Source organism: Varibaculum cambriense, assembly GCF_032557235.1.
Lineage (GTDB): Bacteria > Actinomycetota > Actinomycetes > Actinomycetales > Actinomycetaceae > Varibaculum > Varibaculum cambriense_C.
This window is the reverse complement of sequence record NZ_JAWGMB010000005.1, coordinates 57,672-150,277: the sequence shown is the minus strand read 5'-3', so window position 1 is coordinate 150,277 and position 92,606 is coordinate 57,672. Positions and strand designations below refer to the sequence as shown.

General features: G+C 52.4%; 75 protein-coding genes, 5 tRNA genes and 1 riboswitch (1 of these 81 only partly in view). Of the genes, 28 read left to right on the top strand and 52 right to left on the bottom strand.

Features of this window, described 5'->3' with window-relative positions; genetic code table 11:
- The coding region (locus E6072_RS05735) for a hypothetical protein (RefSeq protein ID WP_316694367.1) at window positions 1-227 on the top strand (227 nt) is incomplete at its 5' end.
- A 172-nt stretch (window positions 228-399) separates the two neighbouring features.
- Here E6072_RS05735 and tyrS read toward each other — a convergent pair.
- Window positions 400-1,665, bottom strand: a complete 1,266-nt coding sequence (gene tyrS / locus E6072_RS05730) for a tyrosine--tRNA ligase (RefSeq protein WP_024058184.1) — start codon at window positions 1,663-1,665, stop codon at window positions 400-402.
- Window positions 1,666-1,793: 128 nt separating this feature from the next.
- Entirely contained in the window at window positions 1,794-2,861 is a 1,068-nt protein-coding gene (locus tag E6072_RS05725; RefSeq protein ID WP_316694366.1) for a PTS sugar transporter subunit IIC, read from the bottom strand.
- Between the two features lie 83 nt (window positions 2,862-2,944).
- On the opposite strand from E6072_RS05725, the gene E6072_RS05720 reads away from it, so the two are divergent.
- Window positions 2,945-3,649 (top strand): NrtR DNA-binding winged helix domain-containing protein, encoded by a 705-nt coding sequence (locus E6072_RS05720; protein WP_316694365.1) that lies wholly within the window; start codon window positions 2,945-2,947, stop codon window positions 3,647-3,649.
- A gap of 501 nt (window positions 3,650-4,150) precedes the next feature.
- Here the strand turns inward: E6072_RS05720 and argH are convergent.
- The 7 genes from argH to E6072_RS05685 all read right to left on the bottom strand — a co-directional run bounded on the left by argH (window position 4,151) and on the right by E6072_RS05685 (window position 11,863).
- On the bottom strand, window positions 4,151-5,578 hold the full coding sequence (gene argH / locus E6072_RS05715) for an argininosuccinate lyase (protein ID WP_316694363.1): 1,428 nt from the start codon (window positions 5,576-5,578) through the stop codon (window positions 4,151-4,153).
- Between the two features lies 1 nt (window position 5,579).
- A complete protein-coding gene (locus E6072_RS05710) occupies window positions 5,580-6,794 on the bottom strand; it encodes an argininosuccinate synthase (protein ID WP_316694375.1) in 1,215 nt (404 codons plus the stop codon).
- Window positions 6,791-8,038 carry an aminotransferase class III-fold pyridoxal phosphate-dependent enzyme gene (locus E6072_RS05705; protein WP_316694361.1) on the bottom strand — a complete coding sequence of 416 codons (1,248 nt, stop codon included), beginning with the start codon at window positions 8,036-8,038 and terminating at the stop codon, window positions 6,791-6,793. Before E6072_RS05705 ends, E6072_RS05710 begins: the two co-directional genes overlap by 4 nt.
- Window positions 8,031-8,927 carry an acetylglutamate kinase gene (gene argB / locus E6072_RS05700; RefSeq protein WP_316694360.1) on the bottom strand — a complete coding sequence of 299 codons (897 nt, stop codon included), beginning with the start codon at window positions 8,925-8,927 and terminating at the stop codon, window positions 8,031-8,033. Before argB ends, E6072_RS05705 begins: the two co-directional genes overlap by 8 nt.
- Window positions 8,924-10,033 (bottom strand): bifunctional glutamate N-acetyltransferase/amino-acid acetyltransferase ArgJ, encoded by a 1,110-nt coding sequence (gene argJ / locus E6072_RS05695; protein WP_316694373.1) that lies wholly within the window; start codon window positions 10,031-10,033, stop codon window positions 8,924-8,926. The genes argB and argJ overlap by 4 nt, the downstream gene beginning before the upstream one ends.
- Before the next feature lie 68 nt (window positions 10,034-10,101).
- Entirely contained in the window at window positions 10,102-11,160 is a 1,059-nt protein-coding gene (gene argC, locus E6072_RS05690; RefSeq protein ID WP_316694359.1) for an N-acetyl-gamma-glutamyl-phosphate reductase, read from the bottom strand.
- Window positions 11,161-11,374: 214 nt separating this feature from the next.
- Entirely contained in the window at window positions 11,375-11,863 is a 489-nt protein-coding gene (locus E6072_RS05685) for a flavodoxin domain-containing protein (protein WP_278606417.1), read from the bottom strand.
- A gap of 76 nt (window positions 11,864-11,939) precedes the next feature.
- Here E6072_RS05685 and E6072_RS05680 point away from each other — a divergent pair, with 76 nt between their 5' ends.
- The gene (locus tag E6072_RS05680) at window positions 11,940-12,944 is read left to right on the top strand and encodes a hypothetical protein (protein ID WP_316694356.1); all 1,005 of its coding nucleotides are present in this window, start codon (window positions 11,940-11,942) and stop codon (window positions 12,942-12,944) included.
- Here E6072_RS05680 and E6072_RS05675 read toward each other — a convergent pair.
- Window positions 12,937-13,734 (bottom strand): phosphatidylcholine synthase, encoded by a 798-nt coding sequence (locus E6072_RS05675; RefSeq protein WP_316694354.1) that lies wholly within the window; start codon window positions 13,732-13,734, stop codon window positions 12,937-12,939. The two genes, E6072_RS05680 and E6072_RS05675, sit on opposite strands and share 8 nt — an antisense overlap.
- Window positions 13,735-13,815: 81 nt before the next feature.
- Window positions 13,816-15,294: an alanine/glycine:cation symporter family protein gene (locus tag E6072_RS05670; protein ID WP_316694353.1), complete on the bottom strand. Its 1,479-nt coding sequence runs from the start codon at window positions 15,292-15,294 to the stop codon at window positions 13,816-13,818.
- Between the two features lie 115 nt (window positions 15,295-15,409).
- On the opposite strand from E6072_RS05670, the gene E6072_RS05665 reads away from it, so the two are divergent.
- A complete protein-coding gene (locus E6072_RS05665; protein ID WP_316694351.1) occupies window positions 15,410-18,028 on the top strand; it encodes a DUF3516 domain-containing protein in 2,619 nt (872 codons plus the stop codon).
- A gap of 58 nt (window positions 18,029-18,086) precedes the next feature.
- Complete coding sequence (locus E6072_RS05660) at window positions 18,087-18,809, top strand: YggS family pyridoxal phosphate-dependent enzyme (RefSeq protein WP_316694350.1); 723 nt, start codon at window positions 18,087-18,089, stop codon at window positions 18,807-18,809.
- A gap of 30 nt (window positions 18,810-18,839) precedes the next feature.
- On the opposite strand, the gene E6072_RS05655 is transcribed toward E6072_RS05660, so the two are convergent.
- From E6072_RS05655 to glp, 3 genes are all read right to left on the bottom strand, one after another.
- Window positions 18,840-20,132 carry a hypothetical protein gene (locus tag E6072_RS05655; RefSeq protein ID WP_316694349.1) on the bottom strand — a complete coding sequence of 431 codons (1,293 nt, stop codon included), beginning with the start codon at window positions 20,130-20,132 and terminating at the stop codon, window positions 18,840-18,842.
- Between the two features lie 236 nt (window positions 20,133-20,368).
- Window positions 20,369-21,055, bottom strand: coding sequence for a GNAT family protein (locus E6072_RS05650; protein ID WP_316694347.1), 687 nt, complete (start codon window positions 21,053-21,055; stop codon window positions 20,369-20,371).
- A 9-nt stretch (window positions 21,056-21,064) separates the two neighbouring features.
- The gene (gene glp / locus E6072_RS05645; protein WP_316694346.1) at window positions 21,065-22,276 is read right to left on the bottom strand and encodes a gephyrin-like molybdotransferase Glp; all 1,212 of its coding nucleotides are present in this window, start codon (window positions 22,274-22,276) and stop codon (window positions 21,065-21,067) included.
- A 105-nt stretch (window positions 22,277-22,381) separates the two neighbouring features.
- Between glp and E6072_RS05640 the strand changes: the two genes are divergently transcribed.
- The 3 genes from E6072_RS05640 to mscL all read left to right on the top strand — a co-directional run bounded on the left by E6072_RS05640 (window position 22,382) and on the right by mscL (window position 24,243).
- Window positions 22,382-23,002, top strand: coding sequence for a 5-formyltetrahydrofolate cyclo-ligase (locus E6072_RS05640; protein WP_316694345.1), 621 nt, complete (start codon window positions 22,382-22,384; stop codon window positions 23,000-23,002).
- Window positions 23,003-23,111: 109 nt separating this feature from the next.
- Window positions 23,112-23,786, top strand: coding sequence for an SAF domain-containing protein (locus E6072_RS05635; RefSeq protein ID WP_316694344.1), 675 nt, complete (start codon window positions 23,112-23,114; stop codon window positions 23,784-23,786).
- Between the two features lie 19 nt (window positions 23,787-23,805).
- Window positions 23,806-24,243 (top strand): large conductance mechanosensitive channel protein MscL, encoded by a 438-nt coding sequence (mscL, locus tag E6072_RS05630; RefSeq protein WP_316694343.1) that lies wholly within the window; start codon window positions 23,806-23,808, stop codon window positions 24,241-24,243.
- A gap of 444 nt (window positions 24,244-24,687) precedes the next feature.
- Here mscL and E6072_RS05625 read toward each other — a convergent pair whose 3' ends face one another.
- A complete protein-coding gene (locus E6072_RS05625) occupies window positions 24,688-24,879 on the bottom strand; it encodes a hypothetical protein (RefSeq protein ID WP_316694342.1) in 192 nt (63 codons plus the stop codon).
- A 2-nt stretch (window positions 24,880-24,881) separates the two neighbouring features.
- The gene (locus E6072_RS05620) at window positions 24,882-29,075 is read right to left on the bottom strand and encodes a DNA helicase (protein WP_316694340.1); all 4,194 of its coding nucleotides are present in this window, start codon (window positions 29,073-29,075) and stop codon (window positions 24,882-24,884) included.
- Window positions 29,076-29,242: 167 nt separating this feature from the next.
- On the opposite strand from E6072_RS05620, the gene E6072_RS05615 reads away from it, so the two are divergent.
- Window positions 29,243-29,315: transfer RNA gene (locus E6072_RS05615), tRNA-Arg, on the top strand.
- A 108-nt stretch (window positions 29,316-29,423) separates the two neighbouring features.
- Here the strand turns inward: E6072_RS05615 and E6072_RS05610 are convergent.
- From E6072_RS05610 to E6072_RS05595, 4 genes are all read right to left on the bottom strand, one after another.
- Window positions 29,424-31,058 (bottom strand): anion permease, encoded by a 1,635-nt coding sequence (locus E6072_RS05610; protein WP_316694338.1) that lies wholly within the window; start codon window positions 31,056-31,058, stop codon window positions 29,424-29,426.
- A 195-nt stretch (window positions 31,059-31,253) separates the two neighbouring features.
- On the bottom strand, window positions 31,254-32,588 hold the full coding sequence (locus E6072_RS05605; RefSeq protein ID WP_316694336.1) for an MFS transporter: 1,335 nt from the start codon (window positions 32,586-32,588) through the stop codon (window positions 31,254-31,256).
- A gap of 166 nt (window positions 32,589-32,754) precedes the next feature.
- Entirely contained in the window at window positions 32,755-33,096 is a 342-nt protein-coding gene (locus E6072_RS05600) for an AzlD domain-containing protein (protein ID WP_316694334.1), read from the bottom strand.
- Window positions 33,089-33,853 carry an AzlC family ABC transporter permease gene (locus tag E6072_RS05595; protein ID WP_316694333.1) on the bottom strand — a complete coding sequence of 255 codons (765 nt, stop codon included), beginning with the start codon at window positions 33,851-33,853 and terminating at the stop codon, window positions 33,089-33,091. The genes E6072_RS05600 and E6072_RS05595 overlap by 8 nt, the downstream gene beginning before the upstream one ends.
- 234 nt (window positions 33,854-34,087) lie before the next feature.
- Between E6072_RS05595 and E6072_RS05590 the strand changes: the two genes are divergently transcribed.
- Window positions 34,088-34,175 (top strand) — tRNA-Ser (locus E6072_RS05590).
- A gap of 251 nt (window positions 34,176-34,426) precedes the next feature.
- Complete coding sequence (locus E6072_RS05585) at window positions 34,427-35,209, top strand: DUF4190 domain-containing protein (protein WP_316694332.1); 783 nt, start codon at window positions 34,427-34,429, stop codon at window positions 35,207-35,209.
- Between the two features lie 170 nt (window positions 35,210-35,379).
- Here E6072_RS05585 and E6072_RS05580 read toward each other — a convergent pair whose 3' ends face one another.
- The 3 genes from E6072_RS05580 to E6072_RS05570 form a co-directional block, all read right to left on the bottom strand.
- The gene (locus tag E6072_RS05580) at window positions 35,380-38,853 is read right to left on the bottom strand and encodes a hypothetical protein (protein ID WP_316694331.1); all 3,474 of its coding nucleotides are present in this window, start codon (window positions 38,851-38,853) and stop codon (window positions 35,380-35,382) included.
- A gap of 255 nt (window positions 38,854-39,108) precedes the next feature.
- A tRNA-Asn gene (locus E6072_RS05575) sits at window positions 39,109-39,180 on the bottom strand.
- Between the two features lie 39 nt (window positions 39,181-39,219).
- Window positions 39,220-39,738, bottom strand: a complete 519-nt coding sequence (locus E6072_RS05570) for a hypothetical protein (RefSeq protein ID WP_316694330.1) — start codon at window positions 39,736-39,738, stop codon at window positions 39,220-39,222.
- Window positions 39,739-39,794: 56 nt separating this feature from the next.
- On the opposite strand from E6072_RS05570, the gene E6072_RS05565 reads away from it, so the two are divergent.
- Window positions 39,795-39,869 (top strand) — tRNA-Ile (locus E6072_RS05565).
- Between the two features lie 94 nt (window positions 39,870-39,963).
- Here the strand turns inward: E6072_RS05565 and pheT are convergent.
- Together pheT and pheS are read right to left on the bottom strand one after the other, a co-directional pair.
- Window positions 39,964-42,612: a phenylalanine--tRNA ligase subunit beta gene (gene pheT / locus E6072_RS05560; RefSeq protein ID WP_316694329.1), complete on the bottom strand. Its 2,649-nt coding sequence runs from the start codon at window positions 42,610-42,612 to the stop codon at window positions 39,964-39,966.
- A gap of 2 nt (window positions 42,613-42,614) precedes the next feature.
- Window positions 42,615-43,700: a phenylalanine--tRNA ligase subunit alpha gene (pheS, locus tag E6072_RS05555; protein ID WP_316694328.1), complete on the bottom strand. Its 1,086-nt coding sequence runs from the start codon at window positions 43,698-43,700 to the stop codon at window positions 42,615-42,617.
- Between the two features lie 195 nt (window positions 43,701-43,895).
- Between pheS and E6072_RS05550 the strand changes: the two genes are divergently transcribed.
- From E6072_RS05550 to ppgK, 3 genes are all read left to right on the top strand, one after another.
- Window positions 43,896-44,720, top strand: a complete 825-nt coding sequence (locus tag E6072_RS05550; RefSeq protein WP_316694326.1) for a substrate-binding domain-containing protein — start codon at window positions 43,896-43,898, stop codon at window positions 44,718-44,720.
- 64 nt (window positions 44,721-44,784) lie between these two features.
- Window positions 44,785-45,696: a type I methionyl aminopeptidase gene (gene map, locus E6072_RS05545; RefSeq protein ID WP_316694325.1), complete on the top strand. Its 912-nt coding sequence runs from the start codon at window positions 44,785-44,787 to the stop codon at window positions 45,694-45,696.
- 3 nt (window positions 45,697-45,699) lie between these two features.
- Complete coding sequence (gene ppgK, locus E6072_RS05540) at window positions 45,700-46,449, top strand: polyphosphate--glucose phosphotransferase (protein WP_316694324.1); 750 nt, start codon at window positions 45,700-45,702, stop codon at window positions 46,447-46,449.
- Between the two features lie 78 nt (window positions 46,450-46,527).
- On the opposite strand, the gene E6072_RS05535 is transcribed toward ppgK, so the two are convergent.
- Window positions 46,528-47,403 (bottom strand): hypothetical protein, encoded by an 876-nt coding sequence (locus tag E6072_RS05535; RefSeq protein ID WP_316694323.1) that lies wholly within the window; start codon window positions 47,401-47,403, stop codon window positions 46,528-46,530.
- A gap of 173 nt (window positions 47,404-47,576) precedes the next feature.
- Here E6072_RS05535 and E6072_RS05530 point away from each other — a divergent pair, with 173 nt between their 5' ends.
- Window positions 47,577-48,977, top strand: coding sequence for a class II fumarate hydratase (locus E6072_RS05530; RefSeq protein WP_316694322.1), 1,401 nt, complete (start codon window positions 47,577-47,579; stop codon window positions 48,975-48,977).
- A 53-nt stretch (window positions 48,978-49,030) separates the two neighbouring features.
- Here E6072_RS05530 and E6072_RS05525 read toward each other — a convergent pair whose 3' ends face one another.
- From E6072_RS05525 to glyA, 4 genes are all read right to left on the bottom strand, one after another.
- Entirely contained in the window at window positions 49,031-49,876 is an 846-nt protein-coding gene (locus E6072_RS05525) for an exodeoxyribonuclease III (RefSeq protein ID WP_316694321.1), read from the bottom strand.
- Window positions 49,877-49,902: 26 nt separating this feature from the next.
- Window positions 49,903-51,012, bottom strand: coding sequence for a BMP family ABC transporter substrate-binding protein (locus E6072_RS05520; protein WP_316694320.1), 1,110 nt, complete (start codon window positions 51,010-51,012; stop codon window positions 49,903-49,905).
- 14 nt (window positions 51,013-51,026) lie between these two features.
- The gene (locus tag E6072_RS05515; RefSeq protein WP_316694318.1) at window positions 51,027-51,929 is read right to left on the bottom strand and encodes a bifunctional methylenetetrahydrofolate dehydrogenase/methenyltetrahydrofolate cyclohydrolase; all 903 of its coding nucleotides are present in this window, start codon (window positions 51,927-51,929) and stop codon (window positions 51,027-51,029) included.
- Between the two features lie 73 nt (window positions 51,930-52,002).
- Window positions 52,003-53,295 carry a serine hydroxymethyltransferase gene (gene glyA / locus E6072_RS05510; RefSeq protein WP_316694317.1) on the bottom strand — a complete coding sequence of 431 codons (1,293 nt, stop codon included), beginning with the start codon at window positions 53,293-53,295 and terminating at the stop codon, window positions 52,003-52,005.
- A 25-nt stretch (window positions 53,296-53,320) separates the two neighbouring features.
- Window positions 53,321-53,394: riboswitch (ZMP/ZTP riboswitch) on the bottom strand.
- 162 nt (window positions 53,395-53,556) lie between these two features.
- Here glyA and E6072_RS05505 point away from each other — a divergent pair.
- The gene (locus tag E6072_RS05505) at window positions 53,557-54,996 is read left to right on the top strand and encodes an amino acid permease (RefSeq protein ID WP_316694315.1); all 1,440 of its coding nucleotides are present in this window, start codon (window positions 53,557-53,559) and stop codon (window positions 54,994-54,996) included.
- A 342-nt stretch (window positions 54,997-55,338) separates the two neighbouring features.
- Here the strand turns inward: E6072_RS05505 and E6072_RS05500 are convergent, their stop codons facing one another.
- From E6072_RS05500 to E6072_RS05480, 5 genes are all read right to left on the bottom strand, one after another.
- Window positions 55,339-56,538, bottom strand: a complete 1,200-nt coding sequence (locus tag E6072_RS05500) for a glutamate--cysteine ligase (RefSeq protein WP_316694312.1) — start codon at window positions 56,536-56,538, stop codon at window positions 55,339-55,341.
- Window positions 56,539-56,548: 10 nt separating this feature from the next.
- A complete protein-coding gene (locus E6072_RS05495; protein ID WP_316694310.1) occupies window positions 56,549-57,304 on the bottom strand; it encodes a glutamine amidotransferase-related protein in 756 nt (251 codons plus the stop codon).
- A gap of 32 nt (window positions 57,305-57,336) precedes the next feature.
- Entirely contained in the window at window positions 57,337-57,672 is a 336-nt protein-coding gene (locus E6072_RS05490; RefSeq protein WP_316694309.1) for a HepT-like ribonuclease domain-containing protein, read from the bottom strand.
- Entirely contained in the window at window positions 57,665-58,135 is a 471-nt protein-coding gene (locus E6072_RS05485; RefSeq protein ID WP_316694308.1) for a nucleotidyltransferase domain-containing protein, read from the bottom strand. Before E6072_RS05485 ends, E6072_RS05490 begins: the two co-directional genes overlap by 8 nt.
- Before the next feature lie 164 nt (window positions 58,136-58,299).
- Window positions 58,300-59,367, bottom strand: a complete 1,068-nt coding sequence (locus E6072_RS05480) for a pseudouridine synthase (protein WP_316694306.1) — start codon at window positions 59,365-59,367, stop codon at window positions 58,300-58,302.
- A gap of 152 nt (window positions 59,368-59,519) precedes the next feature.
- Between E6072_RS05480 and hsdR the strand changes: the two genes are divergently transcribed.
- From hsdR to E6072_RS05465, 3 genes are read left to right on the top strand one after another with little or no spacing between them, the layout of a single operon-like run.
- Window positions 59,520-62,777, top strand: coding sequence for a type I restriction-modification system endonuclease (gene hsdR / locus E6072_RS05475; protein WP_316694304.1), 3,258 nt, complete (start codon window positions 59,520-59,522; stop codon window positions 62,775-62,777).
- On the top strand, window positions 62,774-64,183 hold the full coding sequence (locus tag E6072_RS05470; RefSeq protein WP_316694302.1) for an N-6 DNA methylase: 1,410 nt from the start codon (window positions 62,774-62,776) through the stop codon (window positions 64,181-64,183). The genes hsdR and E6072_RS05470 overlap by 4 nt, the downstream gene beginning before the upstream one ends.
- On the top strand, window positions 64,183-65,538 hold the full coding sequence (locus E6072_RS05465; protein ID WP_316694300.1) for a restriction endonuclease subunit S: 1,356 nt from the start codon (window positions 64,183-64,185) through the stop codon (window positions 65,536-65,538). The genes E6072_RS05470 and E6072_RS05465 overlap by 1 nt, the downstream gene beginning before the upstream one ends.
- On the opposite strand, the gene E6072_RS05460 is transcribed toward E6072_RS05465, so the two are convergent.
- From E6072_RS05460 to upp, 3 genes are all read right to left on the bottom strand, one after another.
- On the bottom strand, window positions 65,535-65,717 hold the full coding sequence (locus tag E6072_RS05460) for a hypothetical protein (protein WP_316694299.1): 183 nt from the start codon (window positions 65,715-65,717) through the stop codon (window positions 65,535-65,537). The two genes, E6072_RS05465 and E6072_RS05460, sit on opposite strands and share 4 nt — an antisense overlap.
- Window positions 65,718-66,023: 306 nt before the next feature.
- Window positions 66,024-66,108: transfer RNA gene (locus E6072_RS05455), tRNA-Ser, on the bottom strand.
- Window positions 66,109-66,523: 415 nt separating this feature from the next.
- Window positions 66,524-67,165, bottom strand: coding sequence for a uracil phosphoribosyltransferase (gene upp, locus E6072_RS05450; protein WP_101930517.1), 642 nt, complete (start codon window positions 67,163-67,165; stop codon window positions 66,524-66,526).
- A gap of 136 nt (window positions 67,166-67,301) precedes the next feature.
- Between upp and ppk2 the strand changes: the two genes are divergently transcribed.
- Both ppk2 and E6072_RS05440 read left to right on the top strand, forming a co-directional pair.
- A complete protein-coding gene (gene ppk2 / locus E6072_RS05445) occupies window positions 67,302-68,213 on the top strand; it encodes a polyphosphate kinase 2 (protein WP_316694295.1) in 912 nt (303 codons plus the stop codon).
- Window positions 68,197-68,430 (top strand): hypothetical protein, encoded by a 234-nt coding sequence (locus E6072_RS05440; protein WP_316694293.1) that lies wholly within the window; start codon window positions 68,197-68,199, stop codon window positions 68,428-68,430. The genes ppk2 and E6072_RS05440 overlap by 17 nt, the downstream gene beginning before the upstream one ends.
- Here E6072_RS05440 and E6072_RS05435 read toward each other — a convergent pair.
- Window positions 68,427-69,425, bottom strand: a complete 999-nt coding sequence (locus E6072_RS05435) for a sugar phosphate isomerase/epimerase (protein WP_316694291.1) — start codon at window positions 69,423-69,425, stop codon at window positions 68,427-68,429. The two genes, E6072_RS05440 and E6072_RS05435, sit on opposite strands and share 4 nt — an antisense overlap.
- A gap of 25 nt (window positions 69,426-69,450) precedes the next feature.
- Window positions 69,451-70,635 (bottom strand): Gfo/Idh/MocA family oxidoreductase, encoded by a 1,185-nt coding sequence (locus E6072_RS05430; RefSeq protein WP_316694289.1) that lies wholly within the window; start codon window positions 70,633-70,635, stop codon window positions 69,451-69,453.
- A 240-nt stretch (window positions 70,636-70,875) separates the two neighbouring features.
- On the opposite strand from E6072_RS05430, the gene E6072_RS05425 reads away from it, so the two are divergent.
- Window positions 70,876-71,886 (top strand): LacI family DNA-binding transcriptional regulator, encoded by a 1,011-nt coding sequence (locus tag E6072_RS05425; protein ID WP_316694287.1) that lies wholly within the window; start codon window positions 70,876-70,878, stop codon window positions 71,884-71,886.
- A gap of 278 nt (window positions 71,887-72,164) precedes the next feature.
- Here E6072_RS05425 and E6072_RS05420 read toward each other — a convergent pair whose 3' ends face one another.
- The 5 genes from E6072_RS05420 to E6072_RS05400 all read right to left on the bottom strand — a co-directional run bounded on the left by E6072_RS05420 (window position 72,165) and on the right by E6072_RS05400 (window position 77,452).
- Window positions 72,165-73,826: an MFS transporter gene (locus E6072_RS05420; RefSeq protein ID WP_316694285.1), complete on the bottom strand. Its 1,662-nt coding sequence runs from the start codon at window positions 73,824-73,826 to the stop codon at window positions 72,165-72,167.
- 31 nt (window positions 73,827-73,857) lie between these two features.
- Window positions 73,858-74,868 (bottom strand): Gfo/Idh/MocA family oxidoreductase, encoded by a 1,011-nt coding sequence (locus tag E6072_RS05415; RefSeq protein WP_316694283.1) that lies wholly within the window; start codon window positions 74,866-74,868, stop codon window positions 73,858-73,860.
- A gap of 132 nt (window positions 74,869-75,000) precedes the next feature.
- Complete coding sequence (locus E6072_RS05410; protein ID WP_316694281.1) at window positions 75,001-75,936, bottom strand: sugar phosphate isomerase/epimerase; 936 nt, start codon at window positions 75,934-75,936, stop codon at window positions 75,001-75,003.
- 406 nt (window positions 75,937-76,342) lie between these two features.
- Complete coding sequence (locus tag E6072_RS05405; RefSeq protein ID WP_316694279.1) at window positions 76,343-76,771, bottom strand: DUF2304 domain-containing protein; 429 nt, start codon at window positions 76,769-76,771, stop codon at window positions 76,343-76,345.
- A gap of 6 nt (window positions 76,772-76,777) precedes the next feature.
- On the bottom strand, window positions 76,778-77,452 hold the full coding sequence (locus E6072_RS05400; RefSeq protein ID WP_316694277.1) for a glycosyltransferase family 2 protein: 675 nt from the start codon (window positions 77,450-77,452) through the stop codon (window positions 76,778-76,780).
- A 181-nt stretch (window positions 77,453-77,633) separates the two neighbouring features.
- Here E6072_RS05400 and E6072_RS05395 point away from each other — a divergent pair, with 181 nt between their 5' ends.
- Entirely contained in the window at window positions 77,634-78,740 is a 1,107-nt protein-coding gene (locus E6072_RS05395) for a DegT/DnrJ/EryC1/StrS family aminotransferase (RefSeq protein WP_316694275.1), read from the top strand.
- Between the two features lie 3 nt (window positions 78,741-78,743).
- A complete protein-coding gene (locus tag E6072_RS05390) occupies window positions 78,744-79,709 on the top strand; it encodes a Gfo/Idh/MocA family oxidoreductase (RefSeq protein ID WP_316694273.1) in 966 nt (321 codons plus the stop codon).
- Window positions 79,710-79,897: 188 nt separating this feature from the next.
- Here the strand turns inward: E6072_RS05390 and E6072_RS05385 are convergent, their stop codons facing one another.
- Entirely contained in the window at window positions 79,898-82,495 is a 2,598-nt protein-coding gene (locus E6072_RS05385) for an FG-GAP-like repeat-containing protein (RefSeq protein ID WP_316694271.1), read from the bottom strand.
- A gap of 291 nt (window positions 82,496-82,786) precedes the next feature.
- Between E6072_RS05385 and E6072_RS05380 the strand changes: the two genes are divergently transcribed.
- The 3 genes from E6072_RS05380 (at window position 82,787) to E6072_RS05370 (ending at window position 86,523) form a co-directional block, all read left to right on the top strand.
- Complete coding sequence (locus tag E6072_RS05380) at window positions 82,787-83,941, top strand: glycosyltransferase (RefSeq protein WP_316694269.1); 1,155 nt, start codon at window positions 82,787-82,789, stop codon at window positions 83,939-83,941.
- A 148-nt stretch (window positions 83,942-84,089) separates the two neighbouring features.
- The gene (gene wecB / locus E6072_RS05375) at window positions 84,090-85,157 is read left to right on the top strand and encodes a non-hydrolyzing UDP-N-acetylglucosamine 2-epimerase (protein WP_316694267.1); all 1,068 of its coding nucleotides are present in this window, start codon (window positions 84,090-84,092) and stop codon (window positions 85,155-85,157) included.
- Between the two features lie 88 nt (window positions 85,158-85,245).
- The gene (locus tag E6072_RS05370; protein WP_316694265.1) at window positions 85,246-86,523 is read left to right on the top strand and encodes an oligosaccharide flippase family protein; all 1,278 of its coding nucleotides are present in this window, start codon (window positions 85,246-85,248) and stop codon (window positions 86,521-86,523) included.
- 102 nt (window positions 86,524-86,625) lie between these two features.
- Here E6072_RS05370 and E6072_RS05365 read toward each other — a convergent pair whose 3' ends face one another.
- The 6 genes from E6072_RS05365 to E6072_RS05340 form a co-directional block, all read right to left on the bottom strand.
- A complete protein-coding gene (locus E6072_RS05365; RefSeq protein WP_316694263.1) occupies window positions 86,626-87,867 on the bottom strand; it encodes a glycosyltransferase in 1,242 nt (413 codons plus the stop codon).
- 97 nt (window positions 87,868-87,964) lie between these two features.
- Window positions 87,965-89,944, bottom strand: coding sequence for a DUF6541 family protein (locus E6072_RS05360; RefSeq protein ID WP_316694261.1), 1,980 nt, complete (start codon window positions 89,942-89,944; stop codon window positions 87,965-87,967).
- Between the two features lie 64 nt (window positions 89,945-90,008).
- Complete coding sequence (locus tag E6072_RS05355) at window positions 90,009-91,181, bottom strand: glycosyltransferase family 4 protein (RefSeq protein ID WP_316694259.1); 1,173 nt, start codon at window positions 91,179-91,181, stop codon at window positions 90,009-90,011.
- 14 nt (window positions 91,182-91,195) lie between these two features.
- Window positions 91,196-91,792 (bottom strand): acyltransferase, encoded by a 597-nt coding sequence (locus tag E6072_RS05350; RefSeq protein WP_316694371.1) that lies wholly within the window; start codon window positions 91,790-91,792, stop codon window positions 91,196-91,198.
- Window positions 91,793-91,857: 65 nt separating this feature from the next.
- On the bottom strand, window positions 91,858-92,478 hold the full coding sequence (locus tag E6072_RS05345) for a hypothetical protein (RefSeq protein ID WP_316694257.1): 621 nt from the start codon (window positions 92,476-92,478) through the stop codon (window positions 91,858-91,860).
- A gap of 36 nt (window positions 92,479-92,514) precedes the next feature.
- Window positions 92,515-92,606, bottom strand: partial view of an NlpC/P60 family protein gene (locus E6072_RS05340; protein ID WP_316694256.1) — the 3' portion only. It continues 1,771 nt past the right edge of the window; the window shows 92 of its 1,863 coding nt (coding positions 1,772-1,863); the start codon falls outside the window, past its right edge; the stop codon is at window positions 92,515-92,517.

The window sequence follows — 92,606 nt, the reverse complement described above, 5'->3', positions numbered from 1 at the left end:
ATCATCAGCATCAAAAAAACAAAAAACAGAAAAAACCAAACCCACCCACCAAAAACAGCAAGCAAGCCCAGCTCAATCCCACACAAACAAAACAAAAAAACACACTATCGAGAACACAAACAACCAAACCACAAACCAACCAAAAACGATCAGTAAAGGTCGCTGCGCGAAAAACGCGCGAGTCTCAGTCTAACAGATTTGGTTTTTGGCTTTCAACTTATTTCTAAGTGAAACAGGCCATAAAACCAGTTCTTATCTGTTAAGTACTAAGTCAAACAATCTAGCCCACTGACCCAGAACCGAAGCTCTCTGCCGGGGCAACAGGTATTAACTTACCTACTGCAGTTAGAAAACTTCAAACTGAGACGCGGTGACCTCTCACACACCGCCAAAAATAAGCTATTTTTGCAGGTAAGCGACAGCTAGATTGCGCTTGCCTTTCCGGAAAAGCACCAAAGAACCCGGCAGCACGTCCTCGGAAGTGATAACCCGATCCGGGTCGGTGACTTTCTGATTGTTCAGATAAGCGCCACCGTTCTTAATGGTGCGCATCGCCGCGCCCCGCCCCTTCTCAAAGCCCGCTGCTATCAGCAGATCCACCAGGTTAGTTTTCCCGATTTCTACCTTGGCGCTGGGCAAATGGGCAGTCGCTCCCTTCAAGGTGTTGCCGTCCACCTGATGCAGATCCCCACTACCCCACAGGGCTTCGGTAGCTGCCAAAACCTGATCCAGTGCCTCTTGACCATGAACCAGGCGGGTTACCTCCGCGGCCAGCGCCTTTTGAGCTTCGCGTTTATGAGGACGCTCAGCTACCTCGACTGCCAGCGCTTCGATTTCCTCGCGGGACAGGAAAGTAAATACCTTCAGGAACCGAACTACGTCCGCATCTTCGGCACCCAGCCAGAACTGGTAGAACTCGTAGGGCGAAAGCATCTCTGGATCTAGCCAAATTGCGCCACCCTCGGATTTACCAAACTTGGAGCCATCAGCCTTGGTGATCAAAGGGGTGGTCATGACATGGACGTCTTTGCCCTCTACCTTGTGGATTAGATCCATGCCGCCCACCAGGTTGCCCCACTGGTCGTTGCCGCCAGTTTCCAGGGTGCAGCCGTAACGGCGGTATAACTGCAGGAAATCATAGGCTTGCAGGATTTGGTAGCTGAACTCCGTGTAGGAAATTCCTTCTTCAGACTTCAGACGCCGCGCCACCGCATCTTTAGACAGCATGGTTCCCATCCGGAAGTTTTTACCCAAGTCACGTAGGAGTTCAATCGCTCCTAGATCCTGGATCCAGTCCATATTGTTAACCATGATTGCCGGGTTATCGCCCTCGAAATCCAGAAAACGGCTGATTTGCCCGCGCAGGCGCTCTACCCAGCCCGCAACTACTTCTTTAGGTTGCAACTGGCGCTCCGCGGTCATCCGGGGATCCCCGATCAAGCCGGTAGCACCCCCAACCAGAGCAATAGGACGGTGCCCTGCCTTTTGCAAATGCCGCATCATCAGCACCTGCACCAAATGTCCGTGATGCAGGGAAGCAGCAGTAGGATCAAAACCGCAATAGAAAGTGACCGGTCCATTGGCAAGTGCTTCCCGCAGTTTCGCGAGATCAGTGTGCTGGGCAAGTAGGCCCCGCCATTCCAGCTCATCAATAATATCGGCCACGATATTCCTTTCTTATGCAGGTTAAACTCGTGATCCCCCTCGGGGTGAACAAGTCTATATTCTTCTCGGGCTTAGTCTAACCTACCTGCGGACGCAGCTGGGGGTTTGCTTCCTATCCGGAATGCTGCCTATTTTTCGAGCAGCATATCCCCGGCCTTAATCCAACCCTTCTTCCGCATAAACTCCGCAAATAGCAAAGAGAGGGCGGCGGGGGCAATAAAGTGCAGCAGCAAGATCATTCCCAAAAGTGCTGGCCAAGATGTAGTTGACCCCATTACATTCCAGGTCATAATCTGTCCCACTAAACCGGAAGTTCCCATTCCGGAGCCGGCCGCATTCGATTCCATCTTGAACACCATAGTGGCGATGGGACCTAAAATCGCAGAAGCCAAAGTGGGAGGAATCCAGATTAAGGGGTGCCGCATAATATTGGGAACTTGCAGCATGGAAGTACCGATACCCTGCGAGATTAGGCCGGAAACTTTATTTTCTCGATAAGACGCGACTGCGAAACCTACCATCTGCGCGCTACACCCCACGGTCGCCGCCCCGGCTGCCAGGCCGGATAATCCCAACACGATTCCCAGGGCCGCCGAAGATATCGGCAAGGTCAAGATCATCCCCATCAGTACCGACACGATAATGCCCATTAGGAAGGGCTGACGCTCAGTTCCCCAGTTAATGATGGCTCCTAAAGCGGTCATCATTTGTGAAATTCCTGGCCCAATGAACAGACCCACGATGGCGCCAGAGGTAACAGTCACGAAGGGAGTAACCAAGATATCTACTGGGGTTTTACCGGAAACTAGCAGGCCAAACTCGACTGCTACGAAGGAAGCGATAAACGCACCTAACGGCTCTCCTGGTCCTTTCAACTGCATGGAAAGACCATCCACGATTCCGCCGCTTAAGATTTTGGCAGCATGAGCGCCGATCATACCTGCCAGGCCGGTGCCTACCACCACAAAAGTGGAGGCTTTAAGGCGGTGCGCGACTCCCATCCCAATGCCAGCACCGGTAAGAACCGAAGCCACGGAACCGACTAGCACCAGTCCCCGCCCGATTATTCCCGGAATGAAACCCCCCACTTGCACCATGATGGTGCCGATAATCAGGGAGGCGAATAGCCCGTGCGCCATGCCGGTCATCGCATCGATGAAAAATAAGGATAGCCAGCCTTTAATACGTTGTTTCATCTTGGAAACTTTCCTTCTCGAGGTAACTGCTTTAGTTTTCGCCTAATAGTCGAAAACTAAAGTTTAAGCTACCATATGATTTTGTGAGACCCCAATTGCGAGACGCCGAAGGAGCTGCCGTCTACCGGCATGAGGCACTCAGCGTAGTCTTGCAAATACGTGGAGATTCCCCGCAGCTAACAGTGCTGGTAGCGCGCCGCGAGCACTCCCCTTTCCAGGGGTTGCCCGCCCTTCCTTCCGGTCCTTTAGAACCAGCAGAAAACCTCGGCGCCAGCGCTTTTCGTCATCTTTCACAAAAGATGGATATTACTGCTCTTTCCTATATGGAACAGTTAGGCACCCGCTCTGATCCTCTCCGTGACCCCAGTCAACGCACCGTGGCCACCGCCTATTTAGGGATAGTAGCTGCCCAAGTGAGAACCGCCATTCCCCCTTACGCCCAGTGGGTGCCGGTAAACAACCTGCCGAAGATGGCTTATGACCACGCCGATATTATTTCCGAGGGCGTAGACCGGCTGCGGGCAAAACTTTCCTATACCAATATTGCGTTTGCCTTAGCTCCCCCGGATTTCACTATGGCGGAGCTAACCCGCCTCTACCAGGCAGCCTTAGGACATGAGGTGTCCCCCACCAACTTGCAGCGGGTGCTCAGTCGCCGCGGGCAGCTCGCCCCCACCGGTCAGCGTAAAGCGCCCGGCACCAAAGGCGGGCGCCCCGCTCGCCGTTTCCGCTTCACTAATCACTGCCTGCAGGTAACCGACCCCTTTGCCATCCTCCGCCCCTCCTAACAAGCGCAAAATCTGCACGTTACACGCAAGGGCTAGGTTTTTCCTCCTGCCCAAGAATTCGGAAAAAGACCGCAGGCATTTTCCGAATTCTTATGCCCACCGCGCCCACTCGGATAAAACCTAGCCCTCGCGTTTGCTGACCGTCGTGAGCGAACAACAGTAACACCGTGCCCCTACGCTTACGAACGAATTTGCATCACAATCGACAAGGGACGCGCCGGCTGAACACTGTCCATGTTGCCAGTGGGCTGATTTATTCCCCTAGCGTGCGAGCCACCGATTTCCGGAAAACAACGACGGGATTAAAAAGTAAGAACACCCCGCACTAGACATGAGTAGGCAGCAGCACTTTTGAAAGTACGCCTGGGGGAGAAGTTTTATCCGAGCAGGCTAGGTGGGCGCAAAACTCTAAAAAGCCATAGGGCTTTTTAGAGTTTTTGGGCAGGAGGAAAAACTTCTCCCCCAGGCTCCACAAACCGCGCCGGATGACAAGGCAAGGGATTATTTAAATTCCAGATGTTTACCGGCGAAATCGGTGCGGATGCGCGCGATCTGCTGCTCGGCGGACTCTAGCTGCCGAGCAACCTGTGCGGGCGCAGTTCCTCCGCGTCCGGCGCGGGCGCGCACCGATCCAGCAGGGCTGAGCACTTCCCGTACTTCAGGGGTTAATAGCGGATTGATAGCGGCGAATTGTTCGTCACTCAAATCCGCGAGCTCTATCCCGTTTTCTTCACATTCGCGTACGCAGGCTCCGGATACTTCATGCGCTTGCCGGAACGGCATTCCTCGCGCCACTAGCCACTCGGCAATATCGGTGGCGAGCGAAAACCCTTGAGGCGCGAGTTCTTCTAGGCGAGCGTAGTCAATCTTCATAGTGGCTATCATGCCGCTGACTGCTGGAAGTAATACCTCTAAAGTATCAACCTGGTCAAAGACTGGCTCTTTATCTTCTTGCAGGTCACGAGCATAGGCAAAAGGTAGACCTTTGAGCACCGCAAGCAGACCGGTTAAGTCCCCTATCATGCGACCGGCTTTACCGCGCGCCAATTCTGCCACGTCCGGATTCTTCTTTTGCGGCATGATTGATGAACCGGTAGAGAACGCATCGTCTAAGGTGACATACCCGAACTCTTTGGTATTCCAAATAATTGTTTCTTCCGCTAGAGAAGAAATATCGATCCCGACCTGAGCGCAGATGAACGCGAACTCGGCCACCACATCGCGGGTGGCGGTTCCGTCTATGGAGTTTTCTACTACCCGGTCAAAGGCCAGGTCTTCCCCCACTTGCACTGGGTCTAACCCCAGGGTGTTGCCCGCGAGCGCTCCAGAACCGTAGGGGCTGGCGGCGGCGCGCCTATCCCAATCCTGAAAACGCTGAATGTCTCGCAATAGCGGCCAGATGTGAGCGAGTAACTGGTGGGCTAACAATACCGGCTGGGCGTGCTGCATATGGGTACGCCCCGGCATTACGGTATCCCCGGCGGCTTTCGCTTGGCGCACAAGCGCTTCGACTACCTCGATGATGTGCTCGGAGATGGCGCGTGCCTGGTTTCGCAGGTACATGCGAATCAGGGTAGCGATCTGGTCGTTGCGGCTACGTCCAGCGCGCAGTTTCCCCCCTAAATGCTCCCCAGCCTCAATCAATAGCCCTCGCTCTAAGGCCGTGTGCACGTCCTCGTCAGCGGGGTCGGGGGCGAAGGCACCGTTTTGAACTTTTTCTTCTAGCCGCCCTAAAGCCGCCAGCATTTGCGATAGTTCCTCGCTGTCTAGCAGGCCAGCTCCCGCGAGCGCTCGGGCATGGGCGCGCGAACCGGCTAAATCGTAGAGTGCCAGACGCCAATCGAAATGGGTGGATACTGAAAGTGCCGCTAAAGCCTGGGAAGGACCGCCCGAAAAGCGTCCTCCCCATAGCGATACCTGCTCGCTCATATTATTTCTTGCTTTCTTTTTGTTCCCGCGCCGCTGCTAACTGGGTTGAGAGCCCATAGATTCCGATGAATCCGCGCGAGAGGGACTGGTCGAAGCTGTCTCCTGAATCGTAGGTCGCCAGGTTGAAGTCATACAAGCCGACCGCAGAGCGCCGCCCATCGACTACTGCCCGCCCGCCGTGCAGAATCATCCGGATATCGCCGGTGACGTATTTTTGGCTGTCTTCTACGAAGGCATCTAACGAACCTTTGAGCGGCGAATACCATTGCCCCTCATAAACCAGTTCTGACCAGCGTTGTTCTACTTGCCGTTTGAAGCGTCCTTGTTCGCGCTCCAAGGTCAGGTTTTCTAGGTTTTGGTGGGCAATAATCAGTGCCACTGCACCGGGCGCCTCATAGATTTCCCGCGACTTGATCCCTACCAGGCGGTCTTCCACCATATCGAGGCGACCTATCCCTTGGGCTCCTGCCCGGCGGTTCATTTCCTGGATAATCTGCAGGGCGCTCATCTTTTGCCCGTCCACAGCTACCGGCACGCCCTCTTCAAAACTAATAACTACCTGGTCCGGAATGGGAGGATAGGCCGGGTCGTCGGTGTAAACATAGACGTCTTTAGTAGGCGGATTCCATAGATCCTCTAGATATCCGGTTTCTACCGCGCGCCCCCAAACGTTCTGGTCGATGGAGAAGGGGTTATGTTTAGTGGTTTCAATCGGGAGTTCGTGTTCTTCCGCGTATTTAATCGCCACGTCCCGGGTAAGCGCCAGGTCACGTACCGGAGAGATACATTTAATTTCCGGGTTTTGGCTGGTGAGCGACACCTCGAAACGTACCTGGTCATTACCTTTCCCAGTGCAACCATGAGCCACGGTGTCGGCACCAAAGTCTTTCGCTACTTTTACCAGGTGTTTACAGATAAGCGGCCGAGAAAGCGCCGATACCAGGGGATACTGATCCATATATAGGCCGTTGGCTTTGATTGCCGGCAGGCAATACTCTTGGGCGAACTCATCCTTAGCGTCAGCCACATAGGCATCGACTGCCCCGCAGTCCAGGGCGCGCTGGCGGATTACCTCTAGGTCTTCCCCGCCTTGCCCTACGTCAACGGCGCAGGCGATTACCTCTTTGCCGGTTTGTTCCCCGATCCAGCCGATGGCCACCGAAGTGTCTAATCCGCCCGAATATGCCAGTACTACCCGATCTTTACTCATGGTTATTCTCCTTTTCCTAGGTCTAGTTCTACCTGCGCGAGCGCTTCCTTTAACGCCGGAATCAGGGTCTTTGCTTCTTCAAGTTCAATAATTAGGGGTGGAGCTAGTCGAATAATGTTCGCTGCCGGGGCGTTTACTATAAACCCGGATTTAAATAGCTCTTTTGCCAGCTGGGGGGCAATATTTTTTTCGAGGACGAGGCCGCGCAACAGTCCTTGCCCCCGGGCATCCTTGATTCCTGGGATTTGGGCATCGGCGATCGCCTGCATCCAGGCGTCCCCAACTTTGGCGGCGCACGCCGGCAAATCCAGCTCCTCCATCAGGTTGATGGTGCGCGCTACTACCGCACTTACCAGCGGGTTTCCTCCGAAGGTAGTGCCGTGACTTCCTGGTTTTAGGGCGGTGGCGGCGCGTTCGTTCATGGCTACACATGCCCCGACCGGCACTCCCGCACCTAGGCCTTTAGCTAAAGTCACCACGTCGGGAACTATTTCTTTCCCATCATGGCAGATTCCCTGGTGAGCGAGCCATTTTCCGCACCGCGCCATCCCGGTTTGGACTTCGTCAAAAACCAGCAATGCTCCGGCGCGGTCTGCCAGCCCGCGCGCGGCTGCTAAAACTTCGGGCGCTAGTGGGATTACGCCTGCTTCGCCTTGCAGGGGTTCTAGGAAAATCGCGGATACGCCCTCGGGGTCTACTGCCTCAATTCCCGCTACCGTGGCTGCTACAAACTCGGTAGGCCCTACGAAGGGAGCAAAGGGTTCGCGGTAGGGAGCTTTATAGGTCAGTGAAAGTGAACCCAGGGTACGTCCGTGAAATGCGCCTTTGAGCGCAATCGCGCGTCCTCCCGGCCGGGCGGCTAACGCCATTTTCAAGGCGGCTTCATTGGCTTCGGTGCCTGAGTTTACGAATAGCACTCGCGCCTGGGAGGTAATTTCCGCTTGCACCGCGCTGTCCCAACCGGCAGCGCAGATTTTCTTTACTGCCGCGGCGGCTTCTACTTGCTGCGGGGTAGTGAAAAAGTTAGAAACGTGGGTAAAGCGGCTGGCTTGCTCCCCGATAGTCTTCACTATTTCCGGATGGGCATATCCGAGAGCGTTTACCGCGATTCCGCCCAGCAAATCTAGGTATTCTTTACCATCGGCATCCCACACCCGGGTGCCTTGGCCGTGGGTAAAACACGCCTGCGGCTGCCCGAAAACTCCTAAAAGGTTTTCTTGATAGGCGCTGATCCATTCGGCATTAGTCATGGCTATCTCCCATCACCATAGTTCCAAATCCGGTATCGGTGAAGATTTCTAGCAACATCGAGTGCGGCACCCGTCCATCAATAATGGTGGCTCGGGGTACTCCCTGCTGACAGGCCTGAATGCAGGCTTGTACCTTGGGGCGCATTCCCGCTTCTAGGGTGGGCAGCAGTTCGGCGGCCTCGCTGGCGGTTATCTGTGAAATTCGAGTATCGGGGTCTGGCCAGTTGCGGTAGAGCCCTTTTACATCGGTGAGGACGATAAGTTTCTTTGCTCCCAAGGCGCCTGCGACTGCCGCGGCCGCCAAATCGGCGTTGATATTTAACACCTGGGTGGGGTCATCTTGGTTAACCGCGATGGAGGACACTACCGGGATCCGTCCGGACTGCAGTAAATCTTCTATCGGTCCGGGATCTACGGCGGTTACTTTACCCACTAGCCCCAGGTCGACGGGTTTTCCGTCTACTGTCGCCCCTTGTTTTTGGGCACGTAAAAACGCTCCGTCCTCGCCAGAAATCCCGATTGCCGCAATCGAAGTTTCGTTCAGCAGGGAAACCAGTTCGCGCTGCACCATCCCGGTGAGCACCATCCGCACTACTTTCATCACTTCCGGGCTGGTAACTCGCAGACCGGAAACAAACGGAGCCTCGATCCCCAGGGTTTTTAACATAGAGCTGATTTGGGGACCGCCCCCATGCACGATTATGGGTTCAATCCCCCATTCGTGCAGGAAAATAATGTCCCGGGCAAAAGCGGTTTTAAGTTCTTCGGAGATCATGGCGTTTCCGCCGTATTTAATCACAATCCGCGAGCCAGAGTATTCGCGCAGCCACGGCAAAGTTTCTAGCAGTATCCCGGCTTTATCCCAGGCAGATAGGTTTTTTACACTCATGATGAATAGTCCGCGTTGATATGAATATATTCGTGGGTAAGGTCGTTGGTTAGTACGCTGGCCTGGGCATTTCCGGCTCCCAGACGTACCTCTAAATGCACGTCTCGGCTATCAAAGGGAACATCTTCGCGGCTGCCCCAGGCGGCACCATCCTTGCATACTTGCACCCCGTTGAACAGTACCGATACCGCGCTCGGGTCGTAGGGGCAAACGCTTTCGGGTACGGTTCCCAGTTCGGAAACTATCCTTCCCCAATTGGGATCGCACCCGGCGATAGCGGTTTTCACCAGGTTTGACCGGGAAATAGTTTTCGCCGCGATCAAAGCGCCGGCTTCACTTTCGGCTTCGGTGACTGCGATCTCTACGGTGTGCTGTGCACCTTCCGCATCGTCAGCGAGTTTCCGTGCCAACTGGGCGCAGGTTTCAGTCAGCGCCGCGGTAAATCCGCTGGGGGCTTTTCCGCTTTCCCCGGAGGCCAGCAAAATCACGGTGTCGTTAGTGGACATGCAGCCATCGGAATCTAGGCGGTTAAAGGTTTTCGCGCAGGCAACTTCCAGCGCCTTTTGGGCAGTTTCGGCATCAAGGAGGGCGTCGGTGGTGATTACACAAAGCATGGTTGCCAGAGCCGGGGCTAACATGCCGGCTCCTTTCGCCATCCCTCCAATTTGGTAGCCGTCTGCCTGGTAGTGCACGGTTTTCGGCTCGTTATCGGTGGTGAGAATCGCCCAGGAGGCATCGGCGCCACCTTCTTCGGAAAGGCTCTCAGCCGCAGTTTCAATCCCGGATAGCATTTTGTCCATCGGCAGGGGCGTCCCGATCATTCCGGTGGAGCACACTAACACTTGCCGCGGGTCGATTTCTAGGGCGGCTCCCACTGCCTTAGCGGTGTTGACCGTATCTTTGAGGCCGTTTTTGCCGGTGCAGGCGTTGGCGCTGCCGGAGTTAAGCACTACTGAGCGCATTCCAGTCGCCCCTTTGCTGAGCACTGCCCGGGAGTAAAGTACGGGCGCGGCGGCGAAACGATTGGAGGTAAATACCCCGGCGGCCACCGGATTTGCCCCGGTATTGAGGACGAGGGCTAGGTCTTTGCGTCCTTTGCGGCGCATTCCGGAAGCAATCCCGCAGGCTTTGAATCCGGGTACGCTGGTTACGCCCTGGAGGTTTTTATCTTTTTTCACGGGGCAACTCCAATCTGGTTAATGCCGGTATATTCGTCGAGTCCGAGGGCGAGGTTGGCTGACTGCAAGGCCGCCTGCGCGGTGCCTTTACCTAAGTTATCGAGGGCGCTGAGGGCAATGATCTTGCCCGAACGCTGATCTAGCGCCACCTGTACCTGCACGTTTGCACTGCCGGTCACTGCTTGGGTTTGTGGCCAAGAGCCGAGTTCAAGTACCTGTATAAGGTTTTCTTCCTGATAAAAATCCTGGTAGAGGGCATGTAACTGCTCGGTGGTAGTTTTTTGAGTCGCAGTGGCGGTCACGGTTGCCAGGATTCCCCGCGACATGGGTACTAACACTGGAGTGAGGGTGATTTTATAGTCCTCGGGGTTGTTTCCGCTGCTAACTGCGAAGTTTTGCGCGATTTCGGGAATATGGCGATGGGTTCCGCCTACCGCATAGGGCTGGGCATTGCCGAGGGCTGCGGTGGCTAATAGGTGCGGTTTTAGGGATTTTCCGGCACCGGAATATCCCACCGCTAAAGTGGCGACAATATCGTTTGGGTCAATCAATCCGGCAGCTAGCAGAGGTTGAAAAGCGAAGGTAACAGCAGTTACGTTGCATCCGGGAACCGCGATCTGCTGGGCGGCTGCCAGCTGTTCGCGCTGTGAAGGCCCGCAAGCACACTTTAGTTCGGGCATTCCATAGGTCCATGCCTGGAAATATTCGCCGCCATAGTAACTGTCCCAGGCTGCTTTGGAGGTGAGCCGATGGTCGGCTCCGCAATCTACCAACAGGCTTTCTACTCCGGCAGCGCGCAGTTGCGCTGCCATTTTCCCGGATTGTCCATGCGGCAATGCTAGGAAAATCGCAGCGCTTTCTTTTAGCGCCACCGGGTCTACTGCTTTTATTTCTTGCTTGGCTAATTGGGGAAGTTGAGGATGAAACTCCCCTAGCTTTTTACCTGCTGAGGAGGACGCGCATAGCTGATCGACCTCGAAATCGGGGTGGGCAGCTACTATCCGCAGGATTTCCCCTCCGGCAAATCCGCTTGCACCAACAATTGAAACCTTCATAGTGAATATTTATATCAAGTTATGAATAACTATACATAACTGAAGGATTCGATGTGACTAGAGACACTTACAAAATGAGCCTTGGCCTTTCAAAAGCGGATCACCTTTGAACAACCACCACCCCAACCGCCTCCATAGATACAAATCCGCAGGTTAGCACGCAACGAGGATTCCTCGTTAGGCGCCAACCTGCGGACAGTAATGAAAGAAAGGTTTATGCCTTGATTTCTTTAATAACTTTCTTTGCCCAGTCACGAACTAACTGGTCATCACGGAAATCCCCCTCCACTGCGCCTCCTAGGCGAGCTACTGTACGCTCCCGCAAAGACAGCTCCTCCGGATCCAATCTGCCCGGGAAAGTCACATATTCTTGCGGATCAATATTCAAAAGCACCGGTCCCACCCGCGAAGGATCTTGAACCTTGTCTTCGGGAACCCCCGACAGTCCCACTGAGAATGCCCACAGCGGAGTGCGGCGCAGTTCCGAAGCAAAGCGGCGACAAAAATCATTGGCAGTATCCATCCATTTGGTTAGATAAACCGCTGAGCCAATAATGACTGCTCCGTATCCATCTAGGCTGTATACCTCTTCTGGTTTTTCCAGATCCACTTCCAGACCTGCATTCTCCAGTTCCTCTACAATAACTTTTCCAACTTCTTCAGTCGCTCCGTGCTTGGAGGCGATAGTTACTAAAACCTTCATACCTCTAGTATGACCATTTTTTTCCTTCTTGTCGCGAAAAGACCGAAATTTCTAGATTTCTCATAGACTTGAAACCATGGCGATGGTCGATCCTTCCTTCAAAAATGGGCAAAAGCTCACCGATCTCGCTGTGGCATCCAAATATGCCCTGGATCCGGTGGTTATTTGTCGTAGTGCCGGCCTTCACCGCATTTCTGAACTGGGGCGTGGCTGTACCCGCGATGTTTCTTGGCTGTTCTCCCTCCCAGAACAAAGCCTTGATCACTTCCTGGACTCTAAAGCGGGCGAGCGATTCTTGGGGCAACTACGTGCAGATTTACAGCGGGCACTAACGGTGTGGCTGGGAGGTGGCACCAGAGAAGAAGCCGAACGGTTTTCTCGGATGCTAGGCACCGGAAGAATCTTAGATACCGCACAATATCCTGAGGGCAGGGATTACCCCCAGCGACTAGTGGGGGCGATTCTTGCCTGCGAGCAGGAAAAAGACACCAAGATCCCCTGGATGCTCAATCCTGAAGACCTGGTGGAAGCACTCATCGAGCGTTGGGAAGATCTGAGTGTCCACAGTAGGCAGCGAATACGTCACGCATTCTTAGGAATTGACGCTACCCATCTTCCTCCTAAGATTGCGAGCGGGCTGAATGCCTGCGGGATTATCCAGACTCGTCGCTCACACCTAGCAAAATGGTTAACCGACCCCAAAGTGTTGGCCTACCTGGTGGTAATTACCTATTCCAGCCTGCGGGTATTACCGGTGAGCCTGGTAAAAGAGTTTCATGGATCTCTGCTGGTGCTATGGACCATGGATATTGCTACTGCCATCCCCTACACCTGGGGGGTACTGGCTATGTTTACCGCCAAGCGCCAATTGGTGCGCATTATAGGTACGTTTACTACCGCGATTACTTTCGCGGCTCCCTACGTATATTTCGCGATGACCGGCAAAGACTACCCCACCTACGTGATAGTAATCGTTATTCTGTTTATTATTTCGGGGTTCTTTGTAGAAGGCTCAAAATATCTACGCGAGCGTTATCTGGTGAATTTTTTGCTGAAACCACAAGAAACCGGTACTAACTGACATCCTTAGGGTTTGGTTGCGCCCGCTTGCGTTCCGCTTGCGGACCTACAAAAGTACGGATCACGCCGTTCCCTATAAAGTAAATGCCACTAATCCACCATGCCCACCACACGAAGGGGTTGCGTTCGGGGAAGTAAATAGTGAGCCAAATAATGCAGGCCAGCCAAATTATCACTGACAAAATATTGAGCCACCGCAGTTTTTGTACCCGGAAGGGGTGACAGAAAGTAAGCGGGGAAACCGTTAGCACGATAAAGAGCACTACGATTATCAGGTTGAACCACCAGGGTAACGCCACCAGATATAGATAGAGGATTACTATATTCCAGGCGGCCGGGAATCCCACGAAATAGTTATCGGAGCTTTTGGCTTTCTTATTGCAGTAACAGAACATAGAAGAGGCACAAACCGATACCATCAGCAATTCTGTCACTACCAAGTCAATTCCCTTACCGGGAGTTCCCGGGGCGAAAACTAAGGTTTGAGACATAAAAATCGCGGGAATAAATGTCCAGGTCAAATAGTCGACGATAAGGTCGAGAGCTGAACCATCAAACCAGGGAATAACTTCTTTAACCCGGTAACGCCGCGCCAGGGTTCCGTCCAAACCATCAACAATCAAACTAATCGCCAACCACCCCCACATTTGCAGGTAGTCATGGCGCATTAAGGCAAGTACCGCGCAACCAGCCCATACCACCCCGGAGGCGGTGAAGGCATGAACTGCCCAAGCTTTCAGGTAGTCGCTACGCGTGAACTGAGAATCGGTTTTCATGCGGATCTGTTCCATGCCCCCTATTTTGCCCTAGGGTTTCAAATACCTGAAAACCGGAAACCTTAGCCTCTGGTTTCTTATAACGAACGAGAACGCCTAGGCCTCAGTAGGCAGAGGTTTGCCTGACTCTTCGCTCCATACGTCGGTGGGTAACTCTGCCGGTAGATAGGGATTGCTTTTAGCTACGAAAACCGGTACCGCATCTTTATCGCGCCGAAGCGATGCCGAGTAATCCTTTAAGGCGCCCACTACCCACTTCCACAGCAAGGTAATCGCTATCAGATTAGTGATAGTCATAACCGCCATGGCGATATCGACCGCATTCCATACTAGCGGCAGCGATACCACGGCTCCCAGCACTACCGAAGCGACGGAGATTACCCGCACCAGCCACGATGCCCAGGGTTTGGTAGTCACAAAGGACATATTCACATCGGAATAAACATAGGCGGCAATAATAGAGGAAAACGCCAGTACCGAAATAATCAGCAACATCAAATAGGTTGACCAATCCCCTAGCTGGGAGGCTACCGCCACCGTAGTCAAAGAGGCCGCCTGGGAAGGATCGGTACCGGTCAGCACCGCTTTGGGAGCACTCAAAATGATAATGGCGGTGGCAGAACACACGATAATCGTGTCTACGAAAACTCCAAGCGATTGGATGAGCCCCTGGCGTACCGGATGGGAAACGGTAGCGGTTGCGGCTGCGTTGGGGGCGGTTCCTTGCCCGGCCTCGTTAGAAAATAGGCCGCGCTGTACCCCGTTGATCAGGGCAGCAAATACTCCTCCGCCGATTCCTCCCCCAAGCGCCCCACCGGTGAAAGCACTTTTTACGATTAAAGCTAGGATCGCGGGAATCTGCCCAATGTTCATCACCAGGATAATCGCCGCAATAATCACGTAAACCACAGCCATAATAGGAGCCATCCATTCGGTTACCCGCGCTACCGAACGAATTCCTCCTAAAATAATCGGAGCCGCAAACACGAACAGAATCACCGCAATGATCGCCGAATGCGTGCCTTGCTGGGCTTCGGTAGTGCCGAGGGTGGCCATAATCGAGCCGGCAATCGCATTGGACTGCACGGAAGTGATCACGAAACCACAGGTAATGATAGCGATCACCGCAAAGATGGAACCAAACCAACGCTTGTGCAGACCCAACCACATATAGTAGGCCGGACCTCCTCGGAAAGTACCGTCTTCGTTTTTGACTTTGAAAATCTGTGCCAAGGTGGATTCCATAAAAGAGGTAGCCATCCCCACTAGCGCTACCATCCACATCCAAAAGATCGCGCCCGGCCCGCCAATGATGAGGGCAGCCGCCACCCCGAACACGTTACCTACTCCCACGCGAGCCGCCAAGGAAATAGTGAAGGCTTGGAAGGAGGAGATTCCTCCGCGTGAATCTTTGCGAGAAGATAACACCACGTGCCACATATGGCGGAAGAGACGGAATTGCACTCCCCTAGTAACTACCGTGTAAAAGATCCCCAGGCCGATCAGGATCCAGATTTCGGCGTAGAGAGCGATGGCATCGGCTATCTGTTTGACGATTGTGGCAGCTTGATCCACGTTATATCTTCCTTTCATCCGCCCAAAAATCTTTATGGCGTCCCTATTAGGACAATCCGGCAGAATCAAGTTACGCAAACGTGTCCATACTGCGGATGCTGGTTACAATAGCTGCATGAGTATTGCTCCCCTAAATCAGCTCCTAGACGATTTAGAGGACGCGGGTAAGCTGGATGACCCCTTAGAAGTCCTGGCGGGGTTCAGTAATTGGGCGACGTCTACCCGCCGGGCACTCTATCCCCACCAAGAGGAAGCCGCTACCGAAATTTTTGCTGGCCACCACGTAATTGCCGCGACTCCTACTGGTTCGGGAAAATCAATGATCGCTTTGGCAGGGCATTTGGCGGCGCTGGCTAAAGATCAGCGCTCCTACTACACCGCCCCCATTAAAGCATTAGTTTCTGAGAAGTTTTTTGACCTGGTAGAGCTGTTTGGAGCCCGGAATGTGGGGATGATTACCGGCGATATTTCTTTAAATGCGGAAGCCCCGATTATTTGTTGTACCGCGGAAATCTTGGCTAACCAGTCACTGCGTGATGGCGCCGAACTGGATGCCGGGGTAGTCATCATGGATGAGTTCCACTTCTACGGCGACCCTGACCGGGGCTGGGCATGGCAAGTGCCGATTTTAGAACTACCGAGTGTCCAACTTGTGTTAATGTCGGCGACCTTGGGGAACGTCGATTTCTTCATTAGGGACTTGCAAGCGCGCAGCGGGCGGGAAGTGACCTTGGTGGACGGAGCCTCCCGCCCGGTGCCTCTGGAAATGGAATATAGCGAGGACGACTCCCAGTACCTGCTAGAAAGCCTAGTCAAGGCGGGACGCTGGCCGATCTACCTGGTGCATTTTGCCCAAAATGATGCGGTCAAAACCGCGGCAGGATTGGCATCGGCTAACCTGCTGGATCGCGAGCAGCGCGAGAAAATCGCTGCCCACTTAAAAGGGGTGCATTTCACCAAGGGATTCGGGCAAACCCTGTCGCGACTTTTACGCCTGGGGGTAGGAGTACATCATGCGGGTATGTTGCCCCGTTACCGCCTGTTGGTGGAGCAATTGGCGCAACGCGGCCTACTGGCAGTTATTTGCGGAACTGACACTTTAGGGGTGGGAATAAATGTACCTATCCGCACGGTGGTTTTTACTTCGCTGGTAAAGTTCGACGGGCGTCGCCGACGGCATCTTTCAGCAAGGGAGTTTCACCAGATTGCCGGCAGAGCCGGGCGCGCCGGGTTCGACACTATGGGATTTGTGGTGGTGCAGGCGCCGCCCGAGGTAATCGAGGCCAAGAAACTGGCGGCGAAAGGACAAAAACGTAAGGGCACGTCCTCGGCAAATAGCCAAAAGCCGAAGGTGTCCTGGGGGCGTTCTACTTTTGAACGCCTGGTGGCTGCCCAGCCGGAAGCGCTGCGTTCTCATTTTCGGATTGACCATTCCTTAGCGCTTAATGTGCTTTCCGGTGGGCGGGATGCCGGGGAGCATTTGCTGTGGCTGGCGCGCAATAACCATGACGACCCGCAGGATTCCAACCCGCATTTGCGCCGTTTAGGGCAGGTTTACTCCTCTTTGAAACAGGCGGAAGTGGTTCGGCATTTGCCTGGCGAAGAGGCGGGGAAGCTCGGGCGTCTAGTGCTCACCCATGACTTGCCGGAAGATTTTGCCCTTAATCAGCCGTTATCACCTTTCGCTCTGGCGGCTTTGGATCTATTGGATCCCGATAGCCCCGATTACGCTCTAGATTTGGTTTCGATTGTGGAGTCGGTGTTGGAAGATCCCCGCCAGGTGCTGATTGCCCAGCAAAAAGCCCAGCGTGACCAGGTGTATCAAAAGCTGCGTTCTGAAGGCGTGGAATACAACCAGCGGCAGGAGATATTAGAAGAAACTACCTGGCCACAGCCATTGAAAGAACTTCTTTCCGGTGCGTTTAAGACTTTCGCGCATTCTAACCCTTGGGTTTATGGCTCTGAGCCCTCCCCTAAATCGGTAGTACGTTACCTGGTAGAAAATGCGCTGACCTTTACCCAGTTTATTTCCCGTTTTGAACTTGCCCGCAGTGAGGGGGTGGTACTGCGTTACTTGACCGATGCCTATCGCGCCCTGGGACAAATCGTGCCACCGGAGAAACGGAATGAGGACTTTGACCAGTTATTGATCTGGCTAGGCAATACCGTTAAGGGCGTGGATTCCTCGCTGTTAGATGAATGGGAGGCGCTGACCAGCGGGAAGCGCCGGGAAAGCCCAGCCGAGAACGCCCAGGAGGAACCCGCCTTTGGGAGCGGGGAAAACCAGCTTCCCAGCGCTAATCCCTTCGCTTTGCGCCGCCAGTTCCGTAACGCCGCCTGGAAGCGAGTAGAAGCGGTAGCCTTCGATAGCCTACCTCGTCTTAAGGATTGCCAAGATTTACATCCCGAAGGTACTGAATGGTCGGATGAGGATTGCGGAGCCCTGTTGGATGATTATTGGGAACGCTTTGATGACCTGCCACTAGATCAGGGGGCGCGCGCCAGCAACCATGCGGTGATTAGCGAGGGCGCAAACGCGCGAGAGCTGCTTTCTCGCTATCTTCCTGCCGATAGTGATTTGCTGTCCGGTAATAAAGTCTGGGCGCTGCTGCAAGAAGTGGATGATGGTAGTGGGCTATGGGAATGGCGAATATTATTTGCCTTAGATATTGCAAAAACTGATGACAATGGGCAGCTGCAACCGTACTTAGTGGCCTACGGAGATATCACCTAGGGCGCTACTGGCGATAGCGCCCGGTCAGCGATTTGCCACGCCCGCTAAAGTGGGAGATATGGATATCGCAACCGGGATTGAACAAGTAGACCAGCGGATCTCTAAAGCCTGTGAGCAGGTGGGACGGGCGCGCAGCGAAGTCACTTTGGAACTGGCAGTAAAAACCCGCACTAGCGAGCAGATTATTGCGGCTGCTAAGGAGCTGAAAAAACGCGGCCTACCGGTAGTGTTAGGACACAATCACGTGCAGGAAGCCGCGGCGACTAATGAAGCCGTGCGAGCGGCAGACCTGGGCGCGGAAGTTCATATAATCGGTCATTTGCAAGGCAACAAGATTAGTGCTGCCTTGCAAGTTTGTGACCTGGTAGAAACCGTGGATTCTTTGAAAACTGCCCAGCGGTTAGCGCGCCGCCTGGAGGCTAACTATCCGGGGCGCATCCTGCCATGTTTTATTGAAGTGAATTGCTCACGCGAAGCCTCCAAAGCGGGAGTCAGTCCCGAAGCTGCCTGGGAGTTAACTCAGCAAGTGCTACAAATGGAGCAGCTCAGCTTGCGGGGATTTATGACTATTGGCGCTCTTAGCCCTAATGAAGACCGCATTCGCGATTCCTTTAGGACTTTGCGGGATCTGCGGGATCGCACGCTTGCTGCCGGAGGACGCGGGCAGGATGCGCGCGAACTATCGATGGGAATGTCAGGGGATTTAGAAATCGCCGTCAGCGAGGGCGCAACTATCGTGCGCATCGGCACTGATGTTTTCGGCGCGCGCGATTACCGTTAAGGCTTTGTCTGCCGCTCAATCCGCAGTCGGTTAGTTGGCAATCCGCCGGTTATCTAGGATTGCTTCCACATCTACTGGCTTGCTTTGTGCCACCAGCTGCGCGGTAGTCAAAGACTCCTCGCTATGTGGACGCGGCCGCGAAGGACGGTAAGGAGACTTGTTCTGGTTCGCCAAATGCTCCGCGAGCAGCTCAGAGGCGTCTACGTCTCGGCGCGCTAGCCGCGGTTTGAGGGCGTAGATTGGTTTCGGCATCGGCGTCGGCGTCCAGGTGTGGTCATTTTCTGCCTGGTTTTCTGCTTCCACCTCTGTATGATTAGTAACTGCCGAGGTCTCCGCTTTCTCGGTAACATCCGCTATGGTATCCTCTGCCGAGATTTCGGTATTTTCCGCTACCGTAGTGGTTTCTTTGTCGGTTAGTGCCGCGGCAGCATGCTCTCTATCCTTGCTGACTTTTCCTTCTGTAGAGGTAACTGCTATGCCTTCTTCGCCAGTTTCGAAGCGGCTTAGCGAATGGTTAGATTCTGTTTCCCAAGTAGTTTCCTTAGCCGTTCCTTCTGCTTGATCTGCGGTTTCGTCCTCGTGAATTACAAAGTATTCTCGCAACGTGGCGGCGCGCCTGGCAGCGGCAGCTAGTTTCCCGAGTGCAATCTGTCCCCGGTTTTCCCCGCCCGATTCTTCTTTCAATTCGCTAGCTGTAGCTTTGCTGCTGGTTTGATGCTGTTCGGTGCTGGCAGCTGGCTCGTTAGCTTCGGCCTCAGCGTGCATTTGTGCGAATTTCTTTTCGCTGGCACTCACGCGATGTCCTTTAACGGGACGGGTCTCGAGGGCGTGAATAAGCTCTTGGGCTCGCTGATCATTTTCCCGGCCGGCTTTGGCAGCTCGTGCCCCCAGAAATAGCGTTCCCGCCATGGTAGCGAGAGGAATAAGTGTCCACCACCAGGAAATTAGGCTTACCGCAGCCGCCGTAACCAGCACCATACCTACCGCGAACTGTACCGTAACTAAAGTGAGACGGCGACGCGCAGCTTGTGATCGTCGCTCGATTTGACGCGCCCGGGTAAGCCGGGCGGCCATCAGTTCACTGTGGTCACGCTGGGTTGGTACTACTGGTCGCTGCATAGTTCCTCCTAAAACTGGGGGGTTTACGCTGTAGCGTTGCCGCTTTTGCGCCGGTTGCTGCGTGTTAAGTACCCGCAAATTTGCGCTAAATCGATCATCGCCATGAGATTGGGTTTGCCGCCGCTTGGAGTCAATAAAGAGGGGCAGGTAGATCCCCCCCAAAATTAAGACCAATATTGGCAAAGCCAATCCAATAAACTCCACATATCAAAAATAGGGGATTTAGGCGCCAGATTCTCTCTTCATAAAGGCGTGTTGAGCAGGCAAAGTTATGAAATCTTTAGCAAATCGCAACATCTGCAACACTCGCACCAATGGCCACAATAGCTACGGAATTTCCCGTTTTTTAGCCCGGGCCAGAACGATTGCTTTAAGCAATCTCACGTTCGGGGTAACGCTGGTTAACCCAGAAGAAAAGTAGCCACCAGTCGGAGTAACCCTTACGCTTCCTCCTCTTTCATGCCCGCCCTTTTTTCTAGCTGTGCCAGGTATCCCCCCGCGGGGACTTCTTCAGCGGTAGCCGCATATCCAAGATGATCAGCCCAGCTTCCCGCAATGCAATAGAAATTGTTTTTCCGCCCCTCAAAACGCAGACCCAGTTTCTGCACTACCCGCAACGACAATTTATTTTCGGGGCGAACATTTATTTCTACGCGGTGCAGATGGGGAGCCCCTAAACATAAATCCAACACCATAGCCACCGCAGTAGTAATCACCCCGCGACCACTATATTCCTCCGCTACCCAATAGCCTAGGTTTCCCGAGTGCGATGCCCCCAGGGCAATATCCCCGATAGTAACCTGCCCCACTAACTGCTCATCAGCATAAACGCCAAACGGATAGTAACGCCGCTGGCGCACCAGGCGAGCACTACGGCGAATGAACGCTTCCAGCTCCATATCGTCTGGAGGATAGCCGGGAGCAATGCTGGCTTCCCAAGGCGCCAACCAACGCGCATTATCGGCCCTTACTTGCGCCGCCTGCCGATGATCCCGCGCCACCATTTCCCTAATAGATAGCTGATTTATCGGCGGATCACCCGGTTTAATCAGGCCGCGAGCTACGGGATTATCCAGCTGCGCATAGTAGCGCGGCCTGCTGCGAAAAGTTAAGCGCTCGTAAAGCAACCCGGCGCCCTAATCTAGCACCATGCAGTGGAAATAGTCGCCCTCCGAGACGGAAGTGACCGCCTCGGGGATAACCGCCAGCGCATTCGCCCGCGCCATGGTAGAGAGTAAAAGATCCTCTGGCTCGCCGGTTAATCGCGCGCGATAACCACTATCGGGCGCACCTACGATTTTGACGGGCACAAACTGGCGCCTACCAGCCGGGGAACGCCAACCGCGATCTACTCGCGCCCGCAAGGAAGGACGATACAGTTCGTCCCAACCAGCCATATGCCGCAGGCAGGGGCGTACAAAAATCTCGTAACTAATCTGGGCGGCGACCGGATTTCCGGGGAGGCAAAAAATCGGGGTACCCTCCCCGACAGTACCGTAACCAAGTTGTTTGCCGGGAGTCATCGCCACATTGTCAAAGCGGGCGGTACCTAAAGGAGCTAGCACCTCTTTAACCGTGTCGGCGCTACCGTAGGACAGTCCCCCGGTGGTGATAATAATATCTGCCCGAACTAGCTGGTCTTCAATAGTTTCAGAGAGCGTCTTTTGTTCATCAGGCACTGCCGCCACTCGGAAAGTGTCAGCGCGAGCATCGGTAACCGCGGAAGCAAGAGCGTGCCCGTTAGCATCGAAGACTGCCCCGGCGCGAATCGGTTTACCCGGTTCAATCAGTTCATCTCCGATAGACAAAATCACTACTCGAGGACGAGGACGCACTGTCACCCGTAGGCGTCCTACTCCCGCCAATAACGCTACTTGCCGTGATCCGATACGCGATCCAGCACGTAAAATGGGGGTGCCAGCGCTTACGTCTTGGCCGCGCCGCAAAATATTTTTCCCCTTGGCGCAGGCAGATAAAATTTGTACCCGCGCCGGCGCCTGGTCAGTTTCTTCCAAAGGCACCACCGTGTCGGCTCCCACTGGCAAGGGAGCACCCGAAGCTATCCGGACGGCACTATTTTCCACCAGGGTACACGGTTCTGCATCCCCCGCTTTGACCTCGGCGATCACGTCCAGGTAGACCTGACGCATTTTGCCGGCTCCCCCCACATCTTGGGAACGTACCGCATATCCATCCAAAGTTGCCTGGTCGGTGACGGGTAAATCGAAAGGTGCACTCACGTCCTCAGCTAGGACACACCCCACCGCATCTGGCAACAACACGTCCAGGGGATCCAGCGGAGCCACTAGGGAAAGACAAGTATTCAAATGTTCCGCAACCGTGCGCATTACCCCTCCAAAGTCTCGTACTCTTACCAGGTTACCTGTCGGGGTCTGTAGCGTGGTAGCGAAAAGCCGACTATAGGCAAACCCGCGAGCGTCTATCATTGACTCATGGGTTCTGTGATTAGTAAGCCGGCACTGCGGAAAAAGTTCCTTGATCGGCGTCGCTTAACGTTTTCCCCTGCTCAACGTGTCGAGGCAGAATCGCAAGTTCTCGCGGCTGCCAGACCGCTATTAGATTCCCTAAAACCCGGCGAGGTAGTAGCCAGTTACCTATCTTTCGACACCGAAGTTCCTACCTTCTTACTAAACGAAGCTATTTTGGATTCCGGGTTGAAACTGATGGTTCCCTGTGATCTTGAGCAGCCGCGTTGGGGACAATTGGATCCGGTGCAACATACCCGCGCCCTATATCGCCGTTTCAACCCCCACCCGCCACTGCTGTCTCGAGAAATGCAATGTGAGCACCTGGCGAAACTAGGGTTAAAGGTGATTTTCTTACCTGCTTTAGCAGTAGATAGAACGCAAGTACGCCTGGGACGCGGAGCCGGCTGGTACGACCAGGCTTTGGCGCACTGCGACCTGACTGGTTCCACTCGCCCTCAGTTGATCGCCCTAACCCATGAGTGGGAAGTTTTACAGGCAGGAACGCTGCCATATGAACCGCATGACCAGCTAGTTGACCAGGTGATTACCTCCTCTGGGCGGCTACAAAAACTAGAAACAACATAAAAGCGGGCGACTCCCGTTCCGTTTGTCCCCAAGCAGAAATAACAGGTAGTTTTTCCGGCTGATTATTTCAATATTGCTTGGTGATTTCGCTCGGATAAATACTCTGGCTATGCGAGAGTTCCTTTGGCGCTGGAGGCGTACCATCGCCCTGGCCGCTACAGTTGTGGTAGCCGTAACCTTACTGCGTTTAGTACTGCCCCAGGTGGCCACTAAACCAATGCTAATTGCCACCACCGATATCCCACCAGGAACCATTATTGACGCTGGCCATGTAACTGTGAAAGAGATTCCCGTGGCCTCTCTCCCGCCTCAGAGTTACAAAAAAGCTTCCCAGGCAGTAGGTCAGCGGACAGCCGTTCCCATTGCTGCCGGAACTACCCTGTTTCCGGCCTTATTCTCTTCTTCCCCGTTTTCGCGACAATCCTATAAAGGGAAAGTGATTTTGGCATTACCTTTGCGAGAAAGCGATCAAAGCCTGGCTAGTGCCGGTGACGAAGTGATTTTCTTCCTCGCAAATGATCAAGGAAGTAATTTTACCCCCGATACCAGCTCGGCCACGGATAGTGCGGAAACTATCCCCGAGGGCGGGGCGGGAAAATCTGCGGAAAATCAGGGACTCTCTGTACAAATCACGGCGCAAGTATTATCAGTCAGTGCCGCTAGCGGATCTTTTACGGGCGGGCAAAAAGCCCCCACCATCGAGGTTGCGGTTAAACCCAGTGAGGCTGGACGCCTGGTTCAAGCCAGCAAATCTGAACCGCTACAATTGGCCAGGACAGGTTAATACAACTAGATGAGGAATAATGAGTAAAGAAAATACTGGTTTCATTGCTGGATTCAAAGAGTTTATTTCCCGCGGCAACGCCATCGACCTGGCAGTTGGGGTGGTTATTGGTGCCGCTTTTGGAGCAGTAGTCACCGCCATCGTGGATAAATTCATTAACCCACTGATTGCAGGGCTAGTGGGCAAGCCTAACTTCGATAATGTATTGGAGTTCCACCTCGGTAACGCTACTGTGCAACCAGGAGCAATTATTACCGCTCTGGTTAACTTCCTGCTAGTCGCCCTGGCAATTTATGCCTGCATTATTGTGCCGATGAATAAGCTGATGCGGGTGCGTGACGCTAAAGCAAAGACCGATGAGGAAGAAGAAGCACCCGAGGCAGATCCCCAAGTGGAACTGCTAACCGAGATTCGCGACCTTCTACAGTCCGAAAAATCCACGTCCCAAAACAACTAACCCTTTCACGGGTCGGGCCGTAAAAGCGCTCGGGGAACCCCGGTGAGTATCGCGAAATACGCAATAAGCGTGCAGGGGTGGGCGCGGGGGAGAAGTTTTTCCTCCTGCCCAAAAATTTGGAAAACGTAGCGGCGTTTTCCAAATTTTGCGCCCACCTACCCTGCTCGGATAAAACTTCTCCCCCACGCAAGGGGCACAATTGGTACAAGATTTCCGCAAGGTACGTACTGAGCGTGCAGGGGTGGATTTATGCCGTAGGGTAGGCTTCGGGCACTAAATCCGTGAAAATGCCAGAGCATTTTCCGGATTTCGGGGCGCGAGGCAAAATCCGCCCCTGTACGCGGACGAATACGGGAGGAAAAACCTAGGCTCCGCGCGGACTAATGCAGGAGGAAAAACTTCTCCCCCGCATTGCCGGCTTTCACCGAAGATAATCCGTATGGGCTACTGATTATGTTCGCGCCAATGAGGGGGCATTTCGGATAGGTAGTCTACTTCCAGGCGCTGATCAGTAGTTTCTCGACGCTCGCGGTGATCGGAGAGCTGATCGGCACTTTCCTGCCAGGAAGTAGGTTTCCCTTCGCGGATGCGCTGACGATCCACCTCGGAATAGGTACGCGCTGCCGGATGCTTCATAGTTAAGCGTTCCGGGTGACGACATTCTTCAGGATCGTTTCCACCTGACCGTCACGGCGCTGCAAGCCTAGCTCATTAAAGAGCAGCTCCACTTCTTCATCCACGCTGCGAGTCTTATCGTCCGAACGAATCCAGGCGAGCAGATCATCTAGCTGGTCATCACCATAGGCAGTTAGAGGCAATCCTCGCGAAATGGCGGGACGCTTTACGCTGCGCTTTTCTTCGCTGGTTGCCTCTTGCGAAACGGGGGAAGCAGCGGGCAGTGGCGCGGGTTCCGGGGAGGCAGCAGGCGCGGGAGCTGCCACTGCTTGCCGCTGTGCCTGCGCTTTCTTGCGCTCTTCAACCACATCCACCACCAGATCTAGTAGCTGCTGAGCCTGTGCAGCCGGATCCATAAATACCGCGGTGGAATAGACGATGCTGACCACCCATCCGTATTCTTTGAGTCGTTGCCGCCAATGACGTTCCCGCCGCCGTAAAGATTTCTCGGCGACATAGTCGGGGTTGTCGGTCAGCACCGCCACCAGCAGTTCATCGGGATAGTCCGGGTGTCCGATGGCTAGGGGGATCCGCATACCGTTCTTGGGCCCTAAGTTGGGAATGACGGTCAGCCCCACTGAATAGAGCCGTTCGGCGAGATCAAGTAGCAAACGATCAGGTTGGGATTCTTCCTCCCCCATCGCCTGCGCGGCCTCAACTGGCCCTACAGTTTGGGCTTCGGCTCGGGCAGCCTGCAGCAAATCGTATAGCATCTGGGAGCCCGGATGATGCAGCCGTTGCGGATCGATAGCTTCAGGCGCCATCGATGACACTAGCGATAGTTCTTTGCGCACCATTGAAACCGCGTCTACCAGTAGCGCCGTACCATCTGCCGCCGAAATTACTCCAAAGTCATGAAGTACTTGGCCGTGGGGAGTCTTGGCGAACCCTACCGATAAAATCACGTGGTCACGGCGCAAACCTGCTGCACCGGCTGCGTCTACTATTACGAAGGGTTCTTCTTGATTACTACCCAGGAAATTATCTAACTGTGGGTTGCGAGCGACTTCACTCATGATCGCCGCACTGATTCGCCGGGCATGTTTGACCGTCAGAGCTACCACCCCCAAAGACTCTTTGCTTTGGGACTGGGCGTGCAAGCAAACCTGCCGCACTACCTCTTCAACTTCTTGGGCAGAGGTTTCGACGCAGTGAGCACCGGGTGCAGGCATTCCGCGTCCATCGACTACTGTCAAAGTCACCGGCCGGGAGGGGCGCGGTACGGTCACCGGCATTACGTCTCGCCCATAGTCGTGATCGGCTAGGAACGAAGCCACCCATTCATTTACTCGAGATCGGGTAGGAGGCGCGGTTAGCTGCGGGAATATCCCCGCAAATTCCGAGATGGTGCCTTGCTCACTGCGGCGCACATCCCCTACGACTACCACTTGCTTTGCTCTCGCAATCGCGGGAATAACCTCTGCCAAGTCAGTGTTTTCCACTCCGTCCAGTACCAGTAAATCCACGGGGTGATCATTACCAAGAATCTGGGGTACCAACACCGGAGGAATCGCGCGAATCGGGCGCAAGCGCTCCACAATCGGGAATTGGCCGATCACTTCTGGTAAATCGGTGCGGGCATCTTTCAGCACTTGCTCTAGGTCAGAGACCGTTTCGGACTGGGTGCCTACCAGTTTGGCTACCTGGTTACGCACTTGGCGCAAGACCTGTTCCGACAGTGAGTTCACCTGGGCAAGATCAAGTTCCCGCAGGCGCGCAGATAGCTCGGCGAGGCGTTCCCCATCAAAATGAGCCAGGCGGTCATCTAGCCGCAGCATTTCTGCCAATGCTGATGCCCACCAGGAAAGGTCTAGCTCTGTGCGCAGCAAATCGAAAGGAACTCGGCGTTCTCGCAGATCGTCAACCAGTTCATCGAGACCTAAATCGTGAAGTTCTTTCAGGATCGCTACCCGCTGCGGTAGACGCTCGGCTCCTTGCTCATCTTGGGACAAGTTATCAAGCAAACTGGCTAACTCATCGAGAGGCATTTGCATTAGATCGCCAAATCCCGTGGAGAAGAACGGCTGTAAGCGCGTGATATGGCCGCGCAGCGCTTCCTCTGCTTTTTGCATCTGGTCAAGGCGCCCCGGCAATACCGGCCAGCCGCCAGCCGGAGAGTATTCGCGCCAAATCCGGCGTTGCTGTTGCACCCGAATCAGTTCCCGATGCAGATCTTCTACTTTTCGGCCTGGCCGCACCATGTCTTTAGCCTGTTTTATTAGGCGTCGCCGCTGGGATTCCTTCATATTGAGCGCGCGTTCTTTACGCCATTTCTTGGTAGCGGTGGCGATCACCATATCAGCAGCCGAACGCTCGAAAATTTGGGGCTTAAACACGTCCATGGCTTCGCGCAGACCATCTAACATGCGCAATTGGTCATGCCATTGGTTAAGGTTCTTGGCACGCAGCAGGCCGGTTTCTTTTTGAGCGCGATCAATATCCGCGCGCACCTGTGGCAACATTCGTCCCGCTAACTGGTTTACCCCTTCTACTGCGGTGTCAACCATTTCGGGGGAAGAAATTACTACCGCATGCCACGGATTGGTTGCCCGCGTCTGGGAGAAGATTCCTTCTTTAGCGGCTTGTGCCAGTAACTCTTGGGCACGTTTCGCACCATCGGAGGCAATACGATGCAAAGTTTCTAGGTCAAAACGTACTTTAGTGCGCGGCCCGGGCTTCATAGAAGTCAAATCTGCCAGCACCTGCAAGGCGTCATAGGCGGACACCTGCCAGGGGTCGCGCTTACGATGCAGCTGCTCCATATAGCCACCCAGCTGGGAGCGCACCTGCGTTAGTTCGTTACGCATCTTTATAGTGGCTTCGTCAGCTGCCGGATCCTCTGGTTCTACCGGAGCGTTCAGAGACTCCAGCAACTTCGCGGGGATGAGGTCGCGCCAGCGGCTGCGACTGGACAAATCCAGGGTGAGGCTCTCTAGCCCCAGACGATTCAAATATCCCAACACCTGTTGGAGGCGACGCCGTGCACCTGGCACATAGGCAATGGTGCGCCCCGCACTGGCAGCATCAGCTAATATTGCTGCCACCGTGGAAGTCTTTTCCGATTCCGGAGGCGCATCTAGCAGCAGATTCGCCCCGGAGGCCACCGCATCTAGTACGTTATGTTGCGCGGGATCCAAATCCCCCACCCCATGCTCGGCCAGGGGATCCCGGTCGGTCAATACCGGTTGCGGTAGCGGTGAAAGCACTGTCCCAGCGGCCTCTACATCTCCGCAAAGGGCGGCAGTCACGTCTGACTGTTCCAGTAGATCTTGATTGAGCGCAAAGTCTTTGACCAGATTGGAGAGAGGATGCAGGTATTGCCCTACGGTAAGCGAATCGTAGAGGTCAAATCCCAGCAGATGCCGCAATCCCAGGCGTCGCAATTCGTGTAACGCGTTGGTGGGGCTAAAAGCTACTTCTGCTTGCAGACCTTGCAGAATGGAAACGATTTCCGCCTGCTCGCCCTTTTCTCGCAGCGCTGCTTCCAGCGGCGGCCATACCTCTACTGCACTATCTAGAGTAATCAGCACGTCCTCATCAGCGGTTAAAGACAGCTCTACCGGGCAGAGTAATGCCGGTCCAGTGATAGTACGCGGCTCACTAGCGCGTACTTTTTCAATATCGTAAACCCCACTGTCTTCAGTCTGCTCCTTAGCAGTATCTTCGCTGCTAGAGAGGTCACTTTCTGTATTTACTGCCGTGGCAGCGGTTGCCGATATTTTCGTGGTCGAGAACGCAGATTTGCTCGCGGCGCGTTCCCAGGCGGCTCCTAATGTGCCGCCTTGCCGCCAGGAGGCAGTCCCGATCGCCAGATAAACCGGCGCGCTACCATAACGGGATTCGCGGTCTCGGGAAGCAGACAGTACTTCGCGAGCCCGAATCCGGCAATGGGACAGGGCACGCGGTTCGCGTACCAGATTAGATAACCGAGTCGGACGCCCTCCATATAACTGTGCTAACCCCCCGGGGTGGGCAGCAGACAGCTCTAGGTATCCAGAGGATGTCTCCTCGGCAATCGTATGCTCTAAGTTGGCATTCCAATGCGAGAGCATCTCCTGTACCAGCTGTTTACGGCTTTTGGATGCCGCAGGTTCCGCGGCGGCCTCGCTAGTGACGTTTTCCGCTGTGGTCATCTCTTTTTCCGGGTTAAAGCTCACGATGCCACCATACGCGAAAGTGGAGGTTTGCCCTGGTTGCCATGCCCTAAGATAGCGAAAACGACAATTGTCACGTCTCGATTCGTCCTCGATAAACCTGAGTGCAATTTTGAGGCTAGTAAACCAATGCTATCCTGGACTGGCTGAGGCGCTGACGGCCGCCTTGCGCCCTCGTAGCTCAGGGGATAGAGCACCGCTCTCCTAAAGCGGGTGTCGGACGTTCGAATCGTCTCGGGGGCACTAGTTTACGGCAGTATTTACGGTACCATCTTCCTCTAAAAACCACTTTGGCCAGGTACTACGAGGACGAACCTCGGGGTACCTGGCCAAGTAGGGTTACCTATCGGTTTAGAACATTACCCGCAAAACGCTGACCGTGATCGCGGAGATAACCGCCGCGGCCGGCAAGGTAATCACCCAGGCCAGCGCAATCGGTTTCATTAAAGACCAGTTGGCAGCTTTATTAACGATTCCGATCCCGAGCACCGCACCAATCAAAATGTGGGTGGAAGAAACCGGCAACCCCAGCAGTGAAGATCCCATAACTACCGCCGCAGCCGAAAGCTCTGCCGCGAATCCCGAGGCCGGGTGCATTTCAGTAAGCCCAGATCCCACGGTTTTAATAACATAGCGGCCAATGAACCACAGCCCCGCAATCAGGGCGATCCCCAAGGTGAGCATGACTGCCCCCGGGACAGCGCTCTCCGTGGAAATACCTCCGGTACGCAAGACGTCTAGTACCGCTATGAACGGGCCAATCGCGTTGGCGATATCGTTCGACCCATGCGAGAAAGCGAACGCGGAAGCGGTAAATACCTGCATCCATGAGAACAACAGGAAGGTGGAGCGGGAAAGATCGCGTCGCTTTAGGGAACGGGCAAAAATGAATACTGCCATCCACACTGCTGCCGCCAGCATTGTCAGAATCAGGACATTCCCCAGCATAGATAGGTTGATATCCAGGTTATCCAGCCCTTTAAACAACATCAGGGAACCAATGATGACGGCTCCCAACGCCGCCAACAATGGCACCCAAGTATCTAGAGCTTTATGGGCGTTGATGTCATCTTTTTCGCGGTTGATCCGTTCTAGCTCTTTGAAGTAATCAGATTCCAAGTCAGAAGGATCATAGTCCCCCATATTCATAGTGGTGGCGTCCCGTACCATCGCGTTGGTGTAGGAAACCTGCTGGATTTCATTGAGCCGCTCAAACCAGGCCTTGTGGCGAGTACGCAAGTCTGCACGTTCCTGCTTGATTTCACGTAGACGCTGGTCAGCGCGTTCATTGTAAACCAGGATCGAGGATTTAATCGATTTGAACAAAATATAGGCCACTACCCCACCCAATACTGGGGACAGCACCCAGGAGATCGCGATTTTCCCGATACCTCCCCATTGCACCATGCTCCAACCCCCAGTGTGAGTGGTAAATCCTACCGTGAGGGCAGCACCAACGATGCCACCCACAATCGAGTGGGTGGTAGACACTGGCCAACCCATGCGAGTCGCCACCAGCAGCCATACTGCCGCCCCTAGCAGGGAAGACGCCATGATTAACGCAAAGTCCATAGCCTGCAGATTCGAGATCGCCGACAGGTCTACGATTCCGGAACGCACCGTATCGGTTACCTCTCCCCCGGCAATTACTGCCCCGGACACCTCAAAAATCGCGGCCACCACCAGCGCTTGTTTCATTGATAGAGTGCCCGCACCGACGGAGGTTCCAAAGGAGTTCGCGACATCGTTACCGCCAATATTGAACGCCATGAACACGGCGAAGGCGATCGTTATTACTAGCAGTAACGCTTGATCGGTTTCTCCTACATAATCGAAAGCCCAAAAAATGAACCAGATAGCACTACCCAAAAGCAGGCCACCGAAAGCCAAATGCCAGTACACATCTCTTTTCGCCAGTTTTTGGAAAAAAGTCAGCTGTCCCAGAGTTGCTTCGGCCTCTGTTGGGGGCATGTCAGTTTTAGTCACGGGATTAACTCCCTTCAGATGAGAAATTTTAACTTTCACCTGGAAGCTAACAACCTAAGGTTACCTATTGGTTAACAAAGTGGAACCGCAGGGAAAACTGTCAAGAGGAAGACTCACCTAAGAAATAGGGGAATACCTGCGTTTTCTCTCGTTTTGTTACCCCGAAACCAGTATCGGTCGCGGGACGGCTACCTTCTAGGTTCCGGTGTCGCGCGACTGGTTATCCATAATCCGCTGCCGTTCCGCGCGTTCCTTCCGGCGCCGCATCGCCCGCTCCCGCGGCCCTTCGATACTGACAAAGGGGCGGGAGGCACGCAGAGTAACGTCTACTTTCCAATGCCGCCACAGCCAAAAGCCCACTACCAGCGCAACCAGTAAGGAAGCTATGGCACCAACCCCTAGCGACCAACGCGGCCCCCAATGTTCGGCTACCCAACCGATTATTGGCGCTCCTATCGGGGTGGTTCCCAGGAAGAAGAGGAAATAGATAGACAGAACTCTGCCCCGAATCTCTTCATCGGTGGAAATCTGAATTGCAGCATTAGCGCTGGTAAGCAGGCTTAACATTACAAATCCGGTGGGGATCAGCAACAGAGCAAACACCTCATAGGTGGGAGCTAGCGCGAGCGCGCCCTCTAAAATCCCAAATAGGACAGCCGATACCACTACGGTAAATACGCGGGGCTGGCGCCTCCGGGCAGCTTGTAGGGCTCCTGCCAGAGCTCCGATCGCCATAATCGAGCCTAGTAACCCATATTCGCCTGCACCTTTACCGAACACTCGGGTAGCCATCACCGCTTGGGTGAGCTGGAAATTTAATCCCAAAGCCCCCACTACCGTGAGAATAGCGATTATCGCTTTAATGTCGGTACGGTTTTGCACATAACGCAGCCCTTCGCGCATCATCCCTTTGGTACGCGAACTCTTTTCCGGGTGATACAGCCGGGCAGGATCCATAAGTGCCAGGCTGAGAACTGGAACGATAAAGAGGACGAAGTTGGCGATAAAAACCCAGCCTGGCCCGATACCAGCGATCACAAACCCGGCAAGTCCCGGGCCAATCAGACGTGCCGAGTTAAAGGCGGTAGAGTTTAGCCCCACCGCATTAGGCAGGTCTTCTTTAGTGACCAGTTCGGATACGAAAGCCTGCCGCGCTGGGGAGGTTAGGCAGTCTGCAACCCCGGTTATCAGGGCGATTATATAAATATGCCAGAGGGCGGCGACTCCCGTCAGCAGTAAAATCCCGGTTATCAATCCGCATAGGGCAACGATACATTGACAGATCTGGATAATGTGGCGCCGGTTGAAGCGGTCAGCCACCATTCCGGCCGGTATCGACAGTAACAATTGGGGCAGGAACTGCAAGGCAGTGACTACCCCGACTGCAAATCCGGATTGGTCGGTGAGTACCATCAACACCACCCAGTCTTGGGCGACTCGTTGCATCCAGGTGGCGGTGGAAGCAAAAATATTAGATATCCACCAGATCCGATAGTTGTGGTATTTGAAGGAGGTAAATGTGCGCGACAAAACCTACCTCCTTATACCTGGTAATCTACAACCCTGCTCATTTAGCCTAGCTCTATTGGAATACTGCCCGCAGCTTTCCACGCTTTAAGCGTAGCTGCGAGGGCGTAGGTAGCTTTCAGGAAGGGTTTTAGGGAGCTGAGCGCGGTGCTTTACCTGTTGCGCGCCCTCATATAAGTAGCATCCCTAATGCCCAATAGGTGGCGACTCCCGCAACAATAGAGACCATGGCATTCGCCCATTTGAAGTGGATGGCGGCAGTTATCAGGATTCCGCCTGCGGCGGGCACCCAGGAAGCCAGCGAGCCAAAATCCGTGTCCATCAGGGCAAAGACCACCAGGATAACCATGACTCCCAGCGGCATACTGGTTGCTATTAAACCTACCAGCGGTGATTCTTCCTTCCCGCGCAGCGCCACAAAGGGGAAAGCTCGCAAAGCATAAGTCACTGCCCAGATCACGGCGATAGCGCCGAGGGCGTAAGCGTAGGTTTCCGGATTCACTTTAGGCATCCCCTTTCCCGGAAGGGTTCCGATGCATTACCCAGAAGGAATGCAGCAAAACTATCACGGTGAAAAGTGAAAGCGCGGTGATGAGCATATATTTTCCACACCAGATGGCACCGATTAAACCGCAGGCCAGCGCGGCTAACCCTAGCATGGGATAGTTGCTTTGACGGTAGGCATCTATGGCTAAGGTTACGAACAGGGCGGGCAGGGCGAACCCCAGGAAATCGGTGTCGAAAGGCAGGGCTTTCCCCACAAAAGCACCCACGGTTACCCCACCTACCCAGTACAGGTGGCAGAGCAGATTGATTGAGAGGACGACCGGGCTGGTCAGACGCTTATCTCCCAGGTGGGAGGCGGTGAGGGCATAGGCTTCGTCCGTGAGGGAGTGGATCGCGTATAAGCGGGCAGGCGCAGATTTTATTTTGCGTAGCGGAAAACTCAGGCCGTAAAACACATGCCGAAAGTTTACGAACAGGGTGGTGAGGGTAATTTGGAAGAAGTCAATCCCGCCCAAGATAAGCGAAACTGCGGTGAATTCCATCGAGCCGGCATAAATAATGGCAGCCGACAGGATTGTCAGCCAAATAGGGAATCCTTGGGTAACTGCGAATGCGCCGAAAGCGATTCCCAGCGGCAGATATCCCATGCCGACCGGACCGGTTAGCCGTGCTGCTTGTTTCAGGGCTAACCGCTGTGCGGAATCCGGTGGCTGCGACTGCCCGGGCGGTTGCCGGTCAGGCGGATGGCTGTGGTTATTCATGGAGATTATGTTAGTCACTCCCGCTGTTTTCCAGATTTTGGTCTTAAAGCCTGGAAATGCGGGTAAGGACAAAGCACTCCCTCTACGTTTATTGTTTTACCTACTAAAAGCGAGCTCCTCGAAAACAACTTACTAGATAAACAATTGGGATAAGGGAGCTAGTGACCGGATGCACGCGAATGGTTTTTGCCGCTAACCTTGCTGTCCGCTAAACTATGGGGGTGCTTTGACATTGGAGATGTCGCATAGTGGCCTAGTGCGCTCCCCTGCTAAGGGAGTTGGGGTGGATAGCCCCTCGAGGGTTCGAATCCCTCCATCTCCGCTGGTAAATACGGTTTAGCCTCTCCTACTGCTTCTTATTAACTAAAAGACGGCAGATACACTTGACAGAATCCCCCCCCCCGCGAGAATCAAATGTAATGAACAGTGAAAATAATTCGGAGAATTATTGACCCGTTTTTGGCAATAGAGCCGCGTTATTCTCATCTTTCAGGTAATGATTTGTGGGGTTCAGATTAACCATAGAATCCTGCAGATTAGTTTCGTGTCCGCATCTATGGAAAGTAAGTACTCATGTCTGAAAATCAGCCTCTGGAACCTCAAAATCCTCAGGGACAGTTTACGCAGCCAGCGCCAACTCCGCAGAAGAAATCGGGGCTAGGAATTGCGTCTCTGGTTCTTGGAATTATTGCGATAGTCGGTTCTTGGATTCCAATTCTTAATAACATTTCTTTCTTGTTGGCCATTATCGGTCTAATCCTGGGAATTGTAGGCATAGTTTCTATCCGCAAAGGAAAAGTAGGAGGAAAAGGTCTTACGATCGCTGCCGTTGTTATTAACGTTATTGCGATCGTAATCGTTGTTTGTACTCAATGGGTGTTCGGAAAAGCGCTTGATGAGGCCACGAAAGACCTCAATGCTGGATCTACCGTTGTCGCTACCAGCGAGAAAGCAGACGCTGGCGACTCCAAGAAGACCGATAAAAATGCCGACAACAGCAAGCTGGCTGTCGGAAAGGCTGTTACTTTAGACAACGGTTTACAAGTATCGGTAGATTCCAAAACCGAAAAAACCGATCAAGCAGGGCAAAAATATCTGCTGGTGACTGTAAGTTACAAAAACACTGGTTCCGAACCGGTAGATTACGCCAGTTACGATTGGAAACAGACCTCTTCATCGGGGAATATGGAAGATCCGGAAATTGCTATCCTTGACGAAGAACCGTTGAGCGATGGAACTCTAAAACCTGGCGGCACTGTTAGTGGGATTGTTCCAGTTAAAACTGACGCAGCCAGCATTTCCTATTTCGGGAATCTTTTTGACAAAGAAGCCGCGGCAACCTGGCTACTCAAATAATTCCTAATATAATCACCCATTTTTCATCACTCGTTTTTTGGCTACCTCTTGGCTGCACAGTCAGGAGGTAGCCAATCTCTATTCTTACCGCACCTGCGCGGACATCAAATATCCCCAGGGCTGCTGTTACAGTCCCGGGGATATTTGATTGTTTACGGGAAAGTGATTTCCTAGATTTCTTGCGGGCGACGGCGGCTGGCGGCTACCAGTCCCACTCCGGTGACTACCGCTAGCGAGTTCAGAGCTAACAAGGTAGTTACCGATACCCCGGTTACCGGCATTTGCTCACCGGCCGCCGGTTTAGCGGTGTTAACTTCTTTCACTACGACAGTTTTGATGGTTTTCTTTCCCTTGGGTTTGGCCGGTAGTTTCTCGCCTACCTCGAATTGGAAGCTAGCGCGCTCACCCCATTCGTTGGTAGCGGTGATGGTGTGGACACCTAGCTCCCGTGGCGCCTGCACGGATACCATAAATTCGCCTTTTCCTACCGCCGGATGTACCCCCAGGTCAACCACGGTTGAATGCATAATGACGTGGTTCTGACTATTAGGACTAAACCCGGTGAAACGTACCTGGAATTTAGTACCGGGGAGGAACTCACTTTGCCCATTGGCCGATTTGGCTGCCTGCACCTGATGGTAGAGGTGGTATTGTGCCTGGGCAGCTGCCAGCTGGGCTTGAGCTTCCCGATTAGCCGCGGTGGCATCCTCCAAGATCTCCTGCGCAGCTTCAGCCAGTCTCGCGAGTTCTTCTGCTTCTTTCTGCGCCTCCGCGGCAGCGGTAGCTGCATCGCGATAGGTATTAAAGGACGCGGGCAATCCCAGATTGTCTAGGTCGCTGTCCCCAGCGGGCAGGCCATCTTTCAAAGCCTGCTCACCATCGATATCCTTCAGTTTATCCGCTACTGTCTGCTTGTCTTCCGCTTGTTTTTGCAGTTCGTCAGCTACCTTAGTGACGGCTTGCAATTCTTTATTAGCTTTGTCGGCGATAGCTTCGGCCTCTTGCAGGTCTTGCTCCGCCTTTTGCGCCTTTCCAGCTGCCTGATCGTGAGCTATCTGCTGTTCGACAAGTGGATTTAGCGCCTTTTGCGCGTTAGCACGCTCGCTTTCAGCCCGGCTGGCAGTCTCCGCAGCCTGCTGATTTTCGGTTGTCGCCTTCTCGAGCGCAGTATCTGCTGTCTCTTTAGCTGCCTGTGCCTGTTGGAGTGCCTGGGTCGCCGTTTCTAGCTGGGTGGCGGCTGCTTGGGCTTTGGCTTTAGCCTGGGTTAAAGCTGCTTTAGTCTCGGACAACTCTTGTTGAGCTTTTCCTAACGCCGTGCCTTTAGCCAGCTCTTCTAGTTCTTTCTCCTTCTCTGCTTGCGCTGCCTCTTTGTCTTTAACGTCCTGCTTTGCCGTTTCCAGGGCTTTCTGCGCAGTAGCTAATTCTGCCTTGGCATTTTCGAGGGCGCTCTTAGCTTCAGTAGCCGCCTCTGTAGCTGCCTGCACTGCCTGCTCTTTTTCCTTGAGCATACCCTCGGCAGTCTTCTTATTGTTCTCCGCTGCCGCAACCTTTTCTTTTTCGCTTTCTACCGCCGCAGCGGCGTCAGCTTCTTTGTTTTGGGCAGCTTTCCAAGCCGCGTCCTTGGTATTAGCCTCTGCCTGAGCGTTGGTTACAGCTTTTTCGCCTGCCGTTACTTTTTCGCCTGCAGTTTTAGCCTCTGCCTGCAACGCTGCCAGTTTTGCTTTCGCATCCGCGAGCTTCTTCTTTGCGCCCTCGGTAGTCACCGAGTTGTAGTACTCCATAAACCGTTGTTCGTATTCATCAACGGTATAGGTTTTTTCTCCCTGCCTGACTCCGCTATAGACCTCGCCCCAAACAGCTCCATATTTAATCCCCTCACCTGCTGCACCCGCAAAACCGGTGGCAGTTGAGTGACCTACGATATTGAGGTAATGCCCTACATCGAAATATATGCTGGGGTACTTCTGATAAATCTGATACGAGGACATATTCGCCATATCGGGGTGCTGTTTCAACGCTTCTTCATAGATGGATTTCTCGTCGTACCATCTAAATACCGGATCACTCTTGCCCCATGCCAGGTTTTCTGCCACTCCAAAGGCACTGGAGTGCTCAATCTGGTACCTCGACCAGTTAGCTTGCGCCTGAGCAATCGCCATTAAGCGGTCAGTAATCACGTAATCGTCAAGCTTTTCACCATTGCGTCCGCCTTTGGCGCGATACTGATTCACTACTCGCACCCAGGCAATGGCCTCTTTCATATTGTCTAAATTGGTGGTGTCATTGGCAGCTCCGGGTTTCAAAGTGCCGTTCACCAAGGTGCCATCGTCAGCGGTAGTGGTTTTATCATTCAAAATCTCAAGAGCATCCGTTGCCCCTACACTTTCAAAGAACCCAAAGCTGCCCTTCTTGAATTTTTCGGCAGCTTCTTTCACCGCTTTTTCCGCGTTCGCCACTTCGGCTTCGGCGGCTTTGAGCGCTGCGTCGGCTTGTTGTTTCTTAGTCTTCGCTTCTTCGAGATCTTTTTCTGCTTTAGTTTGTGCGGCTTTAGCCGCATCCGCTGCCTTCTTGGCAGTCGCAGTTTCACCCTGGCGGGTCGCTAAAATCGCCTCCGCTTTACTCTGCTCTGCTTGCGCGGCTTTTACCTGTTCCCCAGCAGCTTGCACTGCCTGGTCTGCAGCAGCTTTATCCTTTTTAGCCTGTTCAACTACCGCCTGTTTTAGTTGCAGCTCGTTTTGCGCAGCCGGGACTGCCTGCTGCGCGTTTTCTAGCTCTATTTCCCGTTGCACAACAGTGTTCTTAGCTGCCGTCACCTGTTCTTTAGCTGCCTCTACCGCTGCCTGTGCGTCCTTTAACGCCTGCTCGGCGTCCTCACTCAGCTGTTTAACTTTTGCTTCTAACTCGCTAACTTTTTGTTCCTTGGCGCTTACCTCAGCCTCAGCATCTTGTTTTGCTTGCGTAGCCTGGTTGACTGTTTCCATGGCGGATTGCAAATTCGTAGCCGCAGTTTGCGCGTTTGCCTGTGCGTCTTGCAGCGCTTTTTGTGCTGCGGCCGCTTTGGCGTCTGCCTCTTGCTTGGCTTTTTCGGCGGCAGCTACCTTGTCCTTGGCTGCCTGCAGCTGTCCAGCATCGGGAGCAGGATTATCCGCGACTGCTTTATCTGCTTCCGCCTTTGCTTGCTCGGCTTTAGTTACGGCTTCGCTCGCAGCTTTTGCGGCGCTCTCGGCCGCCGTTTTCTTCTCATTGGCTTTTTCAAGCAGGCTGGCAGCATCACTTGCCGCTTGCGCGCTCTCTTTCTGTGCTTTCGCTAGGGCATCGAAGGCATCTTGCTTAGCCTTTTCGCTAGCCGCAGACTTTTCTCCGTATTTTTCGGTAGCTTCCTGTGCTTTCTTTGCAGCTACTTGCGCTTGAGTTTCCGCCTCCGCGGCCTTATTTGCGCTCTCTTGGGCGGTATTCTTCGCAGCTTCCAGGTTCTTTTCCGATTGAATTTTTGGATTGGTTTGCTGGTTTTGCTGTTCAGTACCTGTGGGATCAGTGGGCACGGTAGGCTCGGGAGCGGCTTGCGCGATCCCAGTAGCCGGTAGCGTTCCCGCCAAGGCCAAAGCGAATCCGGTAGCAGTTAGTTTTGCGGCATGCTGCTTCATTGCTCGTAAATCTCCTTTAGGTCACCCCTCAATGACCTATCTCAACCCTCAACTTTGAAATTGGAGTGCCCACTAGCGGTGACCAAAATCACCAAGGCAAACAGTTAAAATATTATCAGATTAGGAAATGTGCCTCAACGGACGTAAGTCTCACGCGATATGAGGAAACTACGTTCTCTTGCTATCAACCTCGAACACCCCTACGTGGCGCTAAAATAAAAAATCCTCAGTGCCGGTAAGCACTGAGGATTTGAGCTCCCCCAACTGGATTCGAACCAGTAACCCTTCGATTAACAGTCGAATGCTCTACCGTTGAGCTATGGGGGATCGACTTGAATAAGCCTACCGTGAGAGGGCGAAAACTTCCTAATCTTCGCGCCTCAGAACAATTCCCAATTTCTGTTCCCATTCGCTCACTACTGAACGCAAATACTGCTGGTCATCGAGGTTTTGAAAACTAGATATCGGCGGATGTAAACGTAAATTGCGGTTATCGTCACGCAATATCTGTGCGCTAACTCTCTGTCCGGAAGGCAGCTCTAGAGGGGTAATAAACACCTGCGCCTCGCTCAGCGCCTCCCGGATGATGTCCATAAAGTTGTGTTTGGGAGCTTCAATCGGGGTAAGAACCAGATCTTTGCCCTCATGGAAAACAATCCGCAGCTTTCCCGCCTCGCTATCCCAGCGGGCGTGAGAAACTTCATCCCAGCCAAAACGTGACTTTACCTGCCCAGATTCCACTTCAGTTAATGCCTGCATGGTCACAACCAGGAAGCGATCCTCCGCTACCGTTAGGAATTCAAAAACTCTATCCGAGGAGGTCAGGACGGCTTTTACCGCATCCGGGATCCTGCGCCCCCGCAATTTTCGCAAAATGTTAGTCACGTTCCCCACCCTAGACAAAATTCAGTATTCTGCCCACCATCCGGTAGGCTAGATTCGCCCCGTTAGCTCAGTTGGTTAGTAGCAGCGAACTCATAATTCGTGGGTCGCGGGTTCAAGTCCCGCACGGGGCACCCCTGCCTTCCCGGTTTCCAACTTCCTCGGCCTCTATATTTAGCGGTGATGAGGGCGAGTTTGCACCCTCATCACCACCAGCGATTATCCCCGTTAAGCTCGCAAAGTCGCCTTGAACTTCTTCGCGGTAGCCTTAATAATCCGGGTGCGCACCGCTTGAATCTCACCGGCACTCAGCGTGCCTTCCCGGGAGCGAATCTTCACCGAGAACGCCAGTGACTTCTTGCCCGCGCCTAGCTGCTCACCGCTGAAAACATCGAAAAGACGTACTTCTTCCAGCAGGTCTCCCGCCTGTTTCTCAATCACCTGCTGCACGTCAGCCGCGGGAATATCCGCATCGACTACCAGAGCAATATCTTCTTTTGCGGGCGGGAAGGACGATACCGACTTTACCTGCAAATCTTTCTTCGGCATCGCGGCAGTGAACTTCTCGAAGTCGATCTCGAAAGCGCATGCAGATTCCGGCAAGCCAAAGTTGCGGCAAACCGCCGGGTGGAGCTGCCCAGCCAAACCAACGCAAGTGCCCCGCACCACGATCCGCGCGCACCGGCCCGGATGGAAAGGCGCGACTGCCTCCGGCGAGTCCGGCGCCCCCATCATATTGTCGTTAGCTACCCGCTGGCGACCATCTTTACCTTGCAGACGCATCGGTACCGCTAACGTTTGCGCCACTGTCTGCACGAACTCCACTGCGTCCGCCCAATCATAAGAGCGTCCGCCGCCCAGCGCGCCGGCCAATTCCGCCTGCCCCACTAGCACTCCAGCAATATGTTCTGGCTGGTAAGGAACTCCTTTTTCGAGGGCGCGCTGCTGGTCAGGATCCGGTTTTTGCTCGACCCCGAAAGAACCGGTAAGTTCAGTTCCCATTCCTCGGGTCACTAAACCGGTCTCAAATATCGCGCACTGCTCATTACCGCGCGCGATATTGCGCTGGGCTACCCCCAGCAAAGTATCTAGCAGCGAAGTGCGCAGCAACGGCTGATCATCTGCTAGCGGGTTAGCTACCCGCACCGCTTGACGCCGCACATCCTTTTCTCCTAGCAGTTCGCTATTAAACACGTCCTCGGAAATAAAGGGATAAGAAAGCACCTGCACCAAGCCGCCTTGCGCCAGCGCCCGCCCCACGTCACGGCGAGCCCGCTGCTTAGGGGTGTATCCGCGTCCGGCAATCGGGAGCGGCCTGCGCGAAGGAATGGTGTCATAGCCGGCCAGGCGAGCAATTTCTTCTACCAAATGTGCCGGTCCGGTCAGATCGGGACGCCAAGAAGGCGGCTGGGCAATGACCCTACCCTCTTCTACCCGCACTTTACACCCGACCTCTTTTAGCAGGCGGGTGATGGTTTCCTGATCATATTCCACTCCGGTCAGCCGCGCCGGTTCATGCAGCGGCATCACGATTTCCGCGAAAGGCTCCGTGTTATTGAGGTCGCTGACCCGCCCGCTGTCGCTGCCTCCGCCATATTCCACCAGAATGTCCACTACCCGTTGGGCAGCCACCGGTGCCAGCTCAAAGTCCACGCCACGCTCAAAACGTTTGGAGGCTTCGGTGGGCAGTTTATGTCGCCGCGCAGTACGCGCAATCGAAGTGGGCTGGAAATGCGCCGCTTCTACCAGCACGTTCACCGTATCGGCGGTCACCTCGGTGGAGGCGCCTCCCATTACGCCGGCCAGCCCCAGCACGCGGGAGCCTTCCGCGCCCTGCGGGGAGTCGGTGATCAGTAGATCTTCGGAATCTAAGGTGCGTTCTACCTCATCGAGAGTAGTTAGCTTTTCGCCGGCTTTCGCCCGGCGAACTACAATCGGTTCGCACACTTTATTCAAGTCGTAGGCATGCAGGGGTTGCCCCAAATCCAGCATCACATAGTTGGTGGCATCTACCGCCAAAGAAATAGAACGCATTCCTGCCTGCTCTAGGCGGCGCACCATCCAGTCCGGAGTCGCCGCCTGCGCGTCAACGCCAGTCACAATGCGGGTGACGAAACGATCGCACCCAACTTTGCCATTAACGCCAGCCTCATCTGCGATTTTCACCGAGAAACCATCGTCACTGACCGCCGGGACTGACCCGGAAGGAAGGTTTTCCGCCAACCCCAGGTCGGTAAACTTAGCCCCGGTGGAATGCGCGTATTCACGTCCCACCCCGCGCATAGCGAAACAGTAGCCGCGATCAGGGGTGATATTGATTTCTAGGGTTTCCTCCCCCAATCCCAACAGTTCAATCACCGATTCGCCAGGAGCAGGTAGCTCCCCGGCTGCGGCCTTTTCTGGCAGCAACTGTTCCAGGACGATAATGCCGTTATGGTCATCACCAATCCCTAGTTCCCGCTGGGAACAAATCATCCCGTCGGAAACATGTCCATAGGTTTTACGGGCAGCAATCTGAAAATCACCGGGCAAAACTGCGCCCGGCAGTGACACCACCACTAAATCTCCAACTTTAAAGTTGTGGGCGCCGCAAATAATTCCGCGACTGGGTAGGTCGGAGGGCTCTTTGCCTTCCCCGGGACGGTCATTAAATTTGCCCACATCTACTCGGCAATAATTAATAACTTTCCCATTGGATTGTTCTTTGGCATCCAGGGTCAAAACCCGTCCTGCCACCAACGGCCCGATTACCGCGGCGGGATGGATGGCTTCTTCTTCCAAACCTACCTTCACCAGGTCATAGGACAGCTGTTTGATATCCGTACCCGGCACTACCTCAACGTGATCTTTTAGCCAATCAAGCGCTACAAATGGCATTGCTAGTTTCCCCTCCCGGTAGTACCGAACTGTTTAGAAAATCGCACGTCGCCCTCGACAATATCGTGCATATCGGTGATTCTATGCCGCAGCATCAACGTGCGTTCAATGCCCATCCCAAAGGCAAACCCAGAATACACATCCGGGTCAATTCCGCAGGCTACCAGCACATTCGGGTTGACCATACCGCAGCCTCCCCATTCGATCCAGCCCGGGCCGCCTTTCTTTTGCGGGAACCACAGATCCATTTCTGCACTGGGTTCGGTGAAAGGGAAGAACGAGGGACGCAGCCGGGTTTTCGCTTCCATCCCGAACATAGATTGCGCGAAGTGATCCAAGGTACCCTTCAGATCCGCCATAGTCAGACCTTTATCCACCGCTAGTCCTTCTACCTGGTGAAATACCGGGGTGTGGGTGGCGTCTAGTTCATCGGCGCGGAATACTTTTCCCGGGCATGCAATATAAACTGGCACTCCTCGCGATAGCATCACTCGCGCTTGGACGGGTGAAGTGTGCGTGCGCAGCACCAGGTTACCTTCCCCTGAAGCCTCTCCTCCCAAAGAGCGACCATCTATGTAGAGGGTGTCCTGCTCTTGACGCGCCGGATGATCGGGATCAATGTTGAGAGAATCAAAGTTAAACCATTCGTGCTCGACTTCCGGACCTTCCGCGATTTCCCAACCCATAGACACAAAAAAGTCAGAAATATCTTCCATCAGGGTTTCGAGGGGATGGCGGGCTCCCTGCGGGTAGCGCCCGGCCACCTGGGTTACGTCCAGAGCTTCCGTCGCCAAGGTTTGGGCTTCTTTTTCCTTTTCGAGGGCGCAGCGGCGCTGATCATAAGCGGCGTGCAACTGTTTCTTGGCGCCGCCCAGATTCTTTCCCGCCTGGGCTTTGTCTTTCTTTTCGAGGTTGCGAATCTCCCGGTTCGCCAGGATGATCGGGGCGCTATCCCCCAGGTGCGCTCCCCGCGCCCTCTTTAATTCGTCTAGTGAGCCCGCCGCAGAAAAATCCGCTTTCGCGGCCTCAACTGCCCGAGCTATTCCCTCTTGATCTAACGGAGAAATAGGTGTGGTCGCCTCAGACACTGGTTCACCTTTCTTGAATAAGTCTTTCCCTTTTGTCTTCCACTCTAGTTGCCGAGCAAATTCCGGGGTAATTTGCGCTCGCTAAGCGAAACTCTTAGAGATTTCACGCCTTTTGGGGCATTAAAACCCGAAGATTATCGGTATGAACGGCATTAATATGTAGAATGGAATCACACTTGCAATTGAGGAGGCATTTTGGCGACCCTGGCTGGAAAAACGAAAGTTGATCTCGTTGTGCCCTGCGTTGATATCGGCGCCATTAACTCTGCTTTGCTGCGCGATATGACGGTGCTGCTAGCCCAGGCCGGGGTTAGCGTAGTTAGCACCGTTCACCTCGAAGATCATCCGGAAAATCTGATTTCAACGATTAAGGAAACCGACGCGGCAGTTTTACCGCTCCTGCCCTTAGATCAGACCACTATGGAACAGCTAGAACAGTGTGGAGCTACGGTTCTTGACTCCTTGACGCAGGGCAAGGATCGGCAAAATCCAACCAGTTTAATGACCTTCCAAATGGTGAAAATCCAGGTAGATGCCTTGGCATCACGTAATCGGCGCAACCTAGCTTTCGTGCATTGGCGCGGGAAATACCCGGAAGAGGCCGCCACCGTTTACTACTTCTTTGCCCAAATGGCTTGCCAGGCGGCGGGACTTTCTGCCCCCACCCAACTGGTACTCCCCCAAGACCCCGAGGTCATTCCTTCCTATCTTTTGGGGGCTTTGCAAAAGCATCCAGGCTTAGATGGGTTCTGCGCGATTGATGATATGGCCGCCATGGCGGTGGTTCATGGCCTACGCGAATGCGGCAAGATGGTTCCCCAGGACGCTTCGGTAGTTGGGGGCTTCGATTCGCCCTCGGGGCAGGTTTCCCGTCCGCCCCTATCGTCGGTGGTAGTAGATACCCCAGCTTTGGCCTATCAAGAGTTAACGCATATCGCGCAGCGCGAGGGCGGCGACCTAGATTTAGGCAAAGCCCCCAGCGGTCAGATTCTGCAATACGTTGCTCGCGAGTCTGTCTAGAGTCTTCTTCACTAAATGAGCTCGGCCGGTAAACAACCCGCCCCTGCCCGCGTAGGATAGAAGCATGAATGAATATCCAGGACTTAGCCTTAAAGAACTTGCGCAGCGCGCCCCATTAGGTAATCAGGAAGCTGGAAAAATCAGTCCCGAGCTTGACGTGCCTAAAAATATCGAACGCCCGGAGTACCTTTTCCATGACGGCCCTGAAAAGGTAACAGCTTCCGATATCAAATCCGCGGAAACGGTTGAAAAAATTCGCGCCGCCGGGAGAATCGCTGCCGATGCCCTCGCAGCGGTAGGTAAAGCGATTCGGCCCGGGATAACTACCGATGAACTCGACAGAATCGGTCACGAATATATTGTTTCTCAGGGAGCATACCCGTCTTGCCTGCAGTATATGGGTTTTCCAAAATCGCTGTGTACCTCGGTGAATGAAGTTATTTGTCATGGGATCCCGGACGATAAACCGTTGCAGGAAGGCGATATTGTCAACGTGGATATCACTGCCTATAAAAACGGAGTACACGGGGATACCTGCGCCATGTTTAGCGTGGGTCAGGTGGATAAAGAATCTGAGTTGTTGATGGAACGCACCTATAACGCGATGATGCGCGGGATCAAAGCCGTGAAGCCGGGGCGGGAAATAAACATTATTGGGCGGGTAATCAGCGCCTACGCGAAGCGATTCCGTTATGGAGTGGTACGTGATTTTACTGGTCACGGCGTGGGAGAGGCATTCCATTCCGGTCTGATTGTCCCTCACTATGATTGCGCACCCTCCTATAACACCGCAATGGAGCCGGGAATGGTGTTTACTATCGAACCGATGCTCACTTTAGGTACAATCGAGTGGGAACAGTGGGACAACGGCTGGACAGTAGTAACAAAGGATCGTTCCCGAACTGCCCAGTTTGAACACACCGTTGTGGTAACTGAATACGGCGCAGAAATACTGACTCTGCCTAGCAAGGAGTAACAAATGGCTATCGCATTTGGCATTGATATCGGCGGATCTGGAGTTAAAGGAGCTCCGGTCGATTTAGAAACTGGAGAGTTAACCCAGGAACGTTTCCGGATAGAAACCCCCTACCCGGCAACTCCGGAAGCGGTATCAAAAACTGCGGCGGATGTCCTAGCTCATTTTGACCTTCCCGAGGACGTGCCAGTGGGGGTTTGTTTCCCGGCTCCCCTTCCCGCAGGGATAGTTCCTTTCATCGCTAACCTGGGTCAAGAATGGGTAGGCTGTGACGCAGCGGAAGTGTTCTCTAAAGCGTTAGGGCGCAGGGTTGCGGTTCTAAACGATGCTGATTCTGCTGGAGTTGCGGAGCAAGCATATGGCGTTTTTAAAGATCAGCCCGGGGTCACTATTTTTACTACCTTAGGAACCGGGATTGGAACTGCCCTGTTTATTGATGGAGTGTTAGTTCCTAATACCGAACTCGGTCACCTAGAGATTAATGGTCATGACGCGGAAAGCCGGGCAGCTGCCTCGGTGCGTAAACGTGATGACTTGGGTTGGAAGAAATGGGCGAAACGCCTAACCCGTTACTATCAGGAACTAGAGAAGCTGTTTAGTCCGGATTTATTTGTAGTAGGCGGGGGTGTTTCTCGTAAACACGAGAAGTTCTTGCCACTATTGGATATTAAAACCCCGATTGTTCCGGCGGAACTGCGTAACACCGCCGGGATTGTAGGGGCAGCGGTTACGGCCAGTAAAACCGCTAAGTAAACCCTCCTAACCTTAGGGCGCGTCCACTCCTACCCTTCGTTGTGATCATTTGGGTAAGGTGGGCGCGTTCTCTCACTTTTATTGGGAGTTGCTCTCACTGGGGGTGGGCTGCTCGCTAGGCTGTTCGCTGGGCTGCTGACTTCCGGTGGGCGCTTCCTCTGATGGGGTTGGATTTTCAGCGGTAGGCCGGTTGCTGGCAGTAGTCTTCGTAGGCGTTGGCTCTCGGCTAGTAGTTTCAGTTTGCGAAGGCTCACTGGAAGTTGGCTCTTGTGTCTGGGGCTGACTGCGGGTAGTTTCCGGAGTTGAAGAACTGGTAGTAACCCTTTGAGAGGTAGTGTTTTCTTGCTCTGCCGGTGGCAAGACTTGTCGAGAGGAAATCATTAGCGCCACTACAACTACCGCTCCCGTCAGCAGCGCCACAATCGCAGTCACGATTCCCGCTACTTTCAACAGGCGGCGTTTATCGGCGCGCTCTTCCTCGTATTCTTGCTCTTCACGTAGTTTTTCCGCGTCGACTTTAGGATCGTAGGATACCGGAACCCCTTGCGGGAAAGAATCAACTTGCGGGGTGGCAGCGGCCGGATCAATTGGAGGCAGTTTGGTAGTTGCCGCTCCCGAATCTGGATAGGGCTGCGTGGAACCGCCAGGTGTCCGAGTACCCGCCGCATGGGAAGGCACATAACCGGTGCTATTTGCGGCGGGAGCGTTAGCCGCCGGGATTGCTTCCGTTTGGGCATTTGCGGACATAGCGACGGCATCCCCAACGGCCGAGGGGGCGCCTGCAGGCGGATTTGGTACCGAGATTTTTCTTTGCGCGGCACTGTCAACATCGGGCTGAGCTACCTGTCGGGTAATCCGTCGATTAGTTTGACGTCCGCGTGGAACATAGGCGTTTGCCATCGCTCCCCCCGGCAGATACTCGGTAGGTTGATCGTCTGAGGCTCTATTGCTCATGGTGCTCCTACTTTCTGTCGCTAGCTACAGTCTAAGCTGTTACCAGCCTTATAAAAGAAAATCCCATAGCTGGTAGTGATTTTACCCAGCTTTTGACAGGACTATTCCCACTAAACCCGGGTAGGCTAGAAACTAAGTAATCGTTTTTCACTATCGTCAAAGGAGAGCTACACGTGAGCGAAGAATATCGGATTGAACATGACACTATGGGAGAAGTTCGGGTTCCTAAGGATGCCCTCTATGCAGCCCAAACCCAAAGGGCGGTAGAAAATTTCCCAATCTCGGGTCGTACTCTTTCCAGCCACCATATTGCAGCCCTCGGTCAAATCAAACGAGCCGCGGCGATCGCTAACGCTGAACTGGAGGTAATCGATTCCGAAACCCGTGACGCGATCGTTAAAGGCGCCGAAGAGGTTATCGCTGGTAAACATGATGACCAGTTCCCGATTGATATTTTCCAAACCGGGTCTGGCACTTCCTCGAATATGAATACCAACGAGGTGGTCGCGACTTTAGCCACCGGTTTTAAAGGCAGCAAAGTTCACCCCAATGACCATGTGAATGCTTCCCAGTCCTCTAATGATGTGTTCCCCTCCTCGATTCATATCGCCGCTTATGAGGCCGTTGAGCACGCCCTACTGCCGAAACTAGATCAGCTGGCCACCAGCCTAGAAAAGAAAGCTGAAGAGTTCGCTAACATCGTCAAGGCTGGGCGCACTCACCTGATGGATGCCACCCCGATTATGCTGGGGCAGGAATTTTCCGGTTACGCCGCGCAGGTACGCAAAGGCATTGACCGGGTAAAGGACGCAGAAAAGAACCTGGCGGAGCTACCTTTAGGTGGCACGGCCGTCGGTACCGGGATTAACACTCCCGAAGGTTTCTCCGAGCGGGTAATTGCCCTGATCGCCGAAAATATGGATCTACCGTTCCGTCAGGCAGATAACCATTTCGAGGCGCAAGCTGCGCAAGATTCCCTGGTAGAAATGTCGGGGGCGCTGCGGGTGATAGCGGTTTCTTTCGTCAAGATTGCTAACGATTTGCGCTGGGCATCTTCTGGGCCGCGCTGCGGCCTCGGCGAAATCACTCTGCCAGATTTGCAGCCCGGTTCTTCGATTATGCCTGGCAAGATCAACCCGGTTTTGCCGGAGGCCACGGTACAGGTGGCTGCCCAGGTTATCGGTAACGATCAGACGATTGCTTTCGCGGGCGCGCAAGGCAACTTCGACCTCTTAGTAATGCTGCCGGTGATGGCAGTCGACCTGCTAGAGTCGATTAACTGTCTGGGAGCGGTTGCCGGTCTGCTAGCGGAGCGTTGCGTGGATGGCATCGTGGCTAACCCGGAGCGCTGCCTAGAATTGGCAGAATCTTCGGCTTCCATCGTTACCCCTCTGAACCGCTACATTGGCTATGAAAATGCCGCTAAAATCGCTAAGCACGCGGTGAAAGAGAAAATGACGGTCAAGGAATCGGCTCTGGATCTGGGTTTTGTTGAGCGTGGGGAAATCAGTGAGGAAGATTTAGATAAAGCCCTCAATGTTGCAGATATGACTCACCCGAAAGCCAGCAAGTAACTAACTACTAACTAGGTCGCGCTTGCCAGTTATTATCACTGGCAAGCGCGACTTTATATTTTGTAAGTAACTACCACCGGGGCATGGTCGGAAAACCGCTGGTCGTAGGCCGTGGCGCGATCCACTTGCTGACTGCTTGCCGCCGCCGCTAGTCGTGGGGTGGCCAGCTGATAGTCGATGCGCCACCCGGCATCGTTATCAAAGGCTTTACCCCGCCACGACCACCAGGAATACGGCCCTTGCACCTGACCGGCTAGGGCGCGTACCACGTCAACCCAACCCTGCTCGCGCCAGCGATCCAAGAAGGCGATTTCTTCATCCAAGACTCCGGCGCGTTTATTGTGGTTCGGTTTCCAGTTTTTTATATCGAGCTCGGTATGCACCACATTGAAATCCCCGGCTACCAGCACTAGGGGTTCGGTATTCTCCGAGGACGCGGCCGGGGAGATAAGCTGCTCCAGCCGGTGCCCGATTCGCTCTAGATGTGCCATTTTATGGTCTTGTTTTTCAGATCCGACTTCCCCGGAATGAAAATAAGCAGAGATTACCCGCAACCGCGCGTCCTCACCCCCCTCGATTTCATCCCTAGCTAAAACAGCTTCTAACCAGCGGCCGCCATCTTGAGGAACCGCGACCGGTACCGTATCGGCTTTGGAATCTTCTAGCTGCCAGGGCGAGGATTTACGCACCGCGACCGCTACTCCCGCCCGTCCTTTGAGCTGCGAGGCATTTACTGCCACCTGCCATTTATCCCCAAAAAGTTCCTGGGTGATTTCTTCGCTAGCGCGTACTTCTTGCGCCAACACTACATCGGGATTTGCTTGTTCCAGCCAGGTATCCATTCCTTTACGGAACGCTGCCCGAATCCCGTTGACATTAACTGTGGCTATCTTGAGCATATTTCCCCTTTACCTTGCGCCCGCTACTATTTTTGGTGAACTGCAAGTTTGGTTATATCAATTTTCTTGCTGTCGATTTGGCTGCGAATCCCTGCCAATTCGGCGGTGAGACTATCAGAAAACCTAGGAGCATATTCGCCCCAACCAGCGAGTTTAACTCCGGAGTTCTTTAGAGTTCCCCGGTAATCGTTCCCGCCAATCGAACCGGTTTGCAATTGCTTGAGCAACTTTTTTACACACCCGGAAGGATCAACCACTGTCGAAGTGAGCACGTTGCTCTTTAGCTTTGGGGAGGCGGCGGCTAAATCTTGCCCGTTCCAGATAGCGGTGGCTTCTTTTGCCGCGAGTCCCTCTACCACGCCGGATTCACCCGGAGGTGCCATTACGAAAACAATGTCCACCTTGTTATCCGCTAATTTGAGTAGCTGGTCGCGCAGCTGCACACTTGTCACCTGAACTGGCTGTCCAGAGCTTTGATCCCAAGCGGCAAGTCTAACTCCCGAACCTTTAAACTGGTTATAGTACTCGACCCCGAGACGAAAGCTATTTGCCCAGGAAGATGGAGTATAGATACCGGGACGATCGCCCGCTTCCTTAGCGGTTTTATCTGTCTCAAGGTCACTTACGGCTCCTACTAAACCACTTTTCGTGACGCCGGCCGCGGCGTATCCGGCGAGGAAAGCTGGTTCACGCAAATCAAAATCTATGCCACTGGCATTAGTTAACGCATCCGTTTTCCCGACCGCTCCCATGACTGCAAAATTCATGTCTGCGTGATCTCTAGCAATCTGTAACAGAGCCCACGCAAATCCCGGTTCTAAAGAAAGCACATTTTTGCATTTCTTTTCCTGGAGTTTTCCCGCGATTTCTTCCGCGGTTTTCACGCTGAGATTAACGGCTTTAGCTACTTGTTTGTTATCGGGATTAGCTAACTCCTCCCCCATAGCTTTCCCTAACGCCACGGCTCTTATATCTTGCGAATTCTGTTTTTCCACCACACAAAACGCTTTATTTACCTGAGTGTTTACCGGCGTCGAGGTGCTAGGGGTGGCCTGAGGCGTGGAAGTACAAGCCCCCAGCGTAAGCACCAAAGTTGCCGCCCAGGTTAAAGCAGTCGAAACTTTCCAGATCCGCATAGAGAACTCTCCATCTAGTTGGCGTGTCGCATCGCGGTTTCCACCACGTTGAGCAGCAGATTAGCCCGGGTCATGGGACCGATTCCCCCCGGGTTTGGCGAGAGCCAGCCCGCTACCTTGTCAACGCCCTCTGCCACGTCACCCTCTAGGCGAGCCTTCCCGGTTTCTGGATTAACTGCACCACGGGAAACCCCCACATCCAGGACTGCTGCGCCCAGTTTAACCATCTCGGGTTTAATAATTCCCGCCGATCCCGCGCAGGCAACAATCACATCCGCTGCGCGCGTATGGACAGCTAAATCCCGGGTTCCGGTATGGCAACAGGTGACGGTGGCATTAATATTTTTGCGGGTCAGCATTAACGGCAGGGAACGTCCCACCGTGGTTCCCCGTCCCACTACGCACACTTGCGCGCCCTCTAACGGCACCTGGTAGTGCTGCAGCAGATCGATACAGGCTCTGGGGGTACAAGGCAGCGGGGAGGTTACCGGTTCTTTAACCCGCAGCACCAGCCTTCCTAAGTTCATGGGGTGTAGTCCGTCAGCATCTTTATCGGGATCGATCGCCTCCAACACCTGGTTAACGTCGACTTGGCGAGGCAGCGGCAGCTGCACAATATAGCCGGTACAAGCTGGATTTTCGTTGAGTTTTTCAATCTCGGCTAATACCTGGGCAGTCGAAACGGTATCTGGAAGTTCTACCCGAATCGACTCGATTCCTACCTCGGCACAGTCACGATGTTTACCGGCCACATAGGAGACCGAACCCGGGTCGCTTCCCACCAAAATAGTGCCGAGTCCCGGTTTAATCCCCTGTTTATGCAGGCTTTCAACTTGCTGACGCATTTCTTCTTTCAATTGCCGAGCCCGCGCCGCCCCATCCAGCAGCACCGCGTCCCCGCTCCAACCTTTACGCATTTCTTCTCCTTAGTTTGCGGAGCGGGCAGACCCTACCAGTCTGCCCGCTCCCCCATCGACTATTGATTGCGCTTTACGCTACCTGATTGAGCCCCACATACAACGGGAAACGTTTAATCAAAGCATTTACGCGCTCGCGATAACTGGACTTATCGACTTGCCCCTGGCAAGCATCTACCAGCACTCCGGCGATAATCTCCGCTACCTCGGTGAACTCTTTCTTCCCGAAACCGCGAGTAGCAAGCGCCGGGGTACCAATCCGCAGCCCGGATCCTACCCGCGGAGGACGCGGATCGAAAGGCACCGTATTGCGGTTAATGGTAATTCCGGCTTCATGCAGCAAATCTTCGCCCTGTTGCCCATCTAGCTGGGAGTTACGCAGATCCACCATCACCAGGTGCACATCGGTTCCTCCAGTCAGTAAGGAGATCCCGCATTCGGCCACATCTGGTTGAGTTAACCGCTTGGCCAGGATTTTAGCTCCCTCTAAAGTGCGTTTTTGCCGGTCTTTGAAATCGTCACTGCCAGCAATCTTCATGGCGACTGCTTTCGCCGCAACTACATGCATCAACGGACCTCCCTGCTGACCGGGGAAAACCGCGGAATTAATTTTCTTTCCGAGTTCCTTATCGCGCGACAAAATCATCCCGGAACGCGGCCCGCCCAAAGTCTTATGGACGGTCGTAGAAACCACATCGGAATACGGCACCGGGTTCGGGTGTAATCCCGCGGCTACCAGCCCCGCAAAGTGCGCCATATCTGTCCAGAGGTAGGCTCCAACCTCATCCGCGATTTCTCGGAAAGCTTTGAAGTCTTCCTGGCGAGGATACGCCGACCAGCCCGCGATAATAACTTTGGGACGATATTTCAAGGCCGCATCGCGCACCTGATCCATATCCACCCAGCTACTCTCTTTATCTACCTGGTAGGCGGTGGCGTTATAGAGCTGACCGGAGAAATTGATTTTCATACCGTGGGTAAGATGCCCGCCGTGATCTAACGCCAGCCCCATAATGGTGTCCCCCGGCTTAGCCAGTGCCGATAGCACTGCTGCGTTGGCTTGCGCACCCGAATGGGGCTGCACATTAGCGAACTCGGCGGAAAATACTTCCTTAGCGCGATCCCGTGCTAAGTTTTCGGCCACATCTACCGCCTCGCAGCCACCATAGTAACGCCGGCTCGGGTAGCCTTCCGCATATTTATTGGTGAGGACGGATCCTTGCGCCTGTAACACGGCGCGCGGCACAAAGTTTTCGGAAGCGATCATTTCCAAAGTGCCACGTTGCCGCTCTAGCTCTTGGTTTAGCACCGCTGCAATCTCGGGATCTACTTGCGATATGGATTGAATAAGAAGCTTGTCTCCCATTGAGTTTTCCTTATTTTCGTAGCGCCAAATCAGCCCAGGCGAGCGACTGATTGACCACTTGTTCCCCGGTGGTATCCCACCTACGCCAGTCACGGTTACGCCCTAAGTCTACCGTGACCGGGGGCGCTTTTACCTAAATATTTCCTGATATAAATGTCTGATTCCACATGCTGACTACCTAAAATGTCTGTCACTGCCCTAACTTATACTCCCTATGTGCTCTGATATCGAGCATAAAAGGTAAAACTTAGGAGAAATCTAATGAGCGAAACTCAAAAACCGATTAGCGGCACCCCGCATCGTGATAAATCCGATGAGGGCTACCGCAAAGGGTTAAAGTCTCGCCACATGCGCATGATTGCGCTGGGCGGGGCCATCGGGTCCGGCCTGTTTTATGGCGCATCTGGACGTATCGTTGACGGGGGACCGTCAGTTGCTATTGTTTACGCAATTTGCGGTGGGATTGCTTATTTAATGCTTCGCGCCCTCGGAGAACTTAGCCTTTACCGTCCCTCTTCCGGGGGATTTATTTCTCACGCTCGCGAGTTTATGGGCGAGCGTGGCGCCTATTTCACCGGATGGTTTGCCTTTATTACTTATTCTTCTGCTTTAATGGCGGATATCACTGCAATCGCTAACTATATGCATTATTGGAAGCCCTTCCAGATTGTCCCCTTGTGGGCGTGGGCTTTTATCGCCCTGGCATTAATGGTGATTGTCAATCTGGCCAGCGTAAAGTTTTTCGGAGAATTCGAGTTTTGGTTCGCGATGATTAAAGTCGTGGCGATTGTGGTCTTTATGATTTTGGCTGTAGTGGCGATTGTTTTCGGGATTTCCTTAACGGTGAATGGAAACAGCTACACTCCCGGCGTGCACGCGATCACCGAGCATGGAGGACTATTCCCCAAGGGCGCATTCACTATGGTGACCCTATCTTTAGGGATTTTGTTCGCCTATGGTGGCTCTGAATATTTGGGGGCTGCCGCCGGTGAGGCCGAGGATCCCCAAAAGGAAATGCCGCGGGCAGTCAACTCTATGATGTGGCGGATTCTGTTGTTCTACGTAGGGTGTATCGTGCTGTTTACTTTGCTGTTGCCTTATAACGTATATAACCGTAACGAGTCACCGTTTGTGACTTTCTTTAGTGGCATAGGTATTCCCGCTGCTGGTCACATCATGAATCTGGTGGTACTGCTGGCTGCTGCTAGCGCTATTAACGCGGAACTTTACACTTGTGGTCGAGGTCTGCGTTCTCTGGCTGTATCCGGGTCTGCCCCTCGTTTCTTGTCCGGTATGAACCGGAACGCGGTTCCCTATGCGGCTATTATCGCTGCTGGCACTATCGGTTTAGTGGGGGTTATGGTGAATTTGTTCTACCCCAATGAAGCCTTTGATGTGATTGCCAATATGGCGGGGATTGGGATCTGTGCCATGTGGGGATCAATCATGATTTCAAACATTTTGTTTGTGCGTCACTGTCGAAAGAATGGTCTGGAACGCCCCAAGTTCCATGTTCCTCTCGCGCCCTACTCTAACTACCTGGTATTAGCAGTTTTGGGGGCAATGATTGTGCTTATGTGGTTCGAGGGAGGACTGGGGCCAACCGCTATTATCGCTTTCGCGTGCGTAACCCTAGCCTTGGCTCTCGCCTGGCTAATAGTGCGTAAGCACGTTGATCATGACATGTTTACAGCTAGTTAAGCAGTAGCGCTTACGCGTTAATAGCTCAGAGAGATTTCAGAACCGGGCGTGGGGGAAAGTTTTATCCGAGCAGGCGCGGTGGGCATAAGAAATCGGGGAGAGACCTATTCTCTCCCCGATTTCTTGGGCGGGAGGAAAAACTTTCCCCCGCGCTCACAGATGCCAAACAGCTATAATCCTTCCCCGTGTTAATAACGTGTTAGCAGCGCAAGACACCGCTGGCAACGGGCGTGGGAAAAACACTCCGGGGACCCCGTGAGCCTCAACAAGTTCGGCTCAAGCCCCCTGTCGTATCTTTTCCCGCGCCCTCCTTAAGTGTTACGCTAGGAGAACTTGGCATTCTTAACGGACACGGACTTTCCATCCTTTGACCCCGCTCTTATGCAGGGATTTGTCTACGAAACATTCCGGATTTAAGGGCTCGCCGGCCTCCATTTCGGCTATTAGGAAAGCTACTACCGTCTCATAAGAGTTGGTACGTTCAAAAATAGCGCGTTGCCGCTGATAGCCGACACCTAGTTTCACCATCTCTAGGATTGACCAGAGTTCTTCCGCACATCCTAGGTCTTCGGCGGCGGGAGTCAGATTCTCGAGGCAAGTCGGCAAAGATTCGCTGAGTGGGGCTTCTTCCCCGTGTGCGTCCTCGATCAAGATGGCATCCATCCCGTAGCGGGCCGCCCGCCAGCGGTTCTCCCGCACGAACCAGTCGGGCAGTACCGGCAGTTCTTTACCGGAGTCTAGGTGCCGTGAAGCAGTCTCTACCAAGGATTGCGTAAGTGCCGCGCAGGCGGCGACCTCTTTAATAGTGGAAGAGGCGTCTGCTACTCGCGCTTCGATGGTGCCAAACTTAGGCGAGGGGCGGATATCCCAACGCACCTCGTCGAAGGAATCAATCACCCCGGTTTTTAACATCCCCGCGGTGAACTCTTCCAGTTGCTCCCAGGTTTCAAATTGATAAGGCTTGCCGGCGGTGGGTAACTGTTGGAATACCATTGCCCGATTGTCACAGTAGCCAGTGTCGACTCCCGCCCAATAGGGCGAAGAAGCGAATAACGCCTGCATATGACCAAGTTTGCTGGTTAAATAGTTTTGGATCGGCAAGACTTTGTCGCGGTCTTCTACCCCCACATGCACGTGGGTACCAAAAAGCAGCATCTGGCGTCCCCAATATTGAGTGCGATTAACCAGTTCTTCATAGCGTTTACTATCGGTAACCTGCTGATAGCTGGGGTTAGCGAAGGGGTGGGAACCGGCAGCTGCCAGCTCCACTCGCAGCGCGGAAGTAACCGGGCGTACCAGATTAATCCCCTCTTTCAGATCCATGATGCAATCACGAACCCTGTGGCGAGGACGGGATATTACTTCTACGGTATTAAGTAGCATCTCCCTATGCACCAGGGTGTCTTGGGGGTGCAGCCGCTCCACTTCCTCCATCACCGCGCTCGCGCATTGCCGCAGGTCAAAGGAGTCTTTATCAATTAGCTGTAGTTCCCATTCGATCCCAATGGTCGAACGCTCAGATTTTGAAAATTTGATACCCATCTGGTGTCTCCTAACGGCGGTAATGCTCAGTAAATGCGGATAACAACCGGTGCGAGCTGGTCACATCTTGACTCATGCAGCGGGCAATGACTGCTTCGCGTTCGGCGGCCGCATAGTAGGCGTCCCCATATTGGTCGATGCGGATCTGCATTCCCGCAGTAGTGATTTCCGGATGAAACTGGGTGCCATACAGATTATTTTGTAATCGAAGTAGCTGGTAACGACAGTGTTTCCCGCTGCCCAGCAAAGTTGCTCCCTCTGGTAGTTCCGCCAGGGAATCCCCGTGCCCAGTAAAACCGCGGATTACCGGATCTAGCTGCCCGGTTACCGGGTCTTGCTGCCCCTCCGCGGTTAAAGTGACTTCCACCGCCTGCAGGTCTTCCCCAGTGCGGTCAGTTAAAGTGGCACCAGCCGCCTGCCCCAACATTTGCAGTCCGTAGCACAGTCCCAGAGTGGGAAAGTCCTGGTCTAGCAGGTAATGCATGAATGGCATTAGCTGGGTATATAGCTGCCTTTGTGCGGGATCTTCGGTGCCAGTTGGCGGCTGCGCCCGAAAGGGAGATCCCGAAATAATGACTGCACTATACCCGCCCGCAATATTTAGGTCGTGCACCAGGTCAAGGTCAGTTTCTTCTGGCAGCAGGTAAGAATGTAGTTCCTGGCCAATCTTTAGTCCGGTGACCTCGGCAATGGTTTGCAGCTCGTCACGCGCTATTTTTCCGGCGGGACGGCATTGGATAAATAAAAACGGCAGCCTTTCTCGCATGGGTTATAGCTTACGGGTTAGCGCGCCATCCGTCACTCCAACCCCTTCAGGTTGCGAAGCAGTTCCGGAATATCATCCCGCACAGTTTCATAGACAACCGAAAGGTCAACATTGCCGTATTCGTGCACGATTCGGTTGCGAAGACCTTTCATAGCGCGCCAAGGGATAGATCGATGCTGCTGCTTAAAACTTTCCGTCAGTTTATTCGAATTTTCCGAAACTTGAATTAGGCGAAATAAGGTAGAGTCCACCAGAACCGCATTGTCTTCAAACTCTGCTTGCGAATAACCTTCCGTGTGCGCGATGACGAACTCTAGGTCGAGAATAATCTTGTTTAGGTAGTACTCATTTGTTTTGGGATTATCCATAGATTTTAATTCCGTCCCTCAGTATTTCGTTCACCAACTCGGGATTATCTTTAAGCTGCTCAAGTTTCAAAAGATCCACTTTCTTATTGAGCGCTTCCCGCAAGGATTCTGCCAAATCATAAAACTTAATGCCGGAAATATCTGTGGATATCAACAAATCCACATCACTTTGCGGTTTAGCTTTCCGCTTGGCATAGGATCCAAAGAGATAGCAGTACTCCACATCATAGGAGGCGAATACTTTTCGACAGATCTCCTCGATTTTTGCGATGGTGAGAATCCCATGTCCTTCATCGATGTATCCGTATCGCTCCAGTTTTTCCATCATGTACTGGTACTTTAAAGATTTTCTTTTCTTTTCTTCGTTCTCGTAATTTTGGTAGGTGCGAATCGGAATATCCAAGTAGGAGGCACATTCGACCTGAGTTAGTTTCTTCTGCCTACGGAGTTCCTTCAGGGTCACCCTCATCACCTCTCTTGGCCTATCTCACCAAAATCAAAAACACGCAACTATTTTACGCAATTCTTGCGTGTTTTTTCAATAGGAAATACGCAATTCTTGCGCGTTTTTCTTGCGTGTTTACCGTGGAGCTCCGTGTATACCTGCCAATCTAAGCAATTCGGAAGTCAGTTTAAGGCGCCTTTTGCCCAGGTGGGGGCGGGGGCAGTGACGGTTACGGTGGTACCGGGATTTCCTGGGTCGGGAAACTGCAGCTCTTGGGCGTGCAGGCACAGCTGGGGCTCAACATTTTCTGGGGCATCTGCAGGCAGGACTATCGGATAGAGGGGATCACCTACGAGGGGATACCCGAAATGCGCCAAGGTGGCGCGCAGCTGATGAGTAAAGCCGCTTTCTGGCTCTAACTGCCACAACAGTTCTTCTTCTGGCGCGTATCCCGGGTTGCCTGGGTTTGTGTTTCCCTCTCCCTCTGCCTTTTCTGTCTTTTCGGGGAGGGGGAATTTTCCGAGGACGAGGCCGCGGGTTCGGCTTTCACAACTCGCTACTTTTGAACCTATCGGGGGAGCTCCTATCGACACCGCCAGCGAGCCAGTTTCTTTAAACATAGGGAGCTGGAAATCAAAACTCTCCCCCACTTGGGGAGCCTCCCTTTCTTCCCCGCCGTCACCGCCACGGCTGCGCGCCAGGTAGGTTTTCTTTACCTGCCGGCGGTCAAATAGCTGTTGGTAACGCGCCCGATATTTCGGATCTAGGGTCAGTAACAAACATCCGGTAGTGAGGCGATCTAGGCGGTGCGCGGCGGTTATTTCATCGTTTCCGAATTGGCGGCGAGCGGCCACCACCACTGACCGGGTAACCCAAGAGCCGCGAGGAATAGTTGCGAGGCTAGCGGGTTTATTTACTACAATTGCCCCCTCACCCTCCCAAAGCACCTGCAACTTCGGTAAGGCAGCGCCCTCATCGGGAGCCGCTCGATGCAAATAGTAGCGCTGCCCCTCCAATAGCTTACTGTCTGGGGACAGGGCAATCCCCAATGGGGAAACCACATCCCCCGCCGCGAACGCTTTCGCCACAAAATCCGCAATCTCGGCGGTAGACAGCGATAGTTTGCGTTCCAGCTGAGCTTGCAACTGTCGCTCTAACGTTTCCTGACCGGGAGAAACGAACCCCACCGGATCGATTCCGCCCCGCGCCGGCGGACGCGTCCCCGCCCTTCGCTTGCTACGTCTTCCCACCGTTCCTCCACCTATTTACTATTTCCTGGCACCCTGATTTATTACTTTCTATCTGAGCTTCGAAAATGAAAATAGCAGAATATTTAATCCAATACCCCAAAAATCTAAACCACTAGTTACCATGAGGATATCCCGCTCACAGGAGAATGATCATGCGAAGCAGCTTTGACTATTTTGAACAGCAATTTCCTTCTATCACGAACTTTGGACGGCTAGCGGAATCCTATGCGGAAGATGATCCTAGTGCTTCGATTTGGAAAAGCGGCTTAATCGCCGAGTCCATCGTTTCAATGATTTACAAATATGACCACATACCTGAACCCACAGACCGTACTGCTGTTACCCGCATAAACTTTCTCAAATGGAAAAAGCTTCTTCCCAATGATATTGCAAACCTCCTGCATAATGTGCGAAGGGCAAGAAATAAAGCTGCACATACCGGAGAGGGAACCACCGAAAAAGCAAAGAGAATTTTGCCAGCTATCTATTCGCTTTCTGTTTGGTTTGCTAATACTTACGGTAATTTTCAAGACCCGTTTCCTAAATATCAACCACCAGCAGCCCCTCCTACAGAACAACTGCAGGCTTTGGAGGCAAAAGAGGAAGAGCTAGCAAAACATGATGAAATTCGGGCGGAGCAGGCGCCCACAGTCGCCAAGTCTGACCGCATTAAGCGCAGCGAATCTGCAAACAATCAACGCCCAAGGTCTGAGGAAGAGACCCGGCTAATTATTGATGCCCAGCTTACGCAAGTAGGCTGGGAAGCCGACACCGCCAACTTACGCTACTCAAAGGGAACTAGACCTCAAAAAGGTCGAAACCTGGCTATTGCCGAGTGGCCCACGGATTCTAAAGTTGGAAGGAACGGGCGAGCCGACTATGCCCTCTTTGTCGGCGAAGAACTAGTCGGGATCATCGAGGCAAAAGCTGAATCTGAAAACATCCCCTCTGTCCTTGACTATCAGGCCAAAGACTATGCTTGTCAGATCAGAAAGGAAGACCAGCATTACACGATTGGACGCTGGGGAGATTTCTTTGTTCCGTTCATTTTTGCGACCAATGGCAGACCCTATCTTAAACAGTTTGAAACCAAGTCCGGCATTTGGTTCCGTGATGTCCGCGAACCAGAAAATAATCCCTACGCGTTGCCAGGATGGCCGCGTCCGGAGGGACTCAAAGATAAGCTCGACCACGATAAGAAAGCTGCCGAGGAAAAGCTAACAAGTTTTAGTGACCAGATGCTTACTGACCCTAACGGCCTTAACCTGCGAAACTACCAGGTAGACGCGATTCACGCTGCAGAGGACGCGGTTGACAGCGGTAAAACTACTGCTTTACTGGCGATGGCAACCGGAACCGGCAAGACCCGCACCGTCTTGGGTATGATTTACAGATTCCTCAAGTCTGAACGATTCCGCAGAATCTTGTTCCTGGTGGATAGAAATGCACTCGGAGTGCAAGCTACGGATGCTTTCAAGGACGTGAAACTTGAAGAACTCATGACCCTTGACAAGCTCTATAACGTGCAAGGATTAGGGGATAGTGATTTCGAGAAGGAAACCAAGGTTCGGGTTTCCACTGTCCAGAGCATGGTGAGGCAGGTTTTTTATTCTGGTGGCAGCCCCTGCCCTGCGGTCACCGACTATGACCTGATTATTGTTGATGAGGCGCATAGGGGATATCTCCTTGATAAAGAAATGACCAATGAAGAGGCACAATATCGCGATCAATATGAATATCAGTCAGCTTATAGAAGCCTAATCGAGTATTTTGATGCCGTGAAAATTGCGCTAACTGCCACTCCTGCTTTGCACACTACCGAAATTTTTGGTCAACCGGTCTATAGCTACAGCTACCGCGAAGCAGTTATGGATGGCTGGTTGGTGGATCATGACGCACCGCACCGCTTAACTACCCAGTTATCGACTGAGGGAATCCAATTTAGGAAAGGGGAAACCCTTCCGCTTTTCGATGTGGCCACCGGCGAAATTACTAATAGTGAGCAACTAAAAGACGAGGTTAACTTTGAAATAGAGCAGTTCAACAAGCAAGTTATCACCAAAGAGTTTAACCGCACAGTTTTGGAAGAAATTGCTCAAGACCTTGACCCTAGCTCCCCGGAAGAAACCGGCAAAACCCTGATCTATGCAGTTGACGACTCTCATGCAGATATGCTTGTTGACCTGCTTAAAGAGATATTTTCCTCTATGGGGGTTGACTCCGATGCGATTATGAAAATAACTGGCAGCGTAGCGGGGGGAAACAGACGGAAAATCGAGGAGGCGATTAGGAGATTTAAGAATGAATCTTACCCCTCGATTGTTGTCACCGTTGATTTGCTTACTACCGGCATCGATGTTCCTGCTATCACCACTCTAGTTTTTCTGAGACGCGTAAAATCCCGCATACTGTTCGAACAAATGCTGGGTAGGGCTAGCCGACTTTGTCCTGAGATTGCGAAAGAAAAATTTGAAATCTATGACCCCGTTGGCGTTTATGAAGCACTTGAAGCTATCAACACTATGAAACCGGTAGTCGCTAATCCCAATACTCGTTTCGCCGATCTTATCGAAGGTATAGATAATGCCTCTGACGAAAATTCGGTGAAAGCAATTATCGATAAAGTTATCGCAAAAATTCAGCGAAAAAAAACTCATATTACGGGCAAAGTCGCTGATCAAGTGCAAGCACTTTCTGGGCTAGAGTCTGTAGACAAGATTATTGAGACCCTTAAAGGGTCCCGCCCGGCTGATGCTGCGGCTTGGGTTAAAGACCATGGGGAACTATTTAATTACCTTGATGAAACCAACTTTGGCAAACCAAGGAAACTGGTAATTTCCCATAAAGAGGACAAGCTGCTTGAACACACTCGTGATTACGGGAAGGCAGATAACCCGAAAGATTATCTTGACGAGTTCACCCAGTTTCTTGCCACTCACCGTGAAGATATAGCCATCCTGAAAACTATTTGCACCCGTCCCGCTGACCTCACCCGCGAGGAGCTTAAGTCTTTCAAATTGCTACTTGACCGTGAAGGGTTTACGGAAGCTCAACTCTCTCGGGCTGTTTCGCAGATGTCTAATCAGGAAATAACTGCCGATATTATTTCTTTGGTACGCCGCTACTCCATCGGGTCTCCTCTGGTGAGCCATCAAGAGCGGGTTCGCCGGGCAGTGGAAAAAATTAAAAACCACCACTCTTTAAATAAAATTCAGCTTGGCTGGCTGGATCGCATCGAGCAATACCTCGAGAATGAACCAATCATCAGCCCACAAACCTTAGATAGTGATAGTCGCTTCCGCCAGCGGGGAGGTTTAAAGAAAGCTAATCTGGTTTTCGGAGATAAGGTCGACGAAATAATTCACGAACTCAACACTTACCTGTACGAAGATCAAAAGGAAATCGCATGAACAACCAGCAGATTGTGGCTAAACTATGGAATCTTTGTGATGTGCTCCGTGATGACGGAATCACCTATCACCAGTATGTCACCGAACTTACCTACATTCTGTTCCTCAAAATGGCGAAAGAAACCGGGGCAGAAAAAGATATCCCGGAACAGTATCGTTGGGATCAACTTTGCGCCAAGAGCGGTATTGAACTTAAACGTTTCTATCGCGATCTCCTGCGATACCTGGGTGAGGAAACTCGGGGACGTATCCAAGAAATTTTTGCGGGTGCCGCTACAAATATTGATGAACCCAAGAATCTCGAAAAAATCATTAAGTCTATTGATGCGCTTGACTGGTTTTCTGCCCGCGAAGAAGGGCTCGGTAATCTTTACGAGGGCTTACTAGAGAAAAACGCTAATGAAAAGAAATCCGGGGCAGGGCAATACTTCACTCCCCGAGTTTTGATTGACGTGATGGTGCGGTTAATTGATCCGAAGCCTGGCGAGTTATGTAATGACCCTGCTTGTGGCACTTTTGGTTTTATGATTGCTGCCTCGGCTCATGTCCGTAAAGCAACCGATGATTTCTTTGATTTGAGTGAAGATGAAGCCCGCTTCGAGATTCAGGAAGCTTTTAGCGGGGTGGAACTGGTGCATGATACTCAGAGGTTGGCGTTAATGAACGCTATGCTTCACGGGGTAGAGGGGCCGATACATTTAAACGACACCCTGTCACCATTTGGTAAAAATCTCCGAGATTTCGATGTGGTTCTCACCAATCCTCCTTTCGGGACTAAGAAAGGCGGGGAACGGGCTACTCGTGACGATCTTACTTTCCCCACTTCGAATAAGCAGCTGAATTTCTTGCAGCATATATATCGCAGCCTTAAACGTGATGGAAGAGCCGCCGTGGTTCTGCCCGATAACGTGCTTTTTGCTGGTGGTGAAGGTAAACGTATCCGTGAGGATTTCATGGATAAATGTAACCTCCATACTATTCTTCGTTTACCTACCGGGATTTTTTATGCGCAAGGGGTGAAAACAAATGTGCTCTTCTTTGACCGGGGACAAACCGAAAAGGGTAATACCACCGGCGTTTGGTACTACGATCTTCGTAATGAGATGCCGTCTTTCGGTAAACGAACCCCGCTAACTACCGCGCATTTTTCCGATTTTGAGACCGCCTATACGGCAGAGGATCGTTCCACAGTGAAAGATAAGCGGCTCAGCTATTTCTCTCGTAAGGAAATCCGTGATGCCGGGGATTCCCTGGATCTGGGGTTGATGCAACCAGAAATGGAAACCATAGATTGGGAAACCTATGACCCTGCCGAGCAAGCCAACGAAGCTGCCGACCTTCTCGCAGAAGCTAGCGACCTGTTGCGTTCCTTAGCCAAGGATCTCACCCTAGCCAAGGGGGAATAATGGCAAAAGCAAAAAAGATACCCCTGATTGAAGACTTTAACCATATCCCCGTAGAATCCCTGGTTCCGGAGGAAGAGCAGCCATATCCCCTACCCGAGCATTGGAAGTGGGTGCGGCTGGGGACAACTGTAAAAAATATTACCGTCAAAACAGAATCGTTTGATGCCGCTGATAAATACCTTGGGCTGGAGGACTTAAACACTGGGGGTGGCATTTTACGAATTTCTGACACGCACGACCTAAAAAGCGCCAAGACCGTTTTCCAATACGGTGATGTCCTGTATGGAAAACTCCGCCCGTATCTTAACAAGCACGCTGTCGCTAGTTTTTCAGGAGTATGTTCAACTGACATATTGGCGCTGCGCCCAGAGAAAATAATTGACGCGGCTTATTTAGATTTCTGGCTTTCAACACCATTTTTCCTAAATGCGGCAATAACTAATTCAAAGGGAGTTAATCTACCCAGGGTTTCTTTTAATAGTATTGCGCAATACCCATTCCCACTGCCTCCAATTGAAGAGCAGAAACAGATTGTCGCTTATCTTGACGAGAAACTTGGGAAGATTGATAGCGTTCACGACAAACTCCAAGACTTCCTGGATCACGCAGCCCAACGCAAAGATAACCTCATCCAAGCCGGAGTAACCGGTCACCTGACAGAAAAGTGGCGAGAAAAAAACCAGGATTGCTCACGAACGATGTTCACAAATGAGGAGCTACAGCAAGTTTCAGTCCCTGAAACGTGGAAGTGGCTACCCCTGGGTGATGTAGCCACGATACTAAATGGCGATCGAGGAAAGAATTATGCAGGTCGCTCTACTTGGATTGATTCCGGGATCCCCTTTGTAAATGCAGGAACTCTACAAAACTCCGTACTAACTGAAGAGGGAATGAATTATATCTCTAAGGAGACGTATTCTAAGCTAAACGGTGGAAAACTAAGACCTGGCGATATTTTATTCTGCCTGCGAGGTTCGTTGGGAAAGTGTGCCTTGAATACCTCATACCAAGAGGGGGCAATCGGTTCTTCAATTGCAATTATACGAAGTGGAGATAGCGCTAATCCCAGGTTTAGTTTTTATTATTTCCTCTCACCTATTTCACAGATTATGATTGACGAGTTCGATAACGGGTCAGCCCAACCCAACCTATCCGCAAAGAGCCTTAAACTGTTCAAAGTTCCACTCCCACCTTTGGGTGAGCAGAAAGAAATTGCGCGAATTCTGGACGAACAACTTGAACGTATTGAGAGAACAGACAAACTGGTTGCAGAAGTGCTGGAACGTTTAGACACTATGAAGCAACAAATAGTTTCTGCCGCGTTGGCGGGACGACTCTCTCTGCAAGTATCCTAGGCGCCACTAAAACCTTCTCGCTTATGGATAGTTGCTTTGGGCTCTATTTCCTTCTTCAATTGCTTTATTGGTGTAACTACCTGTGGGTTTTCTAGGTCAAAATATTCGAGGACGTCCTCACCGTCGTCGAATTTTTTATCGATCTGCTCGGCGGTCAAGGTATCAAATGCTTTACTCATAAATCTCTATCTCCTTCTGCCTGGCGCGCCGCACCGAAACTATCCTCACGTGCGAATCGCCTTTGCACACGAAACGCCAACAACCAAACCCCACCTGAAACACCTTGCGGCAAACGTAAAACCGCTCCGCGGCTTCACATACCGCTGCGTCAAAAATGCCCACAAGCGCAAGCGCTTGGGGCATACACCCAACACCAAAACCCCACCTGAAATACCTTGCGGTATTAGTAAAACCGCTCCGCGGCTTTACATACCGCTGCGTCAAAAATGCCCACAAGCGCAAGCGCTTGGGGCATTTTTTCCTTGCGGTAGCGGTGGGATTTGAACCCACGGTGGGTTGCCCCACACAGCATTTCGAGTGCTGCACCTTCGGCCGCTCGGACACGCTACCAGGTAATTCTATTCAGTTGTTGGTGTGGTTACTCGCGGCCGAAGGCACCGTAGGTACCTGAGGCGTAAAGCGAGGAAACGCCACCTATTCATTGGTTACGGAATCTCGCGGCCGAAGGCACCGAAGGTACCTGAGGCGCAAAGCGAAGAAACGCCACCTATTTATTGGTTGCGGGATCTCGCGAAGCGCGAGGAACCGCTACCAAATGCTGTATTAACAGACCTTCAAAAGTTTAGCGGATTTATCCGCCAGAACTAAACTTTGGGCGCGAAATGTGATCACTCCCGCGGCTAGTCCCTTCGCGTCGTCGCCGTGGCAAAACAATCACCGCCGCGTAACCACGCCAAACCTCGCTAAACAGAGCAGAGCCGCCAGCACGCTGCCTCGCAACCGTGCTATACAACTCCGAACGCTACTACTGATCTACAATCCCGTATAAACGGTCACCGGCATCGCCCAGACCAGGGCGAATATAAGCCTGCGGGGTAAGCCCCTCATCGAGCGCCGCCACCACCACGGTAACATCTGCCCGCTGACCGATATGTTCTTCTACGTGCTTAACCCCTTCGGGAGCTGCCACCAGGCAGATACAGGTAACATCCCGGGCGCCTCGCTCCAGAGCGTAATCTATTGCGGCCACCAGGGTGCCGCCGGTTGCCAGCATGGGATCGACCAGGAATACTTGCCGGTCAGTTAAATCTTGGGGCAGACGATTCGCATAGGTTTCGATCGCCAAAGTTTCTTCGTCCCGTTTCATCCCCAGGAAACCGACCTCTGCGGTCGGCAGTAAGGCAGTCATACCAGACAGCATCCCTAACCCGGCACGCAGAATCGGAATCACGATCGGGCGAGGCGTCGAGATTACCGCGCCTTCCATGGGCTGAATCGGGGTTTCGATTTGCTTGGGAGTTACCCGCACGTGCCGAGTGGCTTCATAAGCGAGCAAGGTAACCAGTTCATCAACCAGTTGCCGAAACACCGAAGAGGGGGTGTCTTTATCTCGCAGAATGGTCAGTTTATGTTTCACCAGCGGATGGTCAATGACTTTAAATTCCATACTTTAAAACTAGCTTGTTTTCCCTTCGCCTGCCTACTCTTTACCGCTCCTTCCCTAAAAATATTCTTCCCGTTTTACCTCCACACAGCGCACCCCTGATCTACGCTAAGAATTACCGCCAAGCCAGGAGATACCGATGAATCAAAGCGAACATGGGATTAGTGAAGCTGACGAAATCAAGGTACAGAAAATCCCTAATAAAGTTTATGAGGCCGAGCTTTACCGCTTACAGGGCGAACTCGGAAAGCTGCAAACGTGGGTGAAAGCTACCGGTGCCCGGATCGTAGTTATTTTTGAGGGACGCGACGCGGCCGGTAAAGGCGGCACCATTAAACGAATGACCGAATACCTTTCCCCGCGGGTTGCCCGGATTGTGGCGCTACCTAAACCGACAGAGCGGCAAGAAACTCAATGGTATTTCCAGCGTTATATCGAGCATCTGCCCGCAGCCGGCGAAATCGTCCTCTTCGATCGTTCCTGGTACAACCGGGCCGGGGTAGAAAAAGTGATGGGATTTGCCCGCCCTGACCAGGTGCAACTGTTTATGCGGCAATGCCCCATCTTTGAACAAATGTTAGTCGAGGACGGTATTTACCTGCGTAAATATTGGTTCAGTGTGTCAGATAAAGTACAGTACAAGCGTTTCAAATCTCGCCTCGGTGATCCGTTACGCCAATGGAAACTCTCCCCCATGGATTTAGAATCCATCACTCGCTGGGAAGATTACTCGCGTGCCAAGGACGACATGATGGTACATACGGACACTTCGGTGGCGCCTTGGCATCATGTGCTTTCTGACTCTAAGAAGCAGGCGCGGTTGAATATGATTCATCATTTCCTCAGCTCTATCCCCTATACGGAGATTCAAAGCGATGCGGAGCCGATCAAGTTGCCTCCGCGCCCTAACTCCAGTGGTTATATCCGTCCTTCGGTGGCGGTTTCCAAGTATGTTCCTGATTTTGCGGGCGAGGTTGCCAAAAAACACAAGAAAAAGAAGCTTGCGGGCACTGAGGAAGACCTCAAGAAGTATCGTGATAACGAAAATTGATTTCCAACCCTTGGGCGTTTGGGTCACCTCTATCCACCCCGGGCGAGTCGATACCGATATGCAACACGTTTTGCAAGAGAACGCTGACTATTATGATCCCGCCGATCACATGACCGTGGATTCAATCGCCAGAGCGGTTCGTTTCGCTATTGATTCTCCAGAAAACGCTATGGTGGAAATGGTATCGATTCGCCCGGTGCGGCAGGTGCGGCGCTAAGCGTTCTGCGCGGCGATCAGGTTTTCTGCCCCGAGGCGGATACCTTCTAGCTGGTCGTAGGCGGCATCCTCATGCTCGATGTTGATGTTCATTTCCGGATCGATCTTGGCAATCGCGGCTAGGAACTCGCTCCACCAAGGCACGTCGTGACCTTCACCGATGGCAACGAAGCGCCAGGCGGGATCAGAAGGCCAGGACGAGCAGTAGTGATCCATCCCTACGGGGGTGCGCGCGGATTCGTCCTCGGGAACCGGCCCGAAGGAAGGATCGAGTACCCCGCGAGTGGCTACCCCTGGCTCAATCTTGGTGTCTTTGGCGTGCACGTGCACGATCTTGTCACCGAGCAGTTCGATCGACTTCATAATGTCCATCCCCTGCCACATCAGGTGGGAAGGATCCATATTTACCCCAATGTTCTTGAAGCCGCCGACCCGTTCGTCAAACTCAAGGAACTGGGTGGGGGTGAACACGGTGTTGGTGGGATGCAGTTCCCAAGCCAGTTTCACTCCCGCATCTTGGGCGCGCAGATCCATTTCTTTCCAGAATTTCTCTAGCACCCCGTACTGGTATTCCAGGACTTCTAACTGTTCGCCGTTCCAGGGGTTAACTACCCATGCCGGATATTTGGCGTCCGGGTCGGTGCCGGGCAGCCCGGACATACATACGATTTCTTTGATCCCAAGTTTTCCGGCCAGTTCGATGGCGCGTTTGAGGTCATAGGTGTGGCGCGGCCCCACATCGGGCAGGGGGTCTAGCACATTCCCAGAGGTATTCAGTCCGGCCAGCCGCATTCCTTTTTCTTCGAAAATGCCCAGGTAGTCTTCACGAGCGGTTTTTGAACCGATGAGCAGGTCAACCGGGCAGTGCGGGGAGGGAATGAAGCCCCCCACGTTTACTTCCGCGCCGGTTAGCCCGAAGGATTTCAAATGATCGAGCGCCTCGGGCAGAGTGAAGTTGTGTAGACAGGCGGTGTAAGCACCAAGATTCATAGCCATGGTTTTTTCCTTTTCGTGATTTTGGTTATTTGATTTCCATTTCGGCGCCACCGTTGGCTGCGCATTTGGCAATAGTGTCGAGGATCCGCATGGAGCGGTATCCATAGGCAAAGTCCGGCGTGGGAGGCAATCCGTCATTAACCCCGGCTACCTGCTCTAAGAAGGCGTGAGCCTGGTACACGAACTGCTGGATTTGGGTGACCCCTACTCCCCCGAAGTCCATCGAGGATCCACCCTTGAAGTAGGGAAAATCAGGGTTAACGAGGACGCGGCGCGGGCCGCCTAACCCGTCAGGAGCACTCTGGTCATCAACCATGATTTCCCCGGCGCGCGCCATATCGAAGGAGACCATTCCTTTGGTGCCATTAACGGTGATTTGCATGGAGTTCGGGGATCCGAACGCTACCCGGGAAACAGAGAAAGTCCCAATAATGCCATTTTCAAATTTAAGAGTACAGGTGGCAACATCATCGTTTTCTACAGTTTCAGTTGCTTCGGCCTGTGAGGACGCGCCGCGCCCTCCTGCTACTCCTTCTAGAGCCGGGGGACGCTTCTTGATCACGGTGGAAAGCTGGGCGCCAGCGACCGCCTTTAGAGGACCACAGATAAATTCTGAGGTATCAACTAGATGGCTGCCCACATCTCCGAGAGCACCCGAACCCATCGACCCCTTATAGCGCCAAGCAATCGGAGTGTTCGGGTCACAGCCGTAATCGCACCAGTAACGCGCGTCAAAATACGTGATTTCTCCCAGCTGTCCGCTTTGCACCATTTCCGCAATTTTTGCCAGTCCGGGATTGCGGCGATAGCAGTATCCCAGACCGGTTACTACTTTGTCGGTTGCCCCGAACTCTGCCATCGCTTTAGCGTCCTCTAAGTTGTCGGTAAGGGGTTTTTCACACAGGACATGCTTGCCCGCTTTCACCAGCGCCTCGGCCATTTCACGGTGCAACTTGTTGCCCACCACAATCGAGACAATGTCGATATCGGGGTCATCTACAATGTCTTTCCAGTTGTCAGTGGCTTTTTCATACCCGTAGTCACGGGCGGCAGCCTCCGCGAAAGGAAGATAGGCATCCGCGATAGTAGCTAGGCGAAGCCGCGGTAAGTCTGAGGCAAACACAGTGTTGACTTGCCGCCAACCATCTGCGTGGGTTCGCCCGGCCATACCCGCGCCGATCACCGCCACCGATAGAGTTTCTTTAGTCATTTTTTCTCCTCTTTGAGTTTTCTAGTGTCTTGATTCCTGGCGAAAGCGCCCCCGCAAACCAGTGTTAACACGCGTTAACTACTATCCATAGTAAAGGACTTTTTTCCACAAATCAAGGCCTATTTTCAAATATTTTTCGAAGCCTTCTAAAATCTAGGTTCTGCGCTTCTAGCAGCCGAGATTCTTAACTGCACCATCAAGTCACCCCTATTTTTTTCGCGTGTTATTTATACTTGGGCTATGAGTTTTCGCCCTACGCAAGCAGATGTAGCCCGCAAGGCGGGAGTATCACGCGGATTAGTTTCCTTGGCGCTATCTGATTCCCCGCGGGTTAATGCGGAAACTAAGGCCAACATTCTGCGCGTTGCCTCGGAAATGGGATACGTACGCAATCAAAATGCCGCGTTCTTATCGACCTCCGGAACCGATCTTCTCGGGGTAATCCTGCCTGACTTGCAAAATCCTTTTTTCGAAGAGGTCGAGGATGCGCTGCGCCTCGCTGCAGAAGAAAACAAACTTTTATCTTTGGTTTCAACTGCACGTCAGGATCCGGAAAAAGAATGGAACCTGATAAACCGCTACCAGGAGATGCAGACTATCGGGGTCATCCTGATCTCCCCTGCCTCCTCCCAAGAGCGCCTGGCGCACCTGTCTGAAACCTTCCCCCTAGCGGTGCTGGGGTTAAAGTACGTGGCAGGAAAAATAGACTCTATCCATATGGACGAGGAAGCAGCAGCCCGGCTAGCGATCACTCACCTAGCCGAGTGTGGATACGACCGTATCTTTTCTTTATCCAGTCCGGAAAGCGTTGATCAGGCGGTAGTGACCCGCCGCAAAGTGCAGCGAGAGGCCTTTGAGAGCCTCCGCAAAAAGAGACAGAATTTCCCAGGGTTTCAGGCTCTGGTACCAGATCTGGAACCGGGTGAACAGATTCGGCAATGCCTGGAAGGATCGGTGGCAAAGCGGCCAGCGTTTATTGCCCACAATAATCTGATAGCTATCGAAGCTTGTACCGCGCTGCGCGCCCTCGGGATGGAACCGGGTAAAGACTGTGGATTAATCACCTATGACGACACCTACTTGGGACAGCTAGAGGAATTCTCTATCACTGCTATCGACCAACATGCGGATCAGTTGGGTGAACAAGCCGTTGCCGCCTTGGCTAAGCGCTACGCTGCCCCGGGCGAGCCCGGACAAGAAATCGCGATTCGTCCCTCTTTACTGCAGCGCGCCACCACCTGTAAAAAGTAGCGCTAAGCGATTCTGAAGCCCACAGTCCGAGTTCCGCGCTCTCCGATTACAAAAAGAAACGTACCCTGATGAGGACATCGCGCTCAGCCCCGCTCTCGCGAGAAGCTATCTCTCGCTACATTACCGTGAAAGTGCTGCGCCGATCCCCCGCTCCCGGAAGAACCTAGCGCTCGCCCTCGTAAATTTGGAAATAAACACGAATAATAAAAACCCTGGCCTGCCAGCGAACTAACGAATAGTTTGCCGACAGGCCAGGGCGATAGCTGGGTATATAGCTATTACTTGGAGTACTTAGCCTCCAGGTTCTGTTCCACCTCTTCCAAGGTGTAAATCTTGGTTTCCGGAACGAACTTAATGTAGAAGCACAACGCAATCACGTTGATGATTCCGAAGACCAAGTAGGTACCGGAACCACCCAGGTTCTCGATCATCCAGGGGAAAGTTCCCGCAACAATCGCGTTGAAAATCCACAGCGCGCAAACCGAGATTCCCTGCGAAACCCCGCGGATCTTCGCCGGGAAGATTTCGGACAGCAGCACCCAGTGAATGGTTCCCGACTGCTTAATGAACAGGAATACCGACACCAAAATCAGCACCAACCACGGCAAGAAGTTGGGAATATCGCTGGCCACGTTGCCGTGGGCATCCATATGGGGCTCAATACCCCAGTAGAACACTCCGGCCAATACCAATAGGGAAATCGCGACCCCGGTTTCTTGGTAGATACCTACGGTACGGCGATAGAGTTTTGCAATCAGCAAGAAGCCCACTGCGGATCCAACTGCGGAGAAAGTACCGGTTACCACGTTGAGCATAATGCCTTGACCAGTATCAAAACCGGCGGCGGTTAGAATCTTGGGCATGTACCACATAGCGGTATTAATCCCGGTGGTCTGGTCGAAGATCCCCAGGAACACCCCGATGATTAGTACTTTACGTGTCCAGGGAGTGCTCCAAATCCGGGAGAAGCTCCACTGTTCTTCTTCCTCTTCTTTACGGTGCAGTTCGATCATTTCGTTGGTTTCGAACTCTACTTCTTCATCGGTGTCACGCACGCGTTTCAAAGCACCAATGGCTTCATAGTAACGCTGGTTAGCTGCATACCAACGCGGAGATTCCGGCATGACCCGCATACCTACCCATAGGCAGATGGCGGGAATAGTAGCGATTACCAACATCCAACGCCAGGCGTTACCGTTACCGCCAGAGAGCACCATAGTCTCGCGGACGGTATCCGAGAGGCCAGACAGGCAGTCCCAAGTGTAGGTGCCACCGGCCTGCACGGCCTTACCGGCATCCGGGGATCCCTTAGGGCAAACAGCGCCCGCGCTAATGGCTTTCACGGTTGCTTCGGGAGCGTTATGCGCCTGCGAGAGGGCGGCGTTACAAATATAGGCAACTAGCTGCCCAAACACGATCATGAACTGATCTACTGCTACTAGCGGACCGCGGATTCGTTTCGGCGCAGTTTCCGCTAGATAAAGCGGAACCGAAGAGGATGCGCCGCCTACTGCCCAACCGAGAATGAAGCGGAAGGGGTAAATCACCCATACGTTGGGGCTGAAAGTACAACCCAAGGTACCAACCAGGAAGATGACCGCCAAGACCATAATGTTGGTGCGGCGCCCGATCCGGTCAGTGAGCCACCCGCCGATTAAGGCACCGAAGGCTGCACCGATGGCGAGCATGGCGTTGACCCAACCCTCGTGCAGGGCATCTAGCCCCAGCCCTCCGGCCACATTGTCCATATACATATAGGGCAAAGCGCCGGCGATTACTCCGGTGTCATACCCAAATAGCAGCGACCCGAAAGTGGCGGTAGCAGCTAAAATTATGGTGCCGCGATGCGGCCCGGACATGGGGGTCTTGGCCACCATCTCTTTAACTTTTTCGGGAGAGGGTGGGGTTGCCAGCTTCTCCTTATAAGCATCATTGCTCATATTATGTTTTCTCCTTTAAGAGCGATCTAGGTTATTTGTAGAACTCGGGCTGTTCAATTAATTCCACGGAGACCAGTTTGGACTCCCGTGATTCTAAGGATTCCAGGGCGGCATCCACTACGCAGGTGGCAGCGTAGCCGTCCCAAGAGCTGGAGCCGGTGTGGCGATCCTCGCTGGCGGCATTAATCCACTGCTGCACCTCGCGGTTGAAGGCATCGTGGAAACGGTCGATATGGGACTGGCAGATGGCGTTGGCGCGTTCTTGGCTAGAGCGCACATATACTTTTTCTTGATCCCCCAGGTAGGCGGTACCCTGCTCCATTACCGCTTCGCACTGAATGTCGTAGCCGTAGCCGATGTTGACGTTTACTTCGTCATCAATCCGGATCCCGGATTCGGTGTACATGACCACTACGATCGGGTCGGTCAGGTGCTCAAACTTGTAGCTGGTGGAGCGGGGAATATCTACCCGCACGTTCACGATTTCTTCACCGGTTAGCCAGCGGCAAGTATCGATTTCGTGAATGGCGGTGTCATCAATCGCCATAGAAGACAGGTAGTTTTCCGGAACGGTGGGGTTACGGTGACGGCAGTGCACCATGGTGGTTTCGCCCAACTCTTTGGAGTCCATCTTGGCTTTTAAGATGCCATAAGACTGGTCGAAGCGACGCATGAACCCGACGGTTACTAGTTTCTTCCCGGCTTTTTGTTCGGCCTCCATAATTTCGCGGCAGTCTTCTGCCGTGGTTGCCAGCGGCTTTTCGCAAAGCACGTATTTTCCGGCCTCAATCGCCCGGATTACATCGGGCTTGTGTACCCGACCGAAGGTGGCGATCAGGACGGCATCTACGTTGGGATCCACGATTAGTTCTTCGCCGGAGCCGTAGGCTTTGCCGCCAACTTTGTCCGCTACTTCTTTCGCGGCATCTAGGTTTAGATCGGCGACCGCTACAATTTTGCCGCCGGTCAGTTCGTTTTCGATCCGTTCCACGTGAGCACGTCCCATGCCCCCCGCACCGATCAAGCCAATATTTAATGTCATTTTTCTCCCCTATGAGTGATTTGCCTGGCGGCCTCAGTGCGCCCAGGCGCGACTTCACAGCCGCTGAATGGAGATGCCGGCGGGAGCGGAATAATCACTCCGCTCCCGCGGCATCAGGTAAGTGATGGATAGTTACTTCAGACCTAGTCCGCAGCTGGCCAGGTATTCCCGCATGTTGATGGCGTTATGCTTCGGGAATGAGGGCTCGCACGGGTAGCAGTCCTGCTCGCAAATGCAGTAGATTTCGCGATCTAGTTCCGCGAGCGCGTCCACGAACTCATGCATTTCCGGCAGTCCCTTCGGAGGACATACCGATGCGCCCTTAGCCACGGCCTCGCCGAAAGGCCAGTCCTTTTCGTGCGCTTCTTTGGTGATGGCTTCATCGAAAGCCTTGATGTGTACATAGGTGATCCGCTCCGGGTATTTCTTGATCAGTTCTACCGGGTCGCCGCCGCCGTAAACCACGTGGCCGGAATCCAGGCAGAGGTTTACATACTTGGGGTCAGTCGCGTCAAAGATACGCGCGATTTCCTCGGGAGTTTCGATATGGGAATCTCCGTGGGGGTGCAGCACCATCTTCAAGCCGTATTCATCCAGCAGCATTTGCCCGAGAGCGTTGGCGTGCTCTACATAAAGCTTCCAGGCATCATCGGATAGGACGCGGTCATCTGTCCATTCCCAGGTCTTGTCATCGCGGTATAGCGGAGGGAGGTGCACGATGTATTCGGCGCCGACTGCCGCGTGGGTTTCGGCGATGGCGCGGAAGGTTTTCAAAGTTTCCGGCCAGGCTTCGGCCTTGTGGAGAATCCCCCAGCCAGTGCCGGCGACTACCTTCATTCCGAATTCATCGCACCATTTTTGTAGTTCTTTGGGATCGGTGGGGAAATAGCCGAACGGCCCGGTTTCGATAATTTCGAAGCCGGCTTCTGCCATTTCTTCCCAGGCTTGCCGGGGATCCATTTGTTTTTCGTCCTCGGGGAACCATACGCCCCACTGGTCGGGGCAAACCCCGATGGACAATTTGGAATATTTAGGATCGTTGGTATTTATTGCTTTGTTCTGCGCCATCGCAGTGTCCTTTCCTCCGCCTCACCAGCTGCTCCGCCGGCGTATTTGGCTGCAGGATCGCCGATAGTGCTACCGGTTTCCCGCGATCTACTCATTTACCAAAAACCTTACCGAATCGGTTCGGTATTGCTACGATAGTTGACAAAATCGTTTCGGTCAAGAGGTCTCGAAAAATTGTCCCGACAATTATTGGGGCAGGTTACTTATCATTAGCGCGTCTTTGTAAGCTTGCGCAGGTAACGAGGGATAGCTTGGGGGACGGTTAGCGGCTCGCCGGTTTAGCGATGCTAAACGCAGCAGGGCGAGACTATAAAAGCGGGCGGTCAGAGTCAATATTTTTATGAGTTCCTGCCCGAGCGGTAGGCCAACTTTACCCATTTAGCTTTGTTCATTGGCGTTAGCTGTCTTAGCTTGCCTGCTGAGGTTCGTTATAATCGCCGCTGACGCGGGTATCGGCTTCAGTGGGCTTACCAGTTCCAGCGGGGGAAACTCGTTTCTCGTCCTCACCGAGGACGGTATGGGTGATTGCCACTTCTCGCGCTAGCTTCGTCAGGCGCCGCTCCGCGGCATTACGCTGCTTCGCCTGCATCAACATATTGTAAAGAACCACTACTACCAGTACATACAGCAGCAGGTCAGCACCGCGCCCAACCCCCACGAAGCGCGCGGCCGTAGTGGTGATCCCCGGAAAAATAACCACCACTACCGCAGAAATAGCAAAAGCTAGTATTCCCAGGCGCCGCCAGGCGGTCTGTTTGGCGCCCAGATTGGCTTTAAACATATAGAGAGAAAGAACCAACACCAAAGCAATGAGCAGGATTTTTATTAGCATCATGCGCCCCTATTTGATCAGCAATTCGGTGAGGATATTTATGGAGTTAAGCAGGGATTGCCCTTTGGCTTTCGAGTAATCGGTATAGCGGATATACACACTATGTTCTGCCCAGGACAGTCCGGTTTTGGCCAGTTGCGTCACTATTTCAGAGGCATGTGCCATCCGGTTTTGCAGCAAGTTGACCTGTTCAAAGGCATCCCGGCGCAGTACCCGCAACCCGTTATGAGCATCAGTGAGTTTCATTCCGGTGCGGTGGGCAGTCACTCGCGCCACAGTTTTTAGCACCAATCGTTTCATCCAACCGACCTGGGTTTCAGAGGACAAAAATCGCGACCCAAAAACTATTGCCAAGTTTTCTTTGTCAGCTTGCTCCACCATGGCGAGGCCGTCCTCAACCCGGTGTTGCCCGTCGGCGTCAAAGGTCAGGAGGTATTTAGCCGGGGTGAATCCCCGCACGTATTCGATCCCGGTTTGCAGCCCCGCGCCTTGCCCCAGATTCACCGGGTGACGAATAACAGTAGCACCGGAAGCCTTCGCGACCGCCGCAGAGCGATCCCGGGAACCATCATCTATGCAGACCACATGGGGAAAGGTGGGGAGCAGATCTTTAACTACTTGCCCTATCACCTGGTCTTCGTTATATACGGGAATGATGACCCAGGTGTCATCTCTAGCTACCATAGTCTGCTATTACCTTTTCCGTGCGAATTGTTTTCTTTTCCTAGAATAACAAGCAATCAGGACTTTTCTTATAGGCGCCAGGCACTCTCGCCCTTATAATAGGGATGAAACAGGGAAGCTGACTGACGATCATCAGGCTTAAAGGGCTATCCCGCACCATACCCAGGAGGTTACTTAACTAATGACTGCAGAGTTTATTCCCGCCGCAAAACCTATTATTGGCGATAAAGAACGGGCCGCAGTGGATGCGGTTCTAAAATCTGGCATGGTGGCGCAAGGCCCGCGGGTAGCAGAGTTTGAAGAAAAGTTCACTGCCCAAATGGCCAGTGGTGATGGCCAGCAGTCAGTAATGGTTAACTCGGGCACTTCCGCTTTGCACGTGGGTCAGCTGGCTGCCGGGATTAAACCGGGTGACGAAGTAATCGTCCCCTCCTTTACTTTCGCGGCCACCGGTAACTCAGTAGCGATTATCGGCGCCACCCCGGTGTTCGCCGATATTGAGGATGACTATTTCTGTCTAGATCCCGAATCGATTGAAGCCTCCATTACCCCGAAGACCCGCGCTATTTTGCCGGTTCACCTTTACGGACACCCGGCAAATATGACCGCCATTATGGATATTGCTAAGCGTCACGACCTCCTAGTGTTCGAGGATGCTTGCCAAGCGCATGGCGCTACCTGGAACGGACAGCAGGTGGGTACTTTCGGGGCTTTCGGAGCTTTCAGCTTCTACCCCACCAAGAACATGACCGCTGGCGAGGGCGGGGCTATCACCACCGGAGACGAGGAACTCGCACGTGAAGCGCGGATGATTCGTAACCAGGGCATGGAAAAGCGCTATGCGAACGAACTGGTGGGTCTGAACAACCGGATGACCGATATTAACGCCGCTATCGGCCTGGCACAGCTGTCTCAGGTTGCAGGTTGGATGGAAAAGCGCCGGGCGAACGCGAAGTTCTTAAACGAGAATCTGCAGGGAGTTAGGGTTCCCCCGGTGGCTCCAGAGGCTGAGCACGTTTACCACCAGTACACTATCCGGGTAAGCGAAGACCGCGACGGTTTTGCCGCTGCCCTGAAAGATGAATACCAGGTTGGTTCCGGCGTGTACTACCCGATTCCTAACCACCGCCTGCCGTCTCTCGCTCCCTATGCCAAAGGTCTGGAACTGCCCCACACCGAAAAGGCAGCGAAAGAATGCCTATCGCTACCGGTTCATCCCTCCCTCTCGCAAGGCGATCTGGAGAGGATCGTGGAAGCGGTAAACAAACTAGCCAAGGCGGGTGCATAAAACATGGCGAACCTGCGTTATGGAATTATCGGTATCGGCTCGATGGGTCGACACCACGTACGTAATATCCGCGAGTTGCCCGGCGTTGACCTGGTAGCGATGGCCGACCCGGCTGGAGATAAGTTTGGAGTTTCCAAGGGGATGGAAGTCCTCCCCGATATTGATGCCCTGGTTGCGCAGGGGCTCGACGCTTGCGTAGTAGCAGTCCCGACCGTTTTCCACGAGGAAACCGCGCTAAAACTAGCCGAAGCCGGGGTACATACCCTGGTAGAAAAGCCGCTTTCTACCGACGCAGAATCCGGAGAACGGATTGTAAAAGCGTTCGCGGAGGCATCTTTAGTCGGAGCCGTGGGCTATGTGGAACGCTGCAACCCCGCCCTCCTGGAAATGAAGAAACGGATTTCTGCGGGACAATTGGGGGAGGTTTACCAGATTTCAACCCGCCGCCAGTCTCCCTTCCCGGCACGAATTTCGGATGTGGGGGTAGTCAAGGATCTTGCTACCCACGACGTAGATTTAACTGCTTGGGTGGCGGGCTCAAACTATGCCTCAGTGTCGGCGGTAACCGCTTACCGTTCTGGCCGCGAAAATGAGGACATGGTCAATGTGGTCGGCAAACTGGAAAACGGGGTGCTAGTCAACAACCTGGTGAACTGGCTTTGTCCTTTCAAAGATCGCAAGACTATTGTGATCGGTGAAAAGGGTGCCCTGGTGGCCGACACTATGATGGGTGACCTCACCTTCTACCGGAACGGATCGATTCCGGTGGAGTGGACCCAGGTTGCTAACTTCCGCGGAGTTTCCGAGGGCGAAGTAACCCGCTACGAGCTAACCAAGCGGGAGCCACTGCGGGTAGAACATGAACACTTCCGGGACGCTATTCTAGGCAAAGGCAGTGAGCATGTCTCTATGTCCGAGGCGCTGCAGGCCCTGAAAGTGGTAGAAGAAATTCTGGATTCTGCGAAGTAACACCTAACAGTCCTGTAATGCTGGTGGGGTAGGAATATTCTTCCTACCCCACCAGCTTTTGGAATTAGACACCATTAACCGCGATTGATAACTATCAGCAGCTTTATTTAGTCTTATCCACTAGGATCACGGTTCTAGCGACATGCTCCGGACTGAAACCTCCGTATCAATAAATGAAATCAACGGTGCTAGCGCAACTGACCAAGTCCTGCAGGCAGGGTTTTCAGTACTGCATTTCTCCCAAAGCCACCCCTGGCAGCACCGTAATAAACTCTGATGGCACCAGAAGTTTGGGCAATTACGTCTGTTCGGCCGTCATTATTGATGTCTGTTCCACCAATGACCGAGCGGAAATTCTGCCAGCCATGACCAATTCGGCGTAAGGAACGTGTACTCCGGTCAAGCGCCATAAAGTCCCCGTTAGGTTTAATGAAACCAACAGTAGGCTGAGATTGTCCCAGGAAATCGGCTAAATAAACAGCTTGTTTCATCCCCGGGTAGTAACCGATTACATCCGAAGAAGTGAAACTACCATTTTGATCCGCTTTGTAATAAAGAAGTTCCCCATCGCTGCGCCGGTAGGTTAGCAAATATGGTAGTTCGTCGAGGTTCCACGAGGGAGCAGACACGATTTCGTCAAATCCTGACCAGCCGCTACCAATTTGTACCGCTGCGGCATTGCCATTTGCGTGGAGCATCAGATTTCCATCAGCGCTGCGAGTGATCACATCGGCTGAAGAATCAGCATCCCAGTTACCCGCGGGGATAGTCATCGTGGAGGCAAGGTGCGGTGACTTGGTTATCGGGTCTTTAAAAAACTTGGCGGGATAAGCTTTTATCTCTCCATTACTAGAAACTCCAATAAGAGTTGTTCCAGAGCTAGAAGTACCATTGGCATCTAGAACAGTCGAGAAAGCACTCCAACCAGCGCCAATATTTTGCGTTTGTCCAAAACGTCCGCGTCCAGTACCCGGGTATACGGTCAGTGTTCCATCATTTTTTACTGCTAGCAGATCTCCGACTCTATCGACCGTCCAATCTTTAGCACCGATTAGGGTGCGGGTAGAACCCCAGTTCCATCCAGACTGGAATCTCTCGGCGAAGCCTCCTCTACCATTGCCAGCATAGGTAAACAATCCACCCTGCCGGTTTTGAGCGAGAATGACTGGTCGGCCTCGCATAAAGTTTCCAACCCCTACCAGTCTGCTAAAACCATGCCATCCATGACCAATTTGTCTTGTCCGCTTGAATGTGCCACGACCATTACCGGGATAAAGAATCAACCTGCCATCTCTGGCTACCCGGCCGATCACATCTTTATTTCCGTCTCCGTCCCAATCTATCCCGGTAACTACAGAATTAATGCTGTTCCAACCATGACCAATTCTCCGTTTACCAGCAAATCCCTTGTCGGTTCCCGAATGTAGCCACATGCTTCCGTCACGGCTAATGGAAATCAGGTCTGGTTTCCGATCTCGGTTCCAATCACCAGGCGCAAAGACCCGCGAACCCGTCTCAACGATTCTGCCAAGCTGTTTCGGCTGTCCGATAGAAATCTGTTTTTTTGCTTTTGAAAGGGAAACCGCGTTACCTGAATCATCAAAAAGTAATGTCTCACCGTTGAAAGTACGGTTTACCCGTGAGAATTTTCCAGATGCCCAACCGGCTGCCAAGGTGGCAGCACGTTGCCTAATTACATCGAGCTGACGATAAAATGCATTTCCCGGGCAAGCAGTGTTATTACCGGTACCCAACACGACAAAGTCGCGATGCCCGGAAATACGGTTGAAAGTATGGCCCCGGAAAGTGAAAGTGCCCAGAGGGTTGACACCCCGCAGTTTCAGCTGGGCAGCAGCCAAACGGGTGACGGTGTCTTGCGCCACCCAAGGCGGTGCCTGCGTCTCATAAGTGCCTAAAACTGAAATACCGAAGGTCACCCCGTTCACACTGCGGGCATGCGCACCTTCACTCGGGTTCTGGAAAGTTCCTCTGCGTCCTTGCCAGGCTCTTCCATACTTATCTACCAGCACGTTATAACCGATATCTCCCCAGTTCCGAGTGACGGCATGAAAATAATAAATTCCTCGCAAAATTCCCGGAACCTGGGCGGCAGAATAGTTATTAGTGCCAGCGGTATGGTGAATGGTAACGCCTTGCGGTTTAATGGACTTTGGAGGCCACGTCATTAGTTTCTCGTCTGCGCCCCAATCTGAGCGGGAATGAATAGCTAACCCGCGCGCGTCCTCTACAGATCGGAGTTGAGTAGAGTTCCGATCGGTTTCAGTAACTGCATCGCCGGCTCCCAGTCCTGGATTAATAACTGTAACTTTGAGCCCCTCCAAAGTTAAGCCATTCGGAAGAGTAGCCTGAACCTGAACTTGAGAAGCCTCAGTGACTACAATCGGCTCAGTTCCTGAAGCGCGCTGTTCGTTCTCTCCTTTTTCGGCATCAATATTCTGCCATTGACTCCAAACCTGGTTTTTACCCAAGGTGCGATACATTATCTGCGGAGTTTTCGACAACTTTTTCGACCAGGTAACCCCCACAATCGCCAAGTCGGAACTAATCTCAGCAGATACCAAATTTTCAGATTCCCCTTCTCCAGCAGTTAGAGGTTCGTCCTTTACGGACACATTTACCGGAGTTTGCTGAGGAATCTGATCGACCACTACAACCTGATCTTTTTCTTCCCTCTCTTTTGCCGAGGCGAACGAGTAAGTGGGTAGCATCAACCCTAGGCCTAAGACCATAGCAACTAGAATTGTGAGCATTTTATTCTTGGCCACTGTCGTTCTCCCTAATATTGCCGGAGCATATTTCAAATATTCTTCTGGGGGAAATATGATTCTACCCTATGTCATTTCCGGCTACCACCGGCAGAAACAAGCAATTTATATACATACTTTTTATCTAGAAGATTGACTCGGCGGTGCGAATCCCTCCTGTTTTTCCACTTGGTATGGAGATACTATTTATACAAAGTCCGATTGTCAGCATTTATTTTCTGATCGAGGAACATCCCCGTCTGTTTGCTTTCCGGTTATCCATCAAGTCGTTAGCGCAGGTATGATGCCTATATGCGTTCGAATCCAAATATACTGGTTATTTCCTTTTCTGATATACGACGTGATGCCCGTCTTTTACGGCAGCTCAGCGTGGTGAAAGACTTCGGACACGTAACTACCTTAGGTTACGGCACTCAGCCGGAGGGCAGCGATGAGCACCTGCAAGTTCCCAGCAATCTGCCGTCGCTACCGCAAACTGTTCCGGGGGTACTAAAACTGGCTTTGCATTTACATGGAGCTAGCGAGTTCGCTGCCCCAGCTTTGAGGCGTGCCCGTGAGCTATTACGTGACCGCCAGTTCGACCTGGTAATCTCTAATGATGCTCGGGCTTTGCCGGTGGCATTTTATGCCGCTGGTGACTCCACCCCGGTGTGGGCGGATCTGCATGAATGGGCACCGGAAGAGCGAACCCATATCGCCTCTTGGCGGATTTTAGTTGCCCCCTATATTCGCTACATCTGCAAGAAATATCTTCCTCGCACCAGCGCTCAAACTACCGTTGCCGGCAGAATTGCGCATTTGTATCAGGAAACTTTTGGTGTCCAACCCCAGATAATGCGAAACTCTTGCCGCCTGCAAGATTTAGAACCAAGCAAAACAAACAGTGAACAAATTCGCTTAGTTCATTCCGGAGGGGCCGTTCCTGGCCGGGCTTTAGAAACCACCATCAAAGCCGTTGTAGCTGCGGGAGAGCGCTTCACCCTCGACTTGTACCTGGTTCCGGCAAATGATGGCGGCAAGTACCTACGCGAACTAAAATCCCTGGCTGAGGGATCACCGCGTATCGTGTTCCACGATCCGGTGAAACCGGCAGAACTACCGAAAACTCTAAATCAATACGATGTAGGAGTATTTTGGATTCCCCCCTTTAACACCAATGCTCGCTTAACTCTGCCCAACAAGTTATTCGACTTTGTGCAAGCTCGCTTAGCTATAGCAGTCGGCCCCACGGTGGAGATGGTTGATGTAGTAAAGAAATACAATCTAGGGATCGTTTCAAAAGGGTTCTCTGTAGAAGAAATTGTAGCTTCATTGAATACCTTAGACACCGAAAGCATTGAAAAATATAAACAGGCAGTGGATCATGCCGCCACTGATCTTTGCTTTGAGAAAGACGCAGCTGTTGCCCGGAAGATTTTAACTGATTTACTTCACAAGAACCGGTAGTTTATTACTGTACTAGCAGCTAAGTGATACGAGACTACGAGTGTAGTACTTATGTTTTAAAGTCAGTAAACACCTGGGATAAGGATTCAGATTTAGCAGGATAGTGGGCTTGATTTCTTTTATCAAGTAACAACATACAATGGAAGCTATGAAAGTTCTTTCAGTGGTAGGGGCACGTCCTCAGTTCGTAAAACTCGCTCCCATTGCAAAGGCGATGGAAAAGCAAGGGATAGATCATATTATCGTCCACACCGGCCAACATTATGACCCGATGCTATCGGACGTTTTTTTCCGTGACCTAGGAATTCCTGCCCCTGATGAGCATTTGGGGATAGGCAGCGGCAGTCATGCTGAGCAAACCGGACGCATGCTCATTGCCATTGAACCCGTCCTGCAGAAGTATAAACCGGATTGGGTTTTAGTCTACGGAGATACAAACTCGACCTTGGCCGCCGCCGTGGCAGCGGTAAAGCTACATCTACCGCTCGCTCATTTAGAGGCCGGACTACGATCTTTTAATCGCCGAATGCCCGAGGAACACAACCGGGTTTTAACTGATCATGCTGCCGACCTGCTGCTGGCTCCCACTACGGTTGCGGCAAAGCATCTAAGTAACGAAGGACTAACGAAGCGAACCGTAGTAGTCGGTGATGTAATGACCGATGTGGTTTTACAGGTAAAAGAGCAGGTAAAAGATAAGCCTTCTCCGATTATGGAAGAATTTGGTTTTTCTGAGGGCGCGTATCGGCTCGCCACTATTCACCGGCCAGATAACACCGATGATAAAAATCGGTTAGAGCAAATCCTTGATTCTCTTGCCGACCTGGATTTGCCGACAGTTATCTTGGCGCACCCGCGACTAGTGGCTAAATGTAAGCAACACGGTATTGACCTTGGACGCGGGAACCTGCTAGCGCATCGTCCTCTCGCCTATCCAGAACTGGTAGCCTCTACCCTGCATTCCGCAGGGGTAATAACTGATTCCGGTGGTTTACAAAAGGAAGCCTTCTTGCTTGACACCATGTGTACCACCGTGCGTCCAGAAACCGAATGGGTAGAGACCGTAGAGCTGGGATGGAACCAGCTGGTAGAGCCGGGAGATGCCCTGGTTAAATCTGCCCAACGTCCTCAACCAAAAGCCACAAAGGAAACCCCTTATGGAGATGGATATGCCGCTATAGCTGTGGCTCAGGCACTGCAGGATTGGAAAAACTAAAGCCCATTACATATAGCTAAATGCGACCTAAACCTAACTAAAGTTGGAATGATTCGGTTATTCCTCATGATGGATTAAAAGGGTGGAGATGCTTAGACGCATACGGGATTTAATCAGAAAAAGCCCTACGGCAAAGCACGTATCTACGTTGCTATCAGGAACCGTAATTGCGCAACTGCTGGCGCTTGTTACAGCACCTTTAATTTCTAGACTGTATTCGCCAACAGAAATTGGGGTGTACACGCTTTTTACCTCGGTAGTAGCCACTGTCGTGGCAGTCGCTGGTCTTAGATATGATTTGGGAATAGTGCTACCAAAATCGCATGGTAACGCGCGTTTGTTACGTAATACTGTCACTGTAATAATTTTCGTGGTGAGCATATGCGTTACGCTTTTTATGATCCCCTTTGCTAGGGCTATAGCGCAGTGGTTAGGTAATCCCGAACTCGCACCTTGGCTAATATATTCAGGCCTAGCGGTTTTTACTCTGTCTCAAGTCAACTCGTTTAATTACTGGTTTACCCGAACTCTCCAATACCGGGTTATCTCCATAAACCGGGTACAAATGTCCGGTTCAATTGCTATCTCACAGATTATTTTTTCACTTTGTCACCTGGGGGGCGTTGCCGGTCTCGTCATCGGTCACATTTTAGGCCAGTCACTTGCTGCTGGAACATTAATGTGGAAAGGGAGGAAACAGGTTGAAGGCGAAACCGCGCCCTCGCTGACTCGCAAACAACTACTCAAGCGTTACAAAAAGATGCCACTAATTAATGGCCCAAATGCTTTAGTCGATGCGATCAGATTGAACGGGATCATGATGATGATCGGTGCTCTTTTCTCTACTGATGCCGTGGGTCAGTTTGGGCAAGCATGGCGCCTGATGCAGGCTCCAGTGAGCCTGATAACGGGAGCGATCTCGCAGGTTTTTTATCAAAAATTTGCGGCAACCGAAAAAGGTAACACGACCGCTCTAGTGAAAACATCCGTAAAACTATCCCTAATTGCCGGGTTTTTCCCCTTCGCAGTAATAGCGATAATTGCCCCCTGGCTATTTCCTTGGTTTTTGGGCTCGCAATGGAATGATTCTGGACTTATTGGACAAGCGCTGGTGCCGTGGTTATACCTAAATGTTGCGACTTCTCCGATTTCAACGGTTTTCTTAACCATTGATCGGCAGCAGGTACTTTTTGGATTTGCAGTTAGTTATATGGCCGTGGGTCTGGGCGCTGTCTACATTGGCACGTTACTCGGATGGTCTTTGATAGCCACCACCTGGTTATTATCAATATGCATGACTATTTGCCTAGCACTGATGATTGTCCTAGCCTTTTGGAGCGCGCAAAAATACGATGCGGAAATCTAAAGCTTCCGTTGTACTAACACTTCTCCTTGTAAGGTGAGCGCTATTATCCTTTCCGAGATTATTCCATCTCCGCTGAGAAAATCAGCTATGCAAAGCTTGAAACTAATTCAAATCTAAGAGCTGTTGAGTAAAATGCTGATAATTGGCTCTTGCATCAGCCATATTCTTCCACGTCTCATAGCTGTTTTGCGAAAGAGCTGAATATTCTGTTTCACTGCAGTTAACCGCTTTTATCAGCATTTTTACCAGTGATTTTTCTGTAGGGTCGTAACTGTCGACAAATCCGTTAACTTGATCTTTTACCAGTTCGCCGATTCCCCCCACGTCACCTGCAATAACCGGCAGATAGCACGAAAAAGCTTCCATAATAGTCACTGGAACACCCTCGGACGCCGAATAGTTAACTAAAAACGAGTAGTTTTGATCTTCCATTTCAGCGATTACTTCCGAGTTACCCAAGCGTCCCATGTTGGTGAACACTTCACACAATCCGGCATCGTGTACCATTTCATCTAGCCTTCTTCCCGATCCCTTGCCGGAGTCACCAATATGAGTCCACCGAAAACTCTTTCCTTGCTGTTTATACAGCTCCTTCATGGCGGCCACAATTAGGGGCAGACGCTTTACTGCTAAAAGCGATGAGCAGGTTAAGAAATGGCAGATAGCCGGTCTAGTACGGGGGGCATTTAGGGTAGATGCTTGTACCCCCAGGCGGGACACTGTACTGCAAATGGGCTGAGCAGTTTTAATCTTATGAATCTCGTGATTTGCTGATTCAGATATGGGAAAAAGCATATCTATCGTCGAGGCAATGAAAGGACGCGCGGGAAGATGACCAGCAATATAATGCTGAGGGTACACATCAAATCGATGTGCGCGTGATACCGCTTTCGCATTTCCGGAAAAATACTTATCGCGCAGCATGATAGCCACGGCAGCTTCCTTGAACATCCAGTAGCTATAAATCACCGTGCTAGTCGAACTCTCAGCCACAATACTGTGCTCTTTTAGAATCTGCTTAACTTGAGAGTACAGACTCGAAACACTAGTGGAAAACCATAGATCAATCAACGTTTCTTTCCAGCCATCATAGTTAATCATCCCGGTGGTAAATGCCGGAATCGTATATAACATTTGTTGGATTTTTTTACGTTGAACTACCGGAAATACCTTACAGTTTTTTGGAACAGTACGCGTTATTTTTTCGCTTCCACTTAGATGAGTTGGAAGAATAATTATTTCGTCAAACTTGCTAGCAACATAGGAGATCTCACTTTCAATAAATTCTTCCCCGTGCCCGTAAGGATAATATCCATCTAACAAGATTAAGCGCTTCTTTTTCATTACTCATCCATTCGTAGTCTAGGTATATATATTGTATGTTTTCCCAGCTTATATAAGTAGTTGCTCTTAAAATAGTCTCTCATACCTAGATACTTTTCTAGCGACACCCAGTAATCTCGTAAAGGGAAGCCGTTCCCCCGGAATCAATTTTACGCAAAAATGACCAATTAATATCTTGGTAAAACCCAGGTGCTTTCTGGTTAGCGTCCGCTGTGACATCGAACCGATCTGAATCATAGTAAAAATAAGCGATACGGTATTTCTGTAAAATGCTACAAACTTTAGAATCCTTACCTATTCTCGAGAAGTTATCTTTGAGATAGTTTTCATCCTCATTCTCATCTCGATAATACATTTGGGGTAGGACTACCTCTTTACCGCTAACTGCCTGTGATAAAGCGGATCCATTCATCGGGTCGCCAAGAATCATCCCCTTGTCCAGGTCAGACTCTCGCAAACGCTCCAGCATTGACAGTTCCGCAGGAGAAGCCACAATCGTAGGAAAGCTTGAGTTTGGATCATAAACTATCCGGTAGTAGGTCGACTTAGATATTATCCCTAAGGGAATAGTTGCCGCGAAAGCTAAGCTACTAACCACAGTTACTATCCGTTTAATTCGATGAGGCGAACGTTTAGAATAAGAGCCTATAATCATCGACAATTTTGAAAAAATGGCAGAAGCACCCAGAGCCATAACTATTATCTGCGGAACAGCAAGAGCCGATAAGACTCGATGGGGACTCATATACCAAAACCCGGCGATAATCGTTAGTGGGAAGATGCGCCACATAGTGCCCAAAGCGATCAAAGCTAAAGGAATGCATGCCCATATTAAGGCTATTGCAGGTCTTCCAAATTTTCGGGCGAAAAAAATGCCAAAAATTGTGAGTATCATGCAGGCGAACGCTAACAGATTTTGGCTGCGGCTCGCGCTCGCGGCAACTTCGGTAGGATACCAAGAGGCCAACGAAAGAATTTTGACGAAAGATAATAGGCTCACCCGGGGACTAGTATTGTATGCCTGTGCCATTCGATACAAGGTAGTACGCACGTAGCTGCTAGAAGTCGCGGCTACTACCACCAGTGTTAATAAAGCTAGAACCATAGAAGTAGCAATTAGCAGAATTCGCTTTCTTGCATCAGGTGGAATCTGTCGGATCTTATGCCAGAGTAGATAGAGAAGCGGCCCAATCCCTAATAAGACGGAGTTAAAGATAAAAGAGGGATGGACTAAGCAAATCGATAGAACTACGCAGACTAATATCCCTAGGAAAAACACCCGCTGATACCGACTTACTCGGTTCAGTGGACACAGTATGCAGAAGAAAACGGCTCCGGCCACTGGTAAGCAAGCCACAGCCAAACTGTTGGGAAAAATAGGGTACACAGTTTGCATATAAGTGGGGAATTCGTTTACCAGGGCAGAGCACCCCTGAGCCAACAATACTATTCCTGGTCGGTCGGGGAACAGGCAATGTGCCAGTATGGTTATCCCCAAAACCCAAAGTACACAAATCATTACGTGAACGGCATTCACGCCGGTAGCTACGGTGTCCTTGGTAGTAAATAGGGACAAAAAATCATGCCAGCCACTTGGGTAAATGGTTCTCGTCGTCTCTAAACCATACATTCTGGTTGCCCCACCAAATGTTGAGCCATTTCCAGAATCCAAGATGTTCCACACCAGATTCATATGAAAGGTCGAATCAACCTGTTGAATCGGGTTATGGATAGAGCTAGCGACAAAAAAGGGAATTATTTGTAACAGACAAGCTGCAATACCGGTAGGTAATAGCCATGGTGCCGGGGAGGATACCTGTAACGGCTGAAATTTTCTTGACAGGGGGAAAGTCACCGTTAGTAAAACAGCGGTCATTAGCAGGAAGCTGCCTATGCCCCAGCGGATTCCTACTAGATTAGCTACTACCGCCCCTAGCGCACTGATAGATAGGCTGATCAGCGGAGCGAAAGCCCAAGCAATAACCCCTTTTATACGCAAAGCCCAGGATACAGCTAGACCAGGGATAAAAAGTAGCAGTAAAGAACAAGTTACTTGCAGCAGATAGACCTTTAACACAGACTAGTTCTCCCAGCTTTTTCTAACGGATGGATACTATTTTTCCGCCGCTAATCGTTGTTTTTCAAGCGTTAGACATGAGAACCTTAGCTACTGCGGCCGAAGAGGCTTCCAAGGAACGACAGGCAACTACCCATTTCCGCCTGGCATTACTATCCACAAGCGCCGTTTTTTCATCAATTATCCTGGTAAATGAAGTACCAACACTACTCGCAGAGTACTCGGCACAAATTCCTAAACGGTTTTCAACTATATCTTCGCCTGCCGGACCCGGTCCCGCATAGATTACCGGTGTTCCACACGCTAAAGTAGAGAGCACTTTTGTGGGATACGCATGGTCATATCCTGCTCCGGCTTTTATAGAAACCAGCCCGGCGTCCGCGCCTGCTATCCAGCGTGCAGTTTCATCTGGCGGAAGTGTTTCTAGGACGTGCACCCGTCCTTGCAGTTCCGGTTTCGCTGCCTGTTCTTTAAGTAGATCCCAGTCACTGCCTTTGCCAAGGAATACCAGGTGGTGAGGAATTTTGTCTATTACCTGAGCCAGAGCAGAGATAAAAATGCTGGCACCTTGCCATTCGGAGGCAGTTCCGGTGTAAATAAAATAGGGCGCATCTGCCAAGCCTATGTTATCTCGCTCAACTCGGGATAAGGGCTTAGCTTCGTTAGTAAAGGTATCAGTATCTATGCCATTCGGGATCAGGTGCACCGATTTTGCTCCCATTGACCGAGCAGTCTCAGCGATTTCTTCATTTACCGCGATTACTGCCGCCGCACCCCGAACCGCAAATGTCTCTAAAGCTTTTACTGCTTTAACTACTATTTTTGGGGCAAATGATGCACTCGCCTCTCCCCACAGATCGGGCAGGTAATAAATATAGGGAACGCCCAGAATATTATTGGCTATGCGCATGAAAACCCCAGTAGTAGGAGGGGGCTCCACTAAAGTCACGGCAGCGCGAGGCGAAAACAAAACCCGGAAAAATGCGGGAATATCGAAGCTAAGGTACTGCAAGTACCCGCGTACGTAACCTTCTTTATCACGCAGTACCGGAAAACGCCGCACGCGATCTTGATCGTTGAGTTGTGCACCCGGTGGGGCTGTGGTGGTCACTACCTCAACATCTATACCTTTTTCCCGTAACGCCTTGGCCACACCCGCCAGCCGGAACGAGGCAGCGGCTGCCTCTGGCAAATAAATCCGAGAAACTATCCTGACGAAACCACGCCGCTTACCCATCGCAAATACCTCGCCTAGATTTCCTCTAACTTATTCTCAGAGATTTGACGGAATCGCTTACCGGACTTTGGGCACTCAAATATGTTCTCTTCGCCCGATATTGGTTGCAGTTTTTCACCTGCTGGCCCTACCCATCCAATACGACGTGCAGGCACTCCCGCAACCAGGGCGTACTCAGGAACGTCTTTGGTGACTACGGAACCTGCCGCCACCAACGCCCAGGCGCCGATGGTTACTGGAGCTACGCAAACCGAGCGCGCACCAATAGCTGCCCCCTGCTTAATGGTTACCCCCACCTGTTCCCAGTCGGAGGCAGACTTAATTGAACCGTCCTCGTTAATCGCCCGGGGAAAATGATCGTTAGTGAGCACCACTGCCGGACCGATGAACACCCCGTCTTCTAGGGAGGCCGGTTCATAAACCAGGGCATAATTTTGCACTTTGCAGTTATCGCCCATATGCACGCCCTCGCCGATATAGGCGCCGCGGCCGATAATACAGTTCTTGCCCAGCTGGGCGTGTTCGCGCACCTGTGCTAAATGCCAAACGCTGGAGCCGTCCCCAATCCGGGCTTCAGGGGAAACATCTGCGCTATCAACTATGCGGGTCATACTGGTACCTTTCATTGGTTTATTACAGGTAGTTTATCTACAACAGTAAGCCATCACGAAACTTGCTATCCGTAGATAACTGGCCAAGTAGGCATACACCAACTGACTTGATCTAACAGTTTATCTAGTTGCTCCGACTTCTTGACATATTCCGGGTTCTGTTCGGGAGTTTTACCTTCTTCAACCTGGCGTTGCGCGGCCTGCCCATCGGTATATTCGGGAATCTTCCCCGAAATCAGCTGCGGTTCCAAGGTGACAATCTCGCGCATATTATTGATTGCCTGATTAGCTGCTTCGTCTTCCCCGGCAGCATTTTCGAATTCAGGGTAGTACTTCGGAAGAACTTGCAAAAACTTCGACCACTCCTGAGCGGCATTTTCAGTTCCAGAGTCAGGATCATTTTGTTGAGCTTGAATCTGTGCTATGCGCCCCGTGAATGCTTTACCTTGGGGGGTTCGCTCGAGGAGGTTACTCAAAACCTTATCCATAGCAGCGCACCCTTGGGAACCAGCCTGCACCTCCGGCAAGCTAGCGTTAGGGCCTACAGATGTTTTCACCTGCGGCCCGGTCGCCTGAGGAAGGGATTCCGCCCTGGAGCGCGGCCAAAAATACCAGACCGCTGCTGTCACTATCAACGCCAGGACAACAACTACCCCAACGACGATGCCAAGCTTCTTGCCACGCATAGCCTACAAAATCCCAAATAGTAACGTAAGTCTTAGCTATCTGGCCAAGGGACGCACAACGTAGGGAGCAATACTTCCCCAGTTATACAGTCCCCGTTGCCGCGTATGCCCATAGTTAGACTCGATTA

Bases quoted from the DNA above. Each gene is read 5' to 3' on its own strand.
- E6072_RS05725 (WP_316694366.1), bottom strand. From the start codon at position 2,861: ATGAAACAACGTATTAAAGGCTGGCTATCCTTATTTTTCATCGATGCG.
- argH (WP_316694363.1), bottom strand. From the start codon at position 5,578: ATGAGCGAGCAGGTATCGCTATGGGGAGGACGCTTTTCGGGCGGTCCT.
- E6072_RS05705 (WP_316694361.1), bottom strand. From the start codon at position 8,038: ATGACTAATGCCGAATGGATCAGCGCCTATCAAGAAAACCTTTTAGGA.
- argB (WP_316694360.1), bottom strand. From the start codon at position 8,927: ATGAGTGTAAAAAACCTATCTGCCTGGGATAAAGCCGGGATACTGCTA.
- argJ (WP_316694373.1), bottom strand. From the start codon at position 10,033: ATGCGCCGCAAAGGACGCAAAGACCTAGCCCTCGTCCTCAATACCGGG.
- argC (WP_316694359.1), bottom strand. From the start codon at position 11,160: ATGAAGGTTTCAATTGTTGGTGCAAGCGGATTTGCCGGAGGGGAAATC.
- E6072_RS05685 (WP_278606417.1), bottom strand. From the start codon at position 11,863: ATGAAGGTTTTAGTAACTATCGCCTCCAAGCACGGAGCGACTGAAGAA.
- E6072_RS05680 (WP_316694356.1), top strand. From the start codon at position 11,940: ATGGCGATGGTCGATCCTTCCTTCAAAAATGGGCAAAAGCTCACCGAT.
- E6072_RS05675 (WP_316694354.1), bottom strand. From the start codon at position 13,734: ATGGAACAGATCCGCATGAAAACCGATTCTCAGTTCACGCGTAGCGAC.
- E6072_RS05665 (WP_316694351.1), top strand. From the start codon at position 15,410: ATGAGTATTGCTCCCCTAAATCAGCTCCTAGACGATTTAGAGGACGCG.
- E6072_RS05660 (WP_316694350.1), top strand. From the start codon at position 18,087: ATGGATATCGCAACCGGGATTGAACAAGTAGACCAGCGGATCTCTAAA.
- glp (WP_316694346.1), bottom strand. From the start codon at position 22,276: ATGCGCACGGTTGCGGAACATTTGAATACTTGTCTTTCCCTAGTGGCT.
- E6072_RS05640 (WP_316694345.1), top strand. From the start codon at position 22,382: ATGGGTTCTGTGATTAGTAAGCCGGCACTGCGGAAAAAGTTCCTTGAT.
- E6072_RS05635 (WP_316694344.1), top strand. From the start codon at position 23,112: ATGCGAGAGTTCCTTTGGCGCTGGAGGCGTACCATCGCCCTGGCCGCT.
- mscL (WP_316694343.1), top strand. From the start codon at position 23,806: ATGAGTAAAGAAAATACTGGTTTCATTGCTGGATTCAAAGAGTTTATT.
- E6072_RS05625 (WP_316694342.1), bottom strand. From the start codon at position 24,879: ATGAAGCATCCGGCAGCGCGTACCTATTCCGAGGTGGATCGTCAGCGC.
- E6072_RS05600 (WP_316694334.1), bottom strand. From the start codon at position 33,096: ATGCCTAAAGTGAATCCGGAAACCTACGCTTACGCCCTCGGCGCTATC.
- E6072_RS05595 (WP_316694333.1), bottom strand. From the start codon at position 33,853: ATGAATAACCACAGCCATCCGCCTGACCGGCAACCGCCCGGGCAGTCG.
- E6072_RS05585 (WP_316694332.1), top strand. From the start codon at position 34,427: ATGTCTGAAAATCAGCCTCTGGAACCTCAAAATCCTCAGGGACAGTTT.
- E6072_RS05580 (WP_316694331.1), bottom strand. From the start codon at position 38,853: ATGAAGCAGCATGCCGCAAAACTAACTGCTACCGGATTCGCTTTGGCC.
- pheT (WP_316694329.1), bottom strand. From the start codon at position 42,612: ATGCCATTTGTAGCGCTTGATTGGCTAAAAGATCACGTTGAGGTAGTG.
- map (WP_316694325.1), top strand. From the start codon at position 44,785: ATGAATGAATATCCAGGACTTAGCCTTAAAGAACTTGCGCAGCGCGCC.
- ppgK (WP_316694324.1), top strand. From the start codon at position 45,700: ATGGCTATCGCATTTGGCATTGATATCGGCGGATCTGGAGTTAAAGGA.
- E6072_RS05535 (WP_316694323.1), bottom strand. From the start codon at position 47,403: ATGAGCAATAGAGCCTCAGACGATCAACCTACCGAGTATCTGCCGGGG.
- E6072_RS05525 (WP_316694321.1), bottom strand. From the start codon at position 49,876: ATGCTCAAGATAGCCACAGTTAATGTCAACGGGATTCGGGCAGCGTTC.
- E6072_RS05520 (WP_316694320.1), bottom strand. From the start codon at position 51,012: ATGCGGATCTGGAAAGTTTCGACTGCTTTAACCTGGGCGGCAACTTTG.
- E6072_RS05515 (WP_316694318.1), bottom strand. From the start codon at position 51,929: ATGCGTAAAGGTTGGAGCGGGGACGCGGTGCTGCTGGATGGGGCGGCG.
- glyA (WP_316694317.1), bottom strand. From the start codon at position 53,295: ATGGGAGACAAGCTTCTTATTCAATCCATATCGCAAGTAGATCCCGAG.
- E6072_RS05505 (WP_316694315.1), top strand. From the start codon at position 53,557: ATGAGCGAAACTCAAAAACCGATTAGCGGCACCCCGCATCGTGATAAA.
- E6072_RS05500 (WP_316694312.1), bottom strand. From the start codon at position 56,538: ATGGGTATCAAATTTTCAAAATCTGAGCGTTCGACCATTGGGATCGAA.
- E6072_RS05495 (WP_316694310.1), bottom strand. From the start codon at position 57,304: ATGCGAGAAAGGCTGCCGTTTTTATTTATCCAATGCCGTCCCGCCGGA.
- E6072_RS05490 (WP_316694309.1), bottom strand. From the start codon at position 57,672: ATGGATAATCCCAAAACAAATGAGTACTACCTAAACAAGATTATTCTC.
- hsdR (WP_316694304.1), top strand. From the start codon at position 59,520: ATGCGAAGCAGCTTTGACTATTTTGAACAGCAATTTCCTTCTATCACG.
- E6072_RS05470 (WP_316694302.1), top strand. From the start codon at position 62,774: ATGAACAACCAGCAGATTGTGGCTAAACTATGGAATCTTTGTGATGTG.
- E6072_RS05465 (WP_316694300.1), top strand. From the start codon at position 64,183: ATGGCAAAAGCAAAAAAGATACCCCTGATTGAAGACTTTAACCATATC.
- E6072_RS05460 (WP_316694299.1), bottom strand. From the start codon at position 65,717: ATGAGTAAAGCATTTGATACCTTGACCGCCGAGCAGATCGATAAAAAA.
- upp (WP_101930517.1), bottom strand. From the start codon at position 67,165: ATGGAATTTAAAGTCATTGACCATCCGCTGGTGAAACATAAACTGACC.
- ppk2 (WP_316694295.1), top strand. From the start codon at position 67,302: ATGAATCAAAGCGAACATGGGATTAGTGAAGCTGACGAAATCAAGGTA.
- E6072_RS05435 (WP_316694291.1), bottom strand. From the start codon at position 69,425: ATGGCTATGAATCTTGGTGCTTACACCGCCTGTCTACACAACTTCACT.
- E6072_RS05430 (WP_316694289.1), bottom strand. From the start codon at position 70,635: ATGACTAAAGAAACTCTATCGGTGGCGGTGATCGGCGCGGGTATGGCC.
- E6072_RS05425 (WP_316694287.1), top strand. From the start codon at position 70,876: ATGAGTTTTCGCCCTACGCAAGCAGATGTAGCCCGCAAGGCGGGAGTA.
- E6072_RS05420 (WP_316694285.1), bottom strand. From the start codon at position 73,826: ATGAGCAATGATGCTTATAAGGAGAAGCTGGCAACCCCACCCTCTCCC.
- E6072_RS05415 (WP_316694283.1), bottom strand. From the start codon at position 74,868: ATGACATTAAATATTGGCTTGATCGGTGCGGGGGGCATGGGACGTGCT.
- E6072_RS05410 (WP_316694281.1), bottom strand. From the start codon at position 75,936: ATGGCGCAGAACAAAGCAATAAATACCAACGATCCTAAATATTCCAAA.
- E6072_RS05405 (WP_316694279.1), bottom strand. From the start codon at position 76,771: ATGATGCTAATAAAAATCCTGCTCATTGCTTTGGTGTTGGTTCTTTCT.
- E6072_RS05400 (WP_316694277.1), bottom strand. From the start codon at position 77,452: ATGGTAGCTAGAGATGACACCTGGGTCATCATTCCCGTATATAACGAA.
- E6072_RS05395 (WP_316694275.1), top strand. From the start codon at position 77,634: ATGACTGCAGAGTTTATTCCCGCCGCAAAACCTATTATTGGCGATAAA.
- E6072_RS05390 (WP_316694273.1), top strand. From the start codon at position 78,744: ATGGCGAACCTGCGTTATGGAATTATCGGTATCGGCTCGATGGGTCGA.
- E6072_RS05380 (WP_316694269.1), top strand. From the start codon at position 82,787: ATGCGTTCGAATCCAAATATACTGGTTATTTCCTTTTCTGATATACGA.
- wecB (WP_316694267.1), top strand. From the start codon at position 84,090: ATGAAAGTTCTTTCAGTGGTAGGGGCACGTCCTCAGTTCGTAAAACTC.
- E6072_RS05370 (WP_316694265.1), top strand. From the start codon at position 85,246: ATGCTTAGACGCATACGGGATTTAATCAGAAAAAGCCCTACGGCAAAG.
- E6072_RS05365 (WP_316694263.1), bottom strand. From the start codon at position 87,867: ATGAAAAAGAAGCGCTTAATCTTGTTAGATGGATATTATCCTTACGGG.
- E6072_RS05355 (WP_316694259.1), bottom strand. From the start codon at position 91,181: ATGGGTAAGCGGCGTGGTTTCGTCAGGATAGTTTCTCGGATTTATTTG.
- E6072_RS05350 (WP_316694371.1), bottom strand. From the start codon at position 91,792: ATGACCCGCATAGTTGATAGCGCAGATGTTTCCCCTGAAGCCCGGATT.
- E6072_RS05345 (WP_316694257.1), bottom strand. From the start codon at position 92,478: ATGCGTGGCAAGAAGCTTGGCATCGTCGTTGGGGTAGTTGTTGTCCTG.